The following is a 97,172-nucleotide window of genomic DNA, read 5'->3' on the forward strand; positions in this document are numbered from 1 at the left end:
CCCGTTTCCAAGGCTTATCCCAAAAAGGAGGGCAGGTTACCCACGTATTACTCACCCGTTCGCCACTAATCCACCCACAACAAGTTGCAGGCTTCATCGTTCGACTTGCATGTGTTAAGCACGCCGCCAGCGTTCGTCCTGAGCCAGGATCAAACTCTCCATATAAAAACAGAGAGCCAAAACAACTAGCTCAAACAAAATAAATAACAAGAACAAAACACACCACCAACAAACAAACCAACTAAACACCACATAAAAACACAGCATCTAGTCACTATCTATTGGAGTGCTACTGTCCTTGCACACACCCACACAACCACCAGGAAACCAACAATTCAGTGAACCTGGTTAGGTCATGTGAACAAAAAATCACGTAAAAAATATATTAGTCAGACACGCTATTAAGCATCCAAACACCATACCCACACCCCACACCAACCATCTACATCAAACAGACTGGTTGGTCCGAGGAGGAAATCATTCACGCTCAAGAAGAGCAACCCCGTTAGCCTACCACCATGGCCCGGTTCTTTACAAACCAGGAAGCCTGTGGACTAGAACATAATCACGAGGATTCCGTGTCGCTTCGAGGCGTTTCCGGCTCTCGGCGACGGGTAACAAGCTTACAAGCCCGGCCCGCTAGACGCAAATCAAACCAGAGAGACACCCACCACACCCAGCCCAAACACCCAGAAAACCAGAGAAAACCACGCTCGAACACCTGAAAAACACGCCTCAACAACCCAGCCGGAGACTCATCGCCCGTCCCGGGTAGCGTCTAGACCACCACAGCACACACCTACACACCCCTCAAGCACCGCCCAGCCAAGCTCTGAGCCGCGGCACATGAAGCGCGCGGGCGAGGAGCTGCGGCGTCGTCGATAATAGAGAAGTGAGTGCACGTAAAGTTCCGGCCACTGCCGGTACCCCTCAGCAAAGCGATCCGAAGCGTCCGTCCCCCAATTCCAATACAAACCATCCGGACGGAGGAACCGCGCTCCGGCCCGGCACACAGCTCGGCTTGCTCGTCACCCTAGTTATTGCCGTCCTGTCCTATCAGCTCAACACCACGATGGTGACTCCCGCGCTCCCCGATATCGGGCGCAGCTTTGCGGTGAGCGAGGGGACGCTCGCGCTGGTGTCGAGCCTGTTCTTCCTGGCCGGCGCGGTCGCCGGAATTCTTCTGACCCGGTGGAGTGATTTCCTCGGGCGCGCGCGGATGCTGCTGGCGGTGCTCGCGATCTTGCTGGTGGGCACACTGGTGTGCGCGTTCGCCCCGAACTTCCCCATTTTCGTGACCGGGCGGGTCCTGCAAGGCGTCTCGGGAGCGGTTTTCCAGCTCGCGTATATGATTCTGAGCGAATCGGTATCTCCCGCGCTGCTCGGCACGATGCTGGGTATTATCAGCGCCGCGAACGGCGGCGTGGGCGGCCTAGACGGCTGGCTCGGCGGGATCCTTACGGACCGCTTCGGCTTCCAAGCGATTTTCTTTGTGATCGCCGCACTCACCACGGCCGCGATTTTCCTGACGGCCCGGGCACTGCCCGCGCAAAAACAGCCAACCACCACCGGAAAGATGGATTGGTTGGGCGGCGGGTTGCTCTCGCTCAGCCTGATTTTCCTGACCTACTACGTCAATATCGGTGGCACCCGCGGGTGGTTCGCCCCGGCCAGCCTCGCATTTTTCGGGGCGGCCGTGCTATTTTTCTGCGCTTTTTGCGTGGCGGAACGCCGAGTTGCCTCGCCGCTTTTCGCTTTGCGCCATCTGGCATCGCGCCATTGCTGGCCGCTTATCGCCACAACGCTGCTGTCTCTCGCCTCGGTTTTCGCGGTTATCAATTTTACGGTCGCGCTTTTCGCCCAGAATTCCGAGGCGGGATACGGGCTTGAGGCTGGCCGCGCCGCACTCCTTTACCTCACCCCGCCGGCACTTATTGGCCTGGTCGCCGCACCGCTATCCGGATGGCTGGCAGGGAAAATCGGCTGGCTCACCGTGCTACGCACCGGGCTCGCCGTTTCCCTGTGCGCGATTGGCGGCATCTGGCTTTTCCTTGAGCACCGCTGGGTTGTTTTCGCCCTTATCGCGCTTCTTGGAATTACCTATAACGGCATGATTCTCACAACGGTCAACGGCCTGGGCGTGATCCTGGCCCCGCCCGAGGCGCCCGGTTCACTCCCCGGCCTCAACGGCGCAGCTTTCGGCGTGGGCGCGAGCCTGGGCATCGGCCTGGTTGCGCCCCTGGTGGGAACCTGGGGCGGCTACCGCGGGGCGCTAGCGCTTTCCGCGGGTATTGCCGGGGCGGCTTTGCTGAGCGCGTGCGTTTTGAAGATGCGTACCGATTCCTAACGACGACGCCGCTACCTAGCCGCCGCGCACCCGGCCACATAACGGACCCGGATAGCAACACACGGCGTGCTCACACAAGAACGCTCTCGCAGGAAAGTGGCCTGACGTGAACGTGGCCGGCACCCGAACTAAATCAGGCACCGGCCACGTTCGCCGCTTGAGCACATGAATGAGCTAAGCGAATACCTCAGCCCTTAGAGCAGCGAAGCGTAGAGTGCGCGGATGTCTTCCTTGGTGGCCTTGCGGGGGTTGCCCGGGGTGCACACGTCGTTGAAGGCGTCCTCGGCCAGGGCGTCGAGGCCGGATTCGTCCACGCCCACCGCGGAGATCGTGGTGGGGTTACCCAGGTCCTCAACCAGCTGCTTGACCGCGTCCACCGCGTAGGTACGCGCGTCTTCTAGCGCGACGTCGTACGAATCCTTCATGCCGAAGGCATGCGCAATATCGCGGTACTTTTCACCGGTGTACTCGGCGTTGAACTTCATGACGGCCGGCAGCAGGATACCGTTGGCCACGCCGTGCGGCGCGTCGTAACGCCCACCGAGCGGGTGCGCCATGCCGTGCACCAGGCCCAGGCCCACATTGGAGTAGCCCATGCCCGCGATGTAGGAGGCGTAACCCATCTGTTCCACGGCGTCGGTATCACCGTCGGCAGCCTTGCGCAGGTTCTTCGCGATCATCTGGATCGCCTTGAGGTGAACCGCGTCCGAAAGCTCCCAGGCACCCGGGGTGATGTAGCCTTCGATGGCGTGGGTGAGGGCATCGAGCCCGGTCGCCACCTTGAGGGAACGCGGCATGCCGTCCATGAGATCCGGATCCACAATGGCGAGCACCGGAATATCGTGTTCGTCCACGCACACAAACTTGCGGTGCTTCTCGGTATCGGTAATCACGTAGTTAATGGTGGTTTCCGAAGCGGTACCGGCGGTGGTGGGGATACCGATAATCGGCACGGAGGGGTTCTTGGTGTCCGCCACGCCCTCGAGGGAAAGAACATCGGAGAATTCGGGGTTCGCACCGATAATGCCGATGGCCTTCGCGGTATCCTGCGGGGAACCGCCGCCCAGGCCGATAAGCACATCCGCGCCGGAATCCTTGAGCGCCTGCACGCCGGCCTTCACATTTTCGACGGGCGGGTTCGGAACAACGTCGTCGAAAATCTCGTAAGCAAAATCGGCCTCATCCAAACGCTTCGTCACTAGGTCCACGGTCCCGGCCTGGCGCACGCCCTTGTCGGTGATGATGAGGACTTTCTTGAAGCCGCGGCGATGCAGCTCGGGGACCAGCTGGTCGAGCGCACCGCGCCCGAAGTACGAGGTTTGGTTGAGGATCATGCGATTAACCATGACTACTCCTTATGTCGAATATTCGTAGCAACTGCGCCACTTTCCTGACATGGAACATTGTTCCATTTTTTTGACCCCCTCCCTATGACGTAAGGCCCGGCACGGAAAGATCGCCGGGGCCGTGGCGATATTTTTCCGCCAGATCGGTTACGGAGCGGTGTAGCTGCGGGTTACCGTGCATGGCTTTTAAGCACGACGACGCCGCGTCCCCGCGGCGCGCGGGCGCGCCGCGGCGCCGTCGTACCACCTGGAGCGAAGCTATTCCACATCGAGGGGGACTCGGAAGCGCGGAGCCGGGAAGGCGGCGTCCAGGCGCGCGAGTTGGTCGGCGCTCAGTTCGAGGCGCGCGGCCTCCAAGTTTTCCCGCATATGTGTGAGTTTGCCGGTGCGCGGAATCGCGATGGCGTCGCCCTGCGCCAGCACCCAGGCGAGGAGAACTTGGAAGGGGCTGATGCCCAGTTCACGGGCGACCTCGGTGAGGGCCGGGTTGGTGACCAGGCCGTTGCGCAGGGTGCCGGCCTGGGCGAGTGGGCAGTAGGCGATGAGCGCCACGCCGCGCCGTTCCATGAGGCCGCGCAGCTCCACTTCGATGCCGCGCGAGCCGAGGTGGTAGAGCACCTCGTTGGCCTGGCAGTTGGCGCCGCCGGGCACCGCGGCCAGGTCCTGCATATCTTCAACGTCGAAATTAGAGACGCCCCAGCTGCGGATTTTCCCGGTCGCGCGCAGGCGTTCGAGTTCCGCCACGGTTTCGGCCAGCGGGGTGCCGCCGCGCCAGTGGTAGAGGTACATATCAACGTAGTCGGTTCCGAGGCGCTTGAGGCTGGCGTCGAGCGCGGCCTCCATGCGGTGGCGCGAGGCGTTGGAGGGCAGCACTTTGGTGATGAGGTAGAGAGATTCGCGCGGGAAAGGCGTGATTGCTTCGCCCACGAGTTCTTCGGAGCGCCCACTGCCGTACATTTCCGCGGTGTCGATGAGCCGCGCCCCGCCTTCGATTCCGCAGCGCAGCGCCGCGATTTCTTCCTGCCGGCTCGCCGGGTTATCGCCGAGGAACCAGGTGCCCAGCCCGAGGGCCGGCACGGTATCGCCGTTCGCCAAGGTGATGTTGCGCATGGGGCTTCCTTTTCGTGTTCTGCTTGCTTTCCGCTTGTTTTCTGCTTGTTTTCTGCCTGCTTTCCCGGGGCCGCCACCGTAGGCTCCGCGCCGCGGGGGCTTTCCATTCCAGGGTGCCACGGATAGCGTGCCCGCGCCAGGCGTTTCGGCGGGCCCGGCTGGTCGGGCCTGCCGGGCCGTTCAGGATGCAACCCCACGGACATCGAGCCCCACAGGATGCAACCCCACGACAGTGGCCGCCACAGGATGCAACCCCACGACATCAAAACGATTTCTTAACGTAGCTGCCGTTGCACTTTGATTTCGGGCGGACGCGGCGAGCTTCCCGCGAGCTTCTCATGGACCTCATGAAGTTCAATAGTCACACCAGAACCTGGGGACAGGGTATATGTTTTCTAAGCTGTACTTCGTATGTACGACATCCGCAGTACATCCCGGAAAAACATACCTTCCTCGCCGGCGCGGCGAGGCGGGGAAAGTCAGCGGTTGACGCGGGGCTAGGATTGCCGTTGCTCAGCTCGTGCTTGGGGCATCGTTTAATGTTACGAGCACGCCTGACGATGGTAGTGACCGACCAACTGTCTTGGCGGTGATCAACATGAAGCCATGACCATCACTTTCATATATGTTAAAGTCCCTGACTTTTCCAACTACTTGACGCCGACAGCCACGTACACTTTGCACATGCGTCGAGTGAAGGGATAGCTATGGTTCGTATTCCTCCGGATCCGGATTGGACGCCGGTGCCTTTCCGCCAGTCGTGGAGCGGGCACCTCATTACAGGCACTATTACCGCGATAGGTATTGTGATTGCGCTGGCGCTGAGCCGGTTGTTCCTCCTTCACCAGGTGAATTTTTTCGCTCTGCTGCTCATCGTTGTGCTGAGCACCGTGGCTGTTGAATTCTTTTCGGCGCACGTCGACCGTTGGGATCAACGCCGCTGGCACCATCCGAGCCCGGGCGGATGGATTCCCCCGCTGTGCCGGATTGTATTTTTTACAGGGGTCTATTTTCTTGTCGCATTCGCACTGACGTGGGACTCCCGGCAGGCACTCATCTGTGGCGGCGTGGCTACCACCGTCGCGATTATCGAGGTGTTCGGGATACGGGAATGGAAAACCGGCTTGACCACAGCGGAGGTAAAAGAAGCCAATCTGGCAGCCAAGAAAGCGCTTGAGGAAATAGCTATAGAAACGCGCATTGAACGGCGGGAGAAGGCTCGGCGCAAGGAAGCGGAGCGCCGCAAGCGGCTCGGTTTACCGGAGGACACCAGTCCGATTATCACGGTAAAGCGGGGTGGCTTCGAATTCCGGCCGCACCGCGTGAACTTTATTCCGCCGCGCGCCGCGCCCGACGCCGCGGGGCAGCCTGATGATCACTCCGATAAGCGCCCTCAGGAGGGGCGGAATTAGCAGCGCGGTGCGCGGCGGTGTGCGCGGCGCCGGCCGCTGAGCTGGGCACGGATGTAGCGGCCGCAGCGGAGGTATGCGCGGCGCGGCGGCCGCGGATTTCCTGCCAAATATTGCGGCTGCGTGCAGCGCTTTCGGTACCCGGCTGGGCGGCCCGGCTTCCGCGCCGCCGCGGCCGCTCGGTAGCAAGTTCCGCCACTTCAGGTGTTTCTGCCGGTTGCTCGGCTACCGGCTCAGGCTGAGCCTCCGTTTCCGGCATATTCTCCGCCTCGGGTGCCGCATCGCCTTCCCGCGAGACTTCCGGCATAGCCTCCGCCTCGGGATGATCGCCCGCTTCCGTTTCCGCTTCCGCCTCGGGCGCCACATTCAACACCGGCACCCCGGCGGCCGGCCCGAGCGCGGTGGCGCGCTGGAGGCGGACTTCGTCCACAGAGAGCAAAATCCCGGCCGCCCGCTCCAGGATGGTCACCTGCCAGACCTGCACCCCGGCTCCGGCCAGGGCCCGCACGGCGTCAGTAATATCCGGATCGATAGCGAAAGCGAAGATGCTCAGGCGCGGCGCCGGTTCCGGAATGGGCGGATTGACGGCGGTGAACTCCTGCCAAGCGGAGGAAAAATCGTGAGGCCCGCCCGGGAAAAGCCGGGTGATTTCGCGCCTGTCTAAAGTGGCGTGCTGAGCGGAACGGGCGAGGGCCGCGAGGAGCGCTGCGCCGTCGAGAATATCAATAATATCGACGCTAATAATGTTCCCGGTGGCATCCAAGGCAACCAGAGAAGCGGTGCCGCTCTCCCCCTCCGGGCGTGTCCACGCCACCTGGAAGGCCGGGAAATCGAGGAACTCCGCAATCTGGGCGCGCAACGCTTCGGCAACGGAGGCGCGGGTTTCTTCCGGAAGATCAGCGGGAGGCGCCGCGCGATGAAATTGCCCGCCACGTAATGAGAAAACGCCCACGAGATACCATCTCCGATACTGCTTACCGCACCAACCTGCCTACCCAAGCCTATCCTAGGCGAGGTACCTGAGAATTGACTGCACCGCACTTTCTTGTACGACGGCGCCCGCGTCTCCGGGTGCTTACGCTGCCGTGCCCGAACGGCCCCGGTGGCCCGGTATCGCTAAGCCACCAGATGCCAAGCGGCCGGGTGGAAACCAGCTCCGTGAAGAGCTCGGTTCCCGCCCGGCCGCTGTGCTGTGCTAGCCGCGTTCAGCTCGCGCTTGCGGGCTCAAAGCCGCCGCTTCGCGGCTCCGCAGCCTCGCAGCTACGCGCGAGGTGCCAAAGCTACGCCGTCGCGCCGGCTCCGGACTCCTGCCCCTTGGCCATGACGGCCGCGCGCCCGGCTTCCAGGCGCGCCACCGGCACCCGGAACGGGGAGCAGGACACGTAATCCAAACCGACAGAGTCGAAGAAGTGCACCGAGGCGGGATCCCCGCCGTGCTCGCCGCAGATACCCACGGTGAGATTCGGGTTGCCCTTCCGGCCGCGTTCGGTACCCATGCGCACCAACTCGCCCACGCCTTCGCAGTCGATGGTCTCGAAGGGCGAGGTGTCAAAGATCCCTTCCGCCATATAGGTCGGAATGAATTCGTGTTCGACGTCGTCCCGCGAGAAGCCCCACGTGGTCTGGGTCAGGTCATTGGTGCCGAAGGAGAAGAATTCGGAATCTTCGGCGATCTTCTCCGCGATAATCGCCGCGCGCGGCAGCTCAATCATATTGCCGATCGCGATGTCCAGGTCGTAGCCGGATTCGCGTTCCACATCGGCGATGATCTTGCGGGCACGGTCCGCGACCAGGCGGAATTCCTTATCCGAACCGATGAGCGGGATCATGATTTCCGGATGCGGATCCAGGCCGCGCTTGCGGCAAGCAACCGCAGCTTCGGCCACCGCCCGCACCTGGAGATCCACGAAACCGGGGATCTGGATGGACAGGCGCACCCCGCGCAGGCCCAGCATCGGGTTATCTTCGTGGCGTTCGGTTGCCGCCCGCAGCAGGGTGCGGGTGTGTTCGGGCACCTGCTGACCGCGGGCTTCCATGGTGGCTACCTCAACCGCCAGCTTCGTCATATCCGGGAGGAATTCGTGCAGCGGCGGGTCGATGAGGCGCACCACCACCGGCAGGCCGTCCATCGCCTCGAAAATACCTTCGAAATCACCGCGCTGAAGCGGCATGAGCGCACCCAGGGCCGCCTCCTGCAATTCCGGGGTGGCCGCGAGGATCACGTGCTCAATGAGTTCGCGCCGCTCGCCCAAGAACATATGCTCGGTGCGGCACAGGCCGATCCCCTGCGCCCCGAATTCGCGAGCGCGCGCGGCATCTTCCGGATTATCGGCATTGGTCCGCACGTGCATACGCGCGGACTTATCCGCCTGGGTGAGGATGCGATCCACGGAACGCACCAGTTCGCAGGTGTCCACATCATCGCCGGCGGCTTCCAGCGCGGCCTCCAAGCCCTGGGAAACATAGATCATGACCGGGGAATCTTCCACCGGCACCGCCCCGAAGAACACTTCCCCGGTGGTGCCGTCAATGGAGATCACGTCCCCGGCGCGCAGCGTCTGCCCGGTGGACTTGATGAAGACCGTGCCGGCCTTTTCTTCCACCAGCAGATCCTCCGCGCCCACCACGCAGGTGCGGCCCATCCCGCGGGCCACCACCGCGGCGTGCGAGGTTTTCCCGCCGCGCGCGGTGAGCACGCCGGCGGCCACCACCATGCCGGGCAGGTCATCCGGGTTGGTTTCGCGGCGCACCAGGATCACCTTGGCACCTTCCGCGGCGCGCGCCTCCGCCTGCTCGTTACTGAACACCACTTCGCCCACGGCCGCACCCGGGGAGGCCGCCATGGCCTTGGTGATGAGGGTGCGCTGCGCATCGCGCTGGAACTGCGGGAAGAGCAGCGAGGTGAGCTGTTCGCCGGTGGTACGGGTGATGGCTTCTTCCGCGCTGATGAGCCCTTCGTCCACCAGCTGGGTGGCCACCCGGAAAGCAGCGGCGGCGGTGCGCTTCCCCACGCGGGTTTGCAGCATCCACAGCTTGCCTTCCTGGATGGTGAATTCGATATCGCACAGATCCCGGTAGTGGTTCTCCAGGCGCTTCATGATGTCCATGAGCTCGTTGTAGGAAACCGGGTCCAGCTGCTCGAGGTCCTTGAGGGAGAGGGTATTGCGGATACCGGCCACCACATCCTCACCCTGGGCATTGACCAGGTAATCGCCGTACACCCCGGAGTGCCCGGTGGAAGGATCGCGGGTGAAGGCCACGCCGGTACCGGACTTCTCCCCCATATTGCCGAAGACCATCGTGCAAATATTGACGGCGGTGCCCAGGTCATCCGGGATGTGTTCGCGCCGGCGGTAGATGCGGGCGCGTTCGGTGTTCCAGGAGCGGAACACCGCGGTGATTGCGAGGTTCATTTGCCGGCGCGGGTTCTGCGGGAAGGGGTACCCGGTGGCGCGCCGCACGATTCCCTTGAATTGTTCGACCAGCTCTTGCAGGTCCGCCGTCGTCATATCAAGATCGCCGCTGTAGCCTTTTTCCTTTTGGAGGGCATGCAGGGCGTCCGAGAAAAGATCCCCATCAATATCGAGCACGGTCCGGGCGAACATTTGGATGAGGCGCCGGTAGGAATCCCAGGCGAAACGTTCGTTGCCGGATTGCGCCGCCAGGCCCTTGACTGATTCATCATTGAGGCCAATATTGAGCACGGTTTCCATCATGCCGGGCATGGAGAACTTCGCGCCCGAACGCACCGAGAGCAGCAGCGGATCCTCCGGATCGCCAAGTTTCTTGCCCATCTGCTCTTCCACGGCTTCTAGGTGGCGCGTCACCTCCGCTTCAAGTTCTTCGGGTTCCTGTCCGTTACTCAGGTAGTAGCGGCAAGCTTCGGTGGTGATGGTGAAACCGGGTGGGACAGGCAAATCCATGTGGACCATCTCAGCCAGGTTAGCTCCCTTGCCGCCGAGCAGGTCCTTCATGTCCTTGTTGCCCTCGGTAAATGCGTATACGAACTTTGTCATATCGTCCTCCGTGGGGATTCACACGCGCATAAGTGCGCGGAGCGGCCCCGTCGCCGCTCACGTGTCCAGGGTAACACTTTGGGGCGGCGTGATCGAGAGGGATTTTTAGTGAATACCGCGCACATTTCCGGCGCCGTCCACGTCAATGGCCAGCGCGGATGGTTCTTGGGGCAGGCCCGGCATCAGCATGACGCTCCCGGCCATGACGACGACGAACCGGCCACCCGCGGAGAGATGCACCTCGCGTACCGGCACGTCGAAATCGCTGGGCGCGCCCAGGCGTTTCGGGTCGGTGGTGAAGGAGGCCGGGGTTTTCGCGATGCACACGGGATAGCTGCCGTAGCCGCGTTCTTCCAGGTCGCGCAGTTGCTCGCGGGCTTCTTGCGCGAAGGTCACGCTCGCGCCCCCGTAGACGCGCCGCACCACCGCGGTGATTTTTTCGGCAAGGCTCGCGTGATCCGGGTACGTGAACGTGGTGCGGGAGGGCATTTCGAGGGCGCGCAGGACCGCTTCAGCCAGTGGCGCCGCACCTTCCCCGCCGCGCGCGAAATGCTCGGAAACGGCCACGGGCACGCCCAGATCTTCGAATTGCGTGCGCACCTTTGCGATATCGGCTTCGGTATCCGTATCAAAACGATTAAGGGCGACGACGACGGACTGCCCCCACACCGCCCGCAAATTCTGGATGTGCCGGGCGGCATTGGCGATACCCCCGTGGTAGCGCAGCGCGCGCAAGGTGATCACGAAAACGACGGCGTCGGGGCGCAGCCCGGAGGTCCGGCACATAATGTCAATGAATTTTTCGGCACCCAGGTCGGCCCCGAAGCCCGCTTCGGTAACCGCGATCTCCCCCATCGCGAGCGCGGCGCGGGTGGCCATCACAGAATTGCAGCCGTGGGCAATATTGGCGAAAGGCCCGCCGTGGACCAGGGCGAGGGTTCCTTCCTGGGTGGCGACCAGGTTCGGGGAAAAAGCTTCGGCGAGCAGGGCGAGCATGGCGCCGGTGGCGCCCAGGTCTTTAGCGGTCACCGGTTTGCCGGCGCGGGTACGGGCCACTTCCATGGAATCGAGGCGCTCGCGCAGGTCCGCGAAGGAGGAGGCCAGGCAGAAAGCTGCCATGACTTCGCTGGCGGGAACAATATCGAAACCGGTGGCGCGGGTGGCGTGCGCGCCGGGATTGGAGTGGGTGCCCGCGCCCGGGCCGGCGCTATCCAGGCGCCCGCTGGGGCTGAGAAGGATGGCGCGCAGAGCCCGGTCATTCATATCGATGACGCGGCGCACGCTCACCGTAGCCGGGTCAATATCGTGGGTATCGAAATACACCGCGTTATCGGTCATGGCGGCCAGCAGGTTGTGGGCCGCGGCGATAGCGGCGAAGTCGCCGTTGAAGTGCAGGTTAATGGAATCCGCCGGGGTGAGGGTGGCGCGGCCCCCGCCGATGGCCCCGCCCTTGAGCCCAAAGACCGGCCCGAGCGAGGGTTCGCGCAGGGCCAGCACCGCACGTTGGCCGAGGTAGCGCAGGCCGTCGGCCAGGCCGATGGAGGTGGTGGTTTTTCCTTCCCCGGCCGGGGTGGGCGACATGGCAGTCACCAGCACGAGGCGGCCGGGTTGCGCGGGGTTGGTTCCGGGCTGGGCACTGAGGCTTTCTACCCAGCGGTAATCGATCTTCGCCCGATCCCGACCGAAGGGGATAACCGCGTCGGCCGGCACACCCGCCGCGAGGGCGGCATCAATCAGGGGAAGTTCGATAGACATACGCTGTATTTTATACCGATGGCTCAGCTCCCTTAGCTAAGCGGGCCCATGTCAGCGACGTAGGCATCGAGAAGCGCTTGGCCGCGGGCATCGTCGTCGTTATTAAAATACCGGAGCACGCGGGCCGGAACCCCGACCACAATGCAGTTCGCGGGGACGTCGCGCATGACGACGGCGCCGGCGCCCACGATGGAGTTTTCGCCGATGGTGACGCCCGGGCCGATCGTGGCGGAGGCGCCGATCCACACGTTATCGCCGATGGTGATCGCGGTGCCGAATTCGAGGTCGGTTTCGGCGCGCAGGCGCGGGGGAACCGGGTGGCCGGCGGTGGTGATCGTGACGCGCGGGCCGATGAGGACGCGGCGGCCCAGTGTGATGGGGGCAACGTCGAGCAGAATCGCGCCGGAGTTGATGAAGACTTCCGGGCCGATGTGGACATTCGCGCCGTAATCGCAGTGGACGGGCGGGACCACGGTGGCGCTCGGGTCGAAGGAACCGAAGAAGCGGGCGGCGATGGTGCGGATCGTTTCGTTATCGGAAGGGTTGGTGGCGTTGAGTTCATGCTGGACGGTGAGGCCCTCGCGGCGGACTTTGGCGAGGTAGGGGTCGTCCGCGATGTACATTTTTCCGGCGACCATGCGTTGCCAGGTGGGTGAGGGTTGCGCGGCGGGCGCGGGGTTCGGCGTGGCGGCGTTAGGTGCGGATTCCGGCGCGGGCTGATTCGATTCGGTCATGGGTTCATTCTGGCATATCTGAGCTACCATCTATGGTGAACTCTTGTTCACCCTCGGAAGGGATGCGGTGGTGCGTTTCCCAGGTTTTCAACCCCGGCGGTGGCCGGCTGGACATCGTGGCCCAGCTGGCATGCTGCCGCTTCGCCCCTCGGCGGGCTCCCAACTACGCGGCCGGGCACCCGCCACCGCAATCACCCTGATAAGACCTCACCAGCAGCGGGCCACGCGCGTGGCCCCCATCAGAAAGGATGAATAATGCGCATTGCAATTATTGGAGCGAATGGCTCGGCCGGGAAGCTCCTCACCCAGGAAGCTGTTGCGCGCGGGCACGAAATTATTGCCGTGACACGCTCGGAAAATGAAACAGTGGCGCCGGTTTCGCTGCGCCGCGATGTTTTCGATATTGAACGCGGAGATATTGCCGGATTTGACGCCATGGTGGACGCGCTCACGCCCAGCGCGGATGCCGGGGAGGATTTCCCCGAGCGCGCCGCGAGCCATCTTATTGATCTGGTATCTGGGCTGCCGACCCGGCTCATCGTGCTCGACAGCGGGGATGGGAAGGTCCCGGCGGCGGTGGAAAGCGCCCGCATCGCCAAATGGACGTATATTTCCCCGGAGGTGACCTCCGCGGAGTTGGCGGTGGCCGTGATTGAGGAAATCGAACGCGGGCCGCTGACCGCGCATATTCGCCAGCGTGTGGTGGTGGGGAAGTAAAGATAATAGAGAAGTGGAGTAAGGAACATACCTCCACAATCGCGCATTAGGGCCGCGCCTGGGATTCTCGGGCGCGGCCATATTTTGCATGGTGTGAGCATTTTATCCCTATTCTATTGCGTGGTTCGATCATCTCAGTTAGCCTATCCGTATATTTCGAACGAAATATATGTTCCGATAGGTGAGCGCGGAGGCGCGCCCTCCGAATGTCCGTGAGTGCCACACCCGGCCCGACCGGGGGCACGGCACTTTCGGTAGCGTATTCGGCAGGCCCGTACCACTCGCGATGCAAGGAAGCGATCGCGGCACCCCCGCGCGGTGTTCCAGGAGTTTTTCATGATTACGTCCCCGCAGATGGCCCAGCGGCCCACCCGATATCGCTGGGTAGTCATGGCGATTATTTTCGTCACTTACGTTATTTGTATGGCCGACCGTTCCAATATCGGCACCCTGCTGCCCTTCATCAAAGAAGACTTCCATATGACCAATTCTCAGCAGGGTCTTATTGCTTCGATGTTCTTCCTTGGTTACGCGATTTCGCAGATCCCGGCCGGGTTGATTATGGGCAAATTTGGCACCCGCAATATGGTGACGTTTGCGGTGCTGTGCTTCTCCCTCATTACTTTCCTCATGGGCTTCACCACCACGGCTATCGGACTGATCGTGCTGCGTCTGCTGCTTGGTCTGGCCGAAGGTCCCACCCCGGTAGGAATGACTTCCACGATTAATAACTGGTTCCCGAAACGGGAGAAAGGCACTGCCACTGGTATCTATATCGCTTCCACCCAGCTGGCCCCGATGCTGGTTCCGCCTATCGTGGTGGTTCTCGCCCACAATATGGGCTGGCAGCACGTGTTCTGGGTCTTCGCGATTCCGGGCGCGATTATGGCCATTGTCTGGCATATTTTCGTGCGCTCGTATCCGCGCCAGTCTTCCCGCGTCAATAAGGCTGAACTCGCCCACATCGCTTCTGAAGAAGTGGTCACCCAGACCAACCGCAAGGAAGCGTCGTGGATGCCCAAGGTCGATAAGCTGATCCGCTACCGGAAGGTCAAGCGCCTGGAGACCAACGGCGATGTTATGCGCTCCTGGGATATCTGGGGCGATACCCTTGCGTACTTCTTCATGAACAATGTGCTTTACGGAATGCTGACCTGGATTCCCACCTACCTGGTAGATGCGCGCGGTTACGATGTCTTCGCCATGGGCTGGGTGGCTGCCTGCCCGGCGCTGGGCGGTATTATCGGTGCACTCACCGGCGGCTGGGTTTCCGACCGCATCTTCGCGGGCCGGCGTAAGCCAACGATGCTGCTGACCGCCCTGTTCACCGCAATTATGTTCGCCGTCGTCCTTGTGGTTCCCAATAATATGTATGTGGTTGCGCTCGCGCTGATCCTCACCGGCTTCTGCCTCAATCTGGGCTGGCCGATGTTCACCGCCTACGCGATGAACCACTCCACCGAAAAGACCTACCCCTTCGCGATTTCTATCATCAACTCCGGCGGCAACCTGGGCGGATTCTTCGCCCCGCTTATCGTGGGAATGCTGCTTGATGCCACCGGTAGCTACAACGTGGCTTTCTCGTACTTCGTCGTCGTTCTGCTCCTCGCTTTCGTTATTCTGCTGACGCTGCGCGAGCCGAAGCCGCAGGCCGCGAGCGCCGGAAAGGAAGAAGCTTAAGAATGAGTGCCGAAAGAAAAATTCTCTCCGGAGTGGTCGCCGATGATCTTACGGGCGCGACCACCACGGGAGCGTTATTGGCGGCACGCGGGGTCAAGAATATTGTCAGTCTCAGTGACACGTCGAACTTGAGTTACGACGACGTTGACGCACTGCTCGTCTCCACCGATTCCCGCAGGCTCCCGCCTGACGAAGCTGCCTCCCGGGTACGCAATGCCACTCGTGATCTGGTGGCACGCGGGGCAACGATATTCTCCAAGCGCACTGATACCACAATGCGCGGAGGTATCGGCTACGAAATTGATGCCATGCGTGATGTGCTGGGCGATGATTACGTGGCGATTATCGTGCCGGCCATGCCGCCCTCAAAGCGAATCGTGGTGGCCGGGTATTCGCTTATCGATTCGCTGCTCCTGGCTCGCACCGGTGTGGCCAACGATATTCTCAGCCCGGTCAAGGAGTCGTACCTTCCCAAGTTGTTAGCCGGGCAATTGCGCGACGCCGTCGACCTCATCTGCATGAATACGGTAGTGGAGGGACGCGACGCTATTCGAGCCGCAATGCAAGATTCCTATGACCGCGGCGTTCGTAATATTCTCTGCGATTCAGTATCGAGCGAAGACGTTGCGGATATTGCCGCGGTGGTCAGCGAGCTCGGCTGGAAGGTGCTCTGTGTGGATCCGGGGCTATTTACCACGGAATACGCCTTGGCCCAGGGAATCCGGACCGAGGAGAAAAACCCGAAAGCACCCCTGCGCACCGAATCTCAGGAAAGCGATCACGGCACGGTGGTGATTGTGGCAGGATCCGCAACCGCGACCACCCGTCAGCAATTGGAATACATGCAGGAGGTGCCCGGTACCCATACCATTACCCTCCCCCACGATCCTTTTATTGGAGGTGGGAACGAATACGCGCAGGCGCGGGCAGAAGCTGTGGCACAGGCACGAAAGATTTTCGACGACGCCGCAGCAGGCAACGGGGAAACCAAGCAGGTACGGGTCATCATTATTACTCTCGATACCACTCTCAGCGGTACCGTCGTTGATATCAACCGTATTGAAGCAACGAAGAACTTGCCCGCCGGCCAGGGTTCGCGCAATCTGGCGCAGCACCTGGGCGAGGTTGCCCGCGATGTTATGGATATGCTCGGCGATCAGCTAGCAGGCATGTATGCCACCGGAGGTGACACGCTTGTCAATACCTGCCACGCTATTGAAGCGAGCGGTATCGCACTGGAAGACTATGTGATTCCGCAATCGGATCAGGGGAGAATTGTGGGAGGTCCCTTCAATGGCCTTCCCATGGTGGGTAAAGGCGGACTCACCGGAACTGAACACACCGCACTTCGTATCGTCAACCGACTCTTTGATGAAAGGACCGTCTCATGACACCCGCAGCACAAACCGTTGAGTCCCCCGAAAGCGGCGAGCACGCGCGCTCTCTGGCCGACCAAGCCCGCAAGGATCGCCGGCCCATAACCGCGATCACCCTCGGAGATCCGGCCGGGGTCGGCCCGGAAATCGTGGTGGGAACCGTCTGCGATCCTAGCGTGTACGAGTGTGCCCGCCCCTTCGTGATCGGTAATCGCAAGGCTTTGGAACGAGCCGCGAAAATGGCCGGTAAGGAACTGGTGATCAACGAAATTTCGGAGCCGGAAGAAGCGAAGTTTGAGTTCGGTATCGTGGACCTCCTCGATACCGGGGTGCATTCGGACGCTGATATTGAGTTCGGGAAGATTCAACGCGAAGCCCAGCTACAGGCTTATTCCTATTTGGAGAAGGCTATCGAGCTGGGGAACCAGGGCCGGCTGCACGCGGTGTCCACCGCCCCGACCCATAAGGAAGGAATGAAGGAAGCCGGAGTGCGCTACCCGGGCCAGACCGAGATTTTCCAGAATCTCACCCACTCCAAGTACGCGCTCACGATGTTCCATGTACATAAGCTGCGGGTCTTCTTCCTGTCGCGGCACGTGTCGCTGCGCGATGCGGTGGATTTCGTGACCAAGGAGCACGTGCTTGATTTCCTGCGGAATATCCACGAGGAATTCGAGCGTATCGGTTTCGACAATCCTTCTATCGCGGTGGCAGGGCTCAACCCTCATAACGGTGATAACGGGATGTTTGGCCGGGAGGAAATTGAGGAGCTGGAGCCGGCCGTGGCTGCCGCTCGCGCCGAGGGCATTCGTGCCCGCGGCCCCTTCCCCGGCGATTCGATTTTCGCCTTCTCCCTAGACGGGCGCCACGATGCGATCCTTTCCCTCTACCATGACCAGGGTCATATTGCATGCAAGACCCTCGACTTCGAGAAGGCCATCACCCTGACCCTGGGGCTACCGTTTATGCGTTCCTCTGTGGATCACGGCACCGCTTACGATATCGCAGGCAAGGGCGTCGCTAATACCGGTTCCATGGTGGAAGCTACCCGGGTATGTGCGGAATTTGCGCTGCGTAAGCTCGACGGCGAAGCACGCCGGGCCGCGCGGGCCTAAAGCGGTGCGTGCCGATTTCACCGCGTGGCGAGTGCCGGCCGCGCAGTGAATGCTGGCTACGCACTATTCGGGAGGGCCGCGTTCCCACTCAGGTGGGGCGCGGCCTTCTGGCATGCATGGACACGACGCCGCACGTGCGCGAGCAAAACCCACGGCATCCCGGGCCATGTGTCCTTAACGGAGGCGGAACCGCGGGCTAAAATGAGCGATGTCACTCAGATTCGCAGGCCAAGGATGTCCGCTCGGGCCAATCGGAGCTGAGAGTCATGCAGTTAGCCACGAGGTGAAAGAACACCGATGACCGCAACGGAAGAGCCGCGCGCCCGCCGCGCCCAGAACCGCAAAGTAGTTGAGCGCCGCGCCCGGATTCTAGAGCTGCTGGCCGGGGGAAGCGCACCGCTACGCAATGAGGAACTCGCTAGGCATTTCGGTGTTTCCCTCGCGACCATCCGCCGGGATTTGAGCGAGCTAGAAACCAGTGGAGAGCTAGCCCGCACTTACGGCGGTGCCGTCTCCGCTCATCCAGAATTTCTTCACCTGGGCGGGATTACCCCCACGAATTTGGCACGTAAAAAAGCAATTGCGAAACGAGCCGCAGCGCTGATCGCGGATGATTCCCTTGTGATCCTAGATGCGGGAACCACCGCCGAACAGCTCTCCTTCGCCCTCGATAACACCCGCCGCATCACCGTGATCACCAACGGGATTCGCCCAATTAACGCTCTAGCCCTTCAGGACAAGGTGACGGTGGTGGTACTCGGCGGAACCCTCGATATAGCCCACGACTCAATTACCGGCATCGACGCAGAAAAAATGCTCGAATCTATGCATGGCAATTACGCCTTTATGGGCGCAGTACAGATTTCACCGGAGCGCGGCATCGGGTCCCTGAGCTACGAGCAGGCGCGCCTCAAGACCCAGATGATGGCGCACGCTTCGCAGGTATACGTGATGGCGGATGCGGCGAAACTACATAATCGCCCCTATCCCTACTGGTCGCCTTTCCCTAAGCGCTGGACACTGATTACCGATACCGATGCTGATGCCGAGATGCTGCGCCGCCTGCAACGCTCAGGAGCCGAGGAGATTCTGCTCGCTAAGGTGTAGATTGTCAGTGTTTCACGGGACGAAGGCGACCGGCAGGAGGAACGATGATTATTTACCTTTCTGAAACTGGCATGACCGAGAAAGCAGCGCAGCGCCTGCGGGGCATTGTTGGCGGCGATGCGGTGCGGATAAAGGTAGCTCAGCCGTATACCGATGCGGACCTGGATTGGCGAGTCGAAGATAGCCGGGCGAACCTGGAACAGCACGGAAAGCTCCCGGCGCCGGAACTCGCAGAACCGGTCGATTTGGGCGGCGCAACGGAGGTGTTCCTCGGTTTTCCGATCTGGTGGGGTATCCCGCCGAAAGTGGTGGATAGCTTCTTGACCTCGCATGATTTGGGGAAGGCTCGGGCGCACCCCTTCTGCACCTCCGGGAGCTCGCCGATGGACGAGGCAGAGGAGTACCTACGCTCTGCTTTCCCGCAAATTGCCTGGGCGAAAGGATTGCGTTTCCACGATGGGCTGACCGAAGAAGATATCCGTTCCTGGGCCGATGCGTAGTAGAACCACGGGCGCCGTCGCTGCGCTTATCGGAACGCTCGGTACCCTCGGAACCCTCGCGGCATGTTCCCGAGAATCGCACCCCTCTTTCGACGAGCTGGAGGCTTGCGCAGGAACGGTGACGCTTTCCCATCTCAACCTGCCCGACCCCTACGGGGTTTCCTGGACGGTTGAGTTCGCGGAGGGTGACACCGCTACCTTGAGCTATAACGTTCCCGGTGACGGTGCGGGCCTGAAGGAGGTATATCGGGAATCTTTCCCGGTTGATCCGCAGCTGCGGAAAGAGATGTGCGTGCAGGCTGCGATGACAAAAGAAACCGAAACCCTGCCGGGCGGAGCAACCGCCATCTGGGATCTACCGCCCGCTGGCTCCGGGAAAACCAGTGACGTGGAAGCAACTGCGCTCATGGAGCCGGTCATGCTTATGGTCACCACGGAACGCCTATGGGCCGCGAATGAGGCGTCTGTGGAATACGCCAAGAACCGCTAGGGGAACCGCTTCATCAATCTCTTCACGCGAGAATCTTCATTCAGCTAAACTCCAGATTGGGTAGCGGTGATGTACCTGGAGTGCACCAACATCTCACAGGCCCATGCCCACCCCAGCTTCTCAAGGTAGAGAAAAGAGGATCCCATGGTTAGCTTCTCCACGTTCACACGCAGCGGTGCCGCACTCGTAAGTATCGGTATTGCCTTGGCAATGAGCTCCTGCTCCTCACAAGGGCAAGCCTCGCCAGAACAGATAGCAAAATGTACCGGCACTGTCACGGTGTCCCAGCTTGGGGTACCTGCACCCGAAGGGTTTTCCTGGACGGTTTCCTTCGAGAAAGATGACACTGCAACACTCACCTTCTCTGCCGGAGGGAAAGATACCCGGCTGACCGAGGTATACGAAGATTCGTTCACTGTTGATACCGAACTTCGCAAGAAGATGTGTGAAGCAGTTGCCGCTCAACCGACTGCGGAAGCTGAAGAATCAGGAGATTCCATCGTGGAATGGGATTTATCGCCAGCCGGATCGGGTAAAACGCGGGACAGCAAAGCCGACTTCCTCATGGGCCCGGTTCTCAAGATGATTCCCGAAAGCACGCTCCTGGCCGGATATGCTGCGCACGAAGAATATGCCAAGAACCGCTAAGGGGCGCGCGGGGCGGCAGGTGCGGCGTCGTCGTTCTAAATAAGCGACGGAACGGAAACCGCATGCCGCCACGGCGCGAACCAAAAACGAAAGCAGGTACCGTCGCCCCGGTTTCATCCAGGGCGACGGTACCTGTTCTGCAATAAGGCGTTAATTAGGCTCCGGCTACTTCTTGTTCAAGATCGTCGGTAATAACCTTGCCCATGGTTTCCGGCGTGGACAGGCACGCCAGAATTCCTAGGCCCATCATGATGGTGGTGAAGGTCAGTACTGGCCACCAACCGAAGCTACCCGGCCGCACGATAATGGCCGCGATCATCGGAGTGAAGCCCACGATGATATTGCCCAACTGCGTGGAAACGGCGTAGCCCGTCATCCGCAGTCGAGTCGGGAACATCTCGCTGTACATCGGCGCCTGAACAACGTTTCCGCCGGTGGATACCAACCCGATAATGAAGAGCAAAACGACAAGCAGCGGCACGCTCTTGATCTGAATTGCCCAGAAAATAACCGGGAACAGCGCCACGAGGCTGAACATCGAAATGAGGTACACCGGCCGGCGGCCGATCTTATCCGAGAGCGCTGCCCACAGCGGCTGCACCGGAACACCGATAACCATCGATACGGTGGCCAGAGTCAACAGGGTTGAGCGTTCCCAACCCCAGTAGGTAGTGCCGTAGTTGAGCATGTAGTTCGTGAGTAAAACGCCGGTAATCGCGAACTGTCCCATTGCCATAACGCGAATGACTTGCCGCCAGTGATTCTTGAAGAGATCACCGAGGCTTCCCTTATTTTTCCCGGAAGTCTTTGTTGTCGAGTGTTGCGTGGTTTTGCCCTGCTGGCGGGCGAGTGCCTCGTAAACATCACGGGGTTCATCCGCCTTCGTCCGTACCCACAGCGCGTAGAGCACCAGCGGAATCGCCACGAAGTAAGGGATTCGCCAGCCCCAGTCGAGAAGGAAGGACTCATTCCCTGACACAGGGATAAAAGCGGCAATGCCGAGGAGTTGGCCGATAAGAAGTCCGTGCATGGTGAAAGCAACGAGGCGGCCGCGTTTCTCGGGCGGAGCTAACTCTGAGGTCATTGCTGTGGATCCGGCTTGCTCACCACCCGCGGAGAATCCCTGGATGAGTCGCATCGCAATCAAAATAATGCCAGCGGTGGGGCCAATTGAGTCATAAGACGGCAAGAATCCAATAACGAGAGTGGCAAATCCCATTAACCCGAGAGTGAGGAGGAGCGTCTTCTTCCTTCCCCACGTATCGCCAAGGTGGCCGAGTACAATGGCTCCGAGCGGTCGAGCAAGATACGCGACCCCGAAAGAGGCAAGCGAAGCAATATTCGCTAAGGTCGGATTATCCCCGCCACCGAAGAAAACGGTAGGAAAGATGACTGCGGATGCGGTTCCGTACAGGCCGAAGTCATAATATTCGGCAAGAGCGCCCCAAAAGCCAGATTTTGCGGCTTTCTTGGCAGATTTTTCTACGTTCACTTCCTCGCTCGGCGCCTTCATGGCTACATTCGATGCGAGACCGCTCGTCGGCGACGATGCCGGTGTAGCACCTGATGTCGTGTGTGGGTCCGTCATTGGTTATCCTTTCGCGCAACGGAGCTGCATTGCATCCGTTATATGCGGTAAATCGTGGGCGTTCCCTTACGTCCATTCGCTAGCGTACTGAGAGCATGGTGATTAAAACCGCGTCAAAGCGGGTGAATTATTCGCCCTCTCTTCGCACCATCGGACGAGTAGACTAGTCCGTAATTACCGGAAGTAATATTCAAAAATCCGTGTAGCGAATGGCGGTGCGGAATGCGAACCAACTTACAGTTCTCACAGCGTTTGACGGATGCAATCCAAGCGCTCCACGCAGCCGATGACCGGCGGGCCATCGCGCGCTATTTCGTTGCCTTACTTGCGGACGTGGCACCCCATGCGGACTACATTTCTTTCCACGTATTCTTGCCGCGCCAGAATATCTTCGCGGTACTGGGCGTATACGGACTTCGTCATTACAATTCCACGCTCTTGGTGGAGGCTGATTCGCCCTTCGGACGGACTCTTGACTGCCGCGACCAGTACTGGGCTCGTACCCCTGCCGAGGTAGCTCGCCTGTATTCCTTCCCGGATGATTCTTCGCTTGCCTACGAGCGAACCCGGCCGCTATTTCACTCCGCATCCGAAGCAACTCACACATCCGCAGTTATCCAACCCTGTATCATCGGATCGGAATTAGAGGGCACGATCTGGCTGGAATCCCATTCTCGAGCCGGAGCTTTTTCGGCAACAGATCGGTTGCGTATTTCCCAGCTCTCCACCCTTGCTGCACTACTTCTGCACACTGCGCCTCACGCAACTATTCTCAACTCTGATGGCTTAGCGGAGGTCTGGGATGTACTTCCAACCGCCCCCACTCAGATCACCGCGGAAACACCGGAAAATTCAGGCTCTGAAAATACGCCACCGCGAACCGAATCGAGGCATGCCCCTGCGCTTACACGCCGCGAGAAAGAGGTATTAGCGCAAATTGCACAGGGACTCACCAATTCCGAAGCGGCCTGCGCCTTGCATGTGTCTATCAATACGGTGCGCAGCCATCGCCGCACCCTCATGCGAAAACTCGGAGCACACAATGTTGTGGAGCTCCTTGACGCAGCAGAACGCTACGGAATGCTACCAAACTCGTAGAGAGACTAATCCCCCGGCAGCCCCTGGGAGGTATTTTCACCCCGATGGGACAAGCTAATTCAGCGTTCGGACTCTAGGCTGGCATTTAACCGCACAGAAGATTATTTCGAGGGAGAAATGATGAACGCACCAACACTGCCAGTACCGGCTCCCCATGCCGTAGGTCCGATTCCAGCCAACGATAAAAGCTATCCCTTTTCTACAATGCGTTTCGCACGCGAGCCACTGGATTTAACCTCGTACGGATACGTTGAGGAGGAATATTTCCTCTCCGGTACCGCGAATATTTATGGTTTCGCACCCGGGGAAGGCAGCCGCGTCGTAGTAGAAAAAGAGGGAGTCCCATATTGCACCCGCGTGCTGGTGCGGCGCCCTGCGGAGGAAAGTTCACCGACCGCCTGGGTGTCCATTTTGAACGCCTCGCAGGGCTACGACATCGAAGACGATTGGCGGCGGGCCTGGGACTACCTTATGAATAACCGGCATACCTATGTCGCAGTAACGGCCAAACCTATCCAGATCTCCGCCTTGCAGACCTTTGATCCGGAGCGTTACGGAAAGCTGAGCTGGGGTGGAAAGCCGCGTCAGATTGATGCCGCGGAGCCCGGCTGGAATCCGTTTATGCAGCTCGACGAATGTGAAGAAGGCTTGGCCTGGGATGTGATTGCGCAGGTATCCGCGTGGTTACGCTCATCGGATAGCCCCGTGGAATTAGAGCATGTTTTCCTCATCGGTCAGTCCCAATCCTCGGTGTATGCCAATACGTATCTGACGTACTTCCATAATCTTTTGCGACTGACCGACGGTGCACCTACCTACGACGGCTACGCTCCCGGGGTTGGATCTGTGTTTGTCAAAGCTATTAACCAGCACAAGTCCGGGATTCCACCGCAGATGCTCAGCGGTATCGATCTTGAGGCGCCCGGAACCGAGGAGAAACAAGCAGCGTTTGTCCCCTACCTTGTTGAACCCGCCCAACTCGATGTGCCGGTTATCAGTACCTCCTCGGAAGCTGATGTGAGCCTCTTTGGAGCTGGTCCGGACTCTTTCCGCCTCGGGGACGGGCCTCTACGCCGGCATTGGCACGTAACGCGCTCCCCACATTCTGATGCTCGTTCGCGGGTTATTCCGCAAAATTCGGAAGTGGTCAAGGCGAAGCGGCGCCCGCGCGAGATGGATACGGCGTTCTTGGAGGCGCTGAGTGTGCTGCCCATTGAGCCCATTATTACCGGGTCCATGGCCGCGGTGGAAAAGTGGGCTGCGGAGGGTGCGCCGGCTGCGCCTTCTACCTGGTTCGATGCCGATGGCGACCGGTGGGTGAAGGATGGTTCCGGCCTGCTTTCAGGCGGGATTGAATTGGGTCTCCTGGCGCATCCCATTGCGGATTTCCTTCCGGGAGCGCCGGAGAATCCCGTCTACGGCCTCATGACTCTACACTCGCGCGAGTCGATTCTGGGGCGTTTCGCTTCCTTCGAGGACTACCAGGCCGCCTGCGATGAGGTCGATGACGCGCTGGAAACGGCCGGGTACCTTGAGCCCGTGGGCCGGCGTTTGCTCCATGCCGTGGAGCGCGAGCTGTGGGAGCGCGCGGTGAACGGGGCGCCAGCTCCGCTAAGTTCACCGCAGGGTCGGTAATTTCGCCCGAGTTGCCGGTGCGGGAGGTGCGGCGTCGCCCTTAATCCCGCGCACTCAAAGCACCAGTTTCTTCCAGGTAACTCTCCCACTGCGGCGAGGCCGGAATGCGCCGGACCTGCGCAGACGCCAACATAGCGAAGGCCGCGAGCGCGGTGGGAAGGGCGAAGGCACTCTGGGTGAGTTCCCAGCCCAGAGTGCCGATGCCCCAGCCCGCGAGCGCGGGGGCGAAAGCCGCCGCGCCGGAGGAGAAGAACTGGCTGACCGAGCCAACGCGGCCCATGAGCTCATTGGGTGTCATAAGAGTGATGAGGCCCATGACCGCCGCATTGACGGCGGGAATGATGAGACCCATCAGCGCGTACATCGCGCCGATCCAACCCAGGCCGGGCAGGAAAGGCACAAGGGCGACGACGCCGGCGCACAGGAGGAATCCCGCCACGATGAGCACTCCGGAAGGCACGCGGGCAACCACTTTGGCGGCGACCACGGCCCCGGCGAGCGCCCCGCAGCCGAGCGCGGTGGCGAGCAGGCCGATAAGTGCGGGCGTGACTCCGCGGCTGGCAAGGCCGAGGGTCACGCTCATCATCATGCCGGCCAAGCCCAGGTTGAGCAGGCAGGCGCAGATGAGGAGCACCCGCACCGCAGTGCGGTCCCATATCCAGCGCAGGGATTCGTTGAATTCCGCGAGCGCGCGGGAGAGGCGGCCGGGACGCTTCGAGTTTGGCGAACTGCTGGCGCGCCCGGTACTGCCGGCACCCTCCGTATCGCCGGAGCCCCCGGGCCGGTAATCCCCGCGCATGCGCAGCGTTGCCACCATGCTCGCCACCTGCCCGACGATTTGTGCGAGGGCCGGAACGTAGAGGTTGATAGCGAGCAATGCACCGCCAGCCGGGCCGGTAGCCAGAGTGACGGCGGCGTCGCGCCCCTGATTTGCGGCCACGGCGTTGGGCAGCAAGCGCCCGGGTACCACCTGTTTGAGCATGGAATTGGAGGCCGGGGAGAGCAGTGAATTGCGCAGGCGGTCCAGGAAAGCGAGTGCGGCAAGATTCGCCACGTTCGCCGTGCCGGTGATGAGCAGCGCCACCAGCGCCACCTGCGCGAGCACGCCCAATCCGGAGGAAACCAGGCGCAGGGTGCGCCGGTTGTGGCGGTCGGCCAGGACTCCTCCGGGGAGGATACCCAGCAGGGTGCCCGCCCCTTGGAAGAAGCCTACGGTTCCGGCGTGTACCGGGGAGCCGGTCACGGCCAGGCAGACCAGCGGGAAAGCGAACATCGCGATTCCGGCGCCCAGATCCTGGAGAAGGTCGCCGGCAAACCAGGCGCGGTATTCGCGCGAAGCCCAGATGGTGCCCGGTTCACGCTCCGAACCGGGCACCTGATTTTCGGCGGTCACCTGATCCGTTACTGTGACTGGCGCATCTGCCGTGCTTGACATGCATTCTCCTTGCGTATTTTTGGCCATTTCCCTGGCTTCCACCTCCCACTATAATTGCGCAACATATATTGCGCAATAGTTGTTGCGAATGTAGGACAGTCGGGCACTCCAGCTACAATGAACCCATGGCTTCATCTGACGGCACCCCCGAATCGAGCAGCACCGCACCGGGGACCACCACTACAGAAACGGCGACTCGCCTCAACCGCGAACAGCTGCGGGCGCTTTCTCACCCGGTTCGTTTAAGTTTACTTCACACCCTGAGCCGCCTAGGCCATGCGCGCGCCGCTGACCTGGCCGAAGAACTGGACCTACCCGCCAATTCCATGAGTTACCACCTGCGGATTCTGGCTCGCGGCGGCCTGATTCGCGAGGATCCCACCCAGGCGCGCGATAAGCGGGATCGGGTGTGGACGCTTACCTCTCCGCGCATGGCCACCGATTCCAGCCTGCCTAATCCGGAATACTCCAAAAGCGTGACCATGGCCGGCACCGCTATTTTGGAATGGGCCACCTCCCTGTGGCTGGCCGCGATGACTGCGCGCACCAATCACCCGGAGGAACGGCCGCTGTTCACCAGTTTGCACCCGGCGGAAGTTCTGCTCACCCGCGAGCAAGCTGCTGATCTTTCCAAGAAAATGTACGAGCTCGTGGAGGAATACCGGGTAGATAACGAGGCAGCCGCGGCGGCCCACCAAAAAGGCGCCACCACGGAAAACGCCGCGGAAGCCACCACGAACGATGCCACGCCTTTCGTCACCCTGCAGGCCATCATCCCGCGCAGCCCTGGGCACAGCGCCCACGCACGTACCCACTAGCAAAGGAGCGCAATGAGGCATTCCGCGTTATCGTATTCAGTTTCCGGGGCCCCCATCGAGGGCACCATCGTGGCTTTTCACGGGGTGACCGATTGTGCGGCCTCGCTGCACAGCCTCGCCGCGCACTACGGGCGGGACTACCGGGTGGTGCTCTGTGACCTGCTCGGCCACGGGCTCTCGGCGCGTTTCGCCAAGGATGACCTGGCCGATCCTTTCGCCGCCCTCGTGGCGACCGCGGCGGATGTGGTGGTGCGGGCCGCGGCCGGCACGCCCTCGCGCCAGGTCCTCCTCATGGGCCATTCCCTGGGCGGCGCGGTTGCCGCGCATATTGCCGCCGCGCATCCCGCACTCATCGCCGGGCTGGTGCTTGAGGACCCGGCCCTCCTCACCCCCGAGCAGGTCCAAACCTACCGCGAAGCCGCGGAAAGCCTGGGCAAAACCCAGGAGCGGGTGCGCGAATACCTGCCCGAAGCCATCGCTTCGCTGCGCGAGTCCTACACCACCTGGACGCCCTCCGAATACGCGGGCTGGGCGCAGGGCAAAACCGAGGTGGACCTAGATTTCATTGCCACCGGCGTGGTGGGCCGCCCCGGGCGCGAGGTGCTCAGCCAGCTGCGCATGCCCACCCTCCTCGTGACCGGCGATGCCGACGACGTGCTCTTCGGAGCCACCGGCATCGAAGCCCTGGCCGAGCACCGCAACCCGCAGCTGCGCGGGGTGCTTATCCCAAACTCCACACATACCGTGCGCCGCGACCAGGAAAACGCATTCTACGCCGCGGTGGATCCCTTCCTGGCCGAGTGCGCGAAAACGCAGGTCAGCCCGCAGCCCTACCTCGATCCACAGCTCACGCCGTTGCTGGCAGGCGTGCCCGAGCAGACCACCTGGGATACCCCGGCCATGCGCGCGGAAGGCGAGGCGCTGCTGGGCGCGGAGCCGGAGCTGCCCGCGGGCATTCGCCGTGAGATCGTGGTGGAAAACGGCTTAGAGCTGCGTATTTTTCATCCCGATAGCACGACGACGCCGCAGCCCCGCGTGGTCCTGTCCCTGCACGGCGGCGGTTACGTGGCGGGCCGCGCCCGCTACGATGACGCCCGCAATGCGGAGATTGCCCAAATGAGCGGGGCAAGCGTGGTGGTCCCCGATTATCGGTTAGCTCCCGAGCATCCGTTCCCGGCGGCGGTGGAAGATTGCCGCGCGGCGCTGAAGTTTATTGCGCGGGCTTTCCCGGATGCGCCCGTGCTGATCTTCGGTGATTCGGCCGGGTCTGGCTTGGCCGATCAGCTGCTGCGCTTCGCGCCGCCGGAGGAACTGGCGGGATTATGCGGCGTCGTCGCCCTAGAACCGTGCGTGAGCCCGCGCCTCGATACGCTTTCCTACCGGACCTATCGCGACGGGCCGGTGTGGACGCGAGAAGCTGCGGCCGCGGCGTGGAGCGCGTACGTCGGCGATTCCGAGTACCGCGCCGAGCCGATTCGCGCCGGTAACGGGCCTTATGCGGGCTTGCCCATGTTCCTGGTGGTCAATCCGGCGGACCCGCTGCGCGACGAGGGCCTCGACTGGGCGCGCGATCTTATGGACGCCGGCGCGGCCGTGGAGCTGCATATGTATCCGGGAACGTTCCATGCAATGCTGTGCTCCTCCGGCACGAAGGTATGGGAACAGGTGCGTGCGCGGATAAGTGAATTTATTGCGGCTGCGTTTGCTCGGCGTTAGGCACAATCTCTCTAAAGGCCGGAGATTTCACAATATCCTTGAGGGCCCTTTGCAGAAGTGAGGGATCGCCATCTTCTAGCACCGCGCGGAGATAAGCCGCAATATCTTCCCAGGTTTCAAGGTAGTCACTGGCATCCCACCTGGTGATTTTCACTGCCATAATTCCCTCCTTTGTGGTGGCTTCTGGCAACTATCCGGAATTTCCGGATAGTTCGATATCGATACGTCACTTCAGAATTGTTAGGCTGCTGACCGAGTGGTTCATTCCACTGCCTCCAGCATAGGGCCTTGCGCCCGGATTCGTTATATTTCCAGCCATTTACCAATCGCGGGGGAGCAATCGTGGCGACTGCTCCCCCGTCTCTATTTTCTGCGGTTATTGCCTGGCCGGTACCCACCTAGGCGGTCAATACCTTGGCCGGATTCTCGTACATCAACTTGTGCAGGTCGCTTTCACTCACGCCTTCCTGGCGCAGCAGATCAATAACAACCGTGGGAACGAAGGCAAATCCATTGCCACCATTCTGGGTCCACATTTGCTTGAGGAAGAGATCGTGGCTGAGGATAATCTGATCCGCGTAGCCATCCGCGATGAGGTCAGCAAGAACGCTCACGGTTTCGTTAACGGACGGAGATACACCTTCCTTCGGGAAGGTGATGTCCAGGCCGATCATGTCAAATTCGAGCCACACTCCCCTATCGAGGAGCCGCCGTTGGTAGTCCTTATCAGCGCCGGAAGGATCCGAGTGGGCAAGGGAAACTTTGTGCGGTGCCACACCCTGCGCGAAGACCAGATCGAGAACCTCATCTCCACGCCGCTGCCATCCAGGCATATGAATATTGAGGGCTACAGTCGGATTATTTGTTTGCGCGAGGGCTCCGGCCAGCAAGGACGCGTGCTCCCCTTCCGTAAAGAAAGGAGATACCCCGATCTCACCGATCATGCCGGCTTTAATCTTCTGGTCACTTTCCTGCAACTTTTCCGTTGCGCTGCCCGGAGCGGTATCAATCGCCGAAATACCCTCATTGATATCGGCATCGATTTCTTCCGCAATGGCATCAACGCTGCGTGCGGTAATACGTTCACCTTCGAACTTTTCCAGATAAGGCCCGGTGGACATCACAACATTGAGTCCGGTTGCTTCCGCAACTTTAAGTAGGCGCGCCGGGTTGCGGCCGATACTGACAGTTCCGGTTGCATCAACGATGGTCTGCCCGCCAAGCTCGGCGAATTTACGGACCTCCAGGATGACATCCTGTGCCGGCTTATCCGCCATATTATCCGCGTTGCAATACGGATCTTGACGCAGGCCGTACATAAGGTCTGGCGTAACTTTCTTGCCGACCAGTTCCTTGGAGAACTCGTAATAGGGCTCGTCCACAACGGAGGATAGGTCATTGAAAAGGTGTTCGTGGGGAAGTGTCATCCCCATATCTTGAGCCTTGATGATTCCGCGAACGGTTTGCAGTTCGCCGCTCTTGAGTTGAGACATTGCAGCTGTCCTTTCTTCGCTGCCCTAGTGAGCTTCTTCAGTTTTATGTTCGGTACCCGCCCCGAGCTTGCGGGACGGAACCATGGCGATTCCGGCGGCGACCAGTGCTACCGCAGCACCCGCAACCGTAACGGCGTAAATAACGTGCCCCTCTTGGGGGAGGATGAGGTCAATAAGAATGGATCCGATGAGCTGACCTGCGGTCGAAGCGAGGGCAAGAAGCAGCAAACCGAGCTTGCGAACCAGCAGTGCCATGAGCGCGATAGAGAGCAGGCCCAAAGGACCGCCCAGGTACATCCACCACTGAGATGGAAGGTGGAAGGTGGCAGCTCCCATTGCCAGTCGAATAATGAAAGCAAGAGCGAGAGCGGAGAACCCGATGATGAAATTCCAGGTGATCGATACCAGCATGGAATCCGCGAGATAGCCGATCTTGGAGTTACCTGCCGGTTGCCATCCGGCAAGAAGACCGCCGCAGAACGGCAGAATCGCTAGCGCAATCATGTGGGGAGCCGTGAAATTCGGTGATACCACCAGCACGGTCGCCGCAATCGCGAGGAGAGCACCCAAAATACGGGGAATATTCAGAGCTTGCTTGAACTCAACCCCGATACCGAAACGGTCACAAATAATTCCTGAAATGACCATGCCGGCGATCAATGAGGTCTGGAAAGTAGCCACCCCGAGAGCCCCGACGGAAACACCTTCGGAAAGGACGATAACTGCTCCACATAGACCAGCGAAGAAATACGGCCACGGCAAAGTTCCACGCCGCAGGTGCCCCGGAATCGAGATCAGTGCTTTCCGCAACCTGCGCTGCGGCAGCACGATAATGAACATGACGACGAGTCCGGAGAAGAATGAAATACACGCAGCCAGATGTCCGTCGTCGACCGCAACACCGAGCCGCCCGTTGACGGAACTTTGCATAGGACCGAGCATGCCCGCAAGAACGGTGAGGAAGGTGAACAACACAATGGCAGTTCCCTGTGCGGCACTCCCGTGTGCACGCACGCGCTTTTCCGCCGCGTGAGTTTCCGTTTGCTGAGAATTAGTCACTGCGCCGCCAGGTTCCACGACGCTCGAATTAGATTTTAATGAAGACATCATTGCCTACTTTCCCGAGAGCCAGGTGACGATATTGTCAAAAAGGGTGGAATAGCCGGGCCACTCCATGAACTCCTGCGGAGCCCAATGCGGGGAGATATCCGAGGCGAATGCCACGGATCGGCCTCGCCCGTATTCATGAGCCACCAAGAGTGGCTTATGTGCAGCAGTTGCCAGGACGCTCGCGTCTGCTTTAGCTACGAGATCTTGGAACCCGAGCAGGTACGGCCAGGTTGTATCGATTCCTTGAGTAATGGGATGGTTGACATCCGTGAGCTCTCCGCGGATGCCTTCGGGAGCTTCGATGCGGTCGTCATAGCGGTGGATAGTCACTGGGAGCGCTTCCTCAACCGGAGTGCCCGCGTAATTCGCCATTGCTTGGAAGCCCTGGAAACTGAGATAGCCGCCCGCCATCATCAATCCGCCCCCGTTCTTCACCCAGTTACGAATGAGAGTGAGCCGATTCGGGACACGCTTTCCCTCTTCAAAAACTTGTGGAGGGAGAAGAAGGGTATTCGCTCCGACGTCCGACAAGATGAGGACGTCATACTCATTGAGTTCCTCCTCCGTAAAGGGGAAGTCAACCGCCACATCGTGTGATCGCATATGCGTCACTTCATGCCCAGCTTTGCGCAAGCATTCGAGGAGTTTTGCGCAACCTATATGCACTTGAGTGTGCGGGAATTGGTCGAAGCCTTTATGGTCAACAATATCGCTGACCCAAGACTCACCCGCAAGCAGAACTTTTACCATTCCAGTCTCCTTCGACTACCAATTATGCTTCGCTCAAGGTAGCGACAGAGCCGTCGGAAACGACTTTCATCACCACAACCATCACGAGTATTGCGCAACGTTACGCAACGCTTGGTTGTTATGTTATAGGCTTGAGGTGTTTCACACAAGACCCTCGTTCCTATCAGGAGTCCCATGGCAGCTTCTCTCAGCGAAATAGCGCGAATTGCTGGCGTTTCACCGTCGACGGTCTCCCGGTTCGTGCGCGGGGAACTCAATGTCCGAGGTGAAACCGCAGAGAAAATCCAAGAGGCGATGTCTCAGGTAGGTTGGCAAGCACCTACCCTGACAAACACTTCGTTGCGCACAATCGCCCTGATCATCCCTAACCTCACCAATCCTTTTTTCGCAAAGCTTGGAGCCGAAGTTATCTCCGCCGGTGATGCCGCACAGAAAACAGTGGCAGTTTTGGTTTCGGGAGGGCGAATCGATAACGAGATAGAGCTCATCGAAGAAGCTCTCGCAAATCCTACGGTTGACGCGATCATTCTGGTTGGAAATAACTCGCTCGATGGCGATATCAATTCCGCTAGCCTCACCAAGCCCTTCGTCATGCTTGACGAGATGGTGCTCAATGTAGACGCATCTCTCGAGAACTCAGCCTTGGGTTATACCAATATTCGCCCGAGCTCTATCCCCTACGTTGTAGCGGACAATGCCAATGGCGCCTACCAGGCAACGAATCATCTTCTAGCGTTTGGACATCGACGCGTGGCGTTCATCGGTGGACCTGACGGACTTCTATCCGCGCATCAGCGAGAACTCGGCTACCGGAAAGCCATAACATTCCACGGGCTTGAGGTAGATGAGCGATACATTTTTCATGGCCCTTACTCCGAGGCTTTCGGAGCGTCCACACTGCCGCGGCTTTTGACCGCTCCAGATCCGGTCACTGCGGTCTTCGCAAGTTCGGACGTGGTGGCCATTGGCCTCATTCGTGCCGCTGAACAATGTGGCCTGCATATCCCCGACGACCTGTCCGTCATCGGATTCGACAATATTAGTCTCTGCGATTGGATTCATCCTGGGCTGAGCTCAGTGCAGCAGCCTATTGCAGATATGGCACAGGCTGCCTTGCGTGCAATTGTTGATACCGCCGCAGGTCACGCACCCAGCGGACATATTTTCCCCATGCATGTGGTGACGCGCGCGTCGGTGAAACGGATCGGTTAACTATGGGCACGATAATAAAAGTAGGGTGAATACATGAATACCACCGCCTCGTCTGATTCAACACAGGTTCCGTCACTGGCGCAACTTCTGGATTCCGAAGGAGTAATTCGTGATGCGATCAGAGCGCATTGCGGAACCGGCCGCTTCTGGGTCTTCGGTTCGGTAGCCCGCAATGAAGCAACTACCGAATCCGATTACGACCTTTTGGTGGAGTTCCTGCCCGGTGCCAGCTACTTCGATCTCATCGAATTAGAAATCAAACTGAGTGAACTGCTTGGGAAACCAGTTGACATCATGTCGAGCAAATCACAGGGATACGTTGCTGATAACGCGCGTTCCGAAGCGATATTGGTGGAGCATTCTGAAGCGTGAATGCTCTCGACAGGGCAACTATTGGAATTTTCCCAATAGTTCGCTGAGAGGCTGTGACCTGCGGCCGAAAAGTAGCCCCGCGGTTAGCGAGCATCGAAAATCCACTGTCGTTGTAGGAGCATGACAAACGGAACTCCCGCCTCGGATCATGCCCGAAGCGGGAGTTCTACGAGAAGCGATTAGCGTTCGATCTTGTCAACCTGCAGCATCTTCGCCAGCACGACGTCGAGATCTTCATCATTAAAGATCCGCTTCCAATCGTCCTTGATAATCGCCTCACGCCCATATTCCATCGCGAGGAGGCAAGCATCCGAGAACGGATTCGAACCGCGCAGCGCATTGGTCAGCGCAATATAAACATGCCCGTGGAACATCGCTTCCACCACGTCCTCGGTCATGTCGGTGACCTCGACTGTGTAATCCATGGCTTCCTTGAGGAAAGCACCGATCATGCATCCGATTGTTTCGGCAAGGGTGGGCTCAAGAACCGCGAGATCGTGGACCGAGCACCACTTGACGTCAATGGTCGGGCGGAACATCTGGGCGATAATATCGCGAATTTCCGTATGGATACGTTCTTCGTTACCGTGCTGAACCGCAGCGATGACGTACTGCGGAGCCGCGATGCCACCAAAAGTATCGGCCCATTCTTCCGGAGTCTTCCGCTCAAGGAATACCGAGGGATGAGTGGGGTGGCATGCGCAGTAATCGATATCATCGCGGTGGTAAAGAAGATTTGCGTAGGCGGCAGCCGGATCGAGGGTCACCACCGCGGAACCCGCCTTCTGCTTGGGAACCCATTCAGCGGTGATGTCCTTGAGAGCACGGTCTGGAACCGCGTACACCACCACATCGGCGATGGGGATAATATCCTCATTGGGATGCACCTCAATCCCGCGTTCCGCGAGACGTTTTTGGCCGGCTTCTCCCGTTTCTAGAGCATAAACTTCGTAACGGTCGTCTTCCATAAGGTTCGGGGTAACGCGCATACCCATCTTTCCGCCAGCACCGAGTACCGCGACTTTAATCTTTTCAGACATGTTCATTCCTCCTGATGTAGTTGATTGATTGTTGGGTCCATTGCCGCTCCATAGCGACGGTGGTTTGTATATCTCCTTGCCAGGTCAGCCAGTGTTCGACGATCTGGCTGATGCCTTTCTCGCGGGGGCGCACTTGGGTGATTTCGTCGTCGTAATCAAGAAGACCCTCACCCATCGGCGCGCCAGCATAGGTGAAGCCCACCCATCCGGCCTGCCGCGAGAATGCGAAATCTTTAACGTGGAGATTAAGCGTGTACGGCGCACACCTGGCAATAACATCGCGAGGCAGTTCCAGATTCGCCACGCAATTAGCCGGATCGAGAGCAATACCTACCCGCTCATGTCCGATAGTTTCAATGAGATTAACTAGCGTTTCCGTATCGAGCTGTTCGTAGGTTTCGAAGGCGAGATCAATTCCGAGACTCTCAAGCCGCGGAATAACTGCGCGAATATTTTTCTCCACTTGCGCGAGATCTTCCTCGCCCGGCCCGAAACGAACCATAGAGCGAAGAACCTTGACGCCCATTGTTTCCGCCAGATCCACGTAGGTGCCCAGCCGATCCTCCGTTGTTCCACGGGTACCGAGTTCCAGAGTGACACCGTGGTCATTCCCGTATGCAACGAGGTTCTGCGCCTCCGCGCTACTCAGTTCCTCAACTTTCGGATAATCGCAGATCTGGAAATGGTTGGCTCCCATCTGGGAACTCACCGAGATCATTTCCCGAAGGCTAATCGGCTCCGGATTACGCGCGGACCACTCCCAGAAGAAGGCATAGGTACTTGTTCCTAGCTTGAGTTCCAGTTCTGGTTGCGACATTGCACTCCTTTCTTATGACGTTGGGACATTATTTAGCTGAGGGTCTGGGTGGAGGTAGTCACCGCTTCCGTAGAACTATTAGCCTCGGAGGCATCGACTTCGGAAGTCCGCCGCATGGCAAGTAACAGCAATCCGGAAAGAACCATGAAACCGCCCGTGACGATCATCGGAATGAGGTAATCGCCTGTGTGGTCCTTGAGGAATCCGGTGACGTACCCGGAGGAGAAACCAGCGATATTTCCAAGAGTATTGATGAGTGCCACACCTGCCGCGGCAGCTGCGCCGGTGAGGAATTGGGTGGGCAAGGTCCAGAAATTCGGTAGTACCGCGAAAATGGAGCATGCCGTCACGGTGACAAGGACCATGGTTGCAATCGGATTATCAACGACGACGAGCGAAAGGGGAATGCATACACCACCGGCAATCGCAGGTGCGACAATATGCCACTTTTGCAGGCCTTGTTTTTGTACGAGTCTGGACCAGCAGTACAACACGATTGCCGCGAAGATGTAGGGAGTACCGGTAATAATGCCTTCTGTCAGAGAATTGAGAGACCCCACCTGGTCACGGAAGCCAGCAACAATGGTCGGCAAGAAGAAGCTGAGCGCATACAGGCCATAGATGAAACCAAAGTAAATGATGGACAGCAGCCATACCCGCCCATTGGTGAATGTTTCCCAGGTGCTGACCTTGTGTTTCTCTTCCGTTTTCTTCGCTTCGTGATCAAGTTCGTTACTCAGCCAGGCAGCCTCTTCTTCGGTGAGCCAGGAGGCCTCGTGGGGATTCTCTTTCAGAACCCAGAGACAAAGCACTCCAACGATGACGGCAGGCAGACCCACGCCTAGAAACATCACACGCCAGCCTTCCAATCCGAAAAGACCGTGCGCCTGGATGAGGAGACCCGCCAAGGGGGCTCCGACCGCGGTAGTGAGCGGCTGCGCCAGGTAGAACAGACCTAGGACCTTCGCGCGGTGCCGCGCGGGAACCCACAAGGACAGGAAAAGAATCGCGCCGGGGAAGAAGCCGGCTTCTGCGACACCTAGGAGGAACCGTAACCAGTAGAGCTGGGTCGCAGTTTGCACCCAGGTGAAGAGGACAGCCACGATGCCCCAGGTGATCATGATGCGCGCGAGCCAGACGCGGGCCCCAAATCGGTGAAGCGCAAGATTCGAGGGGATCTCGAGGAGGATATAGCCAATAAAGAACACCCCGGAGGCGAATCCAAATTGCGCGGCGGTAAGCCCTAAATCATCAGTCATTCCATGGGGCGCCGCAAACGAGATCGCGGTTCGATCTAAAAAGTTGATGAAAAACATCAAAGCAACAAAGGGAACAATCCGGCGTGAGACTTTGGAAATCGCCGATTTCTCAATCGCTGCCGTGCTCCTTGTTGCGCTTCTTGCGCCCGGATACGCCGGACGAGTCTTCGTGAGGGAGTTCTCACCACTTGACTTATTAGCACTAGTCACGTTGTAAAAAGACCTTCCCGCCACCCGGAGCGTCGTCGCCCATGTGGCCTATCGGAATCGTTCAAAAAAGAAAATCCAGGATTCCCGCACCATTGCAACGAGAAACCTTCCGGCCGAACGTCTTCGTCCGGTTTTCTTAGATTGTCAGATTCGCCATCTTCGGTCACGCTGTTTTCCATTTTGGTTGACCACTTTGGACCTCACGGGTGCCTTAAGGCCTAGATTGGCGGGCTTTAAGGTAATTTGTGAGGTCTTTCACTCTCCAAGTTTCTTGGAACCGATAAGTCCCTGACGATCCCGGATTATTGCATCCCATTCTCAATAGAATGAACCTGTACGGATCGTAGCCCGAGCCACGGGCGCGATCACATCCAACTACTGAAGAACAACGGACGATGACGAAGTCACACGGATCTCCTAGCGCCGAGTCGACGCCACAAAAAAGGACCACCCACGCTTCCTCTGCTATCAAATTGCACGGGTCGTCCGCTTCTGCCGTCACAGCGCAACGCTTTATTGACTACCTCTACGAGAATTCTTTTACCCCGGGAGACAAAGTACCTGCAGAGCGCACCCTCATGACCGAGTTCGACGTTCCGCGTTCGACGCTTCGCGAAGCTATTTCGGTATTGGAAGTATTGGGGATTGTGGAGACTCGCCCCGGTTCCGGAACGTACTTGCGTAGCACCACCTCGGAGCTGCTCCCGGAGACCCTGTCCTGGAGCCTTCTTCTCAGCCAACATACTTTCGGAGATTTACTGGATGTACGCACAGCTCTCGAAGTGGAAATTGCTCGCTTAGCGGCTGCACGCGTGAGCGAAGAACTTCTTGAAGCTCTCGGAGAAACGCTCGCGGAGCAGCGCACTGCACTCAATGCCGCTGATCACGAGGAATATGTGCGAGCCGACCGTGATTTCCACCGCCAGCTTTCCGAAGCGTGCGGCAATAGCTCCTTGGAAATGCTCAGTTCTACGGTGCGCTCCCTTACCCGAGTCTGGCGTGATCGTAGAGTCGACTCAATCGAGGAGATCCGTAAGGCCTATAACGAACATCGTGCAATATTTACCGCAGTGTTAGGGCATGACGCTGATGCCGCTGCCGATGCCATGTTCGCACATATGAAATCAGCTAAGCGGCGGCTCATGGAAACTCTTATCGCACCGCAAGAATGACTGTATACAACGCGGAAACCTCCGGGATACTCGCCTGCAGAAAATAGGCGCACCAAAGGAACTGGCCGAACGAGCAACTACTCGAATTTTTCGAGTAGTTCGATGTGGGAACCCCGCAGTTCACGCCACCGCCCCAACATACTCAGCCAGGCGCGGCAGCTCCGCCGTCGTACTAACTACGAGGAACTGCCGCTACCTGCACAAAGAGACTCTGCTACCCGAAAACGTTCGGTCCACCGAATACCCGGCCACCCGGATAAAATCCACTACCCCCGCACCGCTTCCGCGGCGAGCTCAAGGTTGCGGATATATCCTTCCGCGGTCCACGCCGAGCGCCCGATAAAGAGGCCGCCCACGCCCGGGATTCCTAGGATGTTCTGGTTGTTCTCATGATTGACGGAACCACCGTAAAGAATGGCCTCCACGCGGTTTCCGTAACGCTCCGCGAGCGCCGCGAAAGTGCGGACCAGGTCCTCGCGCCGGGGCGGGCGGCCGTGTTCCCCAATCGCCCAGATCGGCTCGTAGGCGAGGAGCACCCGCGAAGTGTCCTCCACGCCTTCCAGGGCCGCGCCGACCTGCGCGGTAATGAAGGGAAGGGTCTGCCCCGCCTCGAACACCTCGGCCGGCTCGCCGAAGCACACCAGCGGGATAACCCCGTGGCGCAGCGCGGCTTTGACCTTGAGATTCACGGTCCGATCCGTTTCTCCGAAGTATTCGCGCCGCTCGGAATGCCCCATTTCGATGATGGTGGCCCCGGCGTCCATAGCCTGCGGGATCGACACTTCACCGGTCCACGCTCCGGCATCCTCCCAGGCTGCGTTTTGCGCGCCCACCAGGATCCCAGTTCCCTCTAGCTCGCTAGCCGCCACGTCGATGGCGGTAAACGAGGGGATAATAAAAGGCTGGATATCACCGAGCGCACTAACGTCCACACCGGCAAGGATACGGGCATACTCTCGCGCAAAAGCGCGAGTGCCGTTCATTTTCCAACTGGTTCCAACCCAGAGCATTATTCCTCCAGCGAGCCGTCATAGGCGCAGATCGCATCCACATTGGCCTTGGAGTGCGAGCTCGGGTCGAATTCATAATTGAAGAATTCCTTGGCCAGCCGCCGCGCGAGCTCCGCACCAATCACCCGCTGCCCCAGGCACAGCACCTGCGCATTATTGGAGAGCACCAGGCGTTCCACCGAGAACGAATCATGCGCGGTGGAGGCGCGAATCCCCTTGACTTTATTGGCGGACATCGCCACGCCCATCCCGGTCCCGCAGATGAAAATGCCTCGATCCGCTTCACCGCGCGCGATCATTTCCGCGCCCGCGGTGGCGAGATTGGGATACAGCTCGGATTCACCTTCATGCAGGCCCAGGTCGATCACTTCGTCAATCCGGTCATCTTTCTCCAGGTCAGCCTTGATGAGGTCCTTGTATCCGTACCCGGCCGAATCGCCGAGCACCACCACACGAAATCCCATATCTACTCCTTTGTTTTCTTTTCTCGACATGTATACGGGTTGGTACATTCTTGCGAAGCCGCGCGACATTGTGGGTGCGGCCGCCCACTGCTATTCCACCACACGAACCGCGCAAAAAGCCATATTTTGGCGTATTTTCACCGTTTTATTCCACCTTCTTGCGCGGTTCGCGCAGATTAGTCTCAGAGCGCCTCCGCCGCCGCGGCCATGAGCAGGGCGAAGGAGACTGCGCCCGGATCCGGGTGCCCGAGTGACGCATCGCCGTGGGTCTTGGCCCGCCCCTTGCGTGCGGCCAGTTCCGCGGTGGCTTCGGCGGCCTGGCGGGCTACTTCGGCCGCGCGGGTCCAGGCTTCCTTGAGACCGGCGCCCCCGGCGAGCTCCTTTTCCAGCGCGTCGGCAAAAGGTTCGGTTGCGTCCACCATCGTTTTATCTCCGACGACGGCGCCACCGTCCCGCGCCACATTCCGCGCCGCATCGACCACGGCTGCGCCCAATGTTTCGACTGAAACCGCCGCGCCATTGTCAAGGTGGGTGGCAGCCTGGCAGATGGCGTCTCCCCAGAGCGCGCCCGAGGTCCCGCCCGCACCTTCGGACCAGGCCTTACCGGCTACGTCCACCAAGCTGGCTGCCCCAGCCTTCGCGGTAAGGGCCCGGCGCACCGCATCGCGCGCGGCCACCGAGCCGAGGGTCATGCCCTGGCCATGGTCGCCATCTCCGGCGATGGAATCCAGCTTGCCCAGATCCGCTTCCGCAGCGATAGCGGCATCGGCAAAAGCGGTGAAAACGGTGGCGATGCGTTCCGCCTGCGCTGCCGATTCCGGCGCGCCGGCGCTGAGCTCCACCGCGTGCGCTTCAGCAACGGGGCGTTCGCGGCGCTGCTGGTTCTCTACATTTCCGGTGCGGAAAGCGGGGGTATCCGCTCCGGCCAGCCAGAACTTCTCCAGCTCTTCATCGAGGAAAGCCACCGTGAGGGAAACCCCGGCCATATCGAGCGAGGTCACCTGTTCGCCCACCACCGGTGCCACGACCTCCAGGCCGCGCTCGGCGAGGAGGGTGGAAACGGCGTGGTAAAGCACGAACATTTCTTCGTACTTCACTCCGCCCAGCCCATTGACGATCACGGTTACGCGCCCGTTGTAGCCGCCCTCGCGGCGTTCGGGTTCTTCGGCAAGAACACCATCTACCAGCAGGGCTGCCAGTTCATCCGCGGTGGCGTGCGCGTGTTCGGAAATTCCGGGTTCGCCGTGGATCCCGAGCCCAAGGGCGAATTTTCCGTCCGGCACGGTGAAGAGCGGTTCGCCTGCTCCCGGAAGGGTGCAGCCGGTGAAGGCCACCCCGAGGGTGCGGGTGGAATCATTAGCATGCCAGCCGATGCGTTCGGCTTCGTCCAGGTTGTATCCGGCAGCAATCGCTCCGCCGGTTACTTTCACGACGAAGAGGTCGCCCGCGATGCCCCGGCGTTCGCGGTGTTTTTCCGGGGTGCCCGATGCGACGTCGTCAGAAATCTGTACTTCGCGCACATCCAAGCCGTCCGCGCGCATGATGCTGGCGGCCTTCCCGAAGTGGAGGACGTCTCCGGCGTAATTGCCGTACATGAGGAGAACCCCGCCGCCGTTATCGGCAGCCTGGGATACCGCGGTGACCTGGGACTGCGAGGGGGACGCAAAAATGTTCCCGCATACGCAGCCGTGCGCCATGCCCGGGCCGACCCAGCCGGGGAAGGCCGGGTAATGCCCCGAACCGCCCCCGATCACCAGGGCCACTTCACCCTCCGGGGAAGTAGTAGAACGGACGACACCGCCGTGCACCGCTTCCACGTACCGCTCATTGGCGGCGATGAAACCCGCGAGGGCTTCAGCGGGGAATTGTTTGGGATCGTTGTAGATAAACGTCATTGTTACTCCGTTGGTTGTTCTTTGAGGATTGCACTCTGGCGGGCGCGATCCTCAGCGATTTTTGCTCGTACCGCACCGGATAGGCCGAAAGCCATGAGCCCGGCAACGGCGACCGATACTCCGAAGAACACCGTGGTAGCGAACATATTTCCGTTCGTGAGATCTTGCAGCCATCCGCCGAGGTACGGGCCGAGCATGCCGCCGAGGTTCCCGATACCGTTAATGATACCGAAGCCGGCACCCACCGCCGCCGGGGGCAGCAGCAGGGAGTTGATCGTCCAGTACGGGGCGAAGAAGGAGAGCTGGCAGGCGGTTGCCGCCGCGAGTGCGACCACCACCAACCACCGCTGGTCCGCCGTCACGAAGGAAGAAAGCGCCAGGATAATACCGCCAAGAATGAGCGGAATACCCACGCGGGTGCAGTAGCGTTGGTCGCGGTCCGCGCCCTTGCCGTTGAACCAGATGGCGATACCGGCGCAGACGGGCGGGATTGCGGAAACCAGACCCACCGTGAGCGAGCCGTGGAAGGACTGCTTGAGGAGGGTGGGCAGCCAGATCTGGAGCCCGTAGAAGCCCAGCCACACAAACATCCCCAGGAAAGCCAGGTACCAGGTGAAGGGATTGCGCACCGCGAGGCGCCAATCCGATTCCACCGGTTTTTCACTGCCGTCGATGATTTGCAGGGCGCGGATCTCGTCCTTTTCATCCTGATCAATCCACCGGGCGGTATCCGGATTATCGGCGGCGAAGTACCACCACAGTCCCACGCCGATGACCAGCGGCAGGGCACCCTGAATAATGAAGAGTTCGCGCCAGTTCCCGTACATGAGGATGAGGCCGGCGAAGGGACCGGTGATGATCGTGGCGATGGGATTGTGCATGATGAACAGCGAGAAGGCCCGCCCGCGTTCCGCCTTGGAGAACCACCGGGAAATGAGAACCATGAGTGCTGGCTGCACCCCGCCCTCGAAAACCCCGAGGGTGAAACGCGCGATGAGTAGCTGCGTATACGAGTGGACGAAACCGGCCAGAATCGCGCAGACTCCCCACCCGATCATGAGCACAAAGACAACTTTCCGGGCACTCCACTTTTGCGCCAGGTAGCCGCCCGGGACCTGGAGTACCAGGTACCCAATGAAGAAGATTCCCGCGGCGAATCCGGCCTGGGACGCATCCATATTGAGACTTTCCCGGATGCCTTCCATGCCGAAGCCAATATTGACACGGTCGATATACGCGATGATGTAAATCGTGATAATAACGGGAATGAGAATTTTCCAGCGGCGCCGCGCTGACGTGGGAACGTGGACCGGGGTTGTCATTTATGCCTCCTCGGCGATTGTTTCGAGCGCGTAGACGCGTGCGGGTCCGCCATCCGCACCCTTGATTTTCAACGGCGCCGCGAAGAAGAGGAAGCGCTCCTGGCTAAGCTGTTCCAGCCCGGCCAGGTATTCGATTTGCAGGATTCCCTTGGGCAGCAGCACGGTATGGCAGGCCCAGTCTTCGATGGGTTCGTGATGCTCAAAATCCGTGAGGTACGGTTCGCGGATCGCCCGGTCCTGCGGGAAATCAAAAGCGATTGCCTTGGCCTCAAGTTCGAGGAGGTATTCCGCGCCGGACTTCGTAATCCACGGGGACATAGTCCAGAACTCTGGTTCGGTTGTGGGGTGGCGCAGTGCCTGGTTGCTGCGGATAAGTACGACGTCGCCGGCGCGTACCGCGCCGGCCCGGGCCTCAAGAACTTCGCGGGAAAGTGCGGCGTTATCACCCAAATCCGCGACGTCAATCAGGCTGGCTTCCCCGCAGAAACGCTCGATGGGGAGCATCTCGATGGTTTCCAGGGCCCGATCAACGTGCTGGGGCGCATCGCAATGGGAGAAATTATGGGCACCGTAATCTTTGAGAACGGTGGAACGGAAGGTGAATTCCGGTTTCGGAAGTTCCTTGAAGGCGAACTCCGGAGCGAAACGCCAATGCGGCTCGATAAGCATCGACAGATCGACGACGCGATAGTGATCGAAAAATCCCATGGTAGTTGTCCTATTTTTCGGCGTGCGCGGCGGTGCGCACGGCTTCCGATGTTGTGTTGAGCAGATCGTGCGGGAGGCGGTAGATCCGCACCGCGTTCTCTGCGTAGGCGGCTCGTTGTTCCGCCTGGGACCATCCGCTCGTGATCTCACGGAAGCCATTCCAAATATCGGCGAAGCTTCCGGCGATGGAATCGACCGGGAAATTCGAGGCGAACATAATGCGTTCGGTTCCGAAAATCTCGGTGATTTTTTCCACGATGGGACGGTTATTTTCCACGGTCCAGGGCTGGTCTTTCAGCCCGATCCCGGAAATCTTGATGGATACCTGCGGATATTGCGCCATGAATTCCAGTGCATGTGCCCAGCCGGCGATCATATCCGGGTGGCGATCCGCGGGGAGCCCGGAGTGGTTAATAATGAGGGGAATATCCGGGTTCTCATCCAGAACGGTTTTCGCCTCGGTCATATGCCACCAGGCCACTTGCAGGTCGAAACTAAATCCAACGGCGCGCAGCGCCGCGTAGCCCTTCTGCCACTGCGGGTCAGTGAGCAGGCTCGGGTTGCTTTCCACGCTGGCCGGCGAATCGGATTGCCCGGGTTTATTACGAACTCCGCGCACAATGGGGATCTCCGCTAATTCTTCGAGGGTGTCCTGCACCTGCGGATCTTTGAGAATCGCGTGCCCCACCCCGCCGTTGGGGAGTCCGAAGCGATCTGCAATATTTTGGGTGTAACGCATTTCGCCAACTGGATCATCAAGCTCCCATTCGGTTTCCATCGTTACCGATCCGACGAGGTTGAGGTTAATACTCGCGGCTAAATCAGTGAGATCCGCCGGCAAGAAATCAACTTTGGTCGGATCGTAATTACCGTAGCGGAAGGGGATATGCGCATCGGGGCGCAGCCAGGGCTGGTATCCCAGATGCGGCTCCCAGAAGTGATGGTGCGCGTCAATTACTGGACCTGTGTATAACTCCATTGTTTCCTCCTTGGTCCGGGTGCGGCGGCGCCATCGCGGTGGCACATGCCGCAGTGGCCCCACCGCACCCAAAAATTCGTCTCTATGAGGCGCGTTTATGCGGTGACCCGCCGCTGCGCCAAGGGACGATTGAAATTAATGAGGGCGGAACCGATCATGTACAGTCCTGCCGCGCAGGCGAGGAAGACGAATGCTCCGGTGAAGGAGCCCCCGGCTGCCTTAATCGCGTAGCCCATGATGATGGGGGCAAGCGCCCCGCCCAGGGACGAGGCCATATTCATGACGGAACCCACCGTGCCCACCTGGCTCTTCGGGGCGAGCCAGGCTGGAATCGCCCAGTACAGCCCACCGAAGTTCGTGAAGAACACGGCGCCGGAGAGCAGGAAGAGGGCGGTCATCCCGGAGGGCGCGAAGGGGATAGCTGCCACGCATACCGCCATGCCGAGGGCCGAGCCCACCAGCAGCGCCTTCATGACCTTGTTGTAATCATTGAAGGTGCGCCGCCCCCAATCCGCGAGCCACCCGGCTACCAGCTGGCCCACCACACCCATCATGAACATGAAGAAGGTGCCCCAGCCCAGGCCGGCCAGATCGAAATCGCGAGCGCGCGAGAGGTAGGACGGGGTCCAGGAGATGAGGCCCCACCATACGGTGGCCCAGCCCAGGCGCCCGAACCAGAAGGCCCACCAGGAGGTGGAACGCGCGTAGTCCACGATGCGCGGGAGCTTGGCTTTTTCTTCCGCGCTGAGTTCGGCGCCTTCCTGACCTACCTCACCTTCGCGGATATGTTCGAGTTCTTCCGCGCTCACCCGCGGGTGTTCTTCCGGAGTGTCACGTACCCAGATGTAGTAGATAATCGCGACGACAACCGTGATCCCGCCGGTGATGTAGAAGGCCCAGCGCCAGGATCCGAAGAAGCCAATAATGGCGGTGACCATAATGCCACCCACGGCGGATCCGAAGGCCCCGGCCATATCCACGAAGGTGGCGCCGCGGGCGCGTTCCCCGGAAGGCAACCACGAGGAATTGAGCTTGGAGCCCGAGGGAGCACACGGCGCTTCCAATGCACCGAGGAGCAGGCGGGAGACCCCGAAGCCCAAACCGGTGTGGATGAAACCGATAACCATCTGAGTTCCGCCCCAGAGAGCCCCGGCTGCGCCGATCACGCGGCGCGGCCCGAATTTATCGAGGAGCCAGCCACCGGGAACCTGGAAGATGAGGTAGGTCCAGAAGAAGGTGGAAAGGATCCACCCCTGCATATCCTCATCGATGCCCAGTTCCTTATCGATAAAGGGCAGGGCGATGGACAGGGTGGTGCGGTCAATGTAATTGAGCAGAATAATGAGCCATAAAATCATGAAGACTTCAATGCGAATCTTCGATTTTTTACCCTTCTTCGAGTGGCTCACTGCGTGCTTGCGAACAGACATGGCGAACCGGCTTCCTATGCCTGAGCCGCTTCTGCGGTCTTGATACCGAGAGAGGTAGCAATATCGAAGGCCCGCTGGGAGGGCCCGATGGAGGCGATGCCCTGGCCCACGATTTCGTAGGCGGTACCGTGCGCCGGGGTAGCCAGCGGAACCGGCAAACCGCCCTGAACTGTCACGCCCTTATCGAAGCCAATGGTCTTGAGTGCGATCTGGCCCTGGTCGTGGTACATCGTGACAACGCCGTCGAAATTCCCCTTCTGGGCACGCATGAAGGTGGTGTCCGGCGGGAAGGGACCCTGCACGTTAACGCCGTCGAACTGCGCAAGTTCCACGCCCGGGGCGATATGGTCGATTTCTTCACGGCCAAACTGCCCGGATTCTCCCCCGTGCGGGTTGAGCGCGCATACCGCAATACGCGGTTCTTCCACCCCGATGCCCTTAATAACATCGTTGAGCAGATTAATGGCATCGCGGACCGCCCGGGCGTTAATACGGGCAGCTACCTGCGAGATGCCGCAATGCGAGGTCACACGCGAGGTGGTGAGACCGGGAATGAAATTAAGTTCGGAGGTGAAGCCGTCGTAATTGAGTTCCTTGGCGAACCAGCGCAGCTCGTCTTCCTCATGCATACCGGCTTCGTGGAGTGCGGCCTTATTGAGTGGGAGGAAGATAATGGCATCCGCCTTGCCTTCCTTGTACATACCGATGGCCTTGAGGAGATCGGATTTTACGCGCCGGCCGCCTTCCACGGAATGTTCTCCGCGCTTGACGGGTTGGTCTTGCAGTTCGGATCCCACGATCTGCACCTCACCGGGCTTCGCTTCTTCCGAATAGGGGAAGCTCAGGGAAAGTTCCGCGCAGTATTTTTCTACTTCCGCGGCCGAAGCGAGCAGCTTAATATTGGCCTTTGTGCGGTTTTCTTCATCGGCGCACAGCTTCATGGCCAGTTCCGGGCCGATACCCGAAGGATCACCGATAGTCATAGCGAGATTGGGAACGGTAGTCATTGTTTTCTCCTTTGTAGGTGTGGCCGTGAGTGCGGCCGAGGACGGACGGGTAACTGGGGTGAATAGGTTCGAGAATTAGTACGACGACGCAGCAGCGGCTTCGCCGCAGCTGGACCCGCCAGCAGGGGACGCAGCGGAGCGAACGGAATCTCCGGAGGCGAAGGGATCAATGGTGCGCAAGGCGGAGCGGAGTACCTGGCGGATATAGCGGGCGTTGGTCGCGCCCACGCCCAGCCAGTCCGAGCCGTAGTGTTCCACCATGAACGCTCCGGTAAATCCGCCCCGCAAGCCCTGCCGGATCACGGCGCGATAGTTAATGAGTCCGCTTTCCAGGGGAACCGGCGCGGACATATAGGTGCCGGTTTCCGGGTCCTCATCGCGAATGTAGTTCTTGATATGCCAGTAATTGGCGTAGGGAAGAACGGCATCGAACATCTCCTGGTAGCTGGGCATAGGCCGGTGGAGGCGAATGAGATTGCCAATATCCGGATTGAGCCCCACGTTGTCACGGTCAATATCGCGCACGAAGCGAACCGCGCCGTCGTGGGTTCCCACGTAGGTGTCCTCGTACATTTCCAGGCTGATCTGCATCCCGTATTGCCCGGCGTGCCGGGCTAGTTCCCGCACCCGCTCTATCGCGAGCGGGCGCAGCTGCGGATCGCATACGTGCCCGGGGGCCAACCAGAACCACAGCGCTTTTTCCTGCGCCGGGGTGAGGGCTTCCATGAAACCAATATTTATAACCTGGGCCCCGAGCTCATGCCCGCGGTCGATGAGATCATGCACGAAGGCAAGATTGGCATCTCCGTTGCGCACATCAACGACGGAACGCCTGCCCACGGAGATAGCTGGAATGCTGAGGTCGAGATCCCGGCAGATATCCCGGAAGGACGCGAAACGTTTTTCGGGTAGATCAACAAGGGGAACCCAGTCATCCATCGGGTCAATAGCGCTAAAGCCGAGTTCTTTGACTTGCAGAAGCTGGTCTTCCCATACGCTCAGCGGCGCGGTGGCTATATCCTCCCCTGTTTCCGTGCGGGATCCGAAATTCATCTTGGCCGCAATTGGCCAGGTATCCGCCGTATACACCTCATCACTCCTTTCGCCGGCCCCGTATCCGGGGCCGGCGCCTATTCGCTTATTGCTGGCGAGCCTTAGCTCTGCCCGAGTCCCTTCTTGAGATCTGCTTCGTACTCTTCGAGGTACTTGACGAAATCATCGCCGAAGAGAGGATCGATCTGCATGAAGTTGGTTTCCATGTAGCTGGTGAAGTCCTTGCTTTCGCTGTACTTCTTTGCGGCATCGATCCAGTATTCGCGGGCTTCGTCGCTGATTCCACCCGGAGCGATGAGACCGCGGAACTGGGAAAAGGTCACGTTAATTCCTTCTTCCACGGTGGTGGGGATGTCCTTGAGCGCATCGTAGTGGTAGCGCTCATCGGAGATCACGCACAGGGGAACCAGATCGCCGGCTTCCAGCTGGCCCATTACTTCGCTGGGGTTACCCAGGGCGACATCAACGTGGCCACCGAGCAGCGCCGTCACGGCTTCACCGCCAGATTCGTAAGGCACGCGCTGGAATTGCACGCCCTGATCCTTTTCGATGAGGCCGAATTGGATAGCGTCGTTACCGGTCACGCCACCGGAGATGGAAACCTTGACTGACCCGGCCTTCGCCGCATCCACCACGGCGCGGCAGGAATTGTAGGAGGAACCCTTCTTGACGACCATAATCGTCGAGTCCTGACCCACCTTCATAATCGGGGTGAAGCTGCGCCAGGTGAAGGGCACGTTTTCGGTAAGAGGAAGGTTAATGAGGGCAGTTTCGGTGGCAAGGAGCTTGGAGGTGTCGCCTTCTTCGCCCAGGAATGCGGCGTAGCCGACGGCGCCGCCGGCCCCCTGACGATTCTCCACCGAAATGGACTTGCCCGTGACGTTCTCCAGGCCGGAAGCAATGGCACGGCCGGACATATCCGAACCGCCACCGGGGGCCATGGGCACCACCATAGTAATGCGGGCACCGGGATCGAAATCGCTTCCTCCCGCAGAGGAGCCACCGTCCTTATCCTGACAGCCGGACAGGGCGAGGAGCGCGCAGCTAACAGCGGCGATACCGCTCATGAGTCGTGAGATTTTCATTGTTATTCCTTTGAGTTGATCGTCGTTGATCCGGATTGGGGGATGTCACCGCTGGGCGTGAGACCCGGCGGTGGTGTGGTTGTCGTGTCGAGAGCGCGGGTTCCGCGCGCGGCCGAGCCGGCGTGCTCCCCCACGGCAGCGGGTTGCGCGAGGTCCACGGACGGTGCGGGTTCCTCCGCGGAAGTTACCTCCGCGGGGGCCTGGGCCGCCGCTGACTTGCGGCTGGATTTACGTGAGAAACGCTTGAGGAGGCCGGGAACCACCATGATGGCCAGGGTGATGCCGAGGATGGTCAAGGCCAGGGGTTGGCGGAATACGATGGTGAGATCTCCCTGGCTGAAAGCGGAGGTCTGCACCAGGTAGCGTTCCACCATGGGCCCGAGCACCATGCCCAGGATGAGCGGCGCCGTCGGATAGTTGTATTTCTTGATGAAGAACCCGGCCAAGCCCGCAACGAACAGAACCGTGAGCGCGAAAACGCCGTTTTCCACCGCGAAGGCCCCGAACATCGAGAAGAAGATGATGAGCGGGTAGAGGTAGGAGTAGGGCAGGCGCAGGACCTGGGCGAAAACTGGAGCCATGGGCAAGTTGAGGATAAGCAGGATGACGTTTCCAATGAAGAAGGAGGTCAGCAAGCCCCATACCAGCGTGGGTTGGTTCTCAAAGAGGAGGGGCCCAGGCTGGATCCCATACATGACAAAGGCGCCGAGGAGGACTGCCGTCGTCGTACCACCGGGAACACCCAGCGCGAGGGTCGGAACGAAATTCGCATTGGCCGCGGCGTTATTCGCCGATTCGGATGCTGCCACGCCTTCAATGGCGCCCTTACCGAAGTTGCGGGAGTTCTTGGAGACCTGCTTTTCCGCGCCGTAGGCGACCAGGGAAGCGAGGGTGGATCCGGCTCCAGGCAGGCAGCCGAGCACGAAACCGAGCCCGGTACCGCGGGTAATAGCAGGGAAAGCCTGCTTAATATCGGAGGGTTTGATGACCATGTCACGCATGCGGGCGCGAATGGGTTTCGCGGTGCCCGCGCCGATCTGGGAAACAACCTCTCCGATGGCGAAGACTCCGATCATTACGACGACGAAATCAATACCACCCAGCAAACTCACGCTTCCAAAGGTGAAGCGCGAAGCCGCGAAGGCCGAGGACATTCCCACAGTGGAGAGCACCAGGCCGATGCCGGCCATCATGAGTCCCTTGGCGAGGTTATCGCCGGAGAAGGAGATGATGGTGAGCAGACCCATGATCATAATGGCGAGCATTTCAGCCGGGCCGAAACGCAGTGCGAATTGCGCGATAGGGGCTGCTACCAGGCAGAGCAGAATAAGGGAAACAATGGCTGCGAAGAAGGAGCCGATGGCCGCAATCGCGAGCGCTTTACCCGCTTTCCCTTTTCGGGCTAAAGAGTAGCCGTCTATCACTGTTGCGACGGCGCTGGCATCCCCCGGGGTGGCGATGAGAACCGCGGCAATCGTGCCACCGTACTGGCACCCGTAGTAAATTCCCGCGAGCATAATAAGCGCGGTAACCGGCTCCATCGTGAGGGTGAGGGGAAGCAGAATTGCCACGCCCGTGGTGGCCCCCAGGCCGGGGAGCATCCCGATAACGGTACCGAGGAGTACCCCGATAAAACACCAGAGCAGATTGTCCGGGGTGAGGGATGTTTGGAAACCGAGCAGAAGATTCTCAATCATGATGTTTTCCTTCCTCCCTTACACCAGGTCGAGCATTCCGGTGGGAAGCGGCACTTGGAGCAGTACCGAGAAGACCACGTAGCCGAAGAGGAAGGTGAGAATAGCGGCGAGGAGCCCCTTCCACCATGTACGCCGTTCCACGAAAACAACGAGGACAAAGACCATGAGCGTGACGGACAGCAGCAGGCCGATGACCCGGGTGAGGATAATCGCGCCGAGCATCGCGAGGAAAACGTAGACCACCGCGAGTTGGCGCTGGCGTTCGGTGCGCTCACCTTCCGCGGGCGTATCTTCGGCCGCGTACTGCTCCATGAGCTGGACGGATTCATCGTCTTCGGGGCTGGTGGCCGGTGCCGGCTTGGTAATGCTGGAGCGAATAAGATCCCAGATCGAAGCAAGCACAATAACGCAACCGGCGATGAAGGGCATGAGCCCGGCGCCAACTTCGCCATTATCTTGTGACAGTCCGTAATTCCATCCCGCCACGATGACGTAGATGCCGATACCTAAAATAACGAGGCGGAAAACCAGGGCGCCGATATCGCGGTTCCCGCCCGGGCGTTGAGCTTGTATCGGCGCGCTTGTGGTGGCACCCGTGGTGTTCTGAGAAACCGTGCCGGGTGGGTGCATCCCAGGGTCTCCATCGGTCTTCACCGTTGTACTCCTCATCGAGCAACCTTTCCTTCTGGTAGTGCACTTCTGTGGTAGGGATGACGTTTCGGCTTTGAAACCGACATCAACAGTGACGTGCGCTACTAAGTTTCCAATATCCTATATCGTATAGGATTCTGTGACAAGGGCCGCGCGGTACCCTGAGGTGCCGAAGGTACACAGGAGTGAAGCTTTCTAGGCTGCGGGCACCGATGCCAAAGGAGGAGCAATGGGGCAGATTCTCATCACGGTCGGGATTGTTATCTACCTGGGCGTGGCGGTGCTCTGGGCTGTTAACCTGATCCGCGGATTGGGCCGCACGGCGCAGGATCCCCATTCGCGGCTGGATCGGAGCGCGCGGCGAACCACCTACCTCGCTTTAGCTACCTGCTGGGCCTGGCCGGTGTGGATTTTTATCAGCCTCGCGATTGCGGCGCGGCGGATTCGCCGGGCCGGCCGTGGTGGCTAGATAAGCGAGGTGCCGATGGGCGCGGCGTCGTCGCCCAACTATCTCAACCGCACGTGCCGCGGCGAACGCGAACCGCGCCACGCAAGGTATTTATTCCGCGTCGGAAATCGAGCGGCGCAGCACCCCGTTGAGGTGGGCTTCCATCGCGGCTAGCGCATCCTCGCGCGTGCCCGAAGCAAAAGCCTCCAAAATCGCGTGGTGCTCCGCGGTGGCCTGGGCTCCGTCAGAGCTCCCCTCCCCCACCGTTTGGCGGATGCGATGGGCCTGGAAAGCGAGGTTATCCACCGCCGATTCCAGATAAGAATTATTGGCGTAGCGAATGATAACGCGGTGGAAGTTCCAATCGGCGTCGAAATAGTGGCGGATATGGGCGAGGTCAAGATGCCCTTTTTCATGCTCAAGATTCTGCCACGCCACTTCGTGTTCGGCGTGGGCCTGGCGCAATTCCGGAAGGAGTTGCTTGGCGTGCGGATACGCCCAGTCCACCGCCTGGAGTTCCAGAAGCTTACGAACATCAATAAGTTTGCGAATTTGCTCGGTAGAGATAGGAGGCGCCACCCGGTAGCCGCGCCGAGCCAGGCGCTCCACCAAGCCAGTATGCTCCATTTCCACCATGGCTTCGCGTACCGGGGTGGGAGATACGTCAAGATCGCGGGCCAGGCCGTCAATACTTAAGGATTCTTCCGGCTGGAACACACCGCCCAGCAACATATCGAGAATGGTGGAATACACCTCGTCGCGTAAAGCAGAACGACGACGCTTAAGCAGAGAACCGGTGACGGCCACGGCGACTCCTCGGAATCCAATGAACACACTCTTCGCCCGCCGTTCCGCGGCGTCGGCACGCGGCATTTCGCGTCACAGAGGCGGGGGTATGGGCATAGTATACCGAGGGCGCCGGGCTGGCTCCGGGACTTGAGTCAAGGTCACTACGCGCGGGAACGACGGCGCGGCTACCGCGCCAGCAGCTTCAGGGACTGCCCCCGTTAACGCCCCTCCCTCGCCTCCGCAATCCGGTTGCACAGCGCGGCCACGGCGTCCTCATCATTGGAGCCGATCTCATAGGCGGAAATGTCCTTGACGGCCGCCACCGAATTGGACGGGCAGATCGCCACGCCCACTTCGCGCAGCCAGGGCAGGTCATTGGCGGAATCGCCGATGCCGGCGGTGCGCGCCACCGGAACGCCGAGCCCCGCGAGGATGGTGCGCAGCGCCACCCATTTATCGGTGGCCGGGCTGGTCACTTCGATGGTGCCGTCATAGGAGCGCGCCGCATTGGGGAATTCGGCCGCGAGGTCGGCACGGATCCGTTCGTATTCGGTGTCGTTGGCGAAGAGCGCGGCCTTGAGGCGGTCCTCGCGCGGCAGCGCCTCCAGGTCCGCCACGATGGGCTGCTCGCCTTCGTTGCGCTGCGCCAGCACCCGCACCGCTTCGCCGTCTTCCTTCGCGAAAAGATGGTCGCGCCCGAAAATGACCAGCTGGAGGTCGTGCGTGCGGCAAAAGTCGAGGATGCGTGCGTAGAGCGCGTCGTCCATAGGTTCGTACGACGCCGCGCCCGCCGCGCCATGCGCGTATTCCCGCACGGACGCCACCGCCATCGCGCCGCTCGCCGCGATGAGCGGGCCGTCGATATTGGCCCGCTCGTAAATCCCGACGGTAGCCGGGTACACCCGGCCGGTCGCCACAATAATCGCGACGCCGGTGGCGTGCAGCCGAGCCAGCGCCGCAATCGTGGCATCGGAAACGTGTTTGTCATTGCGCGCCAGGGTGCCGTCCAAATCGAGGGCCAGCGCGTCAATGGTGAGAAGGTCTGCGGGAAGCTCAGCTTCCAGGTCCACATGAATAGCCATATCTCCACGGTACGCTACTCACGCGCGCTCCGGGAGGGGAGCTTGGCCCACCGCACTCCGAGCGGCTGGCCTGCCCGAACACACCCGCGACCCGCGCGGGCCACACCCCGCACCCGGCGCAGCTACCGGTGGCTAATCGTTTCCTTCCCGTCCTTCCCGTGGATTTCCACCAGCTGCGCGGTGGCCGACTGACCATCCGCAGCAATCTCCGTAATATCAATCGTCAAGGCCAGCTCCCCCCAGGCCGGATCCGGGCTGGCCGGTTTGGGGGTCTCACCCGGCCGGGTCACGATTTTCGGATCCACGGTTTCCAAGCCCAGCTCCTGCGGCGAATAGCTTTCCAGGCCGGCAATGGTCACCCGGACTCCCCCGCATTGGGGCGGGTAGCTCTCCAGGAACACTTCGCACATGGTGGCCACGCCACCCGACATAATGACCCCGCCGCGTACCTTCACTTCTCCGGTGCCGTGCGCGATAGCCGCGGCTGGCCCCGACTCGGTATCCCCGGGCCCGCCAGGAAGGGGCGTGGCCGATGGCGGCGTCGTCGTATCACCACTGCATCCACCCAGGCCCGCCACGCCGCAGAACGCGGCCACCGCTCCCGCGGCTAAGGCCATTAGTTTCGTGCTCCGCATATCCTGCCTTTCGTCTCTGGGTCCGCGCCGAACGCGCCCGCGCCCCGGTAAACACTGTTCTCCGTAAACACCGTTTTTCCGTGAGCGCCGTTCACCGCGCCCGCGCGAATCTACCCGCGTTACTGATAGCTCACGAAGGCCGGCATCGGCTCCACCTGGGTGTAGGTTTCCTCCGGCGTGAGCATCGGTTTGTCCTCATCGTAGAAGTTCTTCCAGCCCCATGCCACACCGGCGGGCGCGTGGGCGTGCAGGGTGCGCCAGGTGTCCTGCTTGGCGGCCTGGCTGCCCTGGCCGTCGGCGTGAATAACCAGCGCAACTTCGGCACGCGACCGGTCAAGCTGGTCCACGTCGCGCAGCATCTGCACCTGGAACTGGTGCAGGATCACCGCTTTCTGCGGCAGCTGATTCTCGCGCACAAAATCGGCGAGCCACCGCACCGTCTCGTTGACCTCGGCTATCTCCACGTGGCCGATGCGCTCCAGCGGAAAATCCTCCGGGCCCAGGCGCCATTCCGGGTCCAGCGCGATGCCCACATTCGGGTAGCGCAGCAGCTTCTCATAGCGTTTGACCTGCTCAGGGAAGCTGGAGCGCCCGGGCTGGAAATCGAGCACCACGTACTGGCCGTGGCGCGCGGCCGTCTCAATATAGGGCACGAAAATATCCGGATCCCATTCGTGGGAATAATTGCCATCGTCGCCGGGCTGCCCGGCCGCCACCGTCACGATGAGCTCCATCGCGGGGATCACCGTGTCCTCCGTGAGCGCGCGGTACGGCTGGGCATGCGCATCGGCGCGCGCCGCGGTTTCCTCCACACCCTGCTCGCCGAGCACCCCGAGCGCGGCCGTGACCGGCGAACCGTACAGCGCCACATACCGCTTGCCCTCCAGCACCAACTGCCCACCGCCGGGTAGTTCCGTGCCGGTGCGCACCGCGGCCAACTGCCAGCTGAGATTTGGAAGATCGACGCCGAAGCTGGCCACCGCCGCCGCACTTCCCGCGAGCGCCTGGATAGTTGCACTGCTTGCGCGCGGATCAGGATCTGATTCGACGACGGCGCCACCTGCCGCGCGCACCGTGGCCAGGGTGGCGGGATTCGCGCCATCAGTAATGACGGGGAATGGCGCGGTGGTGGTAGCCGGCAGGTAGTGGATATCGGCGGGCGTGGGGTAGGTCGAGCCGGTCTGAGTGGGCTGGTCAGTGCCGGCCGGCTGCGCGGCGCTTCCGGATTGCGCGGATTCCTGGCCCTGCGCGGGAGGGTACTCTTCGGCTTCGCCGCTCAACCAGGTCGGCTTCGCGGTTCCCACCAGGAGGGTATGCTGCACGCCGAGCCGCTCAAATTCGGCGGCAAGGGCACCCTCGGCAGCCGGGGCTTCGGGCTGCTGATCCGCTTCGGGCGCACCCTGCGCTTCGAGCGCCGCCTGCCCTTCCGCATTCTCCACCAGGAAAACCGGTACGGCCAGCGATTCGGCAAGCTCGCCGGCCTGCTCCACGGAGCCCGGGCCGCTCAGCACCGCGACGTGGGCGCTGGCAAAAAGCGCGGCGGAGGCGGCGATGGCACCTTCCGCGTCCGTGGCGGGGAGCACCAGGTCCGCTTGCGGGGCGCGATGCACGGCAATGGGGCCGCGCTCGGCGGCGCTCGGCGTGCCGCTACATGAACTGAGGCTGAGAGCGAGCACAAGAGCCAGCACGGTGAGCAGGCCGAACGAGGCCAGGTGCGGGCGGTGGGCGGTGCGCGAACATGTGAATGGCGTGGTGGCGGTGCTGGGTCGGCGATGACGATGCGGCACAAAACTTCCTTCCTTTGGCGCCTTTCCAGGGTAGCGATAATGCGCCGCCCGCGCATCCCCGCCTACCCCGAAAGCGGCTCCTCGCCCACCTCCGCTCGGTAGTCGGCGAGGAGCGCTGCCGCGAAGGCGGCGTCGTCGGAATTAATGGAACGGAGCACGCGGGCCGGAACCCCGCCGACGACGCTCCCCGGCGGGACGTCGCGCAGCACCACGGCGCCGGCGCCCACCACGGAATTTTCGCCGATGGTCACGCCGCCGGCGATGGAGGCGCCCATGCCGATCCAGACGTTATTTTCGATGGTGATGGGGCGGCCGTATTCGAGGCGCGTGGCGCGCAGAGCTGGGTCGATGGGATGCGAGGCGCAGGAGATGGTCACGTGCGGGGCGATGAGCACCCCGGCGCCGATGCGCACCGGGCACAGATCCAGAATCACCGCGCCGGTATTAATAAAGGAGCCCTCCCCCAGGCTGATATTCACGCCGTAATCGCAGGTGAACGGGCGGACGATTTGCGCGCCGGCCCCGAAACCGCCGAGGAGTTCGCGCAGGATGTGGACCGCGCGCGGGCTACCCCAGGCGGCGTCGGCGTTGAATTCTTCCAGCAGCGCGATGGCGCGTTCGCGCACCCGCGCCTGGGTGGGGCCCCAGCGGTAGAGCCGGCCTTCCACCATGCGCCGCCATTGCACGTCTGTTTCTTCGCCCGGAAGCGGGCAGCGGGAGCGTTCGGGCAGCTCAGCGACGTGCGGGCGGGCAATATGGCGCGGGTTGCGGGGAGTTTCGGGCATTTTTCTTCCTTAATTTGATGCGCGGTGGTAGCGACGGTGCGCGGTGGCAGCGACGGTCGAAAAGTAGTACGACGACGCCCGTGCGGGGCGAGTAGTGACCTACCCGCCCCGCACGACCCCGGAGGAGTGCAATTCCGGAGATTATTTCTTGCGGTTAGCCACCATATCGAAAGCGACGGCAAGAATAACCACGAGGCCCTTAATGGACTGCTGCCAGGCGGAATCGACGTTGAGAATCGACAGACCCATATTGAGCACGCCCATAATAAAAGCACCGATAATAGCCCCGGAAAGCCGGCCGCGACCACCGGTCACCGCCACCCCGCCGATGAAGGCCGCGGCGATGGCATCCAGTTCGTAGCCGTTTCCGGCCGTGGCCACGGCCGCACCCGCGCGCGACGTCGTCACAATGCCCGCGAGCGCGGACAGCACGCCCATATTGACGAAGACGAGGAAGTCCACCCGCTTGGTATTGACACCGGAGAGCTTCGCGGCTTCCAGGTTGCCGCCCACGGCGTAGACGTGCCGGCCGAAAACGGTGCGGTTCATGACGAAGGCGTAGATCATCACGAGCACGCCGATAATGACGAGCACAATCGGGGTGCCGCCGGCCGAAAGCGAGAGCACGTAGGCCACCGCCATAATGCCGACCGCGAGGATGAGGTTACGGATCCAGAAGCTCGCCGCGGATTCGAGCGGGGCTCCCCCGCGGGCGCGGGCCCGGCGCTTGCGCAGCGCGCTGACCAGCATGCCCGCCACGGCCAGCAGGCCGATAAGGAGGGTAAGCACATCGCAATCACGCAGGAAACTCGGGGTAAAGAAGCCGAGCCAATTCGGTAGCGAGCCGTTCGCGATGGAAACGAAGCCGCCGGGCAGGCCGGAAATGGTGCGTTCCACCAGTACAATGGCCAGGCCGCGGAAGATGAGCATGCCGCCCAGCGTCACGATGAAGGCGGGGATGCCCACATAGGCAACCCAGAAGCCCTGCCAGCAGCCGATAAGCGCGCCGATAAGAAGCCCGGCCACCACCGCGACCGGCCAGGACCAGCCCATGGAATCCATCATGAGTGCCACAACGCCGCCCACGAAAGCCACCACCGAACCGACCGAGAGGTCGATATGCCGGGCAATAATGACGATCGTCATGCCGATGGTCAAAATAAGCACGTAGGCGTTCTGCTGGATCAGGGAAGCCACGTTATTCGGGGCGAGGAGCAGGCCCTTGGTAAGGACCTGGAACAGCAGAATAATAATGACGAGAGCCAGCAAAATGCCGTACTGGCGCAGGTTAATCCCGCCCAGTTTCGCGCTGCCCCGGTTGGCGGTGGCCGGATCCTCGGATTTCTTCGGCGCGCGCACCGCGGGAACAGCGCGTGTCGCGGCGGTTGCGGTTTCGGTGCCGGTTGCGGTTTCGGTGCCGGCGGCCCTTGCGCCGCCCGCACCGGCCGCGCCCGTGGTTACCTCAGGTTTCTCGCTCATGCTACCTGTCCTTCCTTGCGTTCACCGGCCATGTAGCTCATGAGCTTTTCCTGGCTCGCGTCTTCGCGCGCGAAGCAGCCCGTGACTTTTCCGGCGTTGAGTGTGTAAATGCGGTCGCAGATTCCCAGCAATTCGGGAAGCTCGGAGGAAATCACCAGAACACCCTTGCCCTGGTCCGCTAGTTCGTTAATGATTTGGTAGATTTCGTATTTCGCGCCGACGTCGATGCCGCGCGTCGGTTCGTCCAAAATGAGGAGCTCCGGATCGGTGTACATCCACTTGGAGAGCACTACCTTCTGCTGGTTTCCCCCCGAAAGCGAGGAGACCAGCGCCCGGTTCGAGGAGGTTTTAATCCGCATCGACTTCCGGTAGCCATCCACCACCCGGGTTTCTTCGTGCTCGTCGATCACCCCGCCGCGCACGAGTTTGCGCAGCGCAGCGGAGGTGACATTAAGTTGCACATCCTGGATGAGGTTGAGCCCCAGACTCTTGCGATCTTCGGGAACGTAGGCAATACCTGCCTTAATGGCCTTGCCCACCGTGGAAGTATCAACCTCCTGGCCGTGCATGCGCACCGTCCCGGAGATCTTTGTTCCGTAGGAATGCCCGAAGAGGCTCATGGCCAGCTCGGTACGCCCGGCACCCATAAGCCCGGCGATACCCACAATTTCCCCGGCCCGCACGTTAATCGCGGCGTCGTCCACCACTTTCCGCCCGGTATCGAGGGGATGGTAGGCGGTCCAGCCTTCCACCTCCAGGAGCATCTCCCCCGCGTTCGGGGTGTGCTCCGGGTAGCGGTTGGTGAGCTCGCGGCCCACCATATGGCGAATAATTTCCGCTTCGCTAATGGCTCCCTCGCCCTTCATGGGCCAGGTTCCTACCGCGTGACCGTCGCGAATAATGGTGACATTATCGGCGATCTCCGCGATCTCGTTGAGCTTATGGGAAATAATGATCTGGGAAACACCCTGCGCCTGGAGCTGGCGCATGAGGTTGAGTAGGTGTTCAGAATCATCATCATTGAGGGCCGCTGTGGGCTCGTCAAGAATGAGGAGCTTGACGTTCTTGGATAGCGCCTTCGCGATTTCCACCAGCTGCTGTTTGCCCACGCCCAGGTCCACCACTTCCGTGGTGGGGTCGACGTCGAGGCCCACTTTGGCCAGCAGGATCGCCGCGCGATCATTCGTCTTATTCCAGTCGATGGCCCCGAAGCGGGTAATTTCGGAACCGAGGAAAATATTTTCCGCCACCGAGAGGAAGGGCGAAAGCGCCAGCTCCTGGTGGATAATCACGATTCCGGACCGCTCCGAATCCTTAATGGTGGAGAACTTGACCGGTTCGTGATCGTAAATAATCTCGCCTTCGTAGGTACCGTGCGGCCACACGCCGGAGAGCACCTTCATGAGGGTGGATTTCCCGGCGCCGTTCTCCCCGCAAATCGCGTGGATTTCCCCGCGTTTGACATTGAGGGTCACGTCGTCGAGAGCGCGCACGCCGGAAAAGTCCTTGACGATTCCGCGCATCTCCAAAATATTTTCGTCTGAATACATGGCGTCCTCCTACTCGAGGCCGATCTCGGCAGCCGAGTAGTATCCGGAATCCACCAGCTTTTCGCGCGCGTTCTCCGCGTTAATAACCACCGGTTCGAGCAGGTAGGTAGGCACAACCATCATGCCGTTCTCATAGGTTTCGGTGTCATTGACGGTCACCTCTTCGCCCTTGACGATCTGGTCCACCATGAGGGCGGCCTGGTCGGCGAGCTTGCGGGTATCCTTCCACACGGTCATGGACTGGCGGCCCTTGACGATATTCGTAACATTGGCCTGATCCGCGTCCTGCCCGGTGAGGACCGGCCAGGTGTCCTGGGTGTAGCCGTCCGCGTCGAGGGCCTGGGTGATACCCAGAGCCAGCGCATCATTGGGGGCGAGCACCGCATCCACGCGAGTGCCGCCGCGGTAGAAGGAGTTGAGGCGCGTTTCCATTTCCGCCTGCGCGGTGGGAGCCATCCACGCCTGGATACCGATGGACTGCCAATCTGCTACATTCGCGGGGGCCTTACCGGAGGGCACCACCAGCTGGCCCTTATCGAGGTAGGGCTTGAGCTGATCCCAGGCGCCTTCGAAGAAGTAACGCGCGTTATTATCGTCCGGCGAACCGGAGAAAGGCTCGAAATTGAAGGGACCCTTGCCCTGGTCGAGGCCAAGTTCCTTGACGATATATTCGCCCTGCATCTGCCCCACGCGGTAATTATCGAAAGTCACGTAGTAGGAGACCGCGTCGGTATCGCGAATAAGGCGGTCATAGGCAATGATCTTGATACCGGCTTGCTTGGCCTGGGCGAGCACCGGCGCGAGGGCCGAACCGTCAATCGACGCCACAATAATGACCGCCGGGCCTTCGTTAATCATATTTTGGATTTGGGAGATCTGCTGTTCCACCTTGTTATCGGCGTACTGCATCGAGGTTTTATATCCCATATCCTGCAATTGCTTTTGCAGGTAGTCACCGTCACGCGACCAGCGTTCCAGGGACTTGGAGGGCATGGAAATGCCGATGGTGCCACCACCGCTGCGACCGTAGTACTCATCGCTTCGCGTGGCGGAGCACCCGGCTGCGGTGGCGAGCACGAGGAACATCCCCGTGATCATCGCGGCTATTTTCTTCAGGGAAATCTTCACCGGAGCCTCCTTGCTCTGTGTGAGAAGTGTTGGGGAACGACGGCGCAGCTCGCGCTATCGTCAATTCGTACGCGCCTGTATATATGTCCGCGGTGGATTCAGGCGCGGGCGGCGTGCAAGCCCGGCAGGCATGGCACGCCGGAGTAGGCGTGGGCAATCTGCGCGGTGAGCCCGGTATGCGGTGGGGGCGAGCTGCGAATCGCACCTCACCCCCACCAACCGGGGCACAGTGATAGCCGGGAGGTGGGCTTATATGTGGCCGCCCACCTCCCTGCGGTTCTTAGCCAATAAGGTGGCGCATGGCCTGCTGGTAGAGCTCAACGTAGTGGTATTCGCGCGCGGCCAGAGCTGCGACGTCGAACTTCTCCGCCCGTACATCATCCAGGCTCTCACCTTCGGCCACGGTCGGTTCGGCCAGTTCGGGAACCGAGGCAGCTTCCATGATTTCCTGGGTGCGCGGGTCGGCACGGAAGGCCTTCGCCTTCTCCGCGAGCATGAGGTACATTTCCATATTCGCGGCCGCGGATTCCCATACGCCTTCGAGGCCTTCGGTACGCGAGGGCTTGTAATCGAAGTGGATGGGGCCTTCGTAGCGCGGGCCGCCATTGGAGAAGCCGTTGACCAGCAGATCCACCGTGAAGAAGGCGGAGGCCAGATCGCCGTGACCGAAGCACTTGTCCTGGTCGTAGCGGGGGCCGGCCTGGCCGTTGAGGTCGATATGGAAGAGCTTGCCGGCGTTGAGGGCCTGGGCCAGCCCGTGGGTGTAGTTGAGGCCGGCCATCTGCTCGTGCCCGGTTTCCGGGTTGAGGCCGACGATATCGCCATTATCCAGCTCGGCAATAATGCCGAGGGCGTGGCCGATGGTGGGCAGGAAAATATCACCGCGCGGTTCATTCGGCTTGGGCTCCAGGCCGATCTTGAGATCGTAGCCCTTCTCCTTAATGTATCCGGCTACCGTATCCAGGCCTTCCTTGTAACGTTCGAACGCGGCGTTGAGATCCTTGGAGGAATCGTATTCGGTGCCTTCGCGCCCGCCCCACATCACGAAGGTGGTGGCGCCGACTTCCGCGGCCAGATCCACGTTACGCAGGATCTTCTGGAGGCCGAAGCGCCGGATCGAGCGGTCGTTATTGGTGAAGCCGCCGTCCTTGAAGATGGGATGGGAGAAGGTGTTGGTGGTGACCATTTCGATGGTCAGGCCGTTGGCATCGGCTGCTTCCTTGACCTTGCCCACCCGCTCGGCACGCTCAGCATCGCTGGCGTCGAAAGCGAAAACGTCATTGTCATGGAAGGTGATGCCCCAGGCACCCAGCTCGGCGAGCTTTTCCGTGTAGACCCACGGGTCCAGGGCCGGGCGGGAATCCCCACCGAAGGGATCGGTTCCGGTCCACCCCACGGTCCACAGACCGAAGGAGAACTTATCTTCTTTTGTAGGCTTTCTCATCGTATGCACTCCTTTATGCTGATGAACAACTACTTTGTTCACTTCCAAAACTAATTCGGGAAGCGCGCGGTGTCAATAGCTATAAGGTAAATCTCACCCGGAGAGCTTTCCGGCACGTTTTACCGGCGGGTTAGTTTTAGGCACAAACAAAGTGGGGTGCGCTGGCGTGAGCCGGTGTGCGGGCCGTTACAGGCCGTTGCGAGCCGTTGCGGGCCAGCCCCTAGGTAAGTTCCGGCTCCAGCCAGGAGTTGGGATCGCCGAGGAAAATCTCAAAATGCTGGAGGCATATCCCGATGGCCGCGGCGGTATTCCCGTGCTCATCGACGAGCAATTCAATATCCTTCCAGCGCGAAGCCAGCACCCGATATTTGAGTTCGGAGCGCAGGATCATCTCCAAGCGAGGGTAGAGGAGGGCGAAGTTTCCACCGAAAACCACCGTGTCGAGATCAAGGAGATTGAGGGCGTTCGCGAGGGCCGATCCGAGGGATACCGCAGCCAGATCAACAGCATCTCTCACACCAGCATCCCCGGCGTCGAACCTTTCTATCAGTTCACCCACGCCCACTTCCCGCTCCAATCCGGCGTTCCGCAAGAGTGCGTCTTGACCCACATACTGCTCCAAGCACCCGTTGGAGCCGCAGCCGCAGCGCGGCCCCGAGCGTTCCACGCACATATGCCCGAATTCCCCGGCCCAGCCGTGCGTTCCTTCGAAGACTTCACCCCCGGCCACCACCGCGGCGCCGATGCCGACCTCACCGGACACGTAAATGAAATCGCGGGTGGCCGAGAGTGCCCCGGGGCGCTGGTAGAGCACCCCGTACGCGGCCGCATCAGCCTCGTTCACGACGATCACCCGGCCAAGATCCGCGATGGTAGCGTGCAGCTGGCTCACCATATCAACATCCGCCCAGCCCAAGTTCGGGGCGGTCACCACGATCCCGCGGCCGCGATCCACCAAACCGGGAACGCATAGTCCCGTGCCCAGCACCGTGGTGCCACGCGGGCGGGCCCACCGCCCCAGCATCTCACTGAGCGTCTCGCACACCAGCTGGGGGGATGCCTGGCGAGAATCACGCTGATCCACCGCGGTGAAAAGAATATTGCCGGCCAGATCCATGACCACCACGGAAAGGTAGGCCAGATTCACTTCCATCCCGATCATGACCATGGTCTGCCCCTTGGCGACCAGGGGATTGGCGGGCCGGCCCACGTGCGGGCGCACCGGGGGTAGCTCCTCGATGAGCTTGACCTCCAGGAGGTAATCGACCAGGCGAGACACGGTGGCACGGGTGAGGCCGGTGCGGGTAGCAAGCTGGGCGCGCGAGGGCGGTTCCGGACTATCCAAAACGGATGCCAACACCGTTTTGGTATTTTCCACCCTCAAGCTCTGCGGTGTTTTCCCGGTTTTGGTCACGCTCCCGACCTCTCTGCCTGCTGGACTTCTGCTTGATTTCCGCTTGCCGAACCTCTGCCTGCTGGGCCACTGCCTGCCCGAGCTCTGCCCGCTGGGTCTTTACCTGCCCGCCCCTCGCGCATCTCATTTATCATAATGGAGGCGCGCCGCTGGATGCGGGCCAGAGCATAGCGCAGACCCTTGACACTCTCCCACCCCCACATTAGTTTTATTTAAGAACAAATACACGGAGTGGTGTACGCCGGGCGAGTTATCCGGCGCTATCTCACCCTTTTCCTCCGTGCCAGCCCGCGGCGTGACACCGCTGTCACGCCACCCACTACTAGGAGAGAATATGCCACTCGTCGCCGGAGTCGATAGCTCCACCCAGTCCACCAAAGTCCTCATTATTGATACCGAGACCGCGCAGATCGTGCGGCAGGGCAAAGCCCCTCACCCGGCTGGAACCGAAGTGGATCCGCAGGCCTGGCTTGATGCGCTGCGCGCTGCAATTGCCGCGGCTGGCGGGCTCGATGATATTTCCGGTATCGCCGTGGGCGGCCAGCAGCACGGCCTGGTGGCCCTCGATGCCGCCGGGGAGGTTATTCGCCCCGCGCTGCTCTGGAACGACACCAAGTCCGCCCCCGCCGCGCGGGCCCTCACGGAAGAATTCGGGCGGGAGTTTTGGGCGCAGGCAACCGGCTCGGTTCCGGTTGCCTCCCTCACCGTCACCAAACTGCGCTACCTGGCTGATGCCGAGCCGGAGAACGCCGCGCGGATTCACGCGATCTGTCTGCCCCACGATTGGCTCACCTGGAAGCTTTCCGGCTCCACCGATCTGCGCGATCTGGCCACCGACCGCTCGGACGCTTCGGGCACGGGATACGTGGATTGCACTACCGACGCCTACCGCTACGATATCCTCGCCGCGGCGCTACGCATCCCCGAATCGGCCGCGCGGGAGATTATTCTGCCGCGCATTGCCGCGCCTTTCGAGGCGGTGGGGAATCTTGACGCACAGTGGCTGAGCAGCGGGACCGCCGCGCGCACGATCCCCATCGGCCCGGGTGCCGGGGACAATGCCGGCGCCGCCCTCGGTTTGGGATTGCGCGGCGGGCAGGCTTCGCTTTCCATCGGAACCTCCGGGGTGATCGCCACGGTCTCCGACCATCCGGTTCAGGATGCCAGCTCGGGGGTCACCGGTTTTTCCGATGCGAACGGCCAGTGGCTCCCGCTCGCCTGCACCCTCAACGGCTCCCTCATCCAGGATTATTTCCGCAGCATCCTGGATGTTTCTTTCGACGAGCTCGGCGAGCTGGCCGAATCCGCGGCTCCGGGCGCGGGTGGAATCACCCTGATCCCTTATTTCCTGGGCGAGCGCACCCCGAATCTTCCCGGTGCCCGCGCACATCTGGGCGGTTTGACGGCCGCGAATTTCACCCGCGCGAATCTAGCCCGCGCCGCCTACGAAGGCCTGGCCTGCCTCATGCGCGGGGCCCTCGAAGCGCTGCGGGCCGGGGGCATCACCATTGATAACGCCATGCTTATTGGCGGGGGTGCCCAATCGCGGGTGCTGGTCCAGATCCTCGCGGATGTGCTGGAGATTCCCCTCGCCCTGCCCGAACCCGGTGAATACGTGGCCAAGGGGGCGGCCTACCAGGCGGCGCGGGTGGCGGGCCTGGACTGCCCGGCCGATGCCTGGGCTCCGCGGATCACCGCCCGCTTCACACCGCGCCCCGGCAACCCGGCCTGGCCCGCTTACCAGGCCTTGGCGCGTACCCTGGAGAACGTGGGAAGCTAAAGGAGGCGCCCGCAGCTGCGGCGTCGTCGTACCCGGGACTACAAGGAAGAAGAACCATGATCGTCACCACTGAACGCGAGTGCGCGGGCCGGACCGTTACGCTGCGCGCGGCCACCCGCGGCGCCACCCTGCTCAGCTATCGCCTGGGCGATACCGAGGTTATCGACGGCTACCGCAACCCCGCTGAGCTGCGCGAACTCAACGGTTTCCGCAGCGCCGTGCTGGTGCCGTGGTCCAACCGCATCCGCGCGGGGCGCTACCCGGCCGCGCTCTATCATGGCGACGACGCCGCCGTGCGTGCTCACCTCCACGCCGAGGTTCCAGTAAACGGCGTTCACAGCGTGCCGGAACCGCTTCCCGATACGGAACCGGGCCTGCACGGCCTCGTCACTACCCAGGAATTCGAGGTCATTCGAGCAGGCGACGGCGTTCTTGAGTTCGCCACCCGCGTGGATGCGAACAGTGTTTACCCCTTCGAGCTTGCCGTAAACATTGTTTACAGCATTGGGGAGGATGGCTCCTTGCACGTGCACTTACGCGCCGAGAACCTCAGCGAGGTAGCCGCGCCGGTCACGCTTGGCTGGCATCCGTATTTCCGGCTCGCCGGCCCGCTGGCGGAGGCGCGCCTGAGCCTGGATTGCCGCGCGCGTATCGCCACCGATGCCGCGCTTATTCCGTACGACGGCGCCGGCGCTTTCGCGCCGTGCGAGCCGCTCGCGGACTCCCCCATCGACCCGGCTACGGATTGGGCCTACGCCCGGCTCGCCGATAGCGCCGGGCCGGACGCGGGTGCGGTCGGGGCTGGCGCCGGTTCGGCCGGTAGCGCGGACGGTGCTGCGGACGGAAGTGCTGACGCACGTAGTGGCGCCGGGACGGGCTGGAATGTGGCGCGCTTGCACACCGGAAATCGCGAGGTTGCTCTGTGGGCGCGCCTGGGTGACTGGCCGTCGAAGAATTTCCATATTTTTGCTGGCTCCGGGCTGGCGCGCGACGCTGGTCAAGCGGTGGCCATGGAGCCGTGCCAGGCACTCCCCAATGCCTTCAACCGGGCCGAGGGCCGCGAAATGCTGCTGGAACCGGGCGCTCGCCGAGAGCTCGAAGCGTGGGTTGTGGTGACGGAGGTTGCTGGCGCGTAGGTGGCAACGCTACGCAGGGGAGCCGAACCGGGGAATCGTTCAGGCGTGGCTTGCGTAGGTGTCGCGGTGTGCGTGGCGCAAAGCTGTGGACGACGCGCCGCTGCGAGCCTTCCTGTGGATAGGCGCTAGGCGGGGGCGACGCGGCTGTTAACGTGGCGCCATGAACGTACTTATAACCGGGCGCCGCGCCGGAATTCTTGCCATCCTCTGTTTCCTTCTCAGTGCATGTGGAGCCGGGGCGGGTGCGCCTCCCCCGGCGCTCTCGTCTGGCGGTGCTTCTAGCCCACCGGCCGCTAGCTCCGCTTCCTCTACCGGGAGCTCCGGTTCCGCTGCCAGCGGGTCAGCAGGTGCTGCCGGCAGCTCTGACTCTGCCGCGCCCGCCGGTTCTCCCTCTGCTCCACCTACCTGGCCGGTGCAGATTCCGGTTCCTGCCCCGCCCGCTCAGATGGCCGAAGATTCCGTGGAGGGAGCCATCGCGGCCGGGCAGTATCTTTTCACCCTCCTCGATTACGCCACGATCACCGGTGATATCGCGCCTCTCACACCGCTGGCCGGAGAGCAATGTGATTGGTGCCAACACCAGGTCGCGAAACGTGAAGAAACGGATTTCCGGCCCCGGCAGGCAACTGTTTTTAGTTTTAGTGATGCGCGGGGGCGGTGGAATGATCCGATAGCGGCCTATACCGTGCAGTTTTCCGTCTCCCACCCGCCTAATCCGGTGGTGAACCGCAAGGGTGCCGAAAAGACAGATCGGGCCGAAGAATTCTTCGTGACCATGCGAATTTTCCGCTCGGGTGATAACTGGGTCGTGGATGCGGTGGGCATGAACGATGACATTTTGGACGGAGGCGTGTGATGAGCCGGTACAGCAGCCCCAGATTTAAGCCGCGCTGGTTCCTGAGGGGCCTCATCATAGGCATGGCCGCGGTGGTATTTCTTGGTTCGTGCACGGTAAGCGCACCAGCCCTTGCCCGCGAATACGAGGACGGTGAGGAACGGATCTATACCGCTCGCACCGATGCCGGCGGAGTGACCGTGGAAGCTCAGGGTAGTTACACCCGGCGTCTGCCCGGTGGGGCGGGCGGTACGCCATCCGGCTCGGGTGGCGCGGATAGCTCAGGCGCGGGAAGCGCTGCCGGCGCGGATTCTGGATATTCCGGCTCCGGGTTCGAAGGCGGCGCCGCTACAGCACGTGGCTCAGGTGCCGGTACAGCCACCGGGCCCTACGGGCTGCCGTGGTCTCGGCGCGCGCTCATCGCCGCGGTTCGGGATACTTCCCTACCGGGGCATGTGCGCGGGGCGGCCGGGATTCTCAGTTGGATACTGGCAAACGGCGCTCCTCCGGCTGACCCGCAAACCGGCGATGCTCCCACCGCCGCGCAGTTGGAGACGATCATTCACACGGAGAGTATCCGGATTGCGGCGGCGAATGCTGAGGCGTGGATGGAACCGGCGCGCGGCTGGGTTGCGATCAACTACCCGGTCCGCTTGCATTATTCCGCGCCGGCCCAGCGCCACACGGTGACCTTGCTCGGCGCGGAGGTGGTTATTGATCTGGTTCCGGTGCGGGCCACCTGGGAGGTGCCCGGCGCAGAAATCACGAGCGGTGCGGGGAGCACGCCCGGCGGTCTGCCACCTAGCCACCACACATCCGGCCGCCCTGCACAGACCGTCCCGGCTCGCCAGCCCTTTACGGAAGTTGTCTACCGCCAGGCTAATGAGGAGGTGAGTGCCACGCTGGTCGTGGAGTGGGAGGCTCGGTACAGCATTGCTGGGCAGAGCCGCACAGTGCCGGAGCTACTCACTACCCGCTCCGAAACCACCCCGGTGATAACGCGAGAGCTCGAAGCCCACCTGATCGGTTAGCTTCGAGCTCTCGGTATCGATATCAGCTACTCCTAGCCCGCGGCCCTATCCGGCCGCTTAGCCAGCGGCCCTAGTTCGCCGCGGCCAAGCCACCTCCGGCAGTCGGAGCGCCAGCCCCGGCAACCGGCCCGCCGCTGGGGCGGGTATTCACGCCGGAGGCCAGGCCCTCCATCTGTGCCGGTTCGTGCGCTTCGATCACGCCGTCCGGTAGCGGCTGGTCGGGCGACTGACCGGTGAAGGTGAAGGACATCGGAATATTGTCCTTATCCACATCCACCACGATGATGTCACCCTTGGAGAATTCGCCGTAGAGCAGCTTCTCGGAAAGCACATCTTCCACATCGCGCTGGATAGCGCGGCGCAGCGGGCGTGCCCCGAGCACCGGGTCGTACCCGCGGTCAGCCAGGAGTTCCTTCGCGTCCTTCGTCAGGGCGATGGAGAGGTTCTGATCCCGCAGGCGCTTATCCAGCTTGCCGATCATGAGATCCACGATCTGCAAAATCTCCGGGCGGCCCAACTGCGGGAAGACGATAATGTCATCCACGCGGTTGAGGAATTCGGGCCGGAAGTTGTTCTTGAGTTCTTCCGCCACCTTCGTCTTCATGCGCTCGTAGGAGGAAGTGGTATCGGCGTCGAACTGGAAACCGGTTTGCACGCCCTTCGCAATATCCTTCGTGCCCAAATTGGTGGTCATGATGATGATGGTGTTCTTGAAGTCCACCACCCGGCCTTGCGCGTCCGTGAGGCGCCCTTCTTCCAGGATCTGGAGGAGGGAATTGAAGAGGTCCGCGTGGGCCTTCTCAATTTCGTCGAAGAGCACCACGGAGAAGGGCTTGCGCCGTACCTTCTCGGTGAGCTGGCCGCCTTCTTCATAGCCCACGTATCCCGGAGGGGCACCGAAGAGCCGCGAAACGGTGTGCTTTTCCGAATACTCGGACATATCCAAGGTGATGAGCGCGGATTCATCCCCGAACAGGAATTCCGCGAGCGCCTTGGCGAGCTCGGTTTTACCCACACCGGTAGGCCCGGCGAAAATGAAGGAACCACCCGGGCGGTTGGGATCTTTCAAGCCCGCGCGGGTACGACGAATCGCCTGGGAGAGCGCGGTCACGGCTTCATGCTGGCCGATCACCCGCTTGTGCAGCTCATCTTCCATGCGCAGCAGCTTTGCGGATTCCGCTTCGGTGAGCTTGAAGACCGGGATGCCGGTGGACATGGAGAGCACTTCGGTGATGAGATCTTCATCCACCACCGAAACGACGTCCATATCCCCGTCCTTCCAGGCTTGCTCGCGGGCATCGCGTTCTTCGCCGAGCTTTTGCTCTTCGTCACGCAGGCCGGCAGCCTTCTCGAAGTCCTGGGCATCAATAGCCGCTTCCTTAGCGCGGCGCGTGGAGGCGATCTTATCGTCCAGTTCGCGCAGTTCCGGCGGCGCGGTCATCTTGCGGATGGCCAGGCGGGCCCCCGCTTCGTCGATGAGGTCAATGGCCTTATCGGGAAGGAAGCGGTCATTAATATAACGATCTGCCAGGGTGGCGGCTGCCTCCAGGGCGTCGTCGGTAATAGTCACGCGATGGTAGGACTCGTACCGGTCCCGCAAGCCCCGCAAAATATCAATCGTTTGTTCCACGGTGGGTTGTTCCACCTGGATGGGCTGGAAACGCCGTTCCAGCGCGGCATCCTTTTCAATGTACTTACGGTATTCATCGAGGGTGGTTGCCCCAATGACCTGGAGTTCCCCGCGGGCCAGCATCGGCTTGAGCAGCGAGGCAGCATCCAGGGCACCTTCCGCGGCGCCCGCGCCCACCAGGGTGTGGATTTCGTCGATGAAAAGAATGATATCCCCGCGGGTATTGACTTCCTTGAGGATTTTCTTCATGCGTTCCTCGAAGTCACCGCGGTAGCGCGAGCCGGCCACCAGAGAACCCATATCGAGGGAATACAACTGCTTATCCTTGAGGGTTTCCGGAACGTTACCGGCGGCAATGGACTGGGCCAGGCCCTCCACCACCGCGGTTTTACCCACGCCGGGTTCGCCAATCAACACCGGGTTGTTCTTGGTGCGCCGGGAGAGCACCTGCATGACCCGCTCGGTTTCGGTATGCCGGCCGATCACGGGGTCAAGTTTGTGGTCACGCGCGGCGGCGGTGAGGTTGCGCCCGTATTGATCGAGGACCGTAGAGCCGGCCTTGGTGCCTTCGCGCGGGCCGCCACCCACCCCCACGGCTTCCTTGCCTTGGAAACCGGAAATGAGCTGGCTGACCTGGTTGCGCACGGTGGACATATCCGCGCCGAGCTTGATGAGGACCTGGGCGGCCACGCCATCCGCTTCACGGGTGAGCCCGAGGAGGAGATGTTCGGTCCCGATATAGGAGTGGCCCATTTGCAGCCCCTCGCGCATCGCGAACTCGATGACCTTCTTGGCGCGCGGCGTGAAGGGAATATGACCCGAGGGCGGCTCCTGGCCTTCGCCGATAATGTCGATGACCTGCGTCCGCACGGACTCAAGCGTCACCCCCAGGGCTTCCAACGCCTTCGCGGCCACCCCTTCGCCCTCGCGAATGAGGCCGAGCAAGATATGTTCGGTCCCCAGGTAGTTGTGCTTGAGGTTCCGTGCTTCTTCCTGCGCGAGCACGATGACCCGCCGAGCGCGGTCGGTGAACCTTTCGAACATAACTCTCCTTGCACTTGCAATCTTCTAAAAGAGTAACGGCCCTCAGCCCGGGAGCCGTCCCCTGTTCGCCAGTGGCATGAGTGTGTGGCTCACATTTTGCTGAGGGAAAAAGCCGAATTCGCGCGGAAAGTGCTGTTATCGATAAGATTTCTGAGCTTATTTCACTATCGCCGGGCCTTTGGACCCACGCCCGCAACGTATTGCCGCGAGGTAGCGCGCTACTTTAGGCGCCCGCGGATTCCACCTCAACGAGGAGCGTGAAGGGGCCGTCATTGACGAGTTCCACATCCATCATGGCCCCGAATTGCCCGGTAGCAACCTCCAGCCCGTACGTTTCCCGCAATTCGCGCACGACCGCTTCGTAGAGCGGATCGGCAACCTCCCCGGGCGCGGCCTTGGACCACGAGGGCTTGCGGCCCTTGCGCACATCCGCGTACAGGGTGAATTGCGAAACGAGCAGCACGGGCGCCTGGGCTTCTTCTGCGCTGCGCCGGCTATTCGGATCATCGGTGCCGTCCGCGGCACGCAGCACTTTCAGCTGCGCGATTTTCCGCGCGACTTTCTCCACTTCCGCCGCGCCATCCCCGTGGGTCACGCCCAGGAGCACGCACAGCCCCGTGCCGATCTGCGAAATCACGGCGCCGTCCACCGTGACGGACGCGCGCTTAACGCGCTGAATAACTGCTCGCATTCTTCCTCCTTCGTGGTGTTATTGGTACGACGACGCAGCTAGGCCCTGCGCCTACCCAGCTTTACCAGGACCCACCCCCGCGCCCGCGCGAGCCGCGCCGCGGGCCCATCCGCTGTTCTTCGGGACCCAGGTAGTAGAGCGCCCCGTAGGCCGCCCCGAGCATGAGGAAAGGCTGGAAAGGTAGGCGAATGGGTGTGAAAAGCACAATCCCGGTGACCAGGGCGCAGCCGAGCAGCACCCCGCTCCAGAACTTTTTATCCTTGCGGGCATAGCGAAAATCCGCATCCGGCCGGCGCAGGCAGGCCACCAGCGCCCACACCATAAACGCGAGAATCGCCAGCTGGATCACAAAAAATATCCCGTTGCAGATATCCGTGACGAGCCGCAAGGTTGTTAGGTTCATGATTCTCCGTCCTCGTGCTAAACGTGGTGCTCGCCCTCATTCTAATCACGGCCTACGACACTTTTTTCGCCGCTTTCACGAATGGTCACCGCCACGGGCGCGTGCGCAGGTAGAGGAATAGGTTCGACGCCGCAGCGGAATTCCCCGACCCGCACCGCCCCCAGCGCCGTTGGTTCCCTGACCAGCGCGAGGGCGAGCGGCCCTTCTTCCCAATGCCGCGCCGCGGAGGTCACACAGCCCACAACCGCCCCATCGGGCTGATTCGTTTCCGTTTCGACCGCCGCATTCCCGCTCGCTCCACCACTCGCCACATCGGATCGCTCCGCGAGTACCTGCGTGCCCTCCTCGGGCAGGTCGGCCGCGTCCGGACCTTCTAAATACAGGCACGTCAGGCTCCGCCCCGCTTCCCCGAGCTGGCGGATACCGCATTCCCCGGATTCGCGGGTACCCACTAGGCCAGATCCGTATATATCAGCCAAGCTCGCCCCCGCGCGCGCCGCCCGGAAGAGATCCGGGCGGCGCGCGGCGACCCGGTAGGCGACCCAGGCGAATAAACCTACCGGACTCATGCCGGCGGCCTGCCCGGCCCGGGCCAGCACCTCAATGTCCTCGACCAGGAGAATCACCGTATCGCTGCCCGGCCACCAGTCTTCCCAGAAAGTGGCGGATAGCCCAGGCTGGCCGTGCATGGCCGCACGGAGGCGCGCGGCTCCTTGCGTCGTCGTACCTATGGCTATGTAGTTGGCTGGGCACATACCACAATCGGGCCCGCCCGGCGGGCTCAGGAAAATATCCGCGCCACTGCCCGGGCAACGTAGTAGGGCGCTGAGAATCCGGCCCTCGGCGTCGCATTCCAGCACTTCGCGTGCATGCTCAACATCCGGGCATGCCCTAGCGGCACCGCGCAGCACCTGCCAGTGGGAAAGGTCCACGAAGCCGCGCCCGGCTTCCAGCTCGCGCTGTTCCACATTGGGATTGGTGTAGAAAGCGGCCACTCCGGCTGCCTCCCCCTCCCCGGGAACCGCGCCGGGCCAGCGCAGCAGCGGGCTGGGTATCACGATTCTGGCTGAGCTTCGGGCGTTGCGGACTTCGGCTCCGCTTCCGGGCAATCGCTCAGACGCTGGAGGCGGCCGGCCATGTAGCTGCGCATATCCGCCCCGAAAGCCGCCATATCGTAGGCGTAGAAAAGCTCGGATTCCACGTAGCCGCCCATGATTTGGCCGCCGGTGTAGCTCGCGGCGGTGGGGGTGGCGGCGATGGCGTCCGCGACGATCTGGAATTGCGGGCCCTTAATAAAACCGGCCCAGGTCATGGCGTGCCCGGCGGAGGTGGCGATCATGCCTTCCAGTACGAAACGGCCCTCTGTGCCCTGGAGGTTATTCGGGGAAACGCGCAGGTAACCCTCAAAACTCGACCACAGCTGGCCTTTGGTGAGGGCCGCGTACATCCGCCCGCCTGGCACCTCGCGATCCACCGCCCCGGCCGGCTCTTGGGAAAGCCAGGTTGCTGAACGCAAACGCAGGTAGGGGCCGTGGTCATCATTATCGATGCGCAATTCGTGGAGGTAGCCGGCCGCGTCCACGCCCTCGTATTCGAGGAGGCCAGCGCCGCGCCAGGTATCAACGAGCCAGGCCATCGGATAGGTTTCCGGGCTGAGATTTTCAGGGATTGCAAAGACCATATGCTCAGGTTACCCGCCACAGCCCATAGCTAGTGTCATTTTCCCACGTCGGAGCAAAAAAGTCTTCATTTTTCACGCTTGGCCCGAAAGCGCGACGAAAAGTTTCCGATTGGCCGCGCTCTTGTTATTCTGAAGCCACGGTGCCGGACCTTGAAAGCCCCGGGCTCCAACTAGCGCCGCTACGAGCGGCATTCGCGCCGTCAGGCGCTCTCAGGTCCGGCACCCTTTTTCCTACCACTCGTCACTTTTCCGCCACTTTTCTACCGTTGCGTGGGGTTAATAGACAAAAGGGGCTGCGGGCGGGGCTGCGTGGCGTTGGTTTGGATTCGGTCCGGAACCGTATGAACCGTGCGCAGAAACAAAGTGTGCGCAAGAGTACCGTTTCAGGGTAATTTCGTGTCTCTTATGCACATCCTGTGGGAGGCGATGTCCCGGACTCACACTTTGCCTCGCCGACCCGCGGCTCCGGCGAGGAAGGTATATTTTTCCGGGATGTACTTCGCATGTACGACATATGAAGTACAGCTCTGAAAACAGATACCCCCTCCCCAGGTGCTGGTGTGACTATTGAAGTTCGTGAGGCCCGTGAGGCTCTCAAGTGAAGCCCGCCGCGTCTGCCCGAAATCAAAATGCAACGGCAGCTACGTTAAGAAATTGTTTTGATGTCGTGAGGTTACATCCTGTGGCACCCACTGTCACAGCGTTGCATCCTGCGGAACCCACTGTCGTGGCGTTGCTTTTTGTGGAGCCTACTGTCAGGGTGTTGCATCTTGAAGAGATGCCCGTCGAGAGGTTGCTTTTTGTGGGGGCCTCATGCCGAGAGGGCACATCCTGCGCGCTTCGCTGGTGCCGCACGCTTGCCCGATCTCACCGCGCTGTCATACACGTTTCGCCCCATAATGAACTATCCTTGAGGAGAGTCGTTCATCGATTGTTCATGTCCCCGAAACGAGGAATTCACGTGGGGTTATTCTCTAAATTCTCGCGTTCCACGCGGGTTTTCGACCTAATTGGCGCCCAGGCGGCGCATCTTCCTATCGCCGCCGCGGGCCTCGCGCAGCTGATGACCGCACCGGTTCATGAGCGCGCGGAGTTGCAGCAGCAGTTGCATACCATCGAAAACAATGCAGATGAGTCAAATCACGCGCTCCTCAAAGTGGTAAATAGGTCTTTTGTCCTCCCTTTTGATAGGGAGGATCTTTATGCCCTGACCACCGCGGTTGATAATTGCGTGGACCTCATGGACGAGGTCGGGGAAAACGTGGCCTTCATGCGCCCGCTCACCCTCCCCGATAGCGTGCCTACGGTGGTGGATATTCTCAAGAGCTGCGCCCGCCTCTCCTCGGATATCCTCGCGCATTTCAACCCCACTTCCCCGGATACCCGCGAATACTGGGTGGAAATTAACCAGCTGGAAAACAAGGGCGATTCCCTCTACCGTTCCACCCTCGCCGCGCTTTTTGAAAACGCCACCGATGCCATTGAATTGCTGCGCGTCAAACTGGTTGTGGACACTCTCGAGGACACCGTCGACGCTTTCGAGACGCTCGCCGCCGTGGTCGAGCGCATTGCCCTCAAGGAGTCCTGATTTTGTCCGAGTTGCTCTTTTTGGTGGGCACCGTCGTCGTCATTAGCCTCATTTTTGACTTCACTAACGGTTTTCACGACGCCGCAAATGCCATCGCCACCTCGGTAGCCACCCGCGCGTTAACCCCGGGGGTGGCCCTCGCGATGGCGGCCGTCATGAACTTCCTCGGCGCGATGCTCGGCACGAAAGTGGCCGAAACAATCGGATCGGGCATCGTTGATATTACCGAGCTGGAAAAAATAACCGGCCTCACCCTGGTGCTCGGCGGGCTGGCCGGCGCGATTGGCTGGAATCTTATTACCTGGTGGCGCGGGCTGCCCTCGTCATCTTCGCACGCGCTCATTGGCGGGCTAGCCGGCGCGGGTATCGCTTCGCTGGCCACCGTACACTGGGCGGTTATTTTCGACCGCGTGGTGGTGCCGATGGTTGTTTCCCCCGCGGTTGGTTTCCTGCTCGCCTACCTCATTATGAAAGTGGTGTTGCGTCTGCTCACCGAGGCGCCCTACCACACCACCATGCACCGTTTCCGCTACGCTCAGACGGTTTCCGCCGCGATGGTGGCCCTCGGGCACGGCCTCCAGGACGCCCAGAAAACCATGGGTGTGATCGTGCTGGCCCTCACCGCCAGCGGTTTCCACAATCTTGAAGACGGCATCCCCACCTGGGTGAAACTGGCCGCGGCCGCCGCGATTTCTTTGGGGACCGCGACCGGTGGCTTCCGCATTCTGAAAACGCTCGGCTCAAAAATTATTGATTTGGATCCGGCCCGCGGTTTCGTTGCGGAAAGCGTGGCCGCGAGTGTTCTTTATACGACGGCGTTTGTCTGGGCCGCCCCGATTTCCACAACACATACCATCACCTGCGCGATCATGGGGGTCGGGGCCACGAAGCGGCGTTCGGCAGTGCGCTGGTCCGTGGCCGGCAATATTGCCACCGCCTGGATCCTCACGATCCCGGCGGCCGGCGCCCTGGCAGCGGTGGCCACCTGGCTGCTGCGCCTGGTGCTTATCTAAGCTGCTTGCCCGCTACCCGCACGCCGCACAGAAGTGAGGCGGCGGGCCGATGCGGCGTCGTCGTACTTAATGCGCAGCGTGAACATAGCCGCGCCCGCGCACCTAGCCGCGCCCGGGCACATAACCTCACCCGCGCGCATCACCTCCCGAAACACAACTGTGCCGCGCAGGATAGTTCCCGCGCGGCACAGTTCGCAAGGTAAACAGCGGAGCTGTTAACCGGTTTAGCCGAAGCGCCCGGAGACGTAATCTTCGGTTTCCTTGTGGGTCGGGTTGGAGAAAATCTTCTCCGTCTGGTCGAACTCCACGAGGTGGCCGGGCTTGCCGGTCCCGGCGATATTGAAGAAGCCGGTCATTTCGGAGACGCGCGCCGCCTGCTGCATATTGTGCGTCACGATCACGATCGTGTATTCCTCTTTGAGGCTGTTCATGAGGTCCTCAATCGCGAGGGTGGAGATCGGGTCGAGGGCCGAGCACGGTTCGTCCATGAGGAGCACCTCGGGCTTGACCGCGATGGCGCGGGCGATGCACAGGCGCTGCTGCTGGCCGCCGGAAAGCGAGGAACCCGGCTTATCGAGGCGGTCCTTCACTTCCTCCCAGAGGTTGGAGCCGCGCAGCGAGCGTTCCACGATTTCCTCCGCATCGGACTTCTTGATCTTCTGCGAATTGAGCCGCATCCCCGCCAGCACATTGTCGCGAATCGACATGGTGGGGAACGGGTTCGCACGCTGGAAGACCATGCCCACGTGCTGGCGGACGGTCACCGGATCCACCCCGGGGCCGTAAATATTATTGCCGTCGATGAAGACATCGCCGGTCACGTAGGCGCCGTCGATCACTTCATGCATACGGTTGAGGGAACGCAGGAACGTGGATTTGCCGCAACCGGACGGGCCGATCAGCGCGGTCACCGAATTCGGTTTGATATCCACATTGACGTTCTCCACGGCGAGGAAATCACCGTAGTAAATGTTCTCGTTACGAACACTAATTCCCTGAGGCACTGTTTTTCCTTTCGGCTGCCGCGTTAGCGGCCCTTCGGGGCGAAGATATGAGCAATCAAGCGCGCCAGCAAGTTGAATACCAGCACGATAAACACCAAGACGAGCGCGCCGCCCCAGGCCAGGTCGAGGTTATTGGCCTTGAACTGCGAGTAGACGAACACCGGGAGCGTCATCATCGGGCCGTTGAACAAGGAGTAGTTGAACGTATCCGAGACGGAGGCGGTAATCATCAGCGGGGCCGATTCGCCGATCACGCGGGCGATGGCGATCACGCAACCGGAAACGATACCCGGCAGCGCGGTCCGCAGCACCACCTTAATGATGGTGCGGGACTTCGTCACGCCGAGCGCGTAGGATGCTTCGCGCAATTCATTGGAGACGATGCGCAGCATTTCTTCGGTATTGCGGACCACAATCGGCGTCATAAGAACAACAAGGGCGACGGCGCCCATGATGCCATTGCGGAACCCGAGCGCGGGGGCGAGCACCGGGACAATCGCGGCGGCGAAGAGGCCGGCCACGATGGAGGGGATGCCCGTCATAATATCGACCAGGAAGGTCACCGAGCGCCCGAACCAGCCACCCCTGTTGTATTCCACCAGGTAGATGGCCGTCAGAATACCGAGCGGGATGGCGATGAGCGCCGTGATGCCGGTGATAATGAGCGTGCCTACGATGGCGTGGCCGAGGCCGGGCTGGGCGCCGGGCAGGGACATGCCGAGGGTGGAGTTATTGAGGAAGGAATAGCTGAGGATCGGGAGGGCTTCCACGATCACGGTGTAGAGCAGCGATAGCAGCGGGAGCACCGCGAGCACGAAAGCGCTGGTGATGAGCACGGTGGCCATGCGGTTGGCGCCGCGGCGCGGGCCTTCCACTGCGTATCCGACGATCCGGATCACGAGGAAGAAGACGAGCAAGCCCACCAGGACCGCGCCGAAAAACGAATCCGCTTTGAAGCCGAAGTGGAACAGCAGCCAGGAGGCCAGCATGCACACCACGAGCACCGCCCAGTTGAAGAACTTGGGCAGGCGGCCGTATTCGGAGGCGAAGATCGGGGTGCCTTCGGTGACGGTGTCCATGCTGCCGGCGCGGCCGTTGCCGCCGTTTCCGCCGGGTAGCGTGCCGCTACCGGGCAGCGCGTGCGCGCCGCCGTCGGGCTGGCTGGCAGGGGTCTGTGTTACGTCAGTACTCATTAGGCATTCGCTCCTGAGAATTCTGCGTACCGGGCCAGAACGCGCCGCGCCAACCAGTTGACCACGAAGGTCAGGGCAAAGAGCATGAGGCCGATACCGATAAGGACCTGGCGCTGCAGACCGGGATGAGCTTCAGGGAAGTTCAGGGCGATCTGCGAGGCGATGGTGGAGTGCTGCCCCGGGGAGAAGAGGTTGAAGTTCACCTGCAGGCCGGCCGAGAGCACCATGAGGAGTGCCATCGTTTCGCCCAGGGCGCGCCCCAGGCCCAGCATGGCCGCGGAGACGATACCGGAACGGCCCACCGGGAGCACGGTCATCTTGATCATTTCCCAGCGGGTGGCGCCCAGGCCGAGGGCTGCTTCTTCCAGCAGCTTCGGGGTCTGGAGGAATACTTCGCGGCACAGCGAGGTGATAATCGGCAGGATCATAATGGCCAGCACCAGGCCGCCCATCATGATGTTACGAGCCGGCGGCGTGAAGGCCACCAGGCTGGGTTGGAGCGGCCACCAATCGAATTGGGCCAGTCCGCCTTCTTCACCCATGAACGGAACGTGATCCACCCACCACTGGAGCGGTGGGGTGAGCACATTGGAGACCCATTCGAAAACGGGGCGCACAATCGGTTCGAGGGTGCGAATACCCCACAGGCCGAAGACCACGGAGGGGATGGCCGCGAGCAGGTCAATAATGTAGCCGAGGACGGAGGCGAAACGCCGATGCGCGAAATGCGAAATGAATAGCGCAATCGCTACCGCGAAGGGTACGGCGAGGGCCAGTGCCAGAAGTGCGGAAAGCACGGTACCGAAGAGCGCTGCCCCGGCGTACTGCCAGAAGCCCATGCCCTTCGTGAAGTCTGCTGTCCCGGAGATTTCTTCCTTACCGGCAATGAATGCCGGATATGACTCGAGGAGCAGGAAGATGAAAACGGCGCCCAGGATGAGGATGATGAATGCTCCGGCTCCGATGGCTAGGCCGTTGAAGGTAGTGTCTGCAACGCGGCGACGCGCGCGTTTGGTCGGGCGGGCCGGCACTGCAGTCTGACCCACCTCCGGGGAGGTTTCCTGAGCGGTACGCTCAAGAACCTCCCCGGCTGCGTTATCTCGTTCAGTCATATCGACTTTCAGATAGGGGTATTCGGTTGTCTAACCGCTGGTTTACTTGATGGTATCGATGACGGCCATGGCCTGCTTGCGCAGGGTGTCCGAGATCGGAGCGTTACCACCGTTGGCCGCGAAGGCGGCCTTCTGGCCTTCTTCGGAGACGACGTAGGTGAAGAAGGCCTTGACCAGTTCACCGGTGGAGGCATCCTTGTATTCCTGGCAGCCGATGAGGTAGGAGAGCATAACGACCGGGTAGGCACCCTTGACGGAGCCGTCGCGCTTGAGGTCCTTGTTGAGGAGGGTGTCCGTGGCACCTTCGGCGGCCGGGGAGTCATCCACCACGCGGGCGGCGGCTTCCGGTTCGGGGCCGATGAACTCATCGCCAACCTTGACCTTCACCGGGGTGAGGGTTTCGATCTGGGAGTAGTCGGCGTAGATGATGGAGTTCGGGGTGGAGAGGGCCAGCTGGACCACACCGGAGGTGGATTCGGCGGACTGACCGCCCTGGATCGGCCAGGTTTCTTCCGAGCCGTAGGTCCAGACCTCGGGGGCGGCTTCTTCCAGGTAGGACTGGAAGTTACCGGTGGTGCCGGACTTTTCCGCGCGGTGGATCGGGATAATGGTTTCGTCCGGGAGCTTGACGCCGGAGTTGGTGGCGGCAATGGCCGGGTCGTTCCACTTTTCGATCTGGCCGGAGAAGATCTTCGCGATGGTGGGAGCGTCGAGCTTGAGCTCCTTGACACCTTCGAGGTTCACGGCGATCGCGATGGGGGAAATGTAGACGGGCAGTTCCACGGCAACGTCGGTCTTGCAGGTATTGGAAACCTGGGCGAGTTCTTCCGACTTGAGGGCCGAGTCCGTGCCGGCGTACTGCACCTGGCCGGAGAGGAACTGCTGGCGGCCGGTGCCGGAGCCGGTGGGCTCGTAGTTCACGGTCACGCCCGAGTTCGCGATGGTGAAGTTATCGCGCCAGGCCTGCTGGGCCTTCTGCTGCGAGGAAGCACCGGAACCGGAGATGGTGCCCGAGAGGTTCGAGCCGCTGTCCGCGGCCTGGGTGGTGGCGTCACCCTTGGCAGCTTCGGTGGTGGCAGAAGTCGTTGCGTCCCCACCACAGGCGGAAAGGGTCAGAGCAAGAGCGGTGGCACCAGCAAGTGCCGAGATCTTCATGGTCTTCACTGTTTAATCCTTGCGTGTTCAGGAACGCCCGTTTCGGCGCTCGCTGGTTCGAGCCTAGGAAGCGAGGGTTACGGCGGCCCACACCGGAGGTAAACAGAAGGTTAACGGGCTTGTAGCATGTCTCACAGGATGCGGCCGTGCAGGCACGTTGGGTGCTCGGGGCGCGAGCACGGGAACACAGCCTGCACGCGGGCCGCTGGGAACGCGCCACTGGGCACACGGCCGCTAGGGTTCGGTGTGGACGGGGCGGAAGCGTTCGACATCAACCGCGTGGTCGCCTTTCATGTGGACGACGAGGATTTCTCCGGTTTTGAGGTAGGGGTCGTCGTCGGGGAGCTTTTCTTTTACGTGGTGGCCGCCGTGTTTTTTAACGACGTCGATAACGGTACCCAGGGTGGGACGATGCAAGCTGACCGCCGTGGGAGCTCCGGCATCTGTCAGGACCGCCTCGATGGTTTTACGTACTCCGGCGGGGTTCTTCGCGTGGGAATGTTCGGTGAGGGCAGCGACGCAGGTGAGGGAGACTCCGGAGGCATGTGCGTAGGGTGCGATGGTGGCGGTGCAACGCTGCCAGGGGGAGGATACGAGGCGGTCTACCCCGTAGACGCTAAGCACCGAACTGATGGTGCGAGCCCGGGAGGCTCCGTGCGGGGTGAGGGGCCGGGTTTTTTCGCTTCCGTTCCACGCCGAGCGTTTTTGGGCGCGAGCGTGGCGAACGAGCAACACCGCGCGGGTGGTGAGTTCTCCGCGTTCCCAATATTTCAGGACGCGTTTGAGCATGGTGCGTTCGTCTTTATAGCTGAGTTTTTCGAGGGCGGTTTGCGCGTTCATCCAGCGTGACCGGGTGATTTCCCCGGGGTGGGCTGTAGGGAATTCCGGGCGGGCGGCAACCGGCCGCGAGCGCTGGGTGAGCGGGCGGGCCACCCAGTAAAAGACTCGTTTTTTCTTCCCCGAGGATAGGGTGTAGCCGATGGAGGGCAGGGGCCGCTGCAGGGCGATATGCTCGCCGGTTTCTTCGTAGACTTCCCGCACTGCCGCCATGCGCGGGCCTTCGCCGGGCTTGTATTTGCCCTTGGGGAAGGACCAGTCTTTGTAGCTATCCCGGCGTACGAGTAACACCTGGAATTCGCCACCTTTTTTGCGCCACACAACGGCGCCCGCAGCATGAACGCTGCCCATCACTCCCCCTTCGGCATAGTTGGTACGGATATGCGCGGGCCGCGGGATTCCCCCGGCCCGCGATTTGCCTAGTCCCCTCCTGCCACGCGGGAGCGTGCTTGTTTCATGAGCAGCTCCTGGATATCGACGAGCGGGCGACCCTTCGGGCTGAGGTTGTGGCGCACCCACCCGTCCGGACCCAGGTGCCACGAGCTGGTGGTATCCGCGGTGGCCACATCCACCAGTTCCACCAGGCGGTCCACCATATCCGGGTCCGTGATCTTGATGAGGGCTTCGATGCGCCGATCCAGGTTGCGATGCATGAGATCGGCAGAGCCGATGAAGACATCTGCGTCGCCGTCGTTACAAAAAGCGTAGATACGCGAGTGTTCGAGGTAGCGACCCAAGATGGAACGGGCTTTGATGTTATCGGAAAGCCCGGGGATGCCGGCGCGCAGGGCGCAGATGCCGCGCACCTGGATGCTCACTTTCACGCCGGCTTGGCTGGCCCGGTAGAGGGCGTCGATGGTGGCTTCGTCCACGATGGAATTGACTTTGAATTTCACCCAGGCGGGTTTGCCGGCGTTCTTGTTTTCAATTTCGCGTTCGATCCGGTCGATGAGCCCGGAGCGGATACCGGTGGGCGCCACGAGGAGCCGGTGGAAGCGTTCCTGCCGGGAGTAGCCGGAGAGCTGGTTGAAGAGCCGAGTGAGATCCTGGCCCACATCCCGGTTGGAGGTGAGCAGGCCCAGGTCTTCATAGCCGCGGGCGGTTTTCGGGTTGTAGTTGCCGGTACCCACGTGGCAGTAGCGGCGCAGGCCGTCGGATTCTTGGCGGACCACCAGCGCGAGCTTGCAGTGGGTTTTCAGCCCGATCATTCCGTAGACCACATGTACCCCGGCCCGCTCAAGTTTGCGCGCCCATTCGATATTGCGCTGCTCATCGAAACGCGCCTTGATTTCCACGATGGCGAGGACCTGTTTCCCGGCTCGGGCTGCGCGGATAAGCGAGTTCACGATGGGGGAATCCCCCGAGGTGCGGTAGAGGGTTTGTTTGATGGCGAGGACCTGCGGATCCGCGGCCGCCTGGGCGATGAATTGCTGCACCGAGGTGGAGAAGGATTCGTAGGGGTGGTGAAGCAGCACATCATGATCGCGCAGCTTGGCGAAGAAATCAGCCGGTTTGGCAGATTCGGCATCCGTGAGCCCGGTGGGCGTGACGGGCACATACTTGGGATATTTGAGCCCGGGCCGATCCAGATCGTGGAGCTGTTCGAGGGATTGCAGGTCAAGAGGCGCGGGCAGCCGGTAGGTATCCGAGGGGCTCACGCTCATTTCCTTCTGGAGGAAGCTGAGGGTGGCATCATCCATATCCTCATCTACTTCCAGGCGCACCACCGGCCCGAAGCGCCGCCGGAGCAGTTCGCGTTCCAGGGCGGTGAGGAGGTTTTCTGCGTCGTCTTCTTCGACTTCCAGGTCTTCATTGCGGGTGACGCGGAAGGTGGCGTAGCTTTGCACATCCATCCCGGGGAAGAGTTCACCCAGGTGGTGCCCGATGAGTTCCTCCAGGGGCAGGAATTCAATATCACTGCCGGCTTCCACCGGAACGTTTTCCGGGCTGTAGGCGGTGCCATCTTCCCCAATCATGAGGAAACGCGGAAGCAGATCCGGCACTTTCACCCGCGCGAAAGCGGAGGAACCACGCCGATCCTTGAGGACAACGGCGAGGTTGAGGGAAAGCCCGGAAATATAGGGGAAGGGATGGGAAGGATCCACCGCGAGCGGGGTGAGGACGGGGAAAATCTCATCCTTGAAAAGCTTGGAGAAGCGCTGTTGCACCTGGGCATCCAGCTCATTCCAGCGGCGGATGAAAACGCCCTGGCCTTCCAGTTTGGGCTTGATATCTTCCGAGTAGACCTTGGCTTGGCGCGCGGTCAGTTCATGGGTGCGTTCCGCGATACCCTTCATGACCTGGCGCGGGGTGAGGCCGGATGCTGCCACCACTCCAATGCCGGTATCAATACGGCGCTTGAGGCCGGCCACCCGCACCATGAAGAACTCATCGAGGTTCGAGGAGAAAATGGAGAGGAACCAGGCACGTTCCAGGAGTGGCAGGGTTTCATCTTCTGCCTGTTCCAGCACCCGCTCATTGAAGGCCAGCCAGGAGAGCTCCCGATCCGCGAAGCGCCCTTCGGGAAGCTGGGATTCCTCCGGCGCCTTCGCGGAACGCTTGGCGAGTTTGCGCGATTCCTTGGCCATATCCGTGAGGGATTTGGTGGAGACCGGCGAGCCGAGCCGCACCGCCTGCAGGAAAGTTTCGTGCGGGGTGGGTTCTACAGCACTGGCGCCCTCCCGGGCTGCCAGACGGGCGCGAGTGGCCGAAACGGCCGGTTCGGGTTGCAGTTCATAGCGCACATGCCGTTCGGCCTGCGTGAAGCCGGCCTTCCCGTAGACATGCACCGCGGCGGAATTCGCGGCATCAACATAGAGGATGCAGCGTGAGAAGCCACGCGAGCCGGTGGTGACAAGCGCCCAGGCCGTCAGGAGTTTCCCGATGCCCTTGCCGCGGTGTTCCGGGGCCACTGCGAGCACATAAAGTTCCAGTACATTCGCTTCGCTCGGTTCGCTAGCGGCGCCGGGCTCGCTGGCCGCGTTCGCTTCGGCCGCGCCAGATTCACCTGCCGCGGTGCCAGCCACGCCGGCCGCACCAGCAGCGCCCGCGCCTCCCCCGAGCACATTCGGCTTGAGCCACACAAAACCAACGAGTTCGCCTTGGCAGCGCGCGGTTACCAGGAGCTCCGGAGTGAACCAGGGAGCTTCCATGCGTTCACGCAGATCCTCCGCGGTGAGCTGGCCCTGATCGGGCAGATCCGCGAATGCTTCCGCGTTGAGACGCGCAATATCCTCCAGATCCGCGGCCGGATCCACCGGTGCCAGCACGATTCCCGGCAAAGTCCACAGGGCCGGAGCAGGATTTTCTTCCGTAACCGGGCGCTCCAGCACGAGGAGGGTACGCCCCGGGTAGAGCTGGGATGATGCCGCGAGTTCCTGCGCGGCCGGCAAATCCCCGTGCGCCCACACCGCGGTTTCCCCCGCATCCAGAACGGTGCGCAGCAATTCCGTACCGGCGCCCTTGCCGCGGGCTTCCGGACGCACTGCCAATTCCACATCCCCGGTACGCCCGGAATGAGCCACCCCGACCACGGGATCCCCGAAAGTCCACACCCGCGAGCTTTCCGCGCCCGCGGCAATATCCAGAAGCGTTTGCTCACTGAACGGCGCGACGCCATCCGCCGCGAAGCATTCTTGGGCGAGCTGGTTAAAAAGCGCGGCCTGATCCGGCTGCGGTGATCCGGCAACGATACTCATAGGAGGGCTCCTTTTTCCTGCTACCTCTTAACCGTAGTCGATGACTACGACAGAAAAGTTACGTCCAAGCAAACGAACGACGGCGCAGCTCCCCTTCGCCAGGGGCATCCTCCCCGATACCGTGAATTTCGAGCCAGCCGGCGCTCCTCCAGGAACGGCCCCGCTCCGCTACGAAAGCGTGCCGCGCACCGCCCGAGCCCCGGCCGCACGGAATTCCCGTGCTGTTTCCAGCAGCGCCGCATCGCGGCGCGTGACCGGCGTGGCCAGCGGGTGTTCGTCGCTAGGGATCCAGAGCGGATCCACTTCGGCAAGGGTGTCACACAGGCGGGCCGAGCTGGCCAGCACCTCCGCGAAGTCCCCGCTAAAGGAACCGGCGAACACCTCATCCCAACTGGCTTCCACTTCCCCGAGGGTGGGAGTTTTTTCCAGTTTCTCCGCGCCGTCAGCTCCCTGGGAGCCGAGTTTTTCCCGCGCGGCGGTGAGCCGCGCGGCGGCGTCGTTCGGAAAACGCCGCAACCATTCGCGCAGCAAGTAGCCGCGCCACAGCATTCCGGGGAGGGTGCTTTCCGGGGAGCGCGCCCAGGCTTCGGCGATGACGTCGATGCCTTCGGTGGCGACGAGGTCCAGCACGCGGGCGCGGACCTCCGGGTCTTCGGCGTGGTAGCCGGCGCCGGGCAGGAGGGCCTGCGCCGCGGTGTGGGCGAGCTCGCTGTGGTAGGCGACGTCCGCTTCACCTTCGATGGACTCGAGCTGGTCCGGTTTCATCTGGGCCGGACGGCGAAAACTACTAGCCATAATTTTTCCTCCACTCGCTCGGGGCGCGCCAGTGCGCTCGCTCACTCTTCTATTGTCGCACCTCAGGGCGGGCCTTAGTGCGGCTTCGAGCTGTTTTCCGCCGATTACGTAAAGGAGTTGCGGGCCTCGCGCGGATGTAGAAATGCTGCCGAGCGAAGCTTGAGCACCCGCGCAGATGCGGCTTTCCACACAGATTCGGCCCGATTTTTTACCAGCGGGCCAAAGCGCGCTACACTACTTCGTGGGCCTCTAGCTCCAACGGTCAGAGCACTGGACTTTTAATCCAAGGGTTGTGGGTTCGAATCCCACGGGGCCTACCATTTTCTTCCAGCGAGCGATCACGCTCTTTTTGAGCGATCTCCACAACATTTTCGGGTAAAAATTCACTCAGTGGAACTTCCAACCTTGCGGCAGTCAAAGCCAAATCTTTGATACCCCAAGCAACCTTCCCGGATATTTTTCGCGACATCGATGCCCGTGTGATTCCAACAGCTTGAGAAAGCCACTCAATCGTCTCCCCGCGACGTTTAAGCCACAGCATCACGCGTTCACCAACGAACTCATCAGTGGATATTGTCGACATGTATTCGTCGTTCGTAACAGACATGTCGTAAATCTATCACCAACACAGTTAACGTGCAATACCACCTATTAAGTAAGGTATATCGAACGACACAAGTGCGACAAGCGCATCCGTTTAGTCAAACACCCCTTGCGACATTGCAAGCGTCAATCGTACACTAGCTGTACGTTTAGATTGATTGGCGGTAGACGATGCTCTTAACTACGCAGGATGTAGCGGCACATGTTGGCGTAAGCCGCGCTTCGGTGTGGAACTGGTGTAGGTCGGGCCGGATTTCCGCGGTGCAATTGCCCGGCGGGCAGTGGCGCATTCCAAAGTCAGAATTGGATCGCATTCTCGCACCCGTTTCCAAGACAGACTCACCAACGACTACTAAGGATGCATCCACAGAGGTTCCTGGCCAGTTGGAAATTTTCGGGTAGGTATCCAATGGACACGACGCTGGAGTTGGGGCAGTCGGTTGTTATTCAGTGCTGGAATTTGAATATCGCCGATGAGGGCGTGTATTCGCCAGAGCTGGGCGCGCGAGTGTGTGACCCGTGGGTGTATGTCGTTTTCGACGTGGACGGTGTACCCGAAGAACACTTTGATAAAGCCTGCCGGGTTATTGAGCATTTCAAGGTGCGCGTGAAGGGCCGCGAGATTCGCCTGGGCTACAACCTCGACACACTCCCGGAGGAGCTGTGGGGTTGGTGTTTGCCGTGGCTAGTGTGTGGCCTGGCCTATCGCACGACCCCGGCTTTCGGACCAAACGCTAGCGAGGGTGAGGATGTGTATGTTTCCCACTCTCAGATTGACCCGCTTGTGGGGCTTATGGTCGCGAACCACACGGATACATGTATTGGTACGTGGCTTGGTGGGGAATGCTTGAGGGTAGCAGCTTTCACGTCGCCGGGCATTCTCACCCGGGAGTCAGTTTTCCCGCCCGCTTCATCGAAGATTGATGAGGATCTCAGTGAGTGGCTGGAGATCATCCCATGGTAAGAACACTACAAGCAGTGCTTCCCGAGCCAGGCTCGGTTTTTGACCTCGCGGTTATTGAGGGTTTGCATGTGGCGGACTGGGATATCGAGGTCCCGTCTGTGTTGAGTTTCCGCCACTGGAATTTCTCCGAAGAGTCCTGGCGCGAGCAAGCTCGCGCCAAGGTCGAGGATTTTTACGGCCGACGCCTACGCTACTTCCAAACACTAACCGGTATTACCGAGAGCGCCGTTACTGCTTTGTATGGCAGGCCGGGTGTCTCTTATCAGGCGACGTGTATCGGTCTTGCCGTGGATATGGGCTGTGAATTGCATGGCGACCTAGACGAGAGGGCCGTATTGCAAAAACTCCTGGATACCACGGCTTTCACCGCGATAACCCGAGCATACAGCGCCGTGCCAGGGCTGGTGCTTGCTGGCGGAATTCGGGTGCGGAAAGACCCGGAAACATTCAAAGTGGGTAACCCACCTCTTGAGTGGGCGCTCGCCTACGGGCTGCTTTCGGCAGCCTACATGATCGGTCTTCTTATTACGGGCTGGCCATGCTATCGCACGCCCGAGCACCCGGACGGGTTGATGTGTGCGGTTCATATCGCGCCGCTTGGCGGTGAATGTGATGAGCGTGGTTTTGTGCCCGTCAATGAGCGCACGATGGAGCTTGCCGGTTTTTCCGTGCCTACGCGCGAAGACGAGCAATACATCCGTGTTGGGGGTCTGCTCTCATGACGCTAACAACTATTGCGACGCGGCCGCTTTGCCGGCTAACGCGACCAGCCCGGAGGCAGCGGCCTTTGTTTGTTTGCTTCACGGCTGGCGGGGCTGGGGCGGTCTGTCCATCTGCTACTAATGTTGTTGGTCTTGCAAAAACGAGCAATGTCCAGGCCGAGGAGACGTGCGGTTTTGTCCAGGTTCGCTGCGGTGACATGGCGGCCGGCGTTTTCGGTTTGGTGGTCGAGCCATCCGTAGAAGTAGATTTTCTCGGATTCTTCAACGTTGCGGCGCAGCGAGGGTGGAATGTTTTGCGGGGGTACCCATTCGCGGACGTTTTGCCGTGCTGCGGCGTTACTGGCGGCCTTGACAATGTTTCCGATAGGGAGTTTTACGGTTCCGCCGTGGCCGCCGATTCCCAAGGCTTGCAGAAGTGGCCCGTAGTCATCTCCCAGGTAGGTCTCCGTTGCCAGAACTCCCTTCGCGATTTCTTCTACCTCGTAGATGTGACACCAGGGGATTGGTGTTTTGTGGGTGGCGATGAGGAGCTTGTAAGGGGGCTGGGGCGCTCCTACGAACAGGCAGTCGAAAGTGTAGGGCCGGTAGGTTCCGTCTTCTTCCAGGTTCGTGGTGAACGTGAAAAGGATCCGGTAAACGCCATGAGCCTTGTGCTTCTTCCATGCGTGGCTCAGGCCTTCGAGTCTAATCATGTCTTCCCTTCCATCGACGCTGATAGTTGGTTTGCTGCTTCTATTATGCGCGAGATGGTTAGGGTAGTGCGCGCTTCCCATTGGCGCGCGGGTCGACTGGCCCTTGGTACTCCTAGAGAGCCAGCCGACCCTATATTCCTCAGCCGGGTTGGCTACGCGGCCGTTTCTCGGGTGTCACCGTCACTTTGGTCGCTGTCCCGGGTGGATGGCGTCGGGCCTGCCTTCGGGTTGTTGGTGATGAATACCGAGTCGCCCGTGATGATAACGCGCTCGGCGTTGATAACCATCCCAGGACTGTATACGCCTGGCGTGATTGGCATGTCCGGCACGCGTGATGTCTCCGATATGGGTGGCGTCTGCGATGTGGTCGGTGTGGCGGGTTTTGGTCCGTATCCCCACAGGGTGAGGGTGCCTGCCCAGGCGGACATGGCGTTACTAACAGCGCTGACAAACAGGAAAATGATTTCCATAGTCTTTCCTTTCGGATGTTACAAGGGGAGCACGGGCGGGATTGCTCGCACTCGGAGGGAAACGGTCTGCGTTTTTGTTTCCCTCTGCTTAACTAGTGCGCTTTGCACGCACAACGTGCGGGCGTGTGTTCCGTCTCGTGTTTTGGTGAAGAAAGGGAGGCGCCACCGGTGGTGGTGTGGCTCGCCGCGGTCTCCATGGCGGCGGGCGGGCATGGGCAGGGTCGGTGCGGGCACATTGGGTTCGCGCCGGCCGGCCCAGCCTAATGGCGGCCCGCGCCCAGTGCGCCGCAAGGAGGTGGCAGCATGACCGACACGGGACTGTTTTTCTCGGTTCGTTCTTATCCGGTTCTTCTTGAGCGCGAGGTGGTTCTTGACCCTGATCTTTCTTATGAGGCGCTTAGTGTGTGGGTGGTATTGCTGGCCATGCCTAAAAACAGCGAACGCACCGTGAATGCTTTGGTTGGGCGTGGTTTTGGGCGCGACCGGGTTACCCGCGCGATAAGCGAGCTTGAACGTTATGGGCTGGTTTATCGCTGGGAGAGGCGCGTGCCTGAGGGCCACGGGTTGCTCACGCAGGTGTTCGAGCGTCCAGCGGTGCCGCTGTCGGCGTTTCGGTGTTTGCCGGTGAAAATCCGCCCGTTTGTCACCGAATGCTTATCAGTAGTGGGCGTGGATGTTGGTGAGTTGCGGGCTAGCCTGGCCGCCGCACACACGCCCGGCACAAATACGCCTGTGGTTGCTGGTAGTGATCTGGGGGTGTGTCATGGGTGAGTATTTTGCGGTGCGGCGGGGTGCTACGGCGCTACCGAACTCCATGATCTTCAACCGCGCGCTCACGTATGACGCATTGGCGTTGGCGACCGTGTCGCTCTCGTTACCGCCGAATGCTCCGGTGGGTTATCGCGATCTCATGGGCCGGGATATGGGCGAACACCGCGCCAGGAAAGCTTTGGCACTCCTGGAAGCGGAGCATTATCGGTTCCGTTTCCGCACCCGCGCTAGCGGGCAGATCCGTGAACTGGTCGTCATGTTCGACACCCCAGTAAGCGTGGGTGAGGCGCTTTGTGAAATCCAGGGGCGGATGGAAAGCGGGGCGATCACGGCCCGCCAGGTAGTGGCGTGTCCGAGCCACCCCAGCGAGTTCACGCGCAGTGCCCCGGCTGGTGAGTTCGGCATGGAAGATGAGATGCGCCTCGATGAGGCACCGGCGCCTTCCATGGCGCCCATGCCGGCAGTGTCTTCCGTCCTCATGGAAGGCGCGGGCGAGGCTATTCCGGTCGCCACAGCGGGTGTCGATCTTGTGGATACCCCCGGAATATCCACCGCCGAGCCTGTGGATAACTGTGAAACGCCCGCTTCGAACTGTCGGACAGTTACAAATTCCGGGAGTGACCCAGGCGACAAAGGCGGGGCGGATTTTCACCGTGCCTGGAAAACCTCGGCACGGTGGGAACCGCGAGATTCCGCGGTAGTTGAAACAGATAGCGAGTTATCCACAGGGTCTCACCGTGCGGGGATTACCGGAGCACGGTGGACCGGAGCACGGTCAGCCCAGGCGCATATATCTAAAGATATATCCAACAATTCCTCACTACGTTCGGAATTAACCAACCAACCAACGCAGCCCGAATTTTTATCGGAAGCTTCTGGCATGGTTGGTGTGGTGGATTCCCAGGTTGAGCACCCCGCGCCGGCCGCGGTAACTCCGGTTCGCCGTGAGCCTGTCCCAGCCGTCGAAGATCAAGCCCGGCGTGAGCCAGCGCCGGGGGGTTCGGGGCGGCCGGATGCCGGGCAGGCTAGCGCGCCGCCTGGCAGCTGGCCGACATCAAGCACTGCGCAGACGCAAGGCTCGCGGCAGGCATGGGCAGCTAGCCTGATTGGTGAATGCGTGCCACGTGACCTGGTGCGTTTCCTGGCACCCGCGCGCTTCGTCGCGGTTGCCCGGGATCTCCAAGTTGCGCTTGATTCGGGCTGGCAGCGCGCGGAGATACGTGCCCAGCTCGCGGGTAACGCGCTTGGTGCTACGCGCAATCCTGGTGGTGTCATCGCACATCGCATCCGCGATATCGCGCTGGCCAGCCCGCCCAGGCCACCACGTCCGCGCACTGCCGTGGTGGTGGATACCAGGCCTGATCCGGGTGAGGTTTGCGCGATGCCTGAGGGGCTGCGGGCAAGGGTTTCCCGCCCGCACCCGCCGGCCCCGCAGCCGGCCTCGACCGGGCCGCCGGGTGAGGCCGGTGTGGTGCGGTGTAGGGGTTCTGGCGAGACCTAGCGCCGGGTTAGGCTGAAGAAAAACAACCCGCAAGTTTTTGAAAGTTTTTAGCGAAAAGGAGGGCAAGCCATGAGCGAGCAAACAACCACACCCGACGGCGCTGTTGCTGTTGCCGGCGACGAGGTCACTACCGAGCAGGGCCGGGCGCGTGGTAGGCGTGTGTGGCTGTGGCCGAGCGTGGCTATCGCTGCGGCGATCGTGGCCGGTACTGGTGTTTACCTGGCAGGGCGCTCAGGTGGCACCGACGAGGCCCGGGCGGCCTATTCGGAGGCCGTGACGCTCAACGAGCAAGCCCGCGCCGCGCTGCAGACAGCCGTTGACGGTATCGGGTTCACGACCGAGCAATGCGTGGCTGATGGTGGCGCGCCCGCGGACTGCCAGGCTTTGGCACAGGCTGTGGAAGCTGCACGCGCCGGGCTTGCTGAGCCTTTCAAGGCGGCAGACGCTAAGGATCTGGACGCTGATTCAGCGCGTTCCCAGGCCGAGGCTTTGCGGGCTACGGCGAAGGATTTTGAGGCGCAGGCGGCCCAGATCAAGGATGCGACCGGCAAGCTCAACGAACAGTTCGAGGCTGCCACGTCGGCGTACTTGAGTGGCGATGCGGCGAGTTTCGCGGCGTCCTGCGAGGCTGCCACGACCACCGCCCGCGGTGTCGAAAGTCTTGCCGGCGAGGCTGATGGGTTAGCTGCGGATTGCAAGAGCTTCGCGGCTTCCGAGGGGAGCGCGCGGTTGTCCGTCCTCAAGGAAAAGACAGCAGCTCTCCAAGCCCGTGTTGATGCTTTGAACAACAAGGTGGCGGCCGCACAAACTCCGGCGGCGGTTCCCGCGCCGGCGGTATCGTCCGGCGGTGGTTCGGAAGATGCGGGCGGGTATTCGGATTCGGGATATTCCGCAACGGAAAGCGGCTCGTCGTGGTCAGATAGTTCGTATGAGGCACCCGCACCCGAGCCGGCCGCTCCTGCACCTGATCCGGCTCCCGCAGACAACGGCGGCGGATGGGTAGACAGCGGCTGGACGATGGACGGCCCCCCTGTTTGCAGCGAGGGTGATACCAACGGCAACTCGTGGTTTGTCCCCTGTCCGTAAAAGTAAAGGTGGCTCGGTGCTTGTTGGCGCAAGCACCGAGCCGGAATCCCCTCAATTTTTCGTAATGCTCCAACATTCGACTCAATGAAAGGACTCGTTTCCTATTATGGCAGCGACCACACACGCCCGGCCAGGTGGCCGGACTCTCGCCGCGCTCCTTGCGGCATTTACTCTGATAATTTCAAGTTTGCTTGGCGGTAGCGCCATGGCGGCTTATGACTCAACGGTCGGGCGCGGTATCGATCTCGTCGGTATTAATGCGTCGGGTGCGTTGCGGCTTGGCCCGCACATTAATCAGACTCCGCAGATTGGCGGGACAGCTATTGATGCATCCCCTCAATGGTGCATTGATGGCAAGAAAGCCGACCCGGGCCCGAACGATTTGACTTCGATTGCGACCCTGACGGATTCCGCACAGCATGTGCCAGAACTGGCTTTGACGACGCCGCAGGCAGCCTGGCTTTTGAATAAATACCAGGGCAACACGACAGATAACGTGAATTTGGCTGCCCTGGGTCTGCTGATGCATTCGAACTTCGAGAACACTCCGGCGGTGGCTCATGAAATCGCCGGAGCTACGCAAACCCAACAGCCCGATGTCTGGGCGCGCGCATTACAGTACGTTTCCGAGGCCCGTAACAGTGCAGCCGTCGGCTACGAAGGTGGCCAGGTGGAAGGCGATGGCCAACGCACCGGTAATATTCACGGAATCGTCGTCACGAATGGCAACGGAGTTCCAGTCGCGGGCGTTCCAGTTTCTTTGCAACTTTCCGGCCCTGCCGTCTTTGACGCTACTGGCACGAGCTCCTGGGCAGGGACTTCGGCTGCGGAACCGATCACCCTGAAGTGGACTGCCACGGGAAACGGTGATGTGTCCTATTCGATGCAAGCAGCAACTTCCGGTCGGCGGACTCTGACAAAGTACGGTTCGGATGGGTCGATTCAAGACATGATCACTACTGGTAATCGTGATCTCGCTTCTGACCCGGAGACGGTTACGGTTCCGGGACCGTCGTGGCGTGTGATTTTTGATTTCCAACCCACCGGAACCAGCCAAGCCACCAGCCAGGAGATCAACCTCGACGGTTCGATCACCGACACTCTCACCACGAGCGTGGACAAGTCTTATGGTGATGGGCAGTGGACGCAAGTCAACGGCGCTCCCGTGCCGGTGATGTATACCGCGACCGCGTATTGGGCGGGCCGTGAAAAGCCCGCAACCAGCACCACCATCCCGGCAGACGCCGAAGTCCTCGGCAGCGTGGACGTGACCGCGACGGGCGAGGGCCAGAAACTCGAAGCGAAGCTCACCACACCCAAGCGCGGCTACGTGAGCTGGGTTTGGTCGGTTGATAAGGCCAAGCAAGGCAATAACTCGCAGTATGTTCACCAGAACTGGGCGGATTCGTACGGCCTGGAAGCAGAAACGACATCGGAGAATTTCGACTTCCGTCCCCTGGGCATCTCGAACGTGGACACCGCGAAAGTAATCGACAAGGGCACTGTTCTCTCTGACACGTTCGATGCCAAGGCCGACCCGGCCTACCGGGATGGTGAATGGACACGCATCGTTGCTCCTGGCACATCATTTGACGAGGGCACGTACGTGCCGGTGACCTACCGTGCTTCCGCTTACTATGTTTCCCCGACCGAACTGCCCGCCACTGTGGCCACGGTTCCGGCGTCGGCGGAGCTGATTGAGTCTGTCACCGTCGTAGCTAATGGGCCGGGCCAGATCAAGGCCACGCTCTCGCAGCCCACAGTAAAGGCCGGGTTCGTGACGTGGGTTTGGGAAGTCAAGGCTGAAGACCAGCCCGCGGATTCCGCGAAGTGGATTAAGGCCGGATGGGCCGACCAGTTTGGCCTGCCGGACGAGACCACGTCGGTGCGTTACCCCGCACAGATCGACTCGACGCTCTCGATTCGCGACACCAAGAGCGGCACGTATCTCGTGGATGATGTTTTCGTGACGGGCCTTCCGAAGAACCATCCTGACTTCCAAGGCGGGATGGGTTTCAAGGCCGATGCTCAGGTGATTGAGCATGAGGTGTTGTTCTTCCCGCACGGTCTCGCCGTGACAGAAGCAAACCGGAGCCAGGCGGAAAAGATCGGCGAGACAGTCACGATTCCGGCGAAGAACGGGTTCTACCCGTCTATCGGTGAGACCTCGTGGTTGGTGAAGCAAGACGCTAACGGTAAAAATCTGCCGGGCACCTATGTTTTCGTTTCGTCGTTTGCTGGTGATGATCGCGTCCAACCGCTCACGACGAGCGTTGAGGACACGCGTGAGCAGTTCACCATCACCCCTGAGCCGTCGATTCACACCACTTTGACGCATGAGAACACGCACGTGGCGCCGAATACCGACAAGGTGGAGCTTGTCGATACGGTCTCTTATCAGAACCTGACGCCTGGTAAGGAATACCAGCTCGAGGGTACGTTGATGGATAAGGCGACCGGCGAAGCGCTCGTGGACGCGAATGGCGACAAGGTGACATCGCAGGCTACTTTTGTGCCGGAGACTCCGAACGGTACCGCCACGGTGACTTTCGTGGTGGATGGTTCGCTGTTTGCGGGTAAGCAGACCGTGGCTTTCGAGAAGCTCACGCAAGACGGTCGTGAAATCGCCGTACATACGGACATCAACGACGAGAACCAGACCGTTGTGTTCTCGAAGCTCCAGACGACTGCAACCGATAAGAGCGATGGTGACAAGACCATCGCGCCGGTGCCTAACGCCGTAATCACCGACCGGGTGTGCGATGTCGCCGGCACTCTCGTGCCGGGTACCGAGTATGAAATCACGACCGCGTTGATGCTAGATAACGGCGACGCCTTGCTCGACGCTTCGGGCAAGCCCGTAACAGTTACACGCAAGTTTATTCCGGCGGCCGCGAATGACTGCGCGAGCATCGATATCACTTTCGATGCGAGCAAGCTCGCCGGCAAGAAAGTCGTCGTGTTCGAGACCGTGACCCAAGACGGCAAGACCGTTTCGGTTCACCACGATCTCAAGGACTCCGAGCAGACCGTGTCGGTGGAGATTCCAGGCGATGGGGATAACGACAAGGCGAAGCGGCGGCTAACCCGCACCGGAGCAAGCGTCCTCGGCGGCGGTGTCCTAGCGCTTGGGTTTATCGGCGTTGGCGTGGCTGCGCTGCGTCGTCGTAACAACTAACCAAAAAATCCACCTACATCAGTAGGTAAGTGATAGTGGTGTGCCCGCACTCTAGGTGTGGGTGCGGGCACACCACACCTCCCCCATCCACTCTCGGCGGGGTGGCCATTTCTCTTCCCTTTCTTTTCCTTATCTTTTTCTTTCCTTTTTATTACCCCGATATGTCCGTGAGGAGGTGGCGCTGATGGGTGAGCGGCTTGGCGTGTGGGCACTTGAGCAAGGCGGACGCATCAGCGCAAACTCCCTCGCGCTCCTCGGCGTCGTCGCGTTGTTTGCTGATCCGGCCGGGGTATGTATCCTGACGCCTACGGATTTACAGGCACGCGCGGGCCTGAGCGAAAAAACCTTTAACACAGTGCTTACCGAGCTTGTTGATGCGGGTCTTATTTCGGCGCAAGAATCCACCACCGGCACTGCTTTTAGTGTTCTTGCTCCTCGCGCGTATTTAGACGATGCCACCAGGCCGGTCTCGGCGGCCGGTGAGTTAGAGCGCGGTCTGCGGATTATTTCGACAACACTCACCACTACCGCTAGCGGTACTGGCATGGCTGGAATGGCTGGCACTGCTGGCACTGCTGGCACTGCTGGCACTGCTGGCACTGCTGGCACTGCTGGCACTGCTGGCACTGCTGGCACTGCTGG

At 60.9% G+C, this 97,172-nt stretch carries 83 protein-coding genes, 1 tRNA gene, 1 rRNA gene and 1 pseudogene; 33 read left to right on the plus strand and 53 right to left on the minus strand.

Translation table 11 applies throughout. The features are described 5' to 3' along the window. Positions 1-165, minus strand: a 16S ribosomal RNA gene (locus ACRQHG_RS06260); the annotation flags it as partial. Positions 166-892: 727 nt separating this feature from the next. On the opposite strand from ACRQHG_RS06260, the gene ACRQHG_RS06265 reads away from it, so the two are divergent. Further along, positions 893-2,347, plus strand: a complete 1,455-nt coding sequence (locus ACRQHG_RS06265) for an MFS transporter (protein ID WP_435719822.1) — start codon at positions 893-895, stop codon at positions 2,345-2,347. 194 nt (positions 2,348-2,541) lie between these two features. Here the strand turns inward: ACRQHG_RS06265 and fucO are convergent, their stop codons facing one another. Together fucO and ACRQHG_RS06275 are read right to left on the minus strand one after the other, a co-directional pair. After that, complete coding sequence (fucO, locus tag ACRQHG_RS06270) at positions 2,542-3,693, minus strand: lactaldehyde reductase (protein ID WP_087069693.1); 1,152 nt, start codon at positions 3,691-3,693, stop codon at positions 2,542-2,544. Positions 3,694-3,951: 258 nt separating this feature from the next. Then, complete coding sequence (locus ACRQHG_RS06275) at positions 3,952-4,803, minus strand: aldo/keto reductase (protein ID WP_435706390.1); 852 nt, start codon at positions 4,801-4,803, stop codon at positions 3,952-3,954. 806 nt (positions 4,804-5,609) lie between these two features. Between ACRQHG_RS06275 and ACRQHG_RS06280 the strand changes: the two genes are divergently transcribed. Beyond that, positions 5,610-6,215, plus strand: a complete 606-nt coding sequence (locus tag ACRQHG_RS06280; protein ID WP_435719823.1) for a hypothetical protein — start codon at positions 5,610-5,612, stop codon at positions 6,213-6,215. Here the strand turns inward: ACRQHG_RS06280 and ACRQHG_RS06285 are convergent. The 4 genes from ACRQHG_RS06285 to ACRQHG_RS06300 all read right to left on the minus strand — a co-directional run bounded on the left by ACRQHG_RS06285 (position 6,133) and on the right by ACRQHG_RS06300 (position 12,717). Continuing rightward, on the minus strand, positions 6,133-7,164 hold the full coding sequence (locus tag ACRQHG_RS06285) for a hypothetical protein (RefSeq protein ID WP_435706392.1): 1,032 nt from the start codon (positions 7,162-7,164) through the stop codon (positions 6,133-6,135). The two genes, ACRQHG_RS06280 and ACRQHG_RS06285, sit on opposite strands and share 83 nt — an antisense overlap. Before the next feature lie 328 nt (positions 7,165-7,492). Beyond that, entirely contained in the window at positions 7,493-10,228 is a 2,736-nt protein-coding gene (gene ppdK, locus ACRQHG_RS06290) for a pyruvate, phosphate dikinase (protein WP_435719824.1), read from the minus strand. A gap of 105 nt (positions 10,229-10,333) precedes the next feature. After that, positions 10,334-11,983 carry a formate--tetrahydrofolate ligase gene (locus tag ACRQHG_RS06295; RefSeq protein WP_435706394.1) on the minus strand — a complete coding sequence of 550 codons (1,650 nt, stop codon included), beginning with the start codon at positions 11,981-11,983 and terminating at the stop codon, positions 10,334-10,336. 32 nt (positions 11,984-12,015) lie between these two features. Next, positions 12,016-12,717: a sugar O-acetyltransferase gene (locus ACRQHG_RS06300; RefSeq protein WP_435706395.1), complete on the minus strand. Its 702-nt coding sequence runs from the start codon at positions 12,715-12,717 to the stop codon at positions 12,016-12,018. 255 nt (positions 12,718-12,972) lie between these two features. Here ACRQHG_RS06300 and ACRQHG_RS06305 point away from each other — a divergent pair, with 255 nt between their 5' ends. The 8 genes from ACRQHG_RS06305 to ACRQHG_RS06340 all read left to right on the plus strand — a co-directional run bounded on the left by ACRQHG_RS06305 (position 12,973) and on the right by ACRQHG_RS06340 (position 20,350). Then, positions 12,973-13,434, plus strand: coding sequence for an NAD(P)-dependent oxidoreductase (locus ACRQHG_RS06305; protein ID WP_435706396.1), 462 nt, complete (start codon positions 12,973-12,975; stop codon positions 13,432-13,434). A gap of 336 nt (positions 13,435-13,770) precedes the next feature. Continuing rightward, positions 13,771-15,114 (plus strand): MFS transporter, encoded by a 1,344-nt coding sequence (locus tag ACRQHG_RS06310; protein WP_126135677.1) that lies wholly within the window; start codon positions 13,771-13,773, stop codon positions 15,112-15,114. Between the two features lie 2 nt (positions 15,115-15,116). After that, the gene (locus tag ACRQHG_RS06315; RefSeq protein WP_435719825.1) at positions 15,117-16,505 is read left to right on the plus strand and encodes a four-carbon acid sugar kinase family protein; all 1,389 of its coding nucleotides are present in this window, start codon (positions 15,117-15,119) and stop codon (positions 16,503-16,505) included. Next, the gene (gene pdxA, locus ACRQHG_RS06320) at positions 16,502-17,605 is read left to right on the plus strand and encodes a 4-hydroxythreonine-4-phosphate dehydrogenase PdxA (RefSeq protein ID WP_435719826.1); all 1,104 of its coding nucleotides are present in this window, start codon (positions 16,502-16,504) and stop codon (positions 17,603-17,605) included. Before ACRQHG_RS06315 ends, pdxA begins: the two co-directional genes overlap by 4 nt. 297 nt (positions 17,606-17,902) lie before the next feature. Next, positions 17,903-18,712: a DeoR/GlpR family DNA-binding transcription regulator gene (locus ACRQHG_RS06325; protein ID WP_284901081.1), complete on the plus strand. Its 810-nt coding sequence runs from the start codon at positions 17,903-17,905 to the stop codon at positions 18,710-18,712. A gap of 44 nt (positions 18,713-18,756) precedes the next feature. Beyond that, on the plus strand, positions 18,757-19,212 hold the full coding sequence (locus ACRQHG_RS06330) for a flavodoxin (RefSeq protein ID WP_435719827.1): 456 nt from the start codon (positions 18,757-18,759) through the stop codon (positions 19,210-19,212). Further along, on the plus strand, positions 19,205-19,702 hold the full coding sequence (locus ACRQHG_RS06335; RefSeq protein ID WP_435719828.1) for a hypothetical protein: 498 nt from the start codon (positions 19,205-19,207) through the stop codon (positions 19,700-19,702). The genes ACRQHG_RS06330 and ACRQHG_RS06335 overlap by 8 nt, the downstream gene beginning before the upstream one ends. Before the next feature lie 144 nt (positions 19,703-19,846). After that, positions 19,847-20,350, plus strand: coding sequence for a hypothetical protein (locus tag ACRQHG_RS06340; protein WP_435719829.1), 504 nt, complete (start codon positions 19,847-19,849; stop codon positions 20,348-20,350). A gap of 154 nt (positions 20,351-20,504) precedes the next feature. Here ACRQHG_RS06340 and ACRQHG_RS06345 read toward each other — a convergent pair whose 3' ends face one another. Continuing rightward, entirely contained in the window at positions 20,505-21,863 is a 1,359-nt protein-coding gene (locus ACRQHG_RS06345) for an MFS transporter (protein ID WP_435719830.1), read from the minus strand. Positions 21,864-22,160: 297 nt separating this feature from the next. Here ACRQHG_RS06345 and ACRQHG_RS06350 point away from each other — a divergent pair, with 297 nt between their 5' ends. After that, on the plus strand, positions 22,161-23,036 hold the full coding sequence (locus ACRQHG_RS06350) for a helix-turn-helix transcriptional regulator (RefSeq protein ID WP_435706399.1): 876 nt from the start codon (positions 22,161-22,163) through the stop codon (positions 23,034-23,036). 120 nt (positions 23,037-23,156) lie between these two features. Continuing rightward, a complete protein-coding gene (locus tag ACRQHG_RS06355; RefSeq protein ID WP_435706400.1) occupies positions 23,157-24,671 on the plus strand; it encodes an alpha/beta hydrolase domain-containing protein in 1,515 nt (504 codons plus the stop codon). Positions 24,672-24,711: 40 nt separating this feature from the next. Here the strand turns inward: ACRQHG_RS06355 and ACRQHG_RS06360 are convergent, their stop codons facing one another. Then, entirely contained in the window at positions 24,712-26,106 is a 1,395-nt protein-coding gene (locus ACRQHG_RS06360; protein ID WP_435706401.1) for an MFS transporter, read from the minus strand. Positions 26,107-26,231: 125 nt separating this feature from the next. Here ACRQHG_RS06360 and ACRQHG_RS06365 point away from each other — a divergent pair, with 125 nt between their 5' ends. Both ACRQHG_RS06365 and ACRQHG_RS06370 read left to right on the plus strand, forming a co-directional pair. Continuing rightward, positions 26,232-26,924: an ArsR/SmtB family transcription factor gene (locus tag ACRQHG_RS06365; RefSeq protein WP_435706402.1), complete on the plus strand. Its 693-nt coding sequence runs from the start codon at positions 26,232-26,234 to the stop codon at positions 26,922-26,924. 12 nt (positions 26,925-26,936) lie between these two features. Further along, complete coding sequence (locus ACRQHG_RS06370; RefSeq protein WP_435706403.1) at positions 26,937-28,640, plus strand: alpha/beta hydrolase; 1,704 nt, start codon at positions 26,937-26,939, stop codon at positions 28,638-28,640. On the opposite strand, the gene ACRQHG_RS06375 is transcribed toward ACRQHG_RS06370, so the two are convergent. From ACRQHG_RS06375 to ACRQHG_RS06390, 4 genes are all read right to left on the minus strand, one after another. After that, positions 28,612-28,800, minus strand: a complete 189-nt coding sequence (locus ACRQHG_RS06375) for a helix-turn-helix domain-containing transcriptional regulator (RefSeq protein ID WP_435706404.1) — start codon at positions 28,798-28,800, stop codon at positions 28,612-28,614. The two genes, ACRQHG_RS06370 and ACRQHG_RS06375, sit on opposite strands and share 29 nt — an antisense overlap. Positions 28,801-29,038: 238 nt before the next feature. Next, entirely contained in the window at positions 29,039-30,133 is a 1,095-nt protein-coding gene (locus tag ACRQHG_RS06380) for a phosphotriesterase family protein (RefSeq protein ID WP_435706405.1), read from the minus strand. A 24-nt stretch (positions 30,134-30,157) separates the two neighbouring features. After that, entirely contained in the window at positions 30,158-31,243 is a 1,086-nt protein-coding gene (locus tag ACRQHG_RS06385; RefSeq protein WP_435706406.1) for a DMT family transporter, read from the minus strand. Positions 31,244-31,246: 3 nt separating this feature from the next. Beyond that, entirely contained in the window at positions 31,247-31,993 is a 747-nt protein-coding gene (locus ACRQHG_RS06390; RefSeq protein WP_435706407.1) for a glutamine amidotransferase, read from the minus strand. Between the two features lie 174 nt (positions 31,994-32,167). Here ACRQHG_RS06390 and ACRQHG_RS06395 point away from each other — a divergent pair, with 174 nt between their 5' ends. After that, a complete protein-coding gene (locus tag ACRQHG_RS06395) occupies positions 32,168-33,205 on the plus strand; it encodes a LacI family DNA-binding transcriptional regulator (protein ID WP_435706408.1) in 1,038 nt (345 codons plus the stop codon). A 33-nt stretch (positions 33,206-33,238) separates the two neighbouring features. After that, positions 33,239-33,577 (plus strand): nucleotidyltransferase family protein, encoded by a 339-nt coding sequence (locus tag ACRQHG_RS06400; protein WP_435706409.1) that lies wholly within the window; start codon positions 33,239-33,241, stop codon positions 33,575-33,577. Between the two features lie 179 nt (positions 33,578-33,756). Here the strand turns inward: ACRQHG_RS06400 and ACRQHG_RS06405 are convergent, their stop codons facing one another. Genes ACRQHG_RS06405 through ACRQHG_RS06415 form a run of 3 tightly spaced genes read right to left on the minus strand, consistent with a single transcriptional unit; the run spans position 33,757 to position 36,750 of the window. Continuing rightward, a complete protein-coding gene (locus ACRQHG_RS06405; protein ID WP_435706410.1) occupies positions 33,757-34,617 on the minus strand; it encodes a phosphogluconate dehydrogenase C-terminal domain-containing protein in 861 nt (286 codons plus the stop codon). Then, positions 34,610-35,434 carry a sugar phosphate isomerase/epimerase family protein gene (locus tag ACRQHG_RS06410; protein ID WP_435713471.1) on the minus strand — a complete coding sequence of 275 codons (825 nt, stop codon included), beginning with the start codon at positions 35,432-35,434 and terminating at the stop codon, positions 34,610-34,612. Before ACRQHG_RS06410 ends, ACRQHG_RS06405 begins: the two co-directional genes overlap by 8 nt. A 32-nt stretch (positions 35,435-35,466) precedes the next feature. After that, positions 35,467-36,750: an MFS transporter gene (locus ACRQHG_RS06415; protein WP_435713470.1), complete on the minus strand. Its 1,284-nt coding sequence runs from the start codon at positions 36,748-36,750 to the stop codon at positions 35,467-35,469. A gap of 626 nt (positions 36,751-37,376) precedes the next feature. On the opposite strand from ACRQHG_RS06415, the gene ACRQHG_RS06420 reads away from it, so the two are divergent. After that, positions 37,377-38,075, plus strand: a complete 699-nt coding sequence (locus tag ACRQHG_RS06420) for a FadR/GntR family transcriptional regulator (RefSeq protein WP_435706364.1) — start codon at positions 37,377-37,379, stop codon at positions 38,073-38,075. A 266-nt stretch (positions 38,076-38,341) separates the two neighbouring features. On the opposite strand, the gene ACRQHG_RS06425 is transcribed toward ACRQHG_RS06420, so the two are convergent. The 12 genes from ACRQHG_RS06425 to ACRQHG_RS06480 form a co-directional block, all read right to left on the minus strand. Next, positions 38,342-39,085, minus strand: coding sequence for a triose-phosphate isomerase (locus ACRQHG_RS06425; RefSeq protein WP_435706363.1), 744 nt, complete (start codon positions 39,083-39,085; stop codon positions 38,342-38,344). Further along, positions 39,085-39,549, minus strand: coding sequence for a ribose-5-phosphate isomerase (locus ACRQHG_RS06430; protein WP_435706362.1), 465 nt, complete (start codon positions 39,547-39,549; stop codon positions 39,085-39,087). Before ACRQHG_RS06430 ends, ACRQHG_RS06425 begins: the two co-directional genes overlap by 1 nt. A 182-nt stretch (positions 39,550-39,731) precedes the next feature. Beyond that, positions 39,732-41,444, minus strand: a complete 1,713-nt coding sequence (locus ACRQHG_RS06435; protein WP_435706361.1) for a dihydroxyacetone kinase family protein — start codon at positions 41,442-41,444, stop codon at positions 39,732-39,734. A gap of 2 nt (positions 41,445-41,446) precedes the next feature. After that, positions 41,447-42,766: an MFS transporter gene (locus ACRQHG_RS06440; RefSeq protein ID WP_435713469.1), complete on the minus strand. Its 1,320-nt coding sequence runs from the start codon at positions 42,764-42,766 to the stop codon at positions 41,447-41,449. After that, complete coding sequence (locus ACRQHG_RS06445) at positions 42,767-43,474, minus strand: cyclase family protein (RefSeq protein ID WP_435706359.1); 708 nt, start codon at positions 43,472-43,474, stop codon at positions 42,767-42,769. A gap of 10 nt (positions 43,475-43,484) precedes the next feature. Next, complete coding sequence (locus tag ACRQHG_RS06450; protein ID WP_435719831.1) at positions 43,485-44,453, minus strand: amidohydrolase family protein; 969 nt, start codon at positions 44,451-44,453, stop codon at positions 43,485-43,487. Positions 44,454-44,548: 95 nt separating this feature from the next. Then, complete coding sequence (locus ACRQHG_RS06455) at positions 44,549-45,883, minus strand: MFS transporter (RefSeq protein ID WP_435706357.1); 1,335 nt, start codon at positions 45,881-45,883, stop codon at positions 44,549-44,551. Between the two features lie 14 nt (positions 45,884-45,897). Further along, positions 45,898-46,890, minus strand: coding sequence for a 4-hydroxythreonine-4-phosphate dehydrogenase PdxA (locus ACRQHG_RS06460; protein ID WP_435706356.1), 993 nt, complete (start codon positions 46,888-46,890; stop codon positions 45,898-45,900). A gap of 75 nt (positions 46,891-46,965) precedes the next feature. Then, on the minus strand, positions 46,966-47,979 hold the full coding sequence (locus ACRQHG_RS06465; RefSeq protein ID WP_435706355.1) for a sugar phosphate isomerase/epimerase family protein: 1,014 nt from the start codon (positions 47,977-47,979) through the stop codon (positions 46,966-46,968). Between the two features lie 65 nt (positions 47,980-48,044). Then, positions 48,045-49,028 (minus strand): tripartite tricarboxylate transporter substrate binding protein, encoded by a 984-nt coding sequence (locus ACRQHG_RS06470; protein WP_435706354.1) that lies wholly within the window; start codon positions 49,026-49,028, stop codon positions 48,045-48,047. A 2-nt stretch (positions 49,029-49,030) separates the two neighbouring features. Next, a complete protein-coding gene (locus ACRQHG_RS06475; RefSeq protein ID WP_435706353.1) occupies positions 49,031-50,725 on the minus strand; it encodes a tripartite tricarboxylate transporter permease in 1,695 nt (564 codons plus the stop codon). An 18-nt stretch (positions 50,726-50,743) separates the two neighbouring features. Then, positions 50,744-51,394 carry a tripartite tricarboxylate transporter TctB family protein gene (locus ACRQHG_RS06480; RefSeq protein WP_435713468.1) on the minus strand — a complete coding sequence of 217 codons (651 nt, stop codon included), beginning with the start codon at positions 51,392-51,394 and terminating at the stop codon, positions 50,744-50,746. Positions 51,395-51,605: 211 nt separating this feature from the next. On the opposite strand from ACRQHG_RS06480, the gene ACRQHG_RS06485 reads away from it, so the two are divergent. Beyond that, positions 51,606-51,845, plus strand: a complete 240-nt coding sequence (locus ACRQHG_RS06485; RefSeq protein WP_435706351.1) for a hypothetical protein — start codon at positions 51,606-51,608, stop codon at positions 51,843-51,845. A 90-nt stretch (positions 51,846-51,935) separates the two neighbouring features. Here ACRQHG_RS06485 and ACRQHG_RS06490 read toward each other — a convergent pair whose 3' ends face one another. From ACRQHG_RS06490 to ACRQHG_RS06535, 10 genes are all read right to left on the minus strand, one after another. Further along, complete coding sequence (locus tag ACRQHG_RS06490; protein ID WP_435706350.1) at positions 51,936-52,631, minus strand: GntR family transcriptional regulator; 696 nt, start codon at positions 52,629-52,631, stop codon at positions 51,936-51,938. Between the two features lie 200 nt (positions 52,632-52,831). Beyond that, entirely contained in the window at positions 52,832-53,695 is an 864-nt protein-coding gene (locus ACRQHG_RS06495) for an HAD-IIB family hydrolase (RefSeq protein WP_435706349.1), read from the minus strand. A gap of 122 nt (positions 53,696-53,817) precedes the next feature. Further along, complete coding sequence (locus ACRQHG_RS06500; protein WP_435713521.1) at positions 53,818-54,330, minus strand: hypothetical protein; 513 nt, start codon at positions 54,328-54,330, stop codon at positions 53,818-53,820. 119 nt (positions 54,331-54,449) lie between these two features. Then, entirely contained in the window at positions 54,450-56,117 is a 1,668-nt protein-coding gene (locus tag ACRQHG_RS06505) for a hypothetical protein (RefSeq protein ID WP_435713522.1), read from the minus strand. 62 nt (positions 56,118-56,179) lie between these two features. After that, positions 56,180-56,902 carry a sugar O-acetyltransferase gene (locus tag ACRQHG_RS06510; RefSeq protein ID WP_435706346.1) on the minus strand — a complete coding sequence of 241 codons (723 nt, stop codon included), beginning with the start codon at positions 56,900-56,902 and terminating at the stop codon, positions 56,180-56,182. A gap of 141 nt (positions 56,903-57,043) precedes the next feature. After that, positions 57,044-58,381 (minus strand): multiple monosaccharide ABC transporter permease, encoded by a 1,338-nt coding sequence (mmsB, locus tag ACRQHG_RS06515; RefSeq protein ID WP_435706345.1) that lies wholly within the window; start codon positions 58,379-58,381, stop codon positions 57,044-57,046. Further along, entirely contained in the window at positions 58,378-59,931 is a 1,554-nt protein-coding gene (gene mmsA, locus ACRQHG_RS06520) for a multiple monosaccharide ABC transporter ATP-binding protein (protein ID WP_435706344.1), read from the minus strand. Before mmsA ends, mmsB begins: the two co-directional genes overlap by 4 nt. A gap of 9 nt (positions 59,932-59,940) precedes the next feature. After that, the gene (chvE, locus tag ACRQHG_RS06525; protein ID WP_026428741.1) at positions 59,941-61,059 is read right to left on the minus strand and encodes a multiple monosaccharide ABC transporter substrate-binding protein; all 1,119 of its coding nucleotides are present in this window, start codon (positions 61,057-61,059) and stop codon (positions 59,941-59,943) included. Between the two features lie 280 nt (positions 61,060-61,339). After that, complete coding sequence (xylA, locus tag ACRQHG_RS06530; protein WP_016442287.1) at positions 61,340-62,503, minus strand: xylose isomerase; 1,164 nt, start codon at positions 62,501-62,503, stop codon at positions 61,340-61,342. A 220-nt stretch (positions 62,504-62,723) separates the two neighbouring features. Further along, positions 62,724-63,860 carry an ROK family transcriptional regulator gene (locus tag ACRQHG_RS06535; RefSeq protein ID WP_435713523.1) on the minus strand — a complete coding sequence of 379 codons (1,137 nt, stop codon included), beginning with the start codon at positions 63,858-63,860 and terminating at the stop codon, positions 62,724-62,726. A 391-nt stretch (positions 63,861-64,251) separates the two neighbouring features. Between ACRQHG_RS06535 and xylB the strand changes: the two genes are divergently transcribed. The 4 genes from xylB to ACRQHG_RS06555 all read left to right on the plus strand — a co-directional run bounded on the left by xylB (position 64,252) and on the right by ACRQHG_RS06555 (position 68,699). Then, positions 64,252-65,697: a xylulokinase gene (gene xylB, locus ACRQHG_RS06540; protein WP_435713524.1), complete on the plus strand. Its 1,446-nt coding sequence runs from the start codon at positions 64,252-64,254 to the stop codon at positions 65,695-65,697. A 56-nt stretch (positions 65,698-65,753) separates the two neighbouring features. After that, the gene (locus ACRQHG_RS06545; protein WP_435713525.1) at positions 65,754-66,833 is read left to right on the plus strand and encodes an aldose 1-epimerase; all 1,080 of its coding nucleotides are present in this window, start codon (positions 65,754-65,756) and stop codon (positions 66,831-66,833) included. A 160-nt stretch (positions 66,834-66,993) separates the two neighbouring features. Beyond that, positions 66,994-67,689, plus strand: a complete 696-nt coding sequence (locus tag ACRQHG_RS06550) for a DUF6318 family protein (protein ID WP_435713526.1) — start codon at positions 66,994-66,996, stop codon at positions 67,687-67,689. A 62-nt stretch (positions 67,690-67,751) separates the two neighbouring features. Beyond that, positions 67,752-68,699, plus strand: a complete 948-nt coding sequence (locus ACRQHG_RS06555; RefSeq protein WP_435713527.1) for a hypothetical protein — start codon at positions 67,752-67,754, stop codon at positions 68,697-68,699. A 70-nt stretch (positions 68,700-68,769) separates the two neighbouring features. Here the strand turns inward: ACRQHG_RS06555 and ACRQHG_RS06560 are convergent, their stop codons facing one another. The 5 genes from ACRQHG_RS06560 to ACRQHG_RS06580 form a co-directional block, all read right to left on the minus strand. Then, positions 68,770-71,373: an ATP-dependent Clp protease ATP-binding subunit gene (locus tag ACRQHG_RS06560; RefSeq protein WP_435713528.1), complete on the minus strand. Its 2,604-nt coding sequence runs from the start codon at positions 71,371-71,373 to the stop codon at positions 68,770-68,772. Between the two features lie 223 nt (positions 71,374-71,596). Continuing rightward, positions 71,597-72,064, minus strand: a complete 468-nt coding sequence (gene dtd, locus ACRQHG_RS06565; RefSeq protein ID WP_435713529.1) for a D-aminoacyl-tRNA deacylase — start codon at positions 72,062-72,064, stop codon at positions 71,597-71,599. Positions 72,065-72,125: 61 nt separating this feature from the next. Further along, on the minus strand, positions 72,126-72,467 hold the full coding sequence (locus tag ACRQHG_RS06570) for a DUF2516 family protein (protein ID WP_051278341.1): 342 nt from the start codon (positions 72,465-72,467) through the stop codon (positions 72,126-72,128). A gap of 41 nt (positions 72,468-72,508) precedes the next feature. Continuing rightward, entirely contained in the window at positions 72,509-73,525 is a 1,017-nt protein-coding gene (locus ACRQHG_RS06575; protein WP_435713530.1) for a hypothetical protein, read from the minus strand. Next, positions 73,522-74,148, minus strand: a complete 627-nt coding sequence (locus ACRQHG_RS06580) for a heme-binding beta-barrel domain-containing protein (RefSeq protein ID WP_435713531.1) — start codon at positions 74,146-74,148, stop codon at positions 73,522-73,524. Before ACRQHG_RS06580 ends, ACRQHG_RS06575 begins: the two co-directional genes overlap by 4 nt. A gap of 961 nt (positions 74,149-75,109) precedes the next feature. On the opposite strand from ACRQHG_RS06580, the gene ACRQHG_RS06585 reads away from it, so the two are divergent. Both ACRQHG_RS06585 and ACRQHG_RS06590 read left to right on the plus strand, forming a co-directional pair. Beyond that, positions 75,110-75,736, plus strand: a complete 627-nt coding sequence (locus tag ACRQHG_RS06585) for a DUF47 domain-containing protein (RefSeq protein WP_026428733.1) — start codon at positions 75,110-75,112, stop codon at positions 75,734-75,736. A gap of 2 nt (positions 75,737-75,738) precedes the next feature. Next, entirely contained in the window at positions 75,739-76,749 is a 1,011-nt protein-coding gene (locus tag ACRQHG_RS06590) for an inorganic phosphate transporter (protein WP_435719832.1), read from the plus strand. Between the two features lie 224 nt (positions 76,750-76,973). On the opposite strand, the gene pstB is transcribed toward ACRQHG_RS06590, so the two are convergent. From pstB to ACRQHG_RS06630, 8 genes and pseudogenes are all read right to left on the minus strand, one after another. After that, on the minus strand, positions 76,974-77,753 hold the full coding sequence (pstB, locus tag ACRQHG_RS06595; RefSeq protein WP_026428731.1) for a phosphate ABC transporter ATP-binding protein PstB: 780 nt from the start codon (positions 77,751-77,753) through the stop codon (positions 76,974-76,976). A 23-nt stretch (positions 77,754-77,776) separates the two neighbouring features. Next, positions 77,777-78,946 (minus strand): phosphate ABC transporter permease PstA, encoded by a 1,170-nt coding sequence (pstA, locus tag ACRQHG_RS06600; RefSeq protein WP_435713533.1) that lies wholly within the window; start codon positions 78,944-78,946, stop codon positions 77,777-77,779. After that, positions 78,946-80,058 (minus strand): phosphate ABC transporter permease subunit PstC, encoded by a 1,113-nt coding sequence (gene pstC, locus ACRQHG_RS06605; RefSeq protein ID WP_180948672.1) that lies wholly within the window; start codon positions 80,056-80,058, stop codon positions 78,946-78,948. Before pstC ends, pstA begins: the two co-directional genes overlap by 1 nt. Before the next feature lie 42 nt (positions 80,059-80,100). Continuing rightward, positions 80,101-81,213, minus strand: coding sequence for a phosphate ABC transporter substrate-binding protein PstS (gene pstS, locus ACRQHG_RS06610; protein ID WP_035276844.1), 1,113 nt, complete (start codon positions 81,211-81,213; stop codon positions 80,101-80,103). 234 nt (positions 81,214-81,447) lie between these two features. Continuing rightward, complete coding sequence (locus tag ACRQHG_RS06615) at positions 81,448-82,401, minus strand: NUDIX hydrolase (RefSeq protein WP_435713534.1); 954 nt, start codon at positions 82,399-82,401, stop codon at positions 81,448-81,450. A 68-nt stretch (positions 82,402-82,469) separates the two neighbouring features. Beyond that, positions 82,470-85,202, minus strand: coding sequence for an RNA degradosome polyphosphate kinase (locus ACRQHG_RS06620; protein ID WP_435713538.1), 2,733 nt, complete (start codon positions 85,200-85,202; stop codon positions 82,470-82,472). A gap of 261 nt (positions 85,203-85,463) precedes the next feature. Further along, positions 85,464-85,748: pseudogene (locus tag ACRQHG_RS06625) on the minus strand (GNAT family N-acetyltransferase); the annotation flags it as partial. Between the two features lie 168 nt (positions 85,749-85,916). Continuing rightward, positions 85,917-86,543: a hypothetical protein gene (locus tag ACRQHG_RS06630; protein ID WP_284890307.1), complete on the minus strand. Its 627-nt coding sequence runs from the start codon at positions 86,541-86,543 to the stop codon at positions 85,917-85,919. 243 nt (positions 86,544-86,786) lie between these two features. On the opposite strand from ACRQHG_RS06630, the gene ACRQHG_RS06635 reads away from it, so the two are divergent. The 4 genes from ACRQHG_RS06635 to ACRQHG_RS06650 all read left to right on the plus strand — a co-directional run bounded on the left by ACRQHG_RS06635 (position 86,787) and on the right by ACRQHG_RS06650 (position 88,832). Further along, positions 86,787-86,863, plus strand: a tRNA-Lys gene (locus ACRQHG_RS06635). Between the two features lie 454 nt (positions 86,864-87,317). Beyond that, the gene (locus ACRQHG_RS06640) at positions 87,318-87,548 is read left to right on the plus strand and encodes a helix-turn-helix domain-containing protein (RefSeq protein WP_431308506.1); all 231 of its coding nucleotides are present in this window, start codon (positions 87,318-87,320) and stop codon (positions 87,546-87,548) included. Between the two features lie 7 nt (positions 87,549-87,555). Further along, entirely contained in the window at positions 87,556-88,110 is a 555-nt protein-coding gene (locus ACRQHG_RS06645; RefSeq protein ID WP_284905868.1) for a hypothetical protein, read from the plus strand. 68 nt (positions 88,111-88,178) lie between these two features. Further along, a complete protein-coding gene (locus ACRQHG_RS06650) occupies positions 88,179-88,832 on the plus strand; it encodes a hypothetical protein (RefSeq protein ID WP_435706340.1) in 654 nt (217 codons plus the stop codon). A 35-nt stretch (positions 88,833-88,867) separates the two neighbouring features. On the opposite strand, the gene ACRQHG_RS06655 is transcribed toward ACRQHG_RS06650, so the two are convergent. Together ACRQHG_RS06655 and ACRQHG_RS06660 are read right to left on the minus strand one after the other, a co-directional pair. After that, on the minus strand, positions 88,868-89,524 hold the full coding sequence (locus tag ACRQHG_RS06655) for a DUF6037 family protein (RefSeq protein WP_284905864.1): 657 nt from the start codon (positions 89,522-89,524) through the stop codon (positions 88,868-88,870). Between the two features lie 152 nt (positions 89,525-89,676). Then, positions 89,677-89,994 carry a hypothetical protein gene (locus tag ACRQHG_RS06660; RefSeq protein ID WP_284905862.1) on the minus strand — a complete coding sequence of 106 codons (318 nt, stop codon included), beginning with the start codon at positions 89,992-89,994 and terminating at the stop codon, positions 89,677-89,679. A gap of 303 nt (positions 89,995-90,297) precedes the next feature. Between ACRQHG_RS06660 and ACRQHG_RS06665 the strand changes: the two genes are divergently transcribed. From ACRQHG_RS06665 to ACRQHG_RS06685, 5 genes are all read left to right on the plus strand, one after another. Next, entirely contained in the window at positions 90,298-90,765 is a 468-nt protein-coding gene (locus tag ACRQHG_RS06665; protein ID WP_274733711.1) for a hypothetical protein, read from the plus strand. Next, entirely contained in the window at positions 90,758-92,266 is a 1,509-nt protein-coding gene (locus ACRQHG_RS06670; RefSeq protein WP_284905860.1) for a hypothetical protein, read from the plus strand. The genes ACRQHG_RS06665 and ACRQHG_RS06670 overlap by 8 nt, the downstream gene beginning before the upstream one ends. Before the next feature lie 69 nt (positions 92,267-92,335). Then, a complete protein-coding gene (locus ACRQHG_RS06675; protein WP_284905859.1) occupies positions 92,336-93,352 on the plus strand; it encodes a hypothetical protein in 1,017 nt (338 codons plus the stop codon). Positions 93,353-93,458: 106 nt separating this feature from the next. Then, the gene (locus tag ACRQHG_RS06680) at positions 93,459-96,530 is read left to right on the plus strand and encodes a VaFE repeat-containing surface-anchored protein (protein WP_435706339.1); all 3,072 of its coding nucleotides are present in this window, start codon (positions 93,459-93,461) and stop codon (positions 96,528-96,530) included. A gap of 184 nt (positions 96,531-96,714) precedes the next feature. Next, positions 96,715-97,172: hypothetical protein (locus ACRQHG_RS06685; protein WP_435706338.1), on the plus strand; the 458-nt coding region annotated here is incomplete at its 3' end.

The sequence above is a fragment of the Actinotignum vesiculae genome (genome assembly GCF_051267215.1).
Classification (GTDB): Bacteria; Actinomycetota; Actinomycetes; order Actinomycetales; family Actinomycetaceae; genus Actinotignum; species Actinotignum schaalii.

What these genes read in the sequence shown, in the direction of transcription:
- ACRQHG_RS06570 (WP_051278341.1), bottom strand. Translation starts at nt 72,467, where the DNA reads ATGAACCTAACAACCTTGCGGCTCGTCACGGATATCTGCAACGGGATA.
- ACRQHG_RS06315 (WP_435719825.1), top strand. Translation starts at nt 15,117, where the DNA reads ATGAGTGCCGAAAGAAAAATTCTCTCCGGAGTGGTCGCCGATGATCTT.
- ACRQHG_RS06445 (WP_435706359.1), bottom strand. Translation starts at nt 43,474, where the DNA reads ATGGGATTTTTCGATCACTATCGCGTCGTCGATCTGTCGATGCTTATC.
- ACRQHG_RS06350 (WP_435706399.1), top strand. Translation starts at nt 22,161, where the DNA reads ATGCGAACCAACTTACAGTTCTCACAGCGTTTGACGGATGCAATCCAA.
- ACRQHG_RS06500 (WP_435713521.1), bottom strand. Translation starts at nt 54,330, where the DNA reads ATGCGGAGCACGAAACTAATGGCCTTAGCCGCGGGAGCGGTGGCCGCG.
- ppdK (WP_435719824.1), bottom strand. Translation starts at nt 10,228, where the DNA reads ATGACAAAGTTCGTATACGCATTTACCGAGGGCAACAAGGACATGAAG.
- ACRQHG_RS06495 (WP_435706349.1), bottom strand. Translation starts at nt 53,695, where the DNA reads ATGGCTATTCATGTGGACCTGGAAGCTGAGCTTCCCGCAGACCTTCTC.
- ACRQHG_RS06620 (WP_435713538.1), bottom strand. Translation starts at nt 85,202, where the DNA reads ATGGAAGCTCCCTGGTTCACTCCGGAGCTCCTGGTAACCGCGCGCTGC.
- ACRQHG_RS06430 (WP_435706362.1), bottom strand. Translation starts at nt 39,549, where the DNA reads ATGGGATTTCGTGTGGTGGTGCTCGGCGATTCGGCCGGGTACGGATAC.
- ACRQHG_RS06485 (WP_435706351.1), top strand. Translation starts at nt 51,606, where the DNA reads ATGGGGCAGATTCTCATCACGGTCGGGATTGTTATCTACCTGGGCGTG.
- ACRQHG_RS06340 (WP_435719829.1), top strand. Translation starts at nt 19,847, where the DNA reads ATGGTTAGCTTCTCCACGTTCACACGCAGCGGTGCCGCACTCGTAAGT.
- ACRQHG_RS06390 (WP_435706407.1), bottom strand. Translation starts at nt 31,993, where the DNA reads ATGGTAAAAGTTCTGCTTGCGGGTGAGTCTTGGGTCAGCGATATTGTT.
- fucO (WP_087069693.1), bottom strand. Translation starts at nt 3,693, where the DNA reads ATGGTTAATCGCATGATCCTCAACCAAACCTCGTACTTCGGGCGCGGT.
- pstS (WP_035276844.1), bottom strand. Translation starts at nt 81,213, where the DNA reads ATGAAGATCTCGGCACTTGCTGGTGCCACCGCTCTTGCTCTGACCCTT.
- ACRQHG_RS06300 (WP_435706395.1), bottom strand. Translation starts at nt 12,717, where the DNA reads ATGACCGAATCGAATCAGCCCGCGCCGGAATCCGCACCTAACGCCGCC.
- ACRQHG_RS06305 (WP_435706396.1), top strand. Translation starts at nt 12,973, where the DNA reads ATGCGCATTGCAATTATTGGAGCGAATGGCTCGGCCGGGAAGCTCCTC.
- ACRQHG_RS06410 (WP_435713471.1), bottom strand. Translation starts at nt 35,434, where the DNA reads ATGTCGCAACCAGAACTGGAACTCAAGCTAGGAACAAGTACCTATGCC.
- ACRQHG_RS06405 (WP_435706410.1), bottom strand. Translation starts at nt 34,617, where the DNA reads ATGTCTGAAAAGATTAAAGTCGCGGTACTCGGTGCTGGCGGAAAGATG.
- ACRQHG_RS06675 (WP_284905859.1), top strand. Translation starts at nt 92,336, where the DNA reads ATGAGCGAGCAAACAACCACACCCGACGGCGCTGTTGCTGTTGCCGGC.
- ACRQHG_RS06385 (WP_435706406.1), bottom strand. Translation starts at nt 31,243, where the DNA reads ATGATGTCTTCATTAAAATCTAATTCGAGCGTCGTGGAACCTGGCGGC.
- ACRQHG_RS06450 (WP_435719831.1), bottom strand. Translation starts at nt 44,453, where the DNA reads ATGGAGTTATACACAGGTCCAGTAATTGACGCGCACCATCACTTCTGG.
- ACRQHG_RS06335 (WP_435719828.1), top strand. Translation starts at nt 19,205, where the DNA reads ATGCGTAGTAGAACCACGGGCGCCGTCGCTGCGCTTATCGGAACGCTC.
- pstA (WP_435713533.1), bottom strand. Translation starts at nt 78,946, where the DNA reads ATGAGTACTGACGTAACACAGACCCCTGCCAGCCAGCCCGACGGCGGC.
- mmsA (WP_435706344.1), bottom strand. Translation starts at nt 59,931, where the DNA reads ATGTATTCAGACGAAAATATTTTGGAGATGCGCGGAATCGTCAAGGAC.
- ACRQHG_RS06665 (WP_274733711.1), top strand. Translation starts at nt 90,298, where the DNA reads ATGACCGACACGGGACTGTTTTTCTCGGTTCGTTCTTATCCGGTTCTT.
- ACRQHG_RS06395 (WP_435706408.1), top strand. Translation starts at nt 32,168, where the DNA reads ATGGCAGCTTCTCTCAGCGAAATAGCGCGAATTGCTGGCGTTTCACCG.
- ACRQHG_RS06360 (WP_435706401.1), bottom strand. Translation starts at nt 26,106, where the DNA reads ATGTCAAGCACGGCAGATGCGCCAGTCACAGTAACGGATCAGGTGACC.
- ACRQHG_RS06560 (WP_435713528.1), bottom strand. Translation starts at nt 71,373, where the DNA reads ATGTTCGAAAGGTTCACCGACCGCGCTCGGCGGGTCATCGTGCTCGCG.
- ACRQHG_RS06615 (WP_435713534.1), bottom strand. Translation starts at nt 82,401, where the DNA reads ATGGGCAGCGTTCATGCTGCGGGCGCCGTTGTGTGGCGCAAAAAAGGT.
- ACRQHG_RS06275 (WP_435706390.1), bottom strand. Translation starts at nt 4,803, where the DNA reads ATGCGCAACATCACCTTGGCGAACGGCGATACCGTGCCGGCCCTCGGG.
- ACRQHG_RS06400 (WP_435706409.1), top strand. Translation starts at nt 33,239, where the DNA reads ATGAATACCACCGCCTCGTCTGATTCAACACAGGTTCCGTCACTGGCG.
- ACRQHG_RS06480 (WP_435713468.1), bottom strand. Translation starts at nt 51,394, where the DNA reads ATGAGGAGTACAACGGTGAAGACCGATGGAGACCCTGGGATGCACCCA.
- xylA (WP_016442287.1), bottom strand. Translation starts at nt 62,503, where the DNA reads ATGAGAAAGCCTACAAAAGAAGATAAGTTCTCCTTCGGTCTGTGGACC.
- ACRQHG_RS06660 (WP_284905862.1), bottom strand. Translation starts at nt 89,994, where the DNA reads ATGGAAATCATTTTCCTGTTTGTCAGCGCTGTTAGTAACGCCATGTCC.
- ACRQHG_RS06375 (WP_435706404.1), bottom strand. Translation starts at nt 28,800, where the DNA reads ATGGCAGTGAAAATCACCAGGTGGGATGCCAGTGACTACCTTGAAACC.
- ACRQHG_RS06380 (WP_435706405.1), bottom strand. Translation starts at nt 30,133, where the DNA reads ATGTCTCAACTCAAGAGCGGCGAACTGCAAACCGTTCGCGGAATCATC.
- ACRQHG_RS06510 (WP_435706346.1), bottom strand. Translation starts at nt 56,902, where the DNA reads ATGCCCGAAACTCCCCGCAACCCGCGCCATATTGCCCGCCCGCACGTC.
- ACRQHG_RS06345 (WP_435719830.1), bottom strand. Translation starts at nt 21,863, where the DNA reads ATGAAGGCGCCGAGCGAGGAAGTGAACGTAGAAAAATCTGCCAAGAAA.
- ACRQHG_RS06670 (WP_284905860.1), top strand. Translation starts at nt 90,758, where the DNA reads ATGGGTGAGTATTTTGCGGTGCGGCGGGGTGCTACGGCGCTACCGAAC.
- ACRQHG_RS06355 (WP_435706400.1), top strand. Translation starts at nt 23,157, where the DNA reads ATGAACGCACCAACACTGCCAGTACCGGCTCCCCATGCCGTAGGTCCG.
- ACRQHG_RS06455 (WP_435706357.1), bottom strand. Translation starts at nt 45,883, where the DNA reads ATGTCTGTTCGCAAGCACGCAGTGAGCCACTCGAAGAAGGGTAAAAAA.
- ACRQHG_RS06440 (WP_435713469.1), bottom strand. Translation starts at nt 42,766, where the DNA reads ATGACAACCCCGGTCCACGTTCCCACGTCAGCGCGGCGCCGCTGGAAA.
- ACRQHG_RS06325 (WP_284901081.1), top strand. Translation starts at nt 17,903, where the DNA reads ATGACCGCAACGGAAGAGCCGCGCGCCCGCCGCGCCCAGAACCGCAAA.
- ACRQHG_RS06545 (WP_435713525.1), top strand. Translation starts at nt 65,754, where the DNA reads ATGATCGTCACCACTGAACGCGAGTGCGCGGGCCGGACCGTTACGCTG.
- pstC (WP_180948672.1), bottom strand. Translation starts at nt 80,058, where the DNA reads ATGACTGAACGAGATAACGCAGCCGGGGAGGTTCTTGAGCGTACCGCT.
- ACRQHG_RS06655 (WP_284905864.1), bottom strand. Translation starts at nt 89,524, where the DNA reads ATGATTAGACTCGAAGGCCTGAGCCACGCATGGAAGAAGCACAAGGCT.
- mmsB (WP_435706345.1), bottom strand. Translation starts at nt 58,381, where the DNA reads ATGAGCGAGAAACCTGAGGTAACCACGGGCGCGGCCGGTGCGGGCGGC.
- xylB (WP_435713524.1), top strand. Translation starts at nt 64,252, where the DNA reads ATGCCACTCGTCGCCGGAGTCGATAGCTCCACCCAGTCCACCAAAGTC.
- ACRQHG_RS06295 (WP_435706394.1), bottom strand. Translation starts at nt 11,983, where the DNA reads ATGTCTATCGAACTTCCCCTGATTGATGCCGCCCTCGCGGCGGGTGTG.
- ACRQHG_RS06630 (WP_284890307.1), bottom strand. Translation starts at nt 86,543, where the DNA reads ATGGCTAGTAGTTTTCGCCGTCCGGCCCAGATGAAACCGGACCAGCTC.
- ACRQHG_RS06415 (WP_435713470.1), bottom strand. Translation starts at nt 36,750, where the DNA reads ATGTTTTTCATCAACTTTTTAGATCGAACCGCGATCTCGTTTGCGGCG.
- ACRQHG_RS06435 (WP_435706361.1), bottom strand. Translation starts at nt 41,444, where the DNA reads ATGACGTTTATCTACAACGATCCCAAACAATTCCCCGCTGAAGCCCTC.
- ACRQHG_RS06370 (WP_435706403.1), top strand. Translation starts at nt 26,937, where the DNA reads ATGAGGCATTCCGCGTTATCGTATTCAGTTTCCGGGGCCCCCATCGAG.
- dtd (WP_435713529.1), bottom strand. Translation starts at nt 72,064, where the DNA reads ATGCGAGCAGTTATTCAGCGCGTTAAGCGCGCGTCCGTCACGGTGGAC.
- ACRQHG_RS06640 (WP_431308506.1), top strand. Translation starts at nt 87,318, where the DNA reads ATGCTCTTAACTACGCAGGATGTAGCGGCACATGTTGGCGTAAGCCGC.
- ACRQHG_RS06580 (WP_435713531.1), bottom strand. Translation starts at nt 74,148, where the DNA reads ATGGTCTTTGCAATCCCTGAAAATCTCAGCCCGGAAACCTATCCGATG.
- pdxA (WP_435719826.1), top strand. Translation starts at nt 16,502, where the DNA reads ATGACACCCGCAGCACAAACCGTTGAGTCCCCCGAAAGCGGCGAGCAC.
- ACRQHG_RS06460 (WP_435706356.1), bottom strand. Translation starts at nt 46,890, where the DNA reads ATGACTACCGTTCCCAATCTCGCTATGACTATCGGTGATCCTTCGGGT.
- ACRQHG_RS06555 (WP_435713527.1), top strand. Translation starts at nt 67,752, where the DNA reads ATGGCCGCGGTGGTATTTCTTGGTTCGTGCACGGTAAGCGCACCAGCC.
- ACRQHG_RS06645 (WP_284905868.1), top strand. Translation starts at nt 87,556, where the DNA reads ATGGACACGACGCTGGAGTTGGGGCAGTCGGTTGTTATTCAGTGCTGG.
- ACRQHG_RS06425 (WP_435706363.1), bottom strand. Translation starts at nt 39,085, where the DNA reads ATGCTCTGGGTTGGAACCAGTTGGAAAATGAACGGCACTCGCGCTTTT.
- ACRQHG_RS06550 (WP_435713526.1), top strand. Translation starts at nt 66,994, where the DNA reads ATGAACGTACTTATAACCGGGCGCCGCGCCGGAATTCTTGCCATCCTC.
- ACRQHG_RS06680 (WP_435706339.1), top strand. Translation starts at nt 93,459, where the DNA reads ATGGCAGCGACCACACACGCCCGGCCAGGTGGCCGGACTCTCGCCGCG.
- ACRQHG_RS06365 (WP_435706402.1), top strand. Translation starts at nt 26,232, where the DNA reads ATGGCTTCATCTGACGGCACCCCCGAATCGAGCAGCACCGCACCGGGG.
- ACRQHG_RS06475 (WP_435706353.1), bottom strand. Translation starts at nt 50,725, where the DNA reads ATGATTGAGAATCTTCTGCTCGGTTTCCAAACATCCCTCACCCCGGAC.
- ACRQHG_RS06470 (WP_435706354.1), bottom strand. Translation starts at nt 49,028, where the DNA reads ATGAAAATCTCACGACTCATGAGCGGTATCGCCGCTGTTAGCTGCGCG.
- ACRQHG_RS06310 (WP_126135677.1), top strand. Translation starts at nt 13,771, where the DNA reads ATGATTACGTCCCCGCAGATGGCCCAGCGGCCCACCCGATATCGCTGG.
- ACRQHG_RS06330 (WP_435719827.1), top strand. Translation starts at nt 18,757, where the DNA reads ATGATTATTTACCTTTCTGAAACTGGCATGACCGAGAAAGCAGCGCAG.